Source organism: Gammaproteobacteria bacterium (ex Lamellibrachia satsuma), from assembly GCA_019623805.1.
GTDB lineage: Bacteria > Pseudomonadota > Gammaproteobacteria > Chromatiales > Chromatiaceae > QGON01.
Genome location: CP053680.1, coordinates 2,627,454 through 2,742,796, shown reverse-complemented (window position 1 = coordinate 2,742,796; position 115,343 = coordinate 2,627,454). Strand labels below are relative to the sequence as shown.

Below are 115,343 nucleotides of genomic sequence, written 5' to 3'. Positions count from 1 at the left end.
AGGCCTCGCAACTGGCCGCCGCAGTGGTTGAACAGGGGTGGGGGTTGAAGTCGATGACGCCGGAGATTCTGAGTCTGGAACAGATCTTTTTGGAGCTGACCAGCGGGGGGCCAAGCGCATGATCCTAACCCTGGCATTCATGGAGTGGCGGCGCCTGATGCGCACACCGCTGGCCTGGGCGCTGCTTGCCATCGCCCTCTTTCTGCTGAGCTGGCAGTTTCTGCAGATCCTGGAGCATTTCACCGGTCTCAAACCGGAAGGACGTACCCTCGGACTGACCCACTTTCTCTCCCTGCAGCTCTACGGTTTTGCGGCACTACTGATCCTCTTCATCACCCCGATACTTGCCATGCGGCAGTTCAGCGATACCGCTCACCAGAGTAACTTCACCCTGCTGAGCAGCGCCCCGCTCTCCCTGACGACAATCGTCTTCGGAAAATACCTGGGGCAGATACTGTTTTTGGGCATGATCCTGCTGCTGCCGCTGATACTCTCCCTCTCCCTGCAAATCGGCGTAAATCTCGATCTTGGACTGCTGACTGCCGCCACCCTGGGGCTCTTCCTGCTGACCCTCTGCTTCAGCGCCATCGGACTCTACCTCTCTTCTCTGAGCGAATCGCCGGCCATCGCTGCGGCAGGCAGTTACGGCTTGCTGTTGCTTCTTTCCATCCTGGGGCAGAACTTTGCCAGCGAAACCAGCGGCATCCTGCGCTGGTTCGGCTGGCCAGGCCATCTGCTCAACCTGCAACTTGGACTGGTGAAGAGCAGTGACATCATCTACTTCCTGCTGCTGACCTTTTTCTTCATCGCCCTGACCCTTCAACGACTGAACCATCGACGCGGTCAGTAAACAGATGAAGATACCGTCGCCTTTTCAAAACACACTTTTTTATCTGCAACTACTGGCAGTGCTGCTGCTCACCGCCTGGTTGAGCAGCCGTTTCGAGCTGCAATGGGACTGGACCCGCAACGGCAGCAATACCCTCAGCAAGACGAGCATCGAGACCCTGGCACACGCTGAGGGTCCCATCACCATCACCGTCTATGCCGCAAAACAGCCGGCCTTGCGGGAAAAGGTCGAATCGTTCATCGAACGCTACCACCGATTCAAACCCGATCTTACGCTAAAATTTATCGATCCGATCCAGCATCCCGGTGCGGCACGTCGTCAGGGCATCACCCTATCCGGCGAACTCCTGATCGATTATCGGGGCCGCCAGGAGCGCCTCCAGCAGCTAGACGAAATCACCCTGACCAACGCCATCCATCGTTTGCTGCGAACCGAGACCCACTGGCTGGTCGGCCTTGAGGGCCACGGCGAACGCAGCCTGTTGGGAGAGGCCAACCACGACCTGGGCCTTTTCGGCTCAGCTCTGCAGCAGAAAGGCATCAAAACCATCAGCCTGAACCTGGTGGACACCCCGGATATCCCGGACAACACCAGCCTGCTTGTCGTCGCATCACCTCAGAAGACCCTGCTGCAAGCCGAGCTGTCACGACTGCAGTTATACCTGGAGCAGGGCGGCAATCTCTTGCTGCTTCTCGACCCTGGACAGGATACCGTCTTGAGTCCGCTGCTCGCTTCACTGGGTTTGGAAACCCTGCCAGGCATCCTGGTGGACGCCAATGTGCGAGAACTGGGCATCGATGATCCCTCCATCGCACTGGTATCCCAATATTCGCCACATCCGGTTACCCGGGACTTCAATCTCATCACTCTCTACCCCCAGGCATTGGCGCTGCAGAGTAGCGTTTCGTCTCCCTGGCATGTCGTGCCGCTGTTACAGACGCTGCAAAACTCATGGAACGAGACTGGCGCCATACAGGGAGAGATCCAAAGAAACCCGGAGGCCGGTGAAATGCCGGGACCTCTGACGATCGGTTACGCCATGAGCCGGGAGAAGAACAGTGGTACTCAAAGAGTTATTGTGGTGGGCGACGGTGATTTCCTCTCCAACGCCTATCTGGGCAATGCCGGCAATCAGGATCTGGGGATAACATTGATCAACTGGCTGACCGCTGAAGAGAACCTGGACATACAGAGTCATCAGGCAACCGACAAAACGCTGCTGCTCTCTCCCCTCGCACAGGGCATTATCGGCCTCGGCTTTTTGATCCTGCTGCCGCTGCTGTTACTGGCAACCGGCGGGTTAATTCATTGGGGTCGAAAACGGGCCTGATGAGTCGTCGCACCTGGATCAATCTGCTGCTCTTTGCGCTGCTATGCCTGTTGGCCGCACTTAGCTGGTGGCTGCAACCCACACCCCTGCCACCCCTGACCAGTCTCGATCCCGGTAAAATCAAAATCATCAGGATCTCAGACAACAGCGGACGGGATATCCAACTGTACAAAAGCGACGACATCTGGAGGATAGACCAAATGCCTGCCGACAGTGATCGCATCAGGCAACTGCTGGAGATCAGCCGCACACCAAGTTTTGATCGTTTTCCCACCCCTGAACATCAACTGGAGGCTTTCGGTCTGCAACCATCCGCCATTCGTCTGCAACTCGATGACCTGGAACTGGCATTCGGCAACAACGACCCGATCGACAACCTGCGCTATGTGCAAATCAACAATCTGATCCATCGCATCGGCGATGGTTTCCAACACCACCTCACTGCCCCGGAAACGGCCTGGCAGAAGAAGTAGTCATGCCCGAACTGCCCGAAGTCGAAACTACCTGCCGGGGTATAGAGCCCCGCATTAAGGGCGCTGTTGTGGAACAGGTGATCATCCGCCAGGCGAAATTACGCTGGCCGATCCCCACCACCCTGCCCCACGATCTGCCGGGACAGTGCCTGCAACGGGTCAAACGGCGGGCAAAATATCTCCTACTGCAGTTCGACCAGGGCACCCTGATCCTGCATCTCGGCATGTCCGGCAGCCTGCGGGTACTAAAACGAGGGTCACCCCCGCAGACCCACGACCACTTCGAGATCACCTTCGACAATAACCGCATTCTGCGCCTGCGTGACCCCCGCCGCTTCGGCGCAGTGCTTTGGACCTCGGCCCCTGCAGCCGACCACAGCCTGCTCAGAGAATTGGGGCCTGAACCCCTCGGCCCTGACTTTGACGGGACCCATCTCCACCAGGCGGGCAGCCGGCGCAGGGTGGCGGTAAAAAATCTCATCATGAACAGTAAAGTGGTAGTCGGTGTGGGCAACATCTACGCCAGCGAATCACTGTTTCGTGCAGGCATTCACCCCGCCCGGCCCGCCAATCGCATCTCACAGCAACGTTATGGTCGTCTGGCGGCAGAGATAAGCGCCGTGCTCCGCGAGGCAATAAAAGCGGGTGGAACCACCTTAAGGGATTTCCAGCAGGAGGATGGACGGCCTGGCTATTTTGCTCAAGCGCTGCTGATCTACGGCAAGGCGGGGAAAGCCTGTCCCAATTGCGGCAAACCCATCAAAAACCGCACCATTGGACAACGATCGAGTTATTATTGCGCTCACTGTCAAAGATAGGCCACGATTTATTATCCTTGACACCAAAGCCCCCCCCTCCTAGCATGCGGGAATTTTTTGAATAACTGTAACGGAACAGATGGATCTAAAGGCCATTAGCGAGCTCATTGCCGACGATATGCAGGCCGTCAATCAGACGATCCTGAGCAATCTGAAATCGGACGTTGTGCTGATCAACCAGATAGGCGCCTATATCGTCAGCAGTGGCGGTAAACGACTGCGTCCGCAGATCGTGCTCCTGGCCGCCCAGGCCTGTGGTTACAACGGCCAGAGCCACATCGATCTGGCGGCGATCATCGAGTTCATCCACACAGCCACCCTGCTGCACGACGATGTCGTGGACGGCTCCGACCTGCGGCGCAATCAGGAGACAGCTAACGCTGTCTGGGGTAATGAAGCCAGTGTGTTGGTAGGTGACTTTCTCTATTCACGCTCATTCGAGATGATGGTATCTGTGGGACAGATGCGGGTAATGGACGTGCTCTCTCACGCCACCAACCGCATCGCTGAGGGGGAAGTGCTGCAACTGCTCAACTGCAATAACCCTGAGACCACCGAAGCCGACTACATGGAGGTCATCAAGCGCAAGACCGCTACCCTCTTCGAGGCCGGCGCCCGGCTTGGCGGCGTTATCACCGACACCTCACCAGAGCAGGAAAAGGCGATGGCGGATTACGGTCTCCACCTGGGGATTGCCTTCCAACTGGTGGATGACTCTCTCGACTACAACTCCTCCAACGAAGATATCGGCAAAAACATCGGCGATGATCTGGCCGAAGGCAAACCGACACTGCCGCTGCTGCAGGCAATGAAAGTCGGGAGCGAAACCCAGCGAAAAAAATTGCAGGAGATCATCGAAAAGGGCGGCCTCGACGAGATCGATTTCGTCATGGAGGCGATTAGAACCACCGATGCCATCGCTTACACGGAGAATATGGCACGGCAAGAGGCCCAAAAAGCGAAAGCTGCCCTGGAGGCGATTCCACCCTCACCCTACCGGGATGCACTGGCCGCACTGGCCGATTTTTCCGTGGCCCGAACCAGTTAATCTCTTTGGCATAGGCGTTGGGGACGACGTCTCACCTTAATTGACCCATCCACGTAATATTCGTCATCCCGACCGCAGGGAGGGATGACGGTTAATTGATCAACCAACAATAGATCGCCACCACTTGCCAGCCCCAATTGAATCCCCCCCGGAATTCCATTATCATTCCCGCCCTGTCGCGGCTCTGGATTCATGACCGAAACAAGTTCCCGGTGTGTAGCGCAGCTTGGTAGCGCACTTCCTTCGGGAGGAAGGGGTCGGAGGTTCAAATCCTCTCACACCGACCAAACAAGCCCTATAGTTCGCGCTAACTATAGGGCTTTTTTGTGTCAGGGCACTAAGTTACATATTTCCGGAATCAAAAGAACGTAGGGTGCGCCGTGCGCACCCTACCATAGGAAGGGACGATCAGGCCGCACCAACCACCCTGGCCTTGCCGAAGGTCAGTCCCTCATTCGAAACATCCACCTGGATGACATCCCCCGCCCCGAAACGCCCACCGAGGATCTCCTGGGCCAACGGATTCTCCAGTTGCTGCCGGATCGCCCGTTTCAGCGGACGCGCCCCATAGACCGGGTCGAAACCCGCCTCGCCCAACCGGTCGAGTGCGGCATCGGAGATCTCCAGGCCCATCTCACTATCAGCCAGGCGCTGCTGCAGATAGCCGATCTGAATCGAGGCAATCGCTCTGATCTGCGCCTTATCCAGCGGATGGAAGACTACGATCTCGTCCAGACGATTGATGAACTCCGGCCGAAAGCTCTGCCGCACCACTTCCATGATCGAGGACTTCATCTCGTCATATTGGGCTTCCGAGTTCTGTTCCTGAATCATCTCTGAACCCAGATTGGAGGTCATCACAATGACGGTGTTGCGAAAATCGACCGTGCGACCCTGGCCATCGGTCAGACGGCCATCATCCAACACCTGCAGCAATACATTGAATACGTCAGGATGGGCTTTCTCCACCTCGTCCATCAGGATCACTGAGTAGGGACGACGCCGTACCGCTTCGGTAAGATAGCCGCCCTCTTCGTAACCCACATAACCAGGGGGCGCACCAATGAGCCGCGCCACCGAGTGCTTCTCCATGAACTCCGACATGTCGATGCGGATCATCGCCTCCTCGGTATCGAAGAGAAACTCCGCCAGCGCCTTGCACAGCTCGGTCTTGCCCACACCTGTGGGACCGAGAAAAAGAAACGAACCGTTGGGCTGACTCGGGTCAGACAGGCCTGCCCTGGAGCGACGAATGGCGTCACTCACCGCACGCACGCCCTCAGCCTGACCGATGACCCGTCTGCCCAGCTCATCTTCCATACGCAGCAGTTTGTCGCGCTCGCCCTCCAGCATCTTGTAGACCGGGATGCCTGTCCATTTGGAGACCACCCCGGCAATCTCCTCTTCGGTGACCTTGTTACGCAGCAGTTTCATCTCCTGCATCTCCGCCTGGGCCGCCATATCGAGCTGTTTCTCCAGTTCGGGGATTCGCCCATACTGCACCTCGGACATGCGCGCCAGATCACCGGCCCGGCGGGCGGTTTCCAGCTCCAGGCGCGCCCGCTCCAGGGACTCCTTGATATGGGCAGTACCCTGCAAGGCCGCCTTCTCCGATTTCCAGATCTCCTCCAGATCGGAGAACTCCCGCTCCAGCCTTTCGATCTCCTCCTCCAGGTGAGCGAGGCGCTTTTTTGAGGCCTCGTCGGTCTCTTTGTTGAGCGCCTCACGTTCGATTTTAAGCTGAATGAGCCGCCGCTCCATACGATCCATCAGTTCCGGCTTGGAGTCGATCTCCATTCGGATCAGGGAGGCCGCCTCATCCACAAGGTCGATTGCCTTGTCCGGCAGCTGCCGGTCGGAGATATAACGGTGGGAGAGGGTCGCAGCAGCAACGATGGCCGGGTCGATAATATCGACTCCGTGGTGCACCTCGTAGCGTTCCTTGAGCCCACGCAGGATGGCAATAGTGTCCTCCACACTGGGCTCGTCCACCAGCACCTTCTGAAAACGACGCTCCAGGGCGGCGTCTTTCTCCACATACTGACGGTACTCATCAAGCGTGGTGGCGCCGACGCAGTGCAGCTCACCACGGGCCAGCGCGGGTTTGAGCATATTGCCTGCATCCATGGCACCTTCTGCCTTGCCGGCGCCCACCATGGTGTGCAGCTCATCGATGAAGAGGATGATCTGCCCCTCCTGTTTGGAGAGGTCATTGAGCACCGCCTTGAGACGCTCTTCAAATTCACCGCGAAACTTTGCTCCGGCGATCAGTGCACCCATATCCAGGGAGAGCAACTGTTTGCCTTTCAGCCCCTCCGGCACCTCTGCGTTGATGATGCGCTGGGCCAGACCTTCGACGATAGCGGTCTTGCCCACGCCAGGTTCACCGATCAAAACCGGGTTGTTCTTGGTGCGGCGCTGCAGCACCTGGATGGTACGGCGGATCTCATCATCCCGCCCGATCACGGGATCGAGCTTGCCCTGCTCCGCCCGCTCGGTGAGGTCGATGGTGTATTTCTGCAGGGCTTGGCGCTGATCCTCCGCATTGGGATCATCCACCTTCTGACCTCCCCGCATCTTCTCTATGGCCTGCTCCAGCCGCGCCTTGTCGGCACCCGCCTTGCGCAGCAATCCGCCGATCTCACCCTTGTCGTCAACAGCCGCGAGTACGAAAAGCTCACTGGATATGTACTGATCCTTGCGCTGCTGGGCCAGCTTGTCGGTCTGGTTGAACAGCCGCCCAAGATCGTTGGAGATATGCAGATCCCCCTCTGCCCCCTGTACGCCTGGCAGTCGTTCCAATGAGGCGCTGAGGTCCGAACGCAACTGATTGACATTAATATCAGCCTGCGTCAGCAGGTGGCGCACGGTTCCACCCTCCTGATCCAGCAGGGCACTCATCAGATGCACCGGCTCGATAAATTGATGATCACGGCCGACAGCCAGGCTCTGGGCATCTGCCAGTGCCATCTGAAACTTGCTGGTCAAACGATCCATACGCATGAGAAAAACTCCACAATAAAACCTTAATATTCCAATAGATGGGGCGAATCCCGCTAAAATTCAAGAATTCCCAGAATAAAAATAGTGTAAAGATTTTCCAACTGCTGCCGACTCAACTCTATTGAGTAGCTCAGCCCAAGCTGTTTCAGGGCAAAACCATAGTTTGCATGACCTCGGAACAGCGAATCGATGAAACTGACCTCAAAAAATCTCACTATCACCTATGTCGTTTTCTTCATGCTGTTGCTGGCGCTGCTGCTGGCAGGCATCGTTATTCAACGCATAGAGGCCAATCGCGCCCACCACATGGATCTTGCTGCCAACTCAGTAAAGATGACCGCCAACGAGATCAGCCGTATGATCGGCGAAAAACGCCGTTTGCTTCACATCTTCTCCAATTATGAGTCCGGGTTGATAAATGCGATCAACACGAACCCTGGAGATGAGGAAGCCCAGGGGAGGCTCAACCAACGCATACTCAGCTACTTCCCGGACGGTTTTGCCTTCACCCTGGCTGACAGTAACGGTTCTCCACTTTATGACGATCTCAGCGGCGCTGTCGGTGAACTGTGTCAACTGAAGATCAGTGACTTTGCCGCTGGTAAGAGCGATTTGATTAAGATTCACCCAAACCCGAATCAGTACCATTTTGATATTATGGTCACCACCGGCAGACAGGATGGCCTGGTGTTTTTTGTCAGTTTTCAGACCACGCTGCTGCAAAATCTGTTACGAATCTCTCACCGGCATCAGCACCAACTAATCCTGCTCAATACCGAAAAGCCCAACCTGATCGAGGTTACCGAAGAGGGAAACCGCTACGAATTGAAACTGGAGAATCCCATTCTCACGGAAGAGATGGCCGGGCGCATTCTGGCCCGGCAAAATGTACCCGGCACACTTTGGGAGCTGGTGGATATCGGTGCTCCGGCAACCTTCAACGGCTTTGAAAAAGAGGTCATCACCCAGGCCGGATGGGTATTCCTGGTCTTCTTCATCTCAAGCATGTTCATGGTGGGACTGATCCTGCGGGGAAAAACGCACCGCCTGCGTGCTGAACATGCCCTGTTGGCAGCCAAAGACCAGCTGGAAATAGAGGTGGCCTCACAGACCCAACAGCTGCGTGCGCGCAAGGAGCTGGCGGAAACCACTCTGGCCTCGATCAGCGAGGGCGTCATTACGACCAATGCCCAAGGCGTGGTTACCGCACTCAACCACACAGCCCAGGAATTGACCGGCTGGGGGGCTAAACATGCACTGGACTGCCTGCTTGCCGACATACTCAATCTGTCCGATGAAACCACAGGCGCGCCGGTCAACCTCCCTTTGGGCCAGTGCCTGACCACTGATGAGATAACCAAACTGGACAACCGGCCACTGATTCTCACCCAGAGTGATGGAAAAACCACACGAATCGTGCAGCTATCAGTGGCAGTAATCAATGGTGAAAGAAATAAGAACGCCGGAAATGTGCTGGTAGTCAGAGACATTACCGAGGCTCAGCACATGGCACAACGCATCTCCTGGCAGGCAACTCATGATGCGCTGACAGGCCTGATCAACCGGCTGGAGTTCGAGCGCAGGCTACAGACGGCAATGGAACTCGCCCACACCGACAATGCGGAACACGTCTTGATGTATCTGGATCTGGACCAGTTCAAGGTGGTCAACGATACCTGTGGCCATATTGCGGGTGACGAACTGCTTCGCCAACTCACGCAGATGCTGCTTGAGATCGCCCGCCGCACCGACGTCGTGGCACGTTTGGGCGGTGATGAATTCGCCATCCTGCTTGAATACTGCCCCCAACAGCAGGCCATTGTGCTGGCGGAAGAGATACGTCTTTCAGTGCGCAACTTCCGTTTCACCTGGGACAATAAGCCTTTCACCATCGGCGTCAGTATCGGAGTGGTTCCCTTCAATGCCAGATATCATGACCTGACCCAGATCCTCAGCGCCGCTGACAGCGCCTGTTACGCGGCAAAGGAGGGGGGCCGTAACCGGGTCCATGTCTACTCCGAGGAGGATGAGATAATCGAGCAACGCTATGGCGAAATGCAGTGGGTTTCCCGCATTCGGCACGCACTGGACGAGGGACGATTTCTACTCTATTGCCAGAAGATCCAACCCATCCGCTCAAACAGCAACAGCAGCTTTCACCTGGAGATCCTGCTCAGAATGGAACAGGAGGATGGGCAGATGATGCTGCCTGGTGCCTTTATTCCTGCCGCTGAACGTTACGGTTTGATGATCGATCTGGATCGGTTTGTCATTTCGGATACGCTGCAGTGGATGGAGAGCTGTCCCCCGCTGGATGACGGCTTTGTCTCCATCAACCTCTCGGCCCAGTCGATCACTGACCCCGGCTTTCTGAAAGCACTGGAATCTCAGCTTGAAAGCAGTGGCGTGGATCCCTGCCGGCTCCTTTTTGAGGTGACGGAGACGGCAACCATCTCCAACCTTTCCAGGGCGCAACAGTTCATCGAACGCATAAAATCCCTGGGTTGCCGCTTTGCCCTCGACGACTTCGGCACCGGCATGTCCTCCTTCGCCTACCTGAAACACCTTCCGGTTGACTATCTGAAGATAGATGGTGAGTTTGTACGCGACATTGCCAGCGACCCCGTTGATTTCGCCATGGTAAAAGCGATCAATGAAGTCGCCCAAATCATGGGCATGGATACCATTGCCGAATATGTCGAGGACGGTATCACCCTCGCAATGCTGAAAGAAATCGGCATCGGTTATGGTCAGGGCTACGCTATTGCCAAACCTGAGCCATTGAGCAATTTTTACTGCGCTCTATCCACCGGGAACACACACGCCCTACCCTGAAATTCGGTTGTAACAGTCGCCATCACGGCGCCAGGCTGCCACCGCAGACACCGGCGGATTCGGCGTGCTTAAAGAGCCGTTCCGCATCGATAATCTCGATGTGACTGCCGTTTACCCTGATCAGCCCCTGCTCGGTAAAATTATGCAGGATGCGGGAGAAGGTCTCGGGCTTTACCGACAGCCGCGAGGCAAGCACCCCCTTGGGGGCTCGCAGATCGATCATGTTACCGTTCTGTTTTTCCGTATCCCAATTACCCCAGAGAAACCCTGCCACCCGCCCGGTGGCGCTCTGTAAGGTCAAATCGTCGATCTCCTTGATCAGATGCTTGAGCCGCTGACTCATGCTTGCCATGAGCCGAAAACAGGTATCGGTGGACTCCCGCAGCATATCGAGGAAGGACTGGCTGTCAAATGAGCGCAGTTCAGCACCACCAATGGAAGTGGCGTTGACCGGGAAGTTCGGACTCTCCTGGAACATCAGCGCTTCGGCAAATGTATGACCTGGTGTGATGATCTCGATGACCTTCTCATTCCCGTTCATGGCCAAACGGTAGAGCTTGATCTGCCCCTGAGTCACCAGATAGAAACGATCCGCCACGTCACCCACCTGAAACAAATGCTGGCCATCCTCCAGTTCGATCACCTGACTCATCGCTTCGACCCGGGCTATCTGCCCTTCGTCGAGACGGGAGAAGATGTAACACTGCTTCAAATCAAATGACACTTTAAGAATACCCCAATAATAGGAAAACCGGCTCAACGATTATGAGCCATCACAACAGTCCAATCCAACCGGGCACGACCAACCCGCCCTCCAGGCGCTATTTTTTCAGCTGGGACAGATCCCGCACCGCACCCTGCGCCGCACTGGTGGTCAGCGCCGCATAGGCCTGTAGTGCCTGTGAGACTGGCCGTTGCCTGTTTTGCGGCTGCCAGGCCGAACTGCCCCGCTGCTCCATTTCCTGACGCCGGGCAGACAAAACTCCAACGGAAACTGCAACACTGATGCAACGATTGGGAATATCGATATCGATGGTGTCTCCCTCCTGCACCAGGCCGATATTGCCCCCTTCCGCCGCCTCAGGCGAACAGTGGCCAATAGATAACCCCGACGTGCCACCGGAGAAACGGCCGTCGGTAATCAGGGCACAGGCCTTGCCCAACCCCTTCGATTTCAGATAACTGGTGGGGTAGAGCATCTCCTGCATGCCGGGTCCCCCTTTGGGACCTTCATAACGGATGATCACCACGTCCCCCTCCAAAACCCTGTCACCCAGAATCGCCTCCACCGCGTCATCCTGGCTTTCGAAAATCCGGGCGGGACCACTGAAGGTAAGGTTCGATTCATCCACCCCGGCAGTCTTCACGATGCAACCCTGCTCCGCCAGATTGCCGAACAACACCGCCAGACCACCATCTTGGGAGTAGGCGTGTGCCAAATCCCGGATACAGCCGTTTTCACGATCGGTATCGAGACTCGGCCAGTTTACACTCTGGCTGAATGCGACCTGGGTCGGAACGCCACCGGGTCCCGCCAGATAGCGCTCCCGAACCTGTGCGTCCGAAGTCCGCTGAATGTCCCAACGATCGAGGGCGTCTGCAATGCTGCCACTGTGGACGGTGCCGCAATCCCGGTTCAGCAATCCTGCGCGATCCAACTCGCCAAGGATCCCGATAACTCCACCTGCACGATGCACATCCTCCATGTGATACTGCTGGGTGCTCGGTGCAACCTTGCACAGATTTGGCACCTTGCGTGACAGCCGGTCGATATCCTGCATGGTGAAATCGACGCCCGCCTCGTGGGCCGCCGCCAGCAGATGCAGCACGGTATTGGTGGAGCCGCCCATGGCGATATCCAGTGTCATGGCGTTCTCAAAAGCCCCATATGTGGCGACTGAGCGTGGCAGAACAGAATTCTCATCCTGCTCATAGTAGCGGCGGGAGAGATCGACAATCAGCCTTCCGGCCTCCAGAAACAATGCCTTGCGCGCCGCATGGGTGGCCACCAGGGAGCCGTTGCCCGGCAGACTCAGGCCCAGGGCCTCGGTCAGACAATTCATGGAGTTGGCGGTGAACATGCCGGAACAGGAGCCGCAGGTGGGACAGGCCGAACGTTCAATGGCCGCCACGTCGCTGTCGCTCTCATTGGGATCAGCAGCGGAGACCATGGCATCCACCAGATCCAGTTTGATCTCTCCTTTGGAGGAGAGAGTGACCTTACCAGCCTCCATCGGTCCACCGGAGACGAAAACCGTAGGTATATTGAGCCGCAGGGCAGCCATCAGCATACCGGGGGTGATCTTGTCGCAATTGGAGATGCAGACCAGCGCATCCGCGCAGTGAGCATTGACCATATACTCCACGGAATCGGCGATGATGTCCCGCGACGGCAGCGAATAGAGCATGCCGCCATGCCCCATGGCGATGCCGTCATCCACCGCGATGGTATTGAATTCCTTCGCAACACCGCCGGCCTTTTCGATCTCCCGGGCCACCAACTGCCCCATATCTTTCAGATGGACATGACCCGGCACGAACTGGGTGAAGGAGTTGGCAATGGCGATGATCGGCTTTTCGAAATCGTCGTCCTGCATCCCGGTAGCCCGCCACAGGGCACGGGCACCGGCCATGTTGCGTCCATGGGTGGTGGTATGGGAACGGTATTTCGGCATTTCACTCTCCGCAGGGTCTGCTCAAGCGCGCATTATGCCCCGATTTGCCGGGAGCAAACAATCACAACTCCGGGTCAAACGGGAGACGCAGGCAGAATTCCGCACCCTCGGTTTCACTGTTGCATACCTCGATGGTGCCACCGTGCTTCTCGACCGCCACCTTGACGAAACTCAGCCCAAGGCCAACACCGGTGCGCTGATATTCGGTTGTCTGATCACCATGCTGAAAAGGCAGAAAAATAGTTTCCAACTGACCTTCGGCAATACCCGGGCCCTGATCCCTGATACAACAGACTATCTCACTGTCGAGACAGGTCAGGTGAACGGTAATCACCGAATCTTCAGGCGAGAACTTGACCGCATTGCCCAGCAAATTCTGCACGGCACGTTCCAGTATCCCGGCATTACCGTTGAGCCAGGCCTCTTCACACTCGATCTGCTGGTCGATACGAATACCACGCGACTGCGCCTGGATAAAAATCTCATCGACAGCACTATAGACCACTGAAACGAAATCGGTATCTGCAAACGTTGTGGCATCCACCGCTTCTGCCCGGGCCAATTGCAGAAAATCATCCGCCAGCCGCAATGAACGTTGCGCCAAAGGCCGTATCTGTTTGACCAGCGACTCCGCAGTACCTTCCGTTGCCTGTCGGGACTGTGTAAGGGAGAGCACCGACGTGATGGGAGAGCGGATGTCGTGAGAGAGAAAACTCAGCATCTTGGCACGGGTCCGTTCAGTGCGCTTGAGCGCACCGATAAATGAGAGCGTCACGATCATACCGAAACTGCCGGCAAGAGACTGGTCGAGGGGTTTCATTTGAACAAACAACTCGGTATCCGGCAGACGCAGCGCCTCGAAACGGATCGGCTGTTCGTCCAGCAGCAGACGCTGCATCAGTTCACTCCAGCAGTAACCACCCTGGATGTCCAGTTGGCTCAATAGCGTTTCAGCATCCATGCCGACCAGGGAAACCGCCTCCGCCTGACCAAGATAGAAAGCGGCGCGGGGGTTGGCCATTGCCACCTGCCCCATGGCATCAACCACCAGCAGACCATCGTCCATCTGGCTGATTGCATTCTCGATGAAACTGCGCAGATTGTGCAGCCGCTCATGGGCATTGCGCACCTGCTCAATACGGCGATCGACAGACTCCAGCGTTCCTCGCGGAGGGGGTTTTTCCGGCAGAGAGAGTTTCGCCGCAAAATCCTCCAGCATCAGCAACACTCTTCCCTGTGGAAACTCATCTGCGGGCCAGCGCAGGCCCAGCATCCAGTTCGTCTCACCCCGGGAGACCCGTATCCACTGATCGGGGCCAAAACGCTGCCAAACCCCATGACTGTGCCATTGAGCCTCTCCCTGTGGGAGCGACTCTGGCGCAGGGAAAGCGCCCTCGGCAAACATCGGCGCGCCATTGGTGTCACAGACCATCCACCCGTTCAATTTGGTGATCCGTTGGAGAAACCTCAGCCCCTGACGCAGATCTTCAAGGGACTTCGCCGAAGGCATCAGCTGGGGCTCCTGCTGCAGTTTCTCCATCTCCTGATTCAGATAGCGAATGGTCTGCCCCAAACGGCGCCAACTCCATAACGGGTAGCTCAACACCAGGCCCAATAACGCCGCCGAGGGCGGAAACCAGATACGCAGAACATGCAGCACCAGCAACACCAGACCAAACAGGGAAAACAGCAGCACCAAGGTCACCAGCGGCGCCCAGTGAGGACGCACCAAACCATAGAGAAGAAATACGAACGCCACCACCACCCCTGAAATCAACAGTCTCCAGGGCATTTCGACCTGACTGAGAACCCTGTCCGTTCGCAGGGCCTCGAGGATATTGGCGTTGATCTCCACCCCGGCCATCGGCTGACCGCGACCGGAAACCGGTGTGGGCAGTGCATCTCCCAAACCGGTTGCGGTAACGCCCACCAACACGATGCGATCCTGAAACGCGGCGGGCAAAAAATCCCCTGCCAGCACCTGGCTGTATGAGTAACGGGGATAGTGTCCGGCAGGACCGGTGAAAGGAATCAATCGGTGCTGATCACGAAAGATCGGCTGCATGGCTGACTGGCGCTGCGCCTGATGCAGACCCGCCCCGTTCTTCTGCCAACGCTCGGGATCCAGCCACTGCAAAACAGAGAGCATCATATGAGGCCAGTAGGCTGCCCCCACCCCTTCATAGAGGTAGATGCTGCGGCCTATCCCGTCTGCATCCAGTTCCATATGCACATGCCCGAGGCCGGCAGCCACCGCGGACAATTCAGGCAGTGGCGAGGTCTCCACCAGTTGCCCGCCCAGTCGATACTCTTCCATGACCACGGGAAAGAAGACCCTGCCGCTGGCTGCGGTGGATTGAATCAGCAAATGGTCTCTCTCAGGGTGTTCCCTGTCACGTTCTGCAAACAGGATATCCATTGCAATAACCTTGGCACCTGCAGCGGTCAGACGATCGATTAGACGGGCATGCAGATCCCGCGGCCAGGGCCAGCGGCCAAGTGCCTCCAGGCTTCTGTCATCCACTGCGACAATCACAACATCCTCCGCCGGCGGAGTGTGCCAGAGGTTAAGTTGCAGATCGTAGATAAGTTGGTCCCAGCGCCACAGCCAATTGCTATAGACCAACAGCAGAATCAGGCCGACCAGCGCAAACAGCGACCACTCGGGAAACCTGAAAACCTGGGCAGAACGACTCATGGACGAGGTTGTGGTAAAGGCAGGTCGAGGCGATAGACTTGCGATTGCCGCACATCCTCGTCACTCTCCATCAGCGCATCCACACGGATGTAGTAGGTACCCGGCCAGGGAACCGGCAGCAACCGCTCAGTATTCGTGCCAATCCGCTCCAGCAAGCGCTGCTGCAACGCGGGATCCGTGGCGACCAGAAAACGGTAACCCCAAGCCTTGTCGACAGCGTTCCAGCGAACCCACATCCAGGGGCCATTGAATTGGGGCGCCTCGATCACCGGAACCTCCACCTTCACCGGTGGTGGGGGAGGGGAAGGAAGGAGGGGCGGTTCGTTCAGCAAAAATCGGTATTCCGCACTCAGCCCCTCCAATCCCAATTCGTCGATGCCCCGCACACGAATCCGGTAGCTGCCGGGAATTAATTCCGGCAGGATGAATTCAGGGGTAACAAGCACCTGCTCCACGATGACCCCGGCGCCCGACTCCCCTCGTAAAAGCTGCACCCGATAGGCTTCGGCACCCTCCAGCCCTGACCAGCGGAGAGGCGCTGCGGGCAGGTCCATCTCGACCCCAAGTTTACTTATATCGGGCGGGATAAGCAGGGGGCGGGGCTTTAGCGGGGGCTTCCCGGGTTCGATCATGGTGCCGAACCCTGCATCGACATCCAGGCTCTCCCCACCGCCGTCAACGGCCACCCGGCCCTTCATCACCTCATTGCGCGTCAGGCCACTCCCGGACTCGACACCGACACGGAAGCCCGTGCCCCGCACCATAGTGACCGCCGCCGGGGTGGTGATCTGAAACCGGGAACCTGTACCCTGCAAAGGCTCCACTTCACTCTCCACCCGTCCGTACTGCACCCGCACCCGGGTATCGACCATGCCCGCCTCACCAAAAGCAGAGAGTGTGTCCATGGAGACCCGGGTCTCAGGGCCAAGCATCAACCGGGAGCCATCGGCAAGCCTGAGTGCAAGGCTGCTCTGTCTACCAGTGGTAACCACATCGCCAATCTGTAGCTGGTCCACACCGGAAAGCAAAACGGGATCACTCTCCCCCGCACGAACAATGCTCACTTCACCTTCAAGAGAGAGCACCTCTGCCGGACTCGGGGTAAGCTTCAGCCACTCCAGCGGCACCTTGATTTCAGTACCCAATGGAATCTGTGTGGGATTTTCGATCTGATTGTAGTACTGCAACCTAACGGTTGAGATCTCATTTTTCAGGTATTGAGCACTGATTTTCGAGAGTGAGTCACCGCCCCTCATGCGATAAACCCAATCCTCAGCCTGAACTGAAGAGAGGACCAGGATCAATAGTGAGATCGCGGTAAGAAAACGGGTATAACGCAACATCTATCTATCTTTCATGAGGTGATAGAGCAACAGAAATTTCAACCGAATGGTGAAGGGGAGACAACATTCTTACGGATTGAACCGTATCAAACAACTCCCTGTACCTGACTGCACCAATTTCACGATTGTTTAGCAGTAATTGAAGGCCTGGGCGCTGCGGAAAAACATTGTAATAAGAGGTTTTTCTACTCCAGCTCTATTCAACACTGCCATCGGCATTACTGACCGATAGAATATGCCGAATAATTATGCAATTCAGATAGTAACGGCAGGCACCATGTCATCTTTTTGCAGCTGTTCCAGACGATACCCCTGATGATAGACTGCCTTGAGTCTCCAGCCATTTTCCGGCACCAGACCCAGTTTACGCCTCAACCTGCTCATGTGAGTATCCACGGTGCGGGTCACCAGCCCCGGGCCAAATCCCCAAACCGTCTCCAGCAGGTGGTCCCGGGAGAGCAATCGACCGACATTGGAAAAAAGAATCCAGGCCAGCTGAAACTCTTTCTCGGTCAACTCGATAGATACCTCACCGCTGACAATCATCTTGGCATCCCTGATGAGTTTGAAATTGCCAATTTCAAACTCATCATTGCGCGAGGTCGGTCCGGTTTTACGGCGTGCCAGGGCTTTCACCCTCGCCAGGGTTATTTCACGCGAGATCGGTTTTGCGAGATAGTCATCTGCTCCCCGCTCCAGTGCTTCGACAATATCCCCTTCGCTGTCCCGGTGAGTGACAAAGAGCACAGGTATGTTCCAATCCATCTCCTTGCGCACCCAGGAGAGCACCTCGATACCCGTGGCATCAGGCAGTTCCCAGTCCATGATCAACAGGTCGTAGGATTCATGCCTCAGCTCCCGGATATAGGCATTCGCATCTGCAAAAGTACGGCAGACATACCCTTCCGACTCCATCCATTCACGCAGCACAACGGATTGCACCGGGTCATCTTCAAGACAAGCAATTCGCACTACATTTCTCCTTGCTTATTATTTTGTCTGGACTCCTGTCGCAGAGCGGCGGCACCCCAACCTGGCACCGCCGCCCATCCACTTCGATCCTGAAGTGGTGTTTTATTTCACATCGATCTCGACACGCCGGTTCTGATAACGGCCGTCCTTGGTGCCGTTATCGGCCACAGGCTGAGTCTCACCCATACCTTTGGAGGTAATCTGGTCAGCTGAAACACCTTTACTCTCCAGATAGAGCTCAGCAGATCTTGCACGACGCTCCGAAAGCACTTGGTTATATTCGGCAGATCCCGTGCTATCGGTATGTCCGATGACTTCCACTGCACTACCACGTGAATGTGAAAGTATCTTTGCCGCGACTGCATCCAACGCCATCTTGGCCTTATCACTCAATTCAGCACTGTTGAGCTTGAAGTTCGCATGACCAACGAGGGTGAAATCAAGACTGCATCCCGCCGAATCAACTGCTTCACCTGCGGGGGTGTCAGGGCATCTGTCCTTATAGTCCGCTACGCCATCACCATCGGAATCCAAGGCACAACCGTTGGCATCCACGCTGGCGCCGGCCGGGGTACCCGGGCACTTGTCCATATAATCGGCAACGCCGTCACCGTCAGAGTCCAAAGCGCATCCAACCGCATCAACCTTCACACCCTTTGGCGTGCCGGGGCATTGATCCTTATCGTCCGTGACACCATCACCATCGGAGTCCTTCATCAGGGCACAGCCCTTCTCATCAACCTTGGTTCCTTTGGGGGTACCGGGACAGGCATCAAGGGGATCGACGACACCATCACCATCTGCATCGCCGTAGCAGGCGGGGTCGATAGGAAATCCTGCGTCATAATAGTTGGATTCCCAACACTCACCATAATTGGTGTGAATGACGCTCTTGCCCTGTTCGTGGATGAAGCCATCCTCAACCGCGTAGGCCGGTGTTGCCGCTACAGCGGAAAGCATGAACGGCACTGCCGCAAGGCGCATTGTGATCTTCTTTGTCGAATCCATTTTTCTCTCCAATTTTTCCTAATTCAATAAACGTCCGCTCAGGCGGCGGCGTCTGCTTTAAACAGGTGAATATCCTGTTGCGGATAGGGGATACTGATACCTTCCTTGTCAAAGGTGGTTTTGATCGTCTCCAGCAGATCCGCCCGGGTAGTCCAATAATCAGAGGACTTGACCCAGGGGCGCACTGCAAAATCGACGCTGCTGTCATTCAACGTCAGCAGCATAACCGTCGGCGCCGGATTCTCCAGCACGGTGTCGTTTGCTGCAAGTATGTCGTTGATCAGGTCACGGGCCTTTTTGATATCGTCGTCGTAACCGATACCGATCACCAGATCGATACGCCGGGTGTCTCTGGCAGAGTAATTTACAATCGTCCCGCCATAGATCTGCGCGTTGGGCATGGTGATCTCGCGGTTATCACCGGTCTTCAACATTGTATGGAAGATACGGATCTCCTCTACCACGCCCATCTCGCCACCCGCCTCGATCAGATCGCCAAGTTTGAAAGGGCGAAAAACGATGAGCATGACTCCCGCGGCAAAACTGGAGAGCGAGTCCTTGAGCGCCAGACCGACCGCCAGGCCGGCCGCACCGAGAATGGCCAACGCGGAAGTGGTATTGACCCCCAGCTGCTCAAGGGCGGCCAGGACGATAACTGCCAGCAGCGCTGCGTAGGCAATGTTGCTGAGAAAGCTGATCAGCATCTGATCAACCTTGCCCTTGACCATCACCTTCTCCAGTCCCCGCACCAACAGGCGGGCGACCCAGCGGCCGATGACGAAGACCAGCAACGCCAGGATGATCTTGGTTCCCCAGGGGATTACATAGGCGTTAAGAATTTGTTCTACGGATATTTCCATTTTTCATTTCCCGAAATTGGTCAGATAAATTATTATTTTCCCGGCTTACTTCCAGCAGCAGACAGAAATAACAGTATAGCCATCGCAGGGATTTAGAACCCTGATAATCGATAAAACCCATCTATATAGGTACTCAAGAACGCCAGCATAGGGGATTATCCTAAGCTGACAAAGTCACGACTTGTGAATAATTGTAAACTGGGGCGAAGCGAAAGTTCACAATTCGAGAGAAAAAGCGCGTATTGGATATTGGCGGTCACCTGAGAACATCCGCCTGCCAAGAGCAGCTTGGGTCGTGCAAAATCATTCAATAACGGTCACTCTATATCAGCCATCCCAGCAAACCTAACGAGGTAGACCCAATGTCCGTACTCCTTGAATTCAGCATGTTCCCCACCGACCGGGGTGAAAGCGTCAGCACAGAGGTCAGCCAGATCATCAGGATGATTCGCGAGAGCGGCATCAGCTACCGCCTGACTGCTATGGGGACCATCATTGAAACCGGCGATATTCGTGAAGCACTCGATCTTGTCGAGCAGGCCTACCGGGTACTGGAGGCGCAAGGCTGCAAACGCATCTACTCATCGCTAAAGTTTGATATCAGAATCGGCAAGGACAACCGTCTGGAGCAGAAAATACGTTCCGTGAGGGAGAAGATCGGCGAGGTCCAGCAGTAGTTCACCGCTAACCGGACATAGGATGCCGCCGCACAGCGAACCCTGTATCCTGGAGACCTTATCCCGGTTTGGGATATTCTATTCCCTATTTTTTCCAACCATGCGAAAAACACTTCGCCGCCAGCGACCTATCATGCCATCCGAACCAGCATCCGCCACACAACTTCAATCCGCAATCGATCTCTGGAGAGAGAGCTTTTCCGGTGTACTATCCACCCAATCTAAAGGTGAGCCTGGGTTTCCCTTCGGTTCGGTGGTGCCATTCTGCCTGGATAGAGAAGGCAATCCTCTTCTACTGCTCTCGCACCTGGCGGAGCATACAAAAAACCTGGACGAAGTCAGCGCCTGCTGCCTTACCGTCATGGAACAGGGGAGCGGAGATGTGCAGAAGCTCGCGCGCCTCTCCTGTTTGGCGCGCGCCGCACAGATCGAAACACCGGCACCCTCCCTGGTGGAACGTTATTTCCGCGACTTCCCCGACACACGCCCCTACTTCGAAACCCTGAATTTTCGCTTCTACCGACTACAGCCGGTACGTTTCTATTTTATCGGTGGTTTCGGCGCCGCACGCTGGTTTGACAAGAGCCGCCTGCTTTCTCATCTTCATCCGGAAACGCGACTGTAAAATAGAGGGGCGCTCGTTCCCGCACTCGAACAGATCATCAGCATCGGCTAACATAGCCCGCCCTGCAACAATCGAAGAGCCGCGCCATCATGACCTCATCTGCCATTCTCGGCCCCCTGAGCAACCTGCATGAAATGCAGGCACAACTGCTGGAGTCTCTCACTCCTGAGGAAGCGGCTCACCCGTACCATCCTGAACTCGGTTCACTCAACTGGCAATTTGGCCAAGCGGTCTACCAGGAACTCCATTGGCTGCGTCTGATCGTTGCCGGTGATGATGATCTGAGCAAGCGGGTCGCCCACCTGTTCACGCCAGGCAAGCTCAGTATCGAGGAGCAGTGCAGTCAACTACCTCCCACCGATCACCTGCTCAACTGGGCTGCTGAAATCCGCGACGACCACCTCATGCGGCTGGCAAATCCAGCCGCTCTGCCGGACCATCCGCTGCTCGTCGATGAACGGCTACAGTGGTTTTTACTGCAGGAGCAGGCCAAACACTACGAAACGATGTTGCTGCTACTGAACCAGCGCAGCCTGCAGATCGACACCAGCGGTTATCAGGTCACCCAGAGACTCAAGGCCGCCGTCCCCCACTGGGAAACCAAGGAGTTGTCCCGGGGACACTACCGCGTCGGCGCCAGAGATCTCCCAGCCGCCTACGACAACGAGCTACCGGCCCAGGCGGTGGAACTCACCAGTTTTCGGATCGCTTTGGATCCGATCTCCAATGCCGAATTCCTCGCCTTCATGGAAGCCGAAGGCTATCAAAACCCGGAACTCTGGGATGAAACAGGCCGTTACTGGCTGGAAAAACACCCCATCAACCATCCAGAATACTGGCGCCAGGACACAATGGGGAACTGGTACGTCATGGGCGTCAACGGCCCCAGCGACCTGCCACCGGATGAACCGGTATCCGGCATCAATCGTCACGAGGCTCAGGCCTACGCCAATTGGATCAGTTCTTTGGGTGGAAAATTCGAAGGGGCCGTGCTGCAACACGAATACCAGTGGGAGATTGCCGTCCGAACCGGGGTGATAAAAAACCAGGGGCGTGCCTGGGAGTGGTGCAGCAATCCCTTCCACCCCTATCCCGGCTTCCAGCCCTTCCCTGCAAGGGAGACCTCCGAAACTGATTTTGACGAGCACCATTTCACCCAGCGCGGCGGCTGCCTCCACACCCAGCGCGTGCTGCGCCGGCCAAGCCTGCGGGACCGCGCCCGGCCTGCGCAGCGCTTTCAACTGGTCGGTTTGCGACTGGTATTTCCACCACTGCACGAGTGGACCTGATGCTCTGCGCCCGGCCCGGAAAACAGGTGATCATGAACGCATTTCTCAGCTTTTGAGGAGACCATCACAACTCCGGGTGGTCTGCCTAAAGATTCCACAATAACTGCCAACAACCCGGTTAGAGGAAATATAACCAGAGTTCAGCAGATGGCAATCAACTCGATCGTGGGACCGGCACTACAGGGCATCCAGCGGGGATTCCAGGGCATGCGCCGTGTCGCCTCGGAGATCGCCAGCGTCAACCAGTCCGAAAAACAGAATCCCACCGACCTCTCCCGGGCGATGGTGGAGATGAACCAGCAGACGAATCAAGCCAAGGCCTCGGCCAAGGTACTGAAAGCCGCTGACGATTCCATCGGCACCCTGTTTGACGAGCGCGTCTGATCTGTTCAACCCAGAGAGGGCTGGAGTCAGCCAAAATTTGTCGCCAGTCAGGAGTATCTGGCCAAGCATGGGGAACCGGAAACCGCCGCTGAGCAGCGGCAGATTTTATCTTGGCCCGGCCCCATGCTATTGGTCTTCATTCTCATAATTGAACTACGATTATCGAAAATTAAGATTTGAAATGAAACTGTTGGTACTGAGTGATCTGCATATTGAATTCGAGGCGTTTGACATCGCCCTGTGTGATGTCGATGCGGTGATTCTTGCTGGTGACATTCATGTCAAGAACAAGGGGCTTTCGTGGGCACAGGAGAATATCCGGGATGTACCGGTTATCTATGTCCTCGGCAATCATGAGTATTATGGCAAGGCCTATCCCAAGCTGATTCACGATATGGAGGAAAGATCCGCCAACACAAACGTGCGCATTCTGGAAAATAGTGTTTTCACGATGAACGGTGTGAACTTTCTTGGCTGTACGCTCTGGACGGATTTTGAGCTGTTTGGTGATGCGCGCCTGAGCGGGTACGAGTGCCAGCAAATCATGACCGACTTTAAAAAGATTCGCCTCTCTCCCAAATTCTCAAAGCTGCGTTCGATTGATGTTACCTCGATTCATCGGCAATCGCTCCGCTGGCTGGATAAGGAGTTGGCGCAGAGAGCGGGGGAATTGAATATAGTCGTAACACATCATGGGCCAAGCCCTAGATCATTGCCTGGAACAGCCATGAATGATGTTTCAAATGCGGCCTATGTCTCAAACATGGAAGGCCTGATTGAGCAACGTCAACCAAGCTACTGGATTCACGGACACCTTCACAACAGCTCGGATTACTCGATAGGCAACTGCCGGATAATATGCAACCCGCGTGGTTATCCTGAAGAAAGGAATCCGGAGTTCAATAGGCAACTGAGCATCAATGTCTAGACCATGCACTATTTTAGCCTTGATGTACGCACCATGATGGTTGTAACCGCTTACGCTTGGTGTGCACGGCGCACCCTACGTTCTGTTTGATGAGAGGGACAGAAGTTCAACGGCCCACTCAATGTTGCAGATCAGAAAAAAAGCATCGACAGATCCACTGCCGTAACATCCTTGGTCAGATCACCCACGGAGATATCATCCACCCCGGTCTCGGCAATCCCCCGAACCGTCTCCAGATTGACGCCACCCGAGGCCTCCAGCCGTACTTTGCCTGAAACAAGGGTAACCGCTTCGCGCAGCCCATCCAGAGAAAAGTTATCCAGCAGCACCCGCTCAGCACCGGCTTCCAGCGCCTCGCGCAGTTCATCCAGCGACTCCACTTCAATTTCAATACCCACGCCGCCAGGGGCCAAATCCTGAGCAGCGTCTAACGCCGCAGCGATGGAACCAGCGGCGTGAATGTGATTCTCTTTGATCAGTATCGCGTCGTAGAGGCCGATGCGGTGGTTATCACAGCCACCGCAGGTTACAGCATACTTCTGTTGTAGCCGCAGACCAGGCAGGGTCTTGCGGGTATCAAGAATTCGCACGCCGGTTCCCGCCACCCGATCGGCATAGATACGCGCCCGGGTCGCTGTTCCGGAAAGGGTTTGCAGATAGTTCAGCGCGGTGCGCTCCCCACTGAGTAGGGCACGGCTGTTCCCCATCAGGGTACAGAGCTGTTGATCCAGCTCCACCCGGTCACCATCTGCAACACGCCATTCGATGACAATCTCCGGATCGAGCTGGCGGAAAACCTCATCGAACCAACCTGTTCCACAGATCACGGCGGACTGCCGGCAGACCACCTCGACGCGGCTGACAGCATCCACATTGAGCAGACCGGCGGTGAGGTCTCCTGAACCGATATCTTCGTCGAGGGCATCCCGCACCTGGCGGGTTATCAACTTCGGCGCGGGAAATATCACGTCAGTTCACAGAGAGCAGTTCCACGTCGAAGACCAGGGTGGCATTCGGCGGAATCACACCACCCGCACCGGCAGCGCCATATCCAAGCTGCGCCGGAATGGTCAGTTTGCGCTTGCCGCCCACCTTCATCCCGGCGACACCCTCATCCCAACCCCGGATGACCATCCCTCTGCCGAGAGAAAAACTGAAGGGTTCGTTACGATCCACTGAGGAATCAAATTTGCTGCCATCGGTGAGCCAGCCGGTATAGTGCACTGAGACAGTCTGGCCTGCGGCAGCCACTTCTCCGTCGCCTTCAACCAGATCGTCATACTTCAAGCCGGAATCGGTAATTTTTTCGCTCATGAATTAAATCTCTTTAGAGTGGATGTATCGGGGAAATAGCCGTGCAGTGAACGAACTTAATTGCAGCGAGGGAAAGTGTCAACGACAGGAGGGCTATCGGCTAAATCCACTTAATGCGAAAACCCGGCAATCAATCGGGGGGGTTGTTCCAGGTTTCGTCAGGCCGATCCGGCAGCCGTCCCGGTATGTTTCAGTGCATCCAACATGGCCCCGAGCGCCCGATCCATAATCGGGGCGTTCGTAACGTCCAGCACCTCGGCGCTGCCGTCACGCAGATGCATGGCAAGGCCATCCACTGTCAGTTCAAGAGCCTTGACCCCTTTACGGTTGACGAAGACAAAGACATCGGTGACATCGCTCTTCCAGGACAACTTGACCCGCTTCTTCTCTTCACCGTCAAACAGTGCGAGCCAGGCTCCAATCTCCAGCGACTCAGCCTGTTCGGTGAACTTATCGTGGATCGCCACAGCAACAGTCTCAGGTTCGAGATCATCCACCAATAGGGAAGATTGATTGATCAACTGACTGTCGGGGAAACTGATATGCAGATCCGCAACCGTATCGACTCCGGCAGAGAGTTTTTTACCCCGCAGACAGGCAATATGGCAATTCTGCAGCTCTTTAAAAAGCCGCGCCATTTTGTGCTGATCAAAAGAGATCGCGTTCAGTCTCTCCCGCAGGTTCCGCAGGAGTTCAGGAATATTACGCAGCAACTCCTGTCGCTCCGCATACTCTTTTTTCGGCGCAACACTCCAAAGCAGCTTATCGACTATCTCCAGGGACTCCTTCCACTCTTCACTCTCAGGCCCCTGCCGCAGATAGTTGAGCAGCAGTACGTCTTTCCAACCATCGCGCAATAGTGATATTACCGCATCTGGCAGCTGTTTCTGGAACTGCAGCCGTTTGTTCAATTCATCTGTAACGGCGGCCTTGGCTGCACGTAACTGCTCCTTGCCACGGGTTACCTGATTGGTGCGCTGTTCCGCCACATCCGCGCCGCGCTGCTCCCGTTCCCACCATTCATTGAACTCGTCATTCAATACCGTGAAGATAGCAGGATCGTCGTCGAAATCCGTCAATACACGCTTAACGATGCTTTCGATCATGCCAAACAGACCGCCGGACGAGCGGTCACCGTCATCATTCCAGCCAATCGCTGCCTGTGCCAGGTTGTTCAGCAGCCGTCTGGCAGGGTGCACCTTTTTGCTGAAGAAGGTCTTGTCGATGATGGCGACCTTGAGCATGGGAATCTGCAGGCGGCTCAGCAGGGCCTTCATGGCATCCGGCAAACTGTGGTCGTCCAGAATGAACTCAAAGAGCATGGAGATGACGTCGATCGTATCGTTGTCTGCCTCTCCCAGCGCCCGATGGGTTCTACCCTCTTCCAACATGCGCAGATCACTTGCCAGACGCGCACGCAGGTTGCCTTCTCCCTCGTTATTGAGGGGTACCATCACTGTATTGGATTGCTGCAGAGAAGAGAGCGCACTTAGCAGCTCGACCGTCTCCACCAGAGGCACCGAGATAGGCGCCCCGCCGGCACCTATCGGCATCCGCCCCGGTACGGCAGGCCCTCCAGCAGGAGCTACACCCCTTCGCAGGTTCAAAAGCTGCTGCAACGTCTCGAAAACCTCGGTTTGCAGATCACTCCGTTCATCCGCAACCTCGTCAACCCTTCCGTCGGCTTGTGCTTCACGACGAGCGCGGCTAACCGCCGGAGAGACCGGGTTGCGCCGTACCTGCGGAGTCAGTTTGGGTATGACACCGGCCTTGCCCAGCACCAGATTAAGCTCGTCGTAGAGCCCACCGATGTAGTGCATGACCTGTTTGTCGAACAGCTTGTAGATGACCAGCTTGACGGGCAGATCAACTTCGACACTTCGCATTGCCTCCTGGAAGGCATTGCAGATCACGCCCGGTGCAAGCGGATTGTGCTGCTCGCTCACCTCATCCGTATCACCGGTCAGCTGAATAAAACGCTGCCCCAGAGCATACAGCTCTCGAGAGTAGCGGTTCTCGCTTTTGGAGATCATGTTGGTGATGGCCAGAGAGTCTTCCAACTCATCCTCGCCCAGCAGGGACATCTCGGAGTCGCGACTCAGTTCGGCAAAGGTCCGTTGATTGACTGGAGCCTCACCCGTCTCCCAGAAACGGTCGAACTTCTGCAACACTTCCCGGCTGAACACCCGGTCGATTCGGGCCCGTTCCTTACGCAACTCACGCATCGCGTCGAAATAGGTCGTCTGCACGGAATCATTGCCGGATTTGTCGGCCAGCTCGTACATTGCGTCATCGAGCTTTTCGAACAATCCGCCCATCAATTGGGGAAGTGTTCTGACGACGTGTTTACGACAAGCGTCGACGATCTTGCGACCCTTCGCGTCAAGAGAGATCTGCCGCTTGCGCGTTGCAGAATCACCGAAAGAGATAATGTTGTCTTGCCGCTGCATTTTGATAACTGTGATAATGGCCTCAGCCGTTTGGCGAGTTATCTCAACCCGCCGATTCCATTTACTTTCAAGTCACATTGGGAGACTATGTCAACAACCTTGTTATGACTGCGAATGTCTTCACAAAACCACCTATTCCGGTCATTCTACTGAAGAAGTGTCTCCGCTCCACCATGCAAGATGCTGGGAAATTAGCACTTTATCCCATAGCATTCAATTTGGTTCAGTAATTATAGCGGCATTCCTGACGATAGCTTAACGAGCCGCGCTCATTTCATGATCAAAAATCCCGATCCGGCTGGGGAATCCGGCTTGTAGAGCGGTAATTTCTTAACAAAGCACTCTTCCTGAGGTATGGTTTGGCTAATTAATTTCTGGGTTCCCGATTTATGCGATTGATCCGGCATCTCGCCACCTCTCTGCTGGACAGTAGCCGTGACCTACTCCCCATTATCGCAGTCATTGCTTTTTTTCAGACGCTGGTACTGCAACAGCCCATCCCCAATCTGGGCAGCCTGCTCTTCGGTACTCTGCTGGTGGTTATCGGTCTGAGCATGTTCATCCACGGACTGAAAATCGGCCTGTTCCCTCTGGGAGAGGCGATGGCTTGGGATTTCGCCAAAAAAGGCAGCGTCACCTGGCTTCTGGCTTTCGCTTTTTCCCTCGGTTTCGGCACCACGATTGCCGAACCCGCTTTAATCAAGATCGCGGAGGAAGCCTCGGAAGTTGCAGCAGTTGGCGGCATGATAGCGAATAATATCGAATCCATGGAAGATTACGCCAGCGGCTTGCGGTTTACTGTGGCCTTCTCTGTCGGTCTCGCAATCGTCATCGGCGTCCTGCGTATCATCAAGGGCTGGCCGGTGCAGTACCTGATCATGGGCGGCTATCTCGGCGTGGTGATTATGACCGCCTTCGCACCCCGTGAGATCATCGGCATCGCCTATGACTCCGGAGGTGTCACCACCTCCACCATCACTGTCCCTCTGGTGACCGCGCTTGGCATTGGTCTCGCATCCAGTATCAAGGGGCGCAATCCGATGACGGACGGTTTTGGCCTGATCGCCTTTGCCTCTCTCACCCCAATGATTTTCGTGATGGGTTACGGAATACTATTGTGATAATGGTGCTGAGCAATCTGCTGGGGGTACTCGCCCAAACTGTATTGGATGTTCTGCCCATCGCCAGCATCCTGTTCGGGTTTCAGTTCCTGGTGCTGCGGCGGCCGCTGCATAATCCGCGACAGGTCATCACGGGTTTCATCTTCGTGCTGATCGGACTGGCATTTTTCCTGGAAGGCCTTGATCTGGCGCTGTTTCCCCTCGGGGAACTCATGGCCAGCCAGCTGACCGACCCCGATTTTCTCGGCATTACCGGGGAACACAATTTTGTACAATGGCACCACTATTTCTGGGTCTACCTGTTTGCCGCCGCCATCGGCTTCTCCACCACCATCGCGGAGCCCTCGCTGATCGCCGTCGCTATCAAGGCGAATCAGGTTTCTGGCGGTGCCATCAGCGAATGGGGTTTACGCATAGCCGTCGCCATCGGTGTTGCCTTCGGCATCGCCTTGGGCAGCTACCGAATCGTCAGCGGCACGCCGTTGCACTGGTATATCATCACCGGCTATCTGGTGGTCATTGCGCAGACCTTTTTCGCTCCGAAAACCATCATCGCCCTGGCCTACGACTCTGGCGGCGTCACCACTTCCACAGTCACGGTGCCGTTGGTGGCAGCCTTGGGGCTTGGACTGTCGAACAACATACCGGGGCGCAACCCGCTGCTCGACGGTTTTGGCCTGATTGCCTTTGCCAGTCTGTTCCCCATCATCGCAGTGATGGGGTATGCCCAGTTGGGCGAGTGGCGCAATAGAAATAAACGATAACTTTCAACAGAGATAGAGATCATGCGTTTTAAACTCATCATTACACTGGTGGAGGACAGCCATACAAATGTTGTACTGGACGCAGCCCGCAAAGCCGGCGCTACCGGTTCCACCGTCATCAACCAGGCCCGAGGTGAGGGTGTGGAGCAGGCGAAGACCTTCTTCGGACTAACCCTTGAGACCCAGCGCGATGTGGTGCTGCTGCTGGTGGAGGAACACCTGAGCCGCACCATTCTTGAAACCATCGCCAAGGCAGGGGATTTCGACGAACGTCCCGGCACCGGCATCGCCTTCCAGATCGACATCGAAGACGCTGTTGGGGTCAGTCATCAGATTCAGAGTTTGAGCCAAGTAGTGGAGGAAGAGTTATGACAACCCAGATCACTCGTGTAATGGACGTAATGAAGGCCAGCTTTGACCTGGTCGACGGCATGGACACCGTCGCCAAGGCTCTGGATACCATGTCCCATGTAGACACCAAGTGTCTGATTGTAAAAAAACGCAATGAAGATGACGAGTACGGCATGGTGCTGCTCTCCGACATCGCCCGCCAGGTGCTGGCGAAGGATCGGGCGCCGGAACGGGTCAATATCTACGAGATCATGACCAAACCGGTACTCACAGTCTCTCCAGACATGGATATCCGCTACTGCGCCCGCATGTTTTCCCGCTTCGACCTCTCCCGTGCACCGGTGGTATCGAACGGCAAGGTCGTCGGCATCGTCAGCCATACCGACATGGTACTCAAGGGGCTGGTCGAAGCAGAACTGGAGAAATAAACGTGTTTAGGGAGCGGCCGGACGGCTTGCTCTCCAGCGCGAAACAGCGACCCTCACCCAATCAGGACGAACGTCCCCCCGGGTGTGAGATCGACCTGCTGGTGATCCACAACATCAGCCTGCCGCCCGGCGAGTTTGGCGGCCCCTGGATCGACGACCTGTTTCTCAATCGGCTCAGGAGCGAACAGCACCCCTATTTTGCCGAGATTGCCGCACTTAGAGTCTCCAGCCATCTTCTGATCCGGCGAGATGGCGAGTCGATTCAATATGTCCCCCTGGACTGCCGCGCCTGGCACGCCGGGGAGTCCTGTTATTCTGGACGGGAAAGATGCAACGACTACTCCATCGGCATCGAACTCGAAGGCACGGATGAGCAAGCCTATTCCGGCGCTCAATATGCCACCCTGGCAGCGGTCACCCGGGAGATCATGGCCCGTTATCCAGCTATCACGCCGGATAGAATCACCGGCCATGCCGATATATCACCGGGCCGCAAGACCGACCCCGGCCCGGCATTCGACTGGGAGAGATATCGCCGTATGCTGCTTGAACGCAGACCGAATCAAGCATAGTAAATTGCCTGAACCACTGCGCTAGATCAAGCCTACGGAATTTTGTCCTAACCCATCAATCACCAAAATACCTGCACCCCACTTGCAACTTTCCCTGCCATCCCCGACACTTGCGCCATGAGTCTGATCATCATACTTATCTGCCTGATCGCAGAACGTTTTCTGTTGCACAAACAGGCCTTGCGCCAACCGGTTTGGTTCAACGACTACAGCGACTGGTACCATCGTCAGGAGTTACCTGTCTGGATGCGCAATGGCTTTGGGGGTGTCATCAGCCTGCTGCTGCCACCACTACTTGCGGTCGCTCTGCTGCAACAGCTTTTTGATGACATTCTGGCGGGTTTGCTTGGCGCACTCTTTGCCTGCGCCGTACTGCTCTACAGCCTGGGACCCAACGACCTGGACCAGCAGATCAGCCATTTCATCAAGGCCAGAGACGAAGGCGACGAGCAGCATGCCAGGGGCGTTGCACGCGACCTGCTCAACGATGAGCCGCCCCCGCATGATCCCGCCTACTCTCAGGCGGTCGCTGAGAGCATCCTCATCCAGGCCAACAACCGCATATTCGCCGTCATCTTCTGGTTTTTGGTGCTTGGCCCCATTGGTGCACTGCTCTATCGCCTCGCCTCCCGGCTCCCTCTCACCCGCACTGCCGGAGAGGATATCGACTTCCACCTCATCAGCCGACAGCTAGTGTCGATACTCGATTGGATACCCGCCCGTATCACCGCTTTCTCCTATGCTATCGCCGGCAGCTTTGAAGACGCCATGAACGGCTGGCGCAGCTACAATGAGACGCGCTTTGACGAATTTAGCGACAGCGCCAGCGGCATCCTGATCTGTACCGGCAGCGGCGCCCTGCGTCTGGCCAGTGTTTTGGACCGCAATAGAGACGATACAACACACCACCTCTATCTGGTGGAAGCCGCCATGAGCCTTGTCTGGCGATCATTGGTGGTCTGGGGTGTCATGCTGGGACTCTTCACCTTTGCCGACTGGTTATGAACGGACAGACGACCATCGACCTGCTCAGGCACGGTGAACCCATGGGTGGACGCCGCTACCGGGGGCAGATCGACGACCCACTGAGCGACAAGGGTTGGCAGGAGATGTGGCGCGCAGCCTCTGGCGAGACTCCCTGGCAGCAGATCATCAGCTCCCCACTCAGCCGCTGTCTGGCGTTTGCCGAGGCATTGAGTCAAAAACTGGAGATTCCCCTGCAACAGGACGACCGCCTGAAAGAGGTGGGATTCGGCAACTGGGAAGGAAAGAGCGGCGCTGAGCTACGGGCGTCAGACCCACAGATTCTCGCCCGTTTCTATCGGGATCCACTGGGAAACCGGCCTGCCGGGGCCGAACCGCTGGAGGCTTTCAGCCAAAGGGTTGTCGCCGCACTCGATGAAGCCATCGAAACCCATGCCGGCAAACACCTGTTGATCGTCACCCACGCCGGTGTAATTCGTGCCGCCCTGGCAAACACGATCTCTTCACCGATCGAAACCATGTACCGACTCTCCATCGCCAGCGCCTCAATATCACGCATTCAACTCGACGGCGAGCGCCCGGCGAGCGTGATGTTTCTGGGCCGGGAAACAATCTGACCCGCAACTCAACACCGCCCCAGCAGGCTGTTATCGGCACCCATTCACCTTAAAATTGCTGACAAATTGATCTATCTCATGGCTATGATTTAGTATTTAATATATCTCTTATGCTCTAGGAATAAATTTCGTTATTCGGAAATAAAAGCATATAATAAAAACTCCTCGGAGGGAGTCAGCCATGACCTGGATACTGTTAGCCATTATTTGCGGCATCATTCTATCTCTCGGCCTTGAAGAGTTATCCGAGTCGCCGGACGACACCTGAAGCCATCAGCCTCAGCTTACCAGAAAGCCAAAAGACGACCCGCTTCCACTCTGTGCTCAAAACGGCGCAGGGGATGTTTGCCCTTTTCGACACACTCTCCACTCACCACATCGAAGGCCCACTGGTGTTTTGGACAAGACAGCTTGGTACCCTCAAGCGAAAGGTGTGGAATATCGGTAACCTGGTGCGGACAGCGACTGTCATAGACCCGTATATCCGCTTCATTCCGGTAGATAAACAGGTGACGTCCCTCCACTTCCAACCAGGTCGTATCCTCCAGCTTTATCTCATCGAGACCCGCAATATCGTGCCAGTCGGCCTCGGCCAACAACGCCTCCGGACGAAAATCGGGAATATCCATCTCCAATAGAATATCGGTGGCCCAAACGATCTTAGCCAGCCCCAGCACAGGAAACGCCATCAATAGCGCATCGATCACCTCATTGGGCGTTGCGCCGTTGCGTAAGGCACGGGTCAGATATTGCCGAAAACCACCCTCTGTCTGTACCGCAACCTTGGTGATTACAGAAATGAGATCCCGGGTTTTTGTATCCAGATGATCACCTGACTTTTTCAGGAAAGTGAAATAGGCCGTCATCGCCTCGGGGCGGGCGGCCAACAGATAGTTCATTGCATTACTCATAAACTCACTACTCCAAATAATTCATTTTGCTCCGTGCTGACGCACGTATTCGAACATCACCACTGAGGCGGCCACCGCCACATTGAGGCTCTCCACCTGCCCGAATTGCGGAATCGACAGGCAACCGATATCCGGGTAGTCGGAGACCTCGAAACTGTGTCCCCACTCCTCATGTCCCAATACGAAGGCGCATTTTTCCGGCAGGGCAGTATCGACCAATGATTCCCCACAGACGGCATCCAGAGTCAAAATCCGGTATCCGCGTTCTGTCAGGTCATTGTAGGACGCTTCAAATTTCTCAAAAAAGCGGGCGGGTACTTTTTTGAACGAGCCTTTGGCGGGCGACGGATCAAAAGGACCGATATCGACCAGGTGTACCTCATGCGCACCAAAGGCCTCCGCGCTGCGAAAGATCTTCGCCACATTGAAACCCGCTTTCATGCCATCTATCACAATGATGAAATCGTGTACACCGGGTTTGGCCAACAGGTTTCGATTGCGCTGTTTCTTGTAACGGAGCAGCGCGAGATCCCGCGACTCTCTCCGTTCCCGTTTGGATTTTCTCTGGCGTAACATGATTTGGCTGAAGATTCGATGGATAGAGCACTTGATGATACTGGGAACATTCAACTGAAAACAGATAGAAATTTTGTAACAATAGAACCGCCATTCAGGAGCAAACCTATGCCCGCTTATGATTATTTCTGTTCAGCGAACAACCGCACCATCGAAGTCACCCATAAAATGAGTGAGGGTATCGCAACATGGGGAGAACTCTGCAGCAAGGCAGGCATCGAAACCGGCGACACACCAGCCAATGCAACGGTCAAAAGACTGATCACCGGCGGTGCCATCATCAGCAACAGCGGCAGTGAGCCACCCTGCAATTCCGGCGGTTGTTGCCCGGGCGGCAGCTGTGGGCTTTAAGTGCTCTGTCAATATGATAATTACGGGTTCAGCAATTAGCACCTTGGTAGAGCACTAGTGGAAACATCCCAGGTTACCCGAGTACTGGTCTGGAGCCGCTGGCTGAGACTCTCCCACTGGGCAATTACCCTTGCTGTCACGGGTCTACTTTTCAGTGGCTGGCTGAGCAGCGCCGCTCCGGCACTGGAGGCGGGTGCCCAGGATCTGCATTTTCTCTGCAGCGCCCTGCTGATCCCCGCCCTGCTGCTCAGGTTCTACCTGCTCTTCTTCGGTCGCGGCACCGATCACATCACAGACTGTGAACCCAATGCACATCGGTTGAGGCAGGCCGCAGAGGTCCTCCGCTTTTATCTCACACTGGGGCGCGCTCCGTTACCGAAGTGGTTTGCCCACAATCCACTCTGGGGTCCACTCTATCTGCTGTTGTTCATGTTCCTGACCCTCTCTGTCGCCAGCGGGCTGATGCTGCAGAAGGAGATAGTCTTCTTTGCCAACATCAGCCTTCACGATCTGCACCATATCAGCTATCTCTTCGTCGCCACCTTTGTGCCGCTGCACATACTTGCAGTCTTCAATCACGATGCGAACAGCAGCGGATCGGATATCTCCGGCATGATCAGTGGCCACCGCACCTTTCCGGTAGAGCAGCCAAATCAGACCGGTGCCGTTGACTCTCAGACGATCACGGTGGATGAGTTGCTGAAAACTCTCAACAAATAACTGAGCACTCTATCGCGGCGGGGCGCCGCTCCTACCCTCTGATTGAGGATTGAATCTAAAGCTGGCACTCGGCATTGAGGCAGAGGATAATGGGTCGTTTCAATTCTCCACTTACTGCTGTATCTATTCGTCCCGACCGGTCTTAGGGTGCACCCCAAGATGGATCACATCAACCGGTGACAAGACAGCACTCAACCGGTCCACCACCATTATGGAAATCCAGAATCCCCTGCGTAAAACCAAGATCATTGCAACCATAGGCCCTGCCTGTGACTCTCTCGAAACCCTCGAAGCAATGATGCAGGCAGGCATGAGCGTCGCCCGTCTTAATCTCTCCCACGGCAGTTACAATGAGCACAGGGAACGACTGAAACGCATCCGTCTGACCGCTGAGAAGCTGTGCATCAATGTGGCCACGATGATCGATACCCGGGGTATCGAGATCCGCACTGGCCGTATTGAAGAGGGCTGGGTCGATCTGACGGTAGGGGATCGTTTCACACTCTTCACAGATGACCGACTCGGCAACCAGGAAGGGGTTTCGATCACCTATAAAAAACTGTCCCAGGAGATCGGTGCGGGTACGCCAATCCTGCTCGACGATGGCAACATCGAACTCACTGCGGAGCAGATCGACGAAGACGAGATCCACTGCCGGGTGGTACTCGGAGGGCGACTGGGCGATACGAAGAGCGTCAATCTGCCGGAGACCGAACTCTCCCTACGCGCCGTCAGTCCCGAGAATCGGGACGACGTGATCCGGGAGATGACCTTCGCCGCCGAGAATGAGGTCGACTATATCGCCGCCTCTTTTGTACAACATGAGGAAGACGTCACCCTGCTGCGGGAGGTATTGGCAGAGCATGGCGTCAAGATCCCTATCATCGCCAAGATCGAGAATCGTGCCGGTCTCAATAATCTGGAAGGCATCGTCGCGGCCGCTGACGGCGTAATGGTGGCCCGCGGCGACTTGGGTGTGGAGCTGCCACTGGCGGACGTGCCCGGCACCCAGAAGAAGATCATCCACATGACTGTCGGCCAGGGCAAACCTGTGATCACAGCCACCGAGATGCTCGCATCGATGCAGCGCAACCCCAAACCGACCCGCGCCGAGGCCTCCGATGTCGCCAACGCCATCCTGGACGGCACCTCTGCAATCATGCTCTCCGGCGAGACCGCTGCCGGAAAATATCCGGTGCTGGCAGTGCGCACAATGGCGGAGATCGCCCTGCGCGCCGAGTCCTACCTGAAAGAGTACGGATATCTGCAGCGGGTGGCGGGCAACCGTTCAAACATCGTCACGGAGGCGGTCAGCCTTGCCTCCGCCACCATGGCGCAAGAGCTGAATGCCCGCGCCATCTTCAGCCTCACCGAAACAGGTTTCACATCGCGCATGGTCTCCCGACGCCGCCCTGACTGCCCGATTCTGGCAATCACCAGCTCCCGTATCGTTGCCCGCCGCCTCTCTCTCAATTGGGGCGTCTTCCCCATCTGTTTCGAGGGAGAAATCAACGATCAGGCAAAACTCGACTACGGTCTGGAACGCGCTCGTGAGCTGGGCTATGTGGGGGCTGGCGACCTTATCATCGCCACCGCCGGATCAGGTCAGAAGAAAGGCGGCACCGACTCAATCCGGGTTCTCACTTTGGGGTAATCTCCGTTGGAGTTGGCCCGATCAAGCGTAGCGGATCGGGCATTCCGGCAGGCCGTTCAGGGCGTCAGCTCCACCACGCCGCTGACGCTCACGCGCACTGTCTGACTACCCGCCTCGATCGCGGGCGCAGGCATGGCGTCCGCGGACATCTCCATCGCAGTCATACGCATCATCTTGGGTCTTGGGGAGTGATCCGAGGTGTTGATATTGATCTGCACCAGCCGGTAGCCTGGGCGCTCCCAGGCTTTGGCAACCATTTCGGCCCGAGCGCGGAAATCGGCCAGCGCCTGCTGAATCAGTTCATCATGAGATGACTTACGCTTCTCCGGCGATACCTGGTAGCTGATCGACTCCACCGCCAGCCGCTTCTGCAACTCTCCGATCAGGTCACTGAGTGCTGCGCTGTTCAGGCTCTCCAGCCGCAGCGACTGCTTCACTCGCCAGCCCTGAAGGACCTGTTTGCGATAGATCGGGTCAGTTCGGTAGTCCAGGGTCTGGACCTTGATATCAGCAGTCTGCTTTGCCATATCCAAGGCCCAGCCGAGGTTCTGATTCACCTCGCGCGCGAGCTTCGTGGTATTTGCCCCCTCCTTCTGGGAGTAGAGCACCGCCACCAGCGTATCATTGCCCACCTTCGTCTCTGCACTCACCGAGAGGGTGACCCGATCGTAGGTAGGGTCCTTATCCTCTGCCCAAGCCGGGGAGATCGATATCACCAGCAGAATGCCGGTTATCAATTGTTGGATGTTCAAATTCCTCATGACTTGCTCCTTGTTTTCAGCTTCTGCATTTTAACCTTTGAAAAGTTATAGTCACTCAAGTTTCAGAGTTCGTGGAGATGGTTGGCATGGGTGCAAACTGCGCACCACGATTGCCACCTAATTTTGGTGCGCATGGCGCACCCTACCGGATAAATGCCACCCTTCATTTTTCAGGATGGCTTGAACTACGAAACTTGAGATAGTCAAAACTTCACCGGTGGTGGCCGCTCTCCCAGACCGGTGGTCTCTGAAACGATATTCCGTGCTATTTCCCTACCTTCGTCAAAAGCCTGCTTCTGGGAAGTCGAGGATCCGGTTCCAGCGTCGGATTCCCCCTCCTGCTTCATGTAGAGGGTCTGCGTTGGATAGGCAAACTCCACACCCAGCCCTTGGGCCAGTCGCAAAATATCCAGCAAAAAACGGTGCCGTTCTCGCAACTCGGTACCCCAGTCCGGGGTCTCCCAGAAGACATAAACCAGTATCTCCAGGGCGCTGTCGGCATATCCATTGAAGTAGACATGATAGTAGTCCTTTCGCATATAGGGGTGTTGGCGCACCAGTTCACGCACTCCTTCGCAAAAGGATTCGATCTTCTCCGGCGGTGTTTCATAGGCCAGCCCCAGCTTGGTGGAGAGACGGCGGTAGCGTCGCTCCCCCATATTGTCCACCTTCGCGGTGATGAACAGGGAGTTGGGCACAGTAAGCACCGAGTTATAGAAGGTGCGAATGCGGGTACTGCGAAATCCGATGCGCTCGACCGCACCCTCCTTGCCGTCGACAACGATCCAGTCCCCCACCGAGAAGGTACGATCAAGCAGTATCGTGACCGATCCGAAGAGATTCTGCACCATATCCTTGGCCGCCAATGCAAAGGCCAAGCCACCAAGGCCGAGACCTGCCAACAGCCCTGAAACATTGATATTCATATTGTCAGCGATAAAGATCACGCCGATCACGGTGACGAATATCTTCAGGGTTCGTGGAATCAACGGCACCAGCGCATCATCCAGGCGGGTCTCGGTCAGCATCGCCCGCTCGGTGAGCCATCCGCCCACCAGATCCACCAGTCGATAGGCAACCCAGACACCGGAGAGGGCCGCAAGAAACTTGACCGCCACCAACAGCACCAGCATTGTCGATTCAGGCAGGCCCAGCAGTGTAATACCGACCCACCAGATCGCAGCCATCGCCAACAATCCCAGGGGCCGCAGCATATCATCGGAGATATCACGGAAAGCCAGCCGGCGGGTTCCCCTTCGCCAGCGGCTTACCAGGCGGCGCAGTAACAGGGAGATCAGCTTGTCCGCCACCACTCCAAACAGGACGATAAAAAAGATACCCAACCAGCGCCAGTTCTCCAGCAGAAAAACCGTTTTTTTCAGCAGCGCCGGCATGGCGTTTTGGATACGCAGGTGCCAGGGCAATACCGAGTCATCACCCGACAACCCCTCCACCTTGCTGCGTGCCGAGACCTCCTCCCAGATTGCCGGTAAACGGGCTATCGTCTCATTGTCAAACAGCCAACGGCCATCAGAGTAGCGCGAGATACGCAGCGCCCCTTTGGCGTAACGCTGGAAGACCCATGGCTCTCCTTCATGCCTGTCGGGTATCCGCTGCAGATCGACCAGCCGGGTACGATCCATTGTCTCCAGCAGCAGCCAGGCCAGATCCACACCGCGCTCTGTGCGCACCAAGACATTGACCGAGGTGAGATCCAACGTCTCCAGCGCATCGCTGATCCGCTCCGGCTCCCCCCGCTTGATGTCATTCATGGCGCCCAGAAAGGTCTCCATGACCGCCCGTGGTGAACGCAGGCTGTCCGGTGCAGATTCCGTGACCTCGGCGACAGGCGCTTCCAGCGCTTCGGCTAACCCCTGTAGTGGTAACAACAAACCGAGCAAGGGCAGAATGCAGAGATATCTGATCAGATAGGGACTATGTAGTTTCATGGCAGGCAAATTATGTTTCGACAATAAAGAGGCGAATGGAACCGGGTCACGCAGCAGGCGCAGACCGACTCACAGTTCCGCCGATTAACTTTGCAATCGCCCGATTATAGAGGCTTATTCGACAGACCACATAGGAACTCCTTCCAGGCTTTTGGAGAACATGCAATGCAGAAGTATTTTAGCCAGTATCTGCCAGTGGCAGCCGCATTTTTCATTACCACCTTTTCAACCCAGTCAAACGCCGCAGATCAGATCTATCAGTGCGAGCACAACGGTCTTGAGCGGCGTATCGAAATCCACTATCAACAGGAGACCGGCCTTCCACCCTGCGAAGTGCGCTATTTCAAAGAGGCTGAGCAACCCGACTCGATGCAGATACTCTGGAGTGCAGACAACGAAACCGGCTACTGCGAACAGAAGGCAGCCAAGTTCAGGCAGAAACTGGAAGGCTGGGGCTGGCAATGTGCGCCAACTCCATCCACTGATGAGATGCGGCTGCAACAATAGTCTTTTGTCTGATCAAGCGTAGCGGATCAGGCCTGCGAACCCGGCATGTTGTTGGCTTTATTTGCCGGCGGCTGTAGCAGCTATACTCTTTTAGGAAACCCTGCAATCACCATCTGATCACCCGCACTGTTGACACGCCAAGGAGGAAACATGTCACTCAAAGACCTCATTAACGACAAGCGCGTAAAACGGATTATCACCCACCCGGACAACGACGACGCCATCTGGCGCGCCGATCTGGCACGTTTTCTCTCTGGAGACGCCACTCTGACACGCAAGTCCGCTGGGGAGGCGGGCATCAAAGCTGTGCAAAGATTGTTGATTTTCCTTGGCTACTCCACATCATCCAACGGCGCCTTCGCTATTGATGGGGATTTCGGGCGCGGCACCAACCGTGCGGTAGCGCAGTTTCAGGTGGAAAACCGTCTCACCCGCACCATTCACCGCGATACCCTCTGCTATCCTTGCAAATGGAATACAGCCAGGACGCTGATCAGCGCAATCCCCGACGCCAGGTTAACATCCAGCACCCTAAAAAAAATGCTCAAAACGGCGATTGCGCGGGCCGATTCCGCACAGGTGATGACCGGTAATTTCGATGACGCCATCTTCCATCTCAATGCCCTGCATAAACGCGCATATCTCAATTGCCGCAAGATACTTGAGCGTTACGGCGAAATGGCAGCATCGGTCTCCGAGGCACTTGCAGATGAAACCGAAACATTAGTCAGACCGGAATGGATCCTCTCAATCATCCGTCAGGAGACGGCCGGCATCATCCGTCCAAGATTTGAGCAGCACTATCTGTCCCGTCTTAACCGGCAACAACCAAATACCGGACTGGAAGAGCTTCGCATGCAGTCCATGAGCATGGGATTGGGTCAGGTCATGGGCGCCAACTACAAGCGTGTGGGGGCGCAAAATGCAACCGAACTCTTTACCGCTCCAGCAATTCGCCAAGTAGAGTTCGTGGCGCGATTTCTAAGCAAAAAAGAGGATGTGGTTAGAAAGAGCAATCCGACCGGGGATGACTTCCACAGGCTGGCGCGCTACTACAATGGTCCGAAGTACGCAGCGCACCACTACCACGAATCACTTGCACGCTGGTTTCATGAGTTCAGGATGCTGATGTAAATTAAACGGGACAGGTTTCTGGAACGCCTGTGCGCTCAAAAAAAGACGGACACTATTTTAGTACCCCTCCAGAAACACTGTTTTCACCACGAAGAACACGAAGAAAATTACGATTAATCAATCTTTTACCTTCGCGCTCTTCGTGTCCTTTGTGATTAGATGTGGGTTTCCGGATGGACACGATTTAGCACAATCTATGTAGGTCTATCGGAATTGTAGGATGCTGGTAAGCTTGCCAGCATCCTACAGGTCATCTCCAGGCCCAACGCAAGAGTATTCTACAAGTGCCACCAACTCCACCCGAAGTCACAGAAAATCCGCAACCCGTGTCATTTATTGAGGCCTTGATCTATTGGCTCAAGCTGGGCTTTATCAGCTTTGGCGGTCCGGCAGGTCAAATCAGCATGATGCATCAGGAGCTGGTTGAGAAGCGCAGATGGCTTTCAGAACATCGATTTTTACATGCGCTGAATTACACCATGGTGCTGCCTGGCCCTGAGGCACAACAACTGGCAACCTATATCGGCTGGTTGATGCATGGTGTATGGGGAGGCATTGCTGCCGGTGTGTTATTTGTTCTGCCGTCTCTATTCATCCTCATTGGTCTGACATGGATCTACCTGGCTTACGGTGATGTGCCTGCAGTGGAGGGTATTTTGTATGGCATTAAACCCGCTGTAACAGCAATCGTGGTTTTTGCAGCCTACCGCATCGGTTCCAGGGCATTGAAGAACAATGTGCTGCGCGCCATGGCAATACTGGCGTTCATCGCAATTTTTGCCTTTGATGTGCCTTTCCCCTATATCGTCCTGATGGCGGGTATCATCGGTTATGTCGGTTCACATTTCGCACCGGACAAATTCAAAGCGGGCGGACATCATGGAGAATCCAGGGATTCCTACGGCCCCGCGCTTATTGATGATGACACCCCTGCTCCAAAGCATGCACGATTCAAGTGGAGCCGGTTCATCACATTCTCCCTGGTCGGGGTTTTCATTGGGGGAGCAGCAATGGCCATGCTGGTCACGACATATGGCTGGGAGGGAACACTCACGCAAATGGGCTGGTTCTTTACCAAAGCCGCACTGGTCACCTTTGGCGGTGCCTATGCAGTCTTGCCCTATGTCTATCAAGGTGGTGTCGAGCAATATGCATGGTTAAGCGGGACTCAAATGATCGACGGCCTCGCGCTGGGCGAAACCACCCCTGGCCCACTCATCATGGTTGTTGCATTTGTTGGTTTTGTCGGCGGCTGGACCAAAGAGATTTTTGGGCCTGAGATGCTTCCTTTGGCCGGTGCTGCCGGTGCAGGCATTGCCACGCTCTTCACTTTTCTACCCTCCTTTCTTTTCATCCTGCTTGGTGGGCCTGCGGTAGAGGCGACCAGAGATGACGTTAAATTCACCGCTCCCCTGACCGGCATTACCGCTGCCGTGGTGGGTGTCGTGCTCAATCTTGCTGCTTTTTTTGCCTACCATGTGCTTTGGCCTCAAGGTTTTGAGGCGACATTTGAATGGCTTTCAGCCTTGATAGGTGCAGCTGCGTTCGTGGCGCTGTTTAAGTACAAGGCGGGTATTGTTCAGGTTATTGGCGCATGCGCTGTATTGGGATTGGGTTACTCTTTGGTGCTGTAGTTAATGCCCGTCCGAATACACTATTTTTCACCACGAAGAGCACGAAGCACACTAAGAAGTATTATTGTTAAACAATCTATTACCTTAGTGCTCTTCATGTTATTTGTAGAAAGGTTCAGCCTACTTGTAATACTGCTTGAACTCAGGCGATGGCTCCCTGGGAGTGTAGATGTATAGTGCAATGCCATTGGGATCAACAATGCTGAATCCTCTGTCTCCCCAGGGATGATCTTCAAGTGGCATAACCGAGACGAGGCCAAGTCCCGATAAACGTTGATGTTCGCTATCCACATCCTCAACTTCAAGGTTATACATGAGACCCTCTCCGGTAAACAGCGGCTGCTCCGGGCTCTGCGGTTTCATGAAGCACAGTTCACCCTTTCCGATTCTGACATTGATATACCATCCCGCGTCAAAGACCACTTTTGCATTGAAGTACTGCACATAGAAATCGCGACAGGCGGTCGGATCATCTACACATATCGTGGGCGAAATCTGTTTAGCATCTGTCATGTTGTCTTTCCTGAATATTGAGTCCGGTTTATCAAAAAGCCCCCATTTTTTCGGGGATCAGCTTTGGTCCATGAAGCCTTTTCCCCAATCGTGCATGACCCACAAAACAGGCTCCAGGGTTCCTCCCAGCTCAGTAAGTGAATACTCTACTTTGGGAGGAACCTGGGGATAGACCTCCCTGTGCACGACACCATCCTTTTCGAGTTCCCGCAACTGAGAAGTCAGCATTCTCTGAGTGACCTGGGGAATCAAACGCCGCAGCTCACCAAAACGCTTGGTCCCACTTAGAAGATGGTGAATGATAATAATCTTCCATTTTCCACCAATTACGTCAATCGTCGCTTCAACCGGGCAATTGTAGCGATTCTCCAGCTGTTTCGCTTTTTCTGTCATACCTTTTCAGACCCAATAGTATACAAAACGATACTATGTATTAAAAATGTGCGTTCTTATATTATTACGACTATAGCACTACTCTCAGTACATAGAGATAACTTTCTAAAACCGCACCCAACGAATGAGTAACAAAATGAAAATACTTCATCGAAATCATCTGCCACTCGGCGGTTTTGCCGGGCTGAAAGAGTATCAGTTGGTGATTGATCCCAAGGCCTTCGGCGAACTGACAGGCAGCAAGGCTTTTTCTGGATTGGGAAATTTTGTCTATCTTGCCGATGCCCGATTCCAGCCCCACGGTGAAACCGGACTGCATCCTCATCGCGAGGTAGATGTATTGTCTTTCATGATTGAGGGAAAGATCAGTCATGAAGGATCTCTGGGACAGGGTCAATCGCTATCAGCTTTTGATGTCCAGGTTCAAAGAGCTGGAGGAGAGGGATTTACCCACAACGAGATTAATCCAGATGGGCAGCAAAACAGAATGATCCAGCTTTTTGTACTACCGGAAAAAGCTGGCGAGGCGGCAGATTACAGAGTCTCTACTACTGAAGCGGGAAACATATCACGCATTTACGGCGGATTAGGACCGAATACACATTTCACGAGCGGGACGATTGTCGAGACGGCAAGATTGAATCCTGGGCAGGATCATCAGATAAAACATAACTACATGGTCTATATTGCAACCGGAACAGGCTCTGCCAACGGGCAGCCCGTAGAAGAGGGGTGTCTGTTAAAAGGAAGTGATCTTCAGTTCATCGCAAAGGAGACCGCCTACCTGATTATTATTCGCCTGGCAGCGCCGCTTGATTAATATGTAACCGTTCAGAACTGACACCCAATACATATTTCCCAGAGAACACTGGGACACTCAACTGACCATAACCAATCTCAAGCGCTCTCCACAATAATGTCATTACTCCTCCCTGTGGATAGATTTTCACAAGAGAGCAGGCACCCCATACCGATTCGCTCTATAATCGGCTGGTCATGCCATTCATAAAATCACTCATCTTCCAGATATCAGTCTCGGTAACACTGTTTCTGGCTACAGCACTCTCCCAACCCTTCCACTTTTCCGGCCGGGAAGAGTCCATGTTTTTTCTCCCGGCCGGCGTTGGTCTTGGAATTGCATGGAGATATGGTAACAGAGCATTGATAGGCGCCTTTGTCGGCCTGTTCATCTATTACACAACACTCCACAACCTGGAACTCTGGGTTGCACTCTGGACGACGACAACCTGGATCTTTTCCGTCTATTTTGCCCTCTGGGGACTGAGGCTCTTCATCCCGGATGTCCTCATGAAGGCGCCACTCAAGTCACTGCTTACCTTCTTTGGCTTCGGTGTTGTACTGGCCCCTCTGATTCATACACTGCTGGATCTGCCGATGGTTATTCCTGCCGGACTTGTCGATCCGGATCAGGACATCAGAATTTTTCTCTTCCTCTACTGGCAGGGGGAAGCTTTTGGCGCTTTACTGCTGACCCCGGTTATTTTTCTTGCCGGCCGAAATTTCAGCATGCTCTACCATGGTGACTATGTCGTCTATCCAAAGAACGGCCGCGAAAAAATCTTTTGGCTCTCCCTTTTCAGCCTGAACATTCTTTCGACCTTTCTCTGGGGAGAGACTCATCTCTATGCCGGGATTTCTGATCAACTGTTCATCCTCTTTCCTCTACTGGCCTGGAGCGCCTATCGACTGGGTGTCACTTTCTCCAGCGTTGCGGTTTTTCTTACCTGTTTCGGTATATTCAGCTTCTATGCATTCGGCTTTGGCGGCACGCCCATACCTGTCACTGAGCAGGAGTACATCGCACTCCTGACCTTTATTATTACCATCTCTCTATTAACTTACAGTGTCGCTGTGGTCACCTTGGAGCGACGATTGGAGACTAGCCGCCTTAGATACGCCGCCACCCATGATCCGTTGAGTGGCCTGCTGAATACCAGGGCACTGAAAGATCGGTTGGAATCCCTGATGAAAGACGACGCAGGTATCAAACCCGAGTTGGGATATCTGGAGATCGACCAATATGAGGAGATGCGTCGCCACTATGGCGTCTCCGGTCGCAATATGCTGATCAAACGTTTCGGCTTACATTTGAATAAAATATTGTCACCAAGTTGTGAAATATTTCGTATAGGCGCAGGCGAATTTGCGTTTATATCAAAGGAAAAAGGCGCTCTGCCGAAAAGTGCGCATACATGGTTAAACAATCCCGAACCCTACCGGTTTGAATGGGAGAAAAAGCACTTCAGCATAATACCCAAGGCCTGCCTGTTGCCCGTCACCAGCCATTTTGACTCACCACACCATCTGCTCGAACTGGCTAGCGCCCACGTCAACAGGCTGTCAAAAGGTGAGCGTGGCCTGACCAGCATCGACCCAATGGATGACGGCGTACTCAAAGATCGTCAGATTCGGGTAAAATGGATGGGCAAAATCCAGCAGGCACTTGCCGATGATCAATTCAGGCTTCTATATCAACCCATCGTTTCTCTCAATGAAAAACAGGCTGCATTCAAAAATAACAATAGAATGCAGCACGTTGAAATACTGTTACGCCTGATAGCTGAGGATGGATCTCTGATCGAACCCGGCATCTTTATGCCATATGCCGAAACTTTCAATCTTATGCCTGATGTTGACCGTTGGGTCGTGTCCAAAGCACTGCATCTTATTGAAAATGACCCAATGCTCAGGCAGCCAGAAACAATATGCGCAATCAACCTTTCGGGACAGTCGATCAACGACATGGCTTTTCCTGAATATATCCTTGAACAGCTAAAAAACACCAATGTCGAGGCAAAGAAGATCTGCTTTGAGATCACCGAAACCGTAGCCTTGAGTGATCTCAAGCAGGCAGCCAACTTCTTCAGTCAACTCAGAGAGATGGGGTGCTCCGTCGCACTTGATGACTTCGGCACAGGCACCGCTTCATTCGAATATTTAAAGAGACTGCATGTCGACTACCTGAAGATAGACGGCTCATTTATCCGGGAAATTGAGGGCAACAAGCTGGATTACGTCATCGTTACCGCCATTCGTGACGTCGCACGTTCAACCGGCACCAAAACCATTGCCGAATATGTGGAAACGGATGGAGTGCTGGATCTGCTGATTAAACTCGGCGTCGACTATGGGCAGGGCTATATATTCGGCAAGCCTGAAGAGATCACAAAATCCGAATGAACTTCGGATAGACAGGGAGCACGGGACGCACTCTGTAGATCTCCGATGATTTATTCATATCTTAAACTGCGCGACCAATTCCTTCAGTTGCACAGAGAGATGATTCAGGCCATCACTGGCGGCGGCTACCTGCTCTGAACTCTTCAGGCTCTTCTGTGCCGTTCCGGCAATTCCTTCGGCATTGCGACTGATCTCATCAGCAACCGCACTCTGTTGATGCGTGGCGGTGGCAATCTGAGTTGCCATATCAGTGATGGTATCCACCGATTGTGTAATGGATCCGAGAGATACTCCAGCATCTTTTGCCTGCTCCACCGTCGCCTGCACACCATGCTGACTGATTTTCATCGCCTCGACAGCCTGGCTTGAGTGCTTTTGAAGATCTTCGATTGTCTCTTCAATTTCGTGAATCGAGTTTTGGGTGCGGCCCGCCAATGCGCGTACCTCATCCGCCACGACAGCAAATCCACGCCCTTGCTCTCCCGCCCTTGCTGCTTCAATGGCGGCGTTTAACGCCAACAGATTGGTCTGTTCCGCAATCCCCTGAATAACCTTCAGAATATTGCCAATGCTCTGACTGTCGACCTCCAGTTTTTTGATGACGGATGCAGCACCGTCCACTTGGCTCGCCACCCCATTGATGGTGCTCAGCGCTTGCTCAATAATCTTTATGCCTTCGTCCGAGGCTGCGTCTGCCTCACCGGCCGCCGTTGCAGTGGCTCCTGCATTTGATGCCACTTCCCGGACAGTGGCCGCCATTTCGGTAATGGCAGTCGCTATCTGCTCAATCTGACTCTGTTGCTCAAAGTTTATTGACTGGGATTCACTGGTAACCGCCTGCAACTTCTGGGACGACCCACTCATCTGGTTGGTAGCATCCGATACCTGTCTGACGCTATTCTGGAAACGGGAAAGCATGCAATTGACCGACGCTGCCATCTGACTGATCTCATCGTTGCCTGTGTCATCACAGCGCTCAACCAGACTGGCATTCTTTTCAATATCGTTGATGGTTGCGTTAAGTCTTCGAATAGGGATTGTCCCTCTGCTGGCGAAGAACCAACCGACAAGGATGGAACCAGCCAATGCAAACGCCAGAATGGCAATAGCGTAGTTAATAATATTCCGACTCAGGGCCGCAGCTGATGAAAATGCTTCATCAGTCTCTATTTCGCTGATGATTGACCAGTCGAGTCCGGCAACGTTCAATGGAGCATAGGCTGAGAGCACCGATTTTCCACTATAGCCGTCAAAGATACTTACGCCACTCTCACCCCGGCTCGAAGCCGAGGTTGCGGGGGTATCAATCTGCTGTAGCCCAACATTGGTGCCCTTGTTACTCATTGCATCGGCAATCCTCTTCGTAACTCCAACATCTTCCAACAGCGCAGGGTAACTGCCTGGAGACTCCACCATGAACCGACTGATACTGCGCGCAGTCAGATCCTGTCCGACCAGGTAGGTCTCGCCTGTTTTGCCCTGGCCGACCTCCTGCCACTTGCCGCCACTGGTCATGATGCCGTTCAGCCTGTCTACCGGCATCTGAAAGATGAGTACCCCTATGCGGTTCTCATCATCAAAAATAGGAGAAGCGATAAAGGCAGCCTGGTCACTGTAGGACGGCCCATAGGGTTTGAAATCGATGACACTGACGTTGTCAGCTTTGTCTGCCTTCATGGCTGACCTGAAAGCGTCTCCCAAACCGGAATCAGCATGGGGACCGGAGAGCAGAGAGGTTCCAAAGTCGATCTCTTTAAAGACAGAGTAGACGATGTTCCCGTTTTCCGGTTCTACCAGGAAAATATCGTAATAGCCAAATTTTTCCAGGAAGTCCCGTAGTTTTGGGTGATAAAGACTGTGGATCTGGGCGTAAAGCGTATCACCCTCAGGATCACTCCATCTCTCTTTTTCACCCAGCGGATTGGGGTTTGCCTTGAGGTACTGATACTGGATATCAATGGCTGTTTCATCCAGCCCTTTCATATACGCATCGATAGCCGGGCTTTGTCCACCATTACGATTCTGAAACTCGGTGACAAACTCGTTCTTGTAATAGCTCAATAGCTGATTTTGGTAAAAGTCGGGCTCCTGCTCAGCAAAGTCATCATGGAAATTGAGATAGGCGTCACCCAAGCCCAGCATGGCATCCACAATCATCTGATCATTGGAGAAGGTCTGGGCCTGGGCGTGAACCATTCGAAGGTAGTCTTCTATCTGCGCCTTTTTACTGTCCCGGATGGCAAGTATCTGCTGGGTTGCCTGTTCCTCAAGGGCAGCCCTGCCACTGGAAATGGCGAGCCACCCGATAAGCGTACTGGCACCCAATACCGGGATTGCAGCAAACAGTGCCGCGCCGATGATCACTTTCGTTTTGATTTTCATGGCTATCTCAAAGCAATTTTTCTCGTTCCTTGAGTTTCTAAATCATCCCACTGTCAAACAACTCTGGGCATACTTGCGCTAAACTCGGAGCTTTCTCATTTCACCCCGACAAATCGCTGTCTCACCACATCCTGTCCCTCGGGCGAAAGGGTCCATTCAATGAATTTTCTGATCTCACCCGTAGGCTCGCCGTGGGTGACCAGATTGAGTTCACGGGTAACCGGGTAGTTGGGATTATCCAATGCCGGCTTTTCACCATCGACAACGATTATGGCAATCCTTTTGACGCTCTTGAGAAAGGCCAGACTGATCTGACCAATGGCGCCCCGTTCATGAATTACCCGGGCAACTATTTTTCTGTCGGGAGAGACCACTGCCGTCCCCGAATACTCGGCGCCACCCATCACTTTTTTCTGGAATACATGACGGGTTGCGGAAGCGGGTTTGACGATATAGGGCTTGATCATCAAATCGTCCCCCCCCAACTCTTTCCAGTTCTTAATCTTCCCGCTGAACACATCCCTGAGTTGCGTTTTGGAAAGTTGGGTCACCGGGTTACGAATATTGACCACCGCAGCAATAGCGTCTTTGCCGATCATCACCGCATAAACGCCCTGATCAAGCGCACTGGGATCAACCATGCGGGCGACTCCGCCCAGTTCACAGGTATCCCAGGTGGCACACTGCTCGCCGCCCAGGCTTTCGCTGTCATCATTGACCTTGAACGAAGATCCCACGTAGACCTTGTCGGCATCGGATATGAATTTTCCGACCGTGGAGGAGCCTTCGTAGTTGATGGTACCTGCCATAACGGAAAAGGTAGCAAGCAATCCTATTAGTGCTGCAAATGCTGTATTCATCGTCTCCTTCCCGCGCAGAATAGCGCAATTTTTTCAGATATATAGGGGGTATCGACGATACTCATATTTTCTTTAGGGCTAATACATCAGGAGCACCCTACCGGATCTTTACTCCGGTAGAGTAAAGTTGCTTACCAACTCCACCAATCGCCTGGCTTGGTCATCGAGGGATTGACTGGCCGCCGAAGTCTCTTCACTCAGCGCCACGTTCTGTTGTGTGCTGTCGTCCAGCTGGATGACGGCCTGGTTTACCTGCCGAATGCCCTCCGCCTGCTCTGTACTGGCAGCGGCTATCTCTGAGACCACATCGCCGACCTTTTTCATGGCGTCAATCATCTCTCTCAGAGTCTCCCCGGATTTATTGACCAGATCAGCGCCTGTCGCCACTTTTTCTTCGCTGTCCTTAATTCTACTTTGTCAGATTCCATCACCCGGCAACCGACTGTTCCAGCGTCTGTTTTCGATATTGGGAGTCGATAGCCGCTTGTCGTTTACGATGCCGTTTCGTCATTTGCCGTAGTATTTCATCGCGTTCAATATCTCGCCGTGGCAGGAAGGCACGCAATAGCGATTCGATGTCTGAACAACTGAGTAAGGGGTGATCATCTTTTTGCACAATTCGCTCTTCGAGCATGAATAACATCGCCATCATGACCAAGGCCATATGGTGATGCCAGGATTTCCATTTACGGGCCTGATAATCAGCAAGACCTGATTCACTCTTACCATCCTGGAACGAACGCTCAACCCAGAACCGCTGCGCCTGCATCTTTGCAAGACAATGGGATGGCGTTTCTTCCGGTGCATTCGACAAGGTGTATTTAATCGTCTCCGGTGAATTGACCTCTCGTCGTACAATCAGGTGCCATTGATGTGCCTGGGCTTCTTTTCCATCCCAAAGCCAAACCCGATGATGCAGGATCTCGACGCGCAGTTTGCCCTTGCTGCTATCCCGTAATACCACTTGCTGCCACTCGCTGTCCCGTTGCTCATTGAGCCACTGGTCAACGCGCAGACGGGCTGCCTGGGCTTGCAGACGACTTCGACGACGACCGCGCGTTGTCGTGCTCTCCGGTATGAACGGCTGTGGATCTTCCAGGTAGACCTGTTGGTCTTTGTGGATGTCCACCACAAAGGTTTCACCCATCGCCTCCAAACCCCTCAGAAAAGCCGGATCCTTCCCGTATCCCCCATCTGCACCCACCCAGGCAAAACGCAGGCCAAGCGTCCTCTGATGACGCACCATCTCCAGCGCCAACTCTGACTTGCTTTGATGTTTCCGTTCAACTTCCGGGATACCCGCCTTGCGACAGCGAGCCGGGTTCGATACCCACTCTTTGGGTAGATAGAGACGTTCATCTATCAGCGTGGACAAGTGCCCTTTACCCAGTGCTGCGAATACACCAACCTGGCAGTTATCCACCTTGCCCTGGCGGCCATTCCATTGGCGTTTAACCCCCACTGAATGTTTACCCTTCTTGGCAAGGCCACTCTCATCGAGCAACAGACAGGTATCCGCGGTTCCACCCAGCCATTGATCGGCTTCCAGCGCCACTTGGTCTAACACCGCACGATGATCCCACGGGGACTCGGTGAGCATATGCTGGAGACGCTGATCATCTGCGCCTGCAACCACCTCTTCCATGCGTTCCATGTTCTTTCTCTGCGCTTGCATCAGGCCTTTGAGATAGTGTGTGACCGGTTGAAACACCGACCTCGTCTTGCTTCGAAAATGGGATTCAAAGCGGTACTGGAAACGTTGGAATCGCTCCGCTATGCGATCGATTCTACTTATGCGCGTATCAGGTAATTCAAATGACCTTGGTGCTTGTCATTTGATGCTCTTCCTTACGATGATTGCCAAGAAATTCACAGCATATATTTTATATTATTCAGTGAGTTACTTATAGATCTAATCTGACAAAGTAGAATTAATAAGCACCTTGATCTCCCCGGCGGCAGTAGCACTGCGCTGAGCCAAGTTTCTAACCTCGGTTGCCACCACGGCGAAGCCGCGCCCCCTCTCTCCCGCACGCGCCGCCTCCACCGAAGCGTTGAGTGCCAGTAGATTGGTCTGAAAGGCAATCTCATCGATAACCCCAATGATGTTGGCGATCTTACTGCTTGACTGGCTGATCTCTTCCATCGCCTGGACAGTTTGGGTCACCACCTCGCCGCCCTGTTCTCCGACACCTCTGCCCGCAATTGCCAGTTGATTGGCGACAGAGGCGTTTTCTGCATTTTGCTGCACTGTACCGGTCAACTCCTCCATGCTGGCAGCGGTCTCTTCCAGACTTGAAGCCTGTGTTTCTGCACGCCGGGACATCTCCGTACTGCCGGAGGCGATCTCAGAGGTGGATTGCGTGATGGCGTCTGCGGAGGATTGGATCTCCTGAACCATGTTTCTGAGCTTGTCCACCGTCCGGTTGGCTGCCTCAGCCAGACGTCCAAAAGCCCCCCCACTCTCTTCACTGAGTTTGCGTGTCAGATCACCATCGGAAAGAGAGCCGAGAACCCCCTCCATCTCTGAGACACTCTCAGCGACAACCTGGGTAAGCTTGTTGATACCTGTACCAAGGTTCCTCATAAATCCGTTTTTATCTTCAAGGTCAATCTGCTGCTGTAGCTCTCCCTGCACCACACCTTCCACCACATCGGCCACTTCCTCTTCAACCTGGACCTGCTCGGTGACATCACTCCACTCGGTTGCGGTACCCTGTCGCCCTCCCTCATCATCCATGACCGGGCTGGTTGTAAGGTCAAAGATACGACTGCCGATGTCGATCCGGGATCGGTCTGTAGTGGTCAACTGGTCAAGTAACTGGCGTTGCTGCTCCGGGTGTGTGTGGAAACGGTCGAGACTTGAGCCGATGATAGACTCGGCGGAAAAATCAGAGATCTCCGTCAGGATCTCCTTCTCAACGTCATGGAACAGTTTCTGAACGGCCCTGTTGGTGTAGATGATGTTGTGATCCCTGTCAGAAACCATCACGCAGCTGGAGACATTGTCCAGCGCCGTCTGGATCCGCAGGGCTTCGTCTGCCCGACTTTCGGCCTCTGTGATATCGAAACCGAGCTTGATCTGCATTGCCTTCAGACCGCGCAGCACATTGTTGATCTCATCTTCCGATGTTGGCTCAATCCTGTTGTGATATTCACCGGAACTGATATGGCGAAAGATCTTCAGCGTCTCCTGGAGTGGAATGGCCACGCTTCTGCGCAACAGGATATAGCTGATAAGGATTGTGGCAAGCACGATGAACAGCGTTGCACCCACTGCAATATATACAACCTGCAACGCTTCCTGCTCACGCAAACTCAGGCCCGCGTAAATCTGCTCGATGCCGATATCGAACAGTTGCAAAAGGCCATCTATCCCTTGTACCGAGCGGCTGGAAAAATCCTCCGGCGTGACACCGGACTCCTCTCCGGTCAACACCTTGTTCGCCATGAGTTCCTGCATTGCCGGCAAGAGTCCGGAGGATGCGTACTTGTACTCACCAAAAGGTGGCGTTGTTTTCTCTTCCAGTCCGGGGGTGTTCGCGGCCGTCTCCTCCAGCAACCTTCTGGAACGCTCATCCAGAATCGTCAAACTGTAAAAAGTATTGGTCAGCCCGGATTCACTCTCTTCATCCAATTCACCACTTGACTGCAGGGCCGTTACGATGGATTGAGATTGGCTTAGAAAATCCGCCATCTGTGGCAGCAGTTCGATGAGCAGGACACTCCAATTCTGAGTGTTCACATTTGGATCCTGCTTCAGCCCGGAATGCTTGCCCAGCAGGCGGAACATCTGCTTCAGGTCAGACTGAAGTTCAGTATGCAGGAAGACATTCTCAGCCGGGTCATGATCTCTATACCCTTCGCGAATCTCTTCCCAGTAACTTTCGAGCCCCTCCAGATTTTCCTCCAACTGGAAGCGGTTATGATGCCGCACGATAAGTTGCCGGATCTTGACGAGATCTTCAGAAATCTGATTATCCAGCGCCTCCAGGTTCTCGCCGGCCCCATCATCACCGGCCAGGAACGCGGTACTTCGGCTGCGGTGGTCCGCGATGTGCAGCAGGGTCTGCTTCAAATGGGTCAGGTGTTCCGCGCCGAACTGCTCCGTCTCTACCACTTGCAGCGCCTGCCATCTGTCCAGAATCAAAACGGAAGCAAACAGGATGACCGCAATAACGGGAATGGCCGAAACCACCATCAGCTTCTTCAAAATGCTGAAACGGCGAAACAGATTGAGCCGGTCGCGCCAGGGCGAGCGGATTACACTCCCCTCTCGGAGGCTGACCTTGCCTTCTGCCGCCAGTTTGTAGACGGTTTCCGCAGCCGAGATCTGCTCTCGGCTGGGTTTGTTGCGTACCGAAAGATAACCGGCAATCTCACCCGCTTCAAAAATGGGGGCCACGTTGGCTTCCACCCAGTAGAAATCACCGTTTTTGCAGCGGTTTTTTACAATTCCCGTCCAGGGACGCCCTGCTTTGAGAGTCTGCCACAGATCCCCGAACGCGCCGGACGGCACATCCGGATGACGAACGATGTTGTGATTTTTCCCGATCAGCTCAGCTTCAGTGAAGCCACTGATATCGATAAAGTCCTGGTTGGCAAAGGTGATGATTCCCTTCAAATCTGTCTTGGAGACGATCGTCTGACCCTCCCGCATGACCCGCTCGTTATCAGTAACTGGAAGATTGACCTTCATGAGACGCTTCTTATTAGTAAAAACCGGACAACTGAGGGGTTTAGCGTCAATGGGGGGGGAACTTGAGGCCTTCTCAATATTTGACAACGTGTTTCGCATCACCAAGTCTGCGCAACAACCAACACTGCTTTATACTCAGCCGCTATGAGTCAAAAACATTCACGCATCCTGCATGCGATTCTCCAGGGGCCTGCCGGCGGCAATATCCACTGGCGGGACATTGAATCACTGCTGCGACATCTTGGCGCCGACATCCAGGCGGGCCACGGGGCACGCATGCGGATTACCCTGAATGACGTGGAAGGCACTTTGCATCGCCCCCACCACAGCAGCACATACAGCAAGCAGGACATCCATCACCTGCGTGACTACCTTATCTCTGCCGGCGTAGATATGTCGGCTTTGAATAATGAATAATCCGGGGCAGAGGCTGGTCTGGCTGACCTCATTGTTCCTTCATCCATCCCTGGATCTGTTCTTTGAGACGATCTGATAAAACGCCTCGCCGGGTCGTTTTCCGAGGATTAAAAATCGCTGGCTGCAGCAACCTTCAAGGGATTCGGGTTCGGCTGCGCCAATGTCGAGACCTTCTGATCACCGGCATTTGAAGCCAGCTCTTTCTGCATCTCACATAGTCGGCGTCCATAGAAATATCTTCACTCTATTCGACGTTTAATTGAGCCAAAACAATTTAACCCTATGCCCTTCCCGCCTCCATAAACAGAAAAGCCACCCCGGTGGGTGGCTTTCTCTTTTTGGCGCGCCCGACAGGATTTGAACCTGTGACCCCCGCCTTCGGAGGGCGGTACTCTATCCAGCTGAGCTACGGGCGCGAAGATCGCGTATTTTACCCGCCCCCCAAGTGTGCGTCTATGCCGGTTCGCGCTTTTCTCTTCCGACCTGTATAATCCGCTGATTTACTAATACTGGGCTCGCGACAGCGGACCATGATTGAATCCTTTTGTGGAGGAAGATGCCTGTGAATAAGTTTGCCGCCCCGATGAGTATTGCGCTGGCTGGTGCCATGATCCTAGTTTCCGCAAACCAGGTAATGGCTGACGACCGTGATGATGTGCTGTCCCGGATCAAGCCGGTCGGTACAGTTGCCATTGAGGGACAGCCCGCACCGGCTGCTGCTCCAGCGGCTACACCTGCTCCCGCAGCCGCCCCGGCTCCCGCCCCAGTAGCGGCTCCTGCACCGGCTGCCGGTGGCTCTGAGGGTGCTACTCTCTATGCCGCCAAAGGCTGTGCAGGCTGCCATGGGGCAGATGGCAAAAAGACAATAATGCCGGTCTACCCCACGCTGGCCGGTCAGACTGCTGCCTACCTCGTAGCACAGATGAATGACATCAAGAGCGGCGCCCGTAACAATGGCCAGTCGGTCGTCATGAAAGGAATTATTGCGGGTGTCTCTGATGCGGAAATAGAGAGCATTGCAGATTGGCTGAGCAATCAGTAAGCCTGGGTCAGCACACAGGGGTCGGAGTCAAATTGACTCCGACCCCCTTCCAGCTCAGGTAAGCATCGACTTGAGATTGGCCAGGTGCGCGGTGCCGCGCTCCTGCTTCTCCTCTTTCGACAGCTTGCTCTTCTTTCCCTCCCATACCAGATCGCCTTCCGGCAGTTCCCGCAGGAATCGGCTGGGTTCGCAACGAATGATCTCTCCGAAGCGTTTGCGTTTCGCCGCATAGGTCATGGTCAGGCTGCGCTGCGCGCGCGTGATGCCGACGTAGGCGAGACGCCGTTCCTCTTCGATATTCTCATCCTCGATGCTGGTACGGTGGGGCAGCAATTCCTCCTCCATGCCGACCAGAAAGACGTGGGGAAACTCCAGCCCCTTGGCCGCGTGCAGGGTCATCAGGTGGACCTGCTCACCCACCTCCTCCTCATTCTGGCGCTCCAGCACATCCATCAGGGTCAGGTGGTTGACCATCTCCGCCAGGGTCTTCTCCTGCAGCTCGCCATTCTGCAGGGCATTGAGCCACTCCAACAGGTCGTTGACGTTGCCCATGCGCCTTTCACTCACCGCATCGCTGCTGCTGTTCTCCCGCACCCAATCCTCGTACTGAATTTCCAGGATCAGACTGCGAACCACTTTCACCGGATTTTCGTTTTCGGCACGACGGGCAAAGTAATCGATCATCTGCGAGAAGCGTTGCAGACGTTCCAGCGGGCGGCTAGAAAGCTGGGTCTGCAGGCCCAGTTCGTGACAAGCTGCCAACATGCCGACCTCCCGCTGCTGAGCGTAGGCACCCAGCTTTTCCAGGGTGGAGGGACCTATCTCCCGGCGCGGAGTGCTAACGATACGCAGAAAGGCGGTGTCGTCGTCCGGATTCGCCAGCAACCGCAGATAGGCCATCACATCCTTCACCTCTGTGCGAGAGAAGAAGGAGGTGCCGCCACTGAGAAAATAGGGGATGTTGTGGGTGCGCAGCGCCTTTTCGAAGACACGCGCCTGGTGGTTGCCGCGATAGAGAATTGCGTAGTCACCATGATTGCTGCGGCTGGCGAACTTGTGGTGCAGGATTTCAGATACCACCCGCTCAGCTTCATGCTCCTCACTGCGGCACTCCAATACCCGCAGAGGATCCCCCGGTCCCAGTTCACACCAGAGCCGTTTCTCGAAAACATGGGGATTGTTGGCGATCAGATGGTTCGCCGCCTTCAGGATGCGGCCGCTGGAGCGGTAGTTCTGCTCCAGTTTGGTGACCTTTAGGATCGGAAAATCCGCCTTCAACTGCGCCAGGTTCTCCGGCCGGGCACCACGCCAGGCGTAGATCGACTGATCATCATCGCCAACCACAGTGAACCTCGCCTGAACACCTACCAACTGTTTGACCAGCTCATACTGGGCCAGGTTGGTGTCCTGATACTCGTCCACCAGCAGGTAGCGGATGCGGTTCTGCCACTCGTTGAGGGCATCCGGATGATCCCGAAAAAGCTGCACCGGCAACAGGATAAGATCATCGAAATCGACCGCATTATAAGCCTTGAGATGGCGCTGATACTCGGCAAAGAGCCGCGCATTGCCGACTTCCAGGTCGTCTTCCGCCTGACTGAGCGCGGCTTCCGGGCTGATCAGATCATTCTTCCACTCCGAGATACGCCACTGGGCACTGGAGACCACCGCCTCGTCACCGCTGTTCTGGCGCTTCAGCAGATCCTTCAGCAGGGTGGCGCTGTCCTGGTCGTCGAAGATGGAGAAACCGGGTTTGTAACCGAGCCGTTTCAGCTCCCGGCGCAGGATATTCAACCCCAGTGTATGAAAAGTGGAGATATTCAGCCCGCTGCCCGCTTTGCCGCCCAGCTGCTTGCCTACGCGCTCCTTCATCTCACGCGCCGCCTTGTTGGTGAAAGTAACGGCGGTGATGCTGCGCGGATTGTAGCCGCACTGCTCAACCAGGTGTGCGATCTTGGTAGTGATCACCCGGGTCTTGCCACTGCCCGCTCCGGCGAGCACCAGCAGGGGGCCATCGACATAACGAACGGCATCTCGTTGGCCGGAATTCAGGTCAGACATCTTGTTGCCAGGAAGTTTAGGGCGCTGTTTGGGCGAGAAGAGTACGCAGAGCATTTTGCCATTGCAACCATGCAAGCATCTGTTTCGGGACCTTGATATGATGGATGCTTCCTGATAGATATCGAGCAAGTCATGAGCATCCAGACCAAAGACCGGCGCTCCAAGAGTCGGCCACTGGCGGAAAAACAGCTGACCCGTGAATCCTGGCGGGTTTTTCAGATCATGGCCGAATTCGTGGAAGGGTTCGAGCAGCTGGGACAGATCCGGCCCTCGGTAAGTTTCTTCGGCTCCGCCCGCACCCCCCGCAGCCACCCGCACTATGCCCTGGCGGAAGAGATTGCACGACGCCTCTCAGACAGCGGATTCTCGGTAGTCAGCGGCGGTGGCCCCGGCATCATGGAGGCGGCCAACAAAGGGGCTTTCGAGGGAAAATCAACCAGTATTGGCCTGAACATCCAGCTTCCGATGGAACAGGTGGGCAACCCCTATCAGGATATCTCGCTCAACTTCAAACATTTTTTCTCCAGAAAGGTGATGTTCGTAAAATATGCTTCCGCCTATGTGGTCATGCCCGGTGGCTTCGGCACCCTGGATGAAATGGCGGAGATTCTGACCCTGGTGCAGACCCGCAAGACCAGGGAGATCCCGATTATTCTGGTGGATGACAAATTCTGGCAGGGTTTGCTGGAGTGGTTCCGCGGCTCACTTTGTGAAGCCGGTACCATTTCACCCTCCGACCTCGGTCTGGTGCAGGTCTGTAACGAACCGCAAGAGGTGGTGGATGCTATCTTTACGCACTATGAGAGCCGCGGCTTCGAACCTTCAGCTGAAGAGCAGGAGATGCTGCTTGAACTCTAGGAGATGACAATGAAAAAGCTGCTGGCTCTACTCTTTGCGGGCTCGACCGTTTTTTCCATCCAATCAATGGCCGCAGAGCCCTCTGCCGTACCTGAACCGCCGGATATCCCACCGCCTGTTGTCAGTGGTGAGTCCCTGGAGCCGGATGTCACCATCATCAAGAAGGAAGAGGGCACCCTCTACGAATACCGGGTCAACGGTCTGCTCTATATGGTCAAGGTCGTGCCCCAACTAGGCCCACCTTACTATATGCTCGACCGGGACGGCGACGGCGAATTCGATTCAAGGGGCAGTGATCCCACCAACGTCTCCGTACCTCAGTGGGTGCTGTTTCGCTGGTGAGGCTTTGGCCGTACAATCCTGATTTCCGATCACTTGTCATTTCCAGCGTAGCGAGAAATCTTGCGCTTTCACTCATTGATCAATCTGTAGCCTGAGATCTCTCCCTACGGTCGAGATGACAATGAGGCAATTTTGTAACCTATGAACAAACAACTGGCGCGACTGGCTTCCGCTATCGAAAAAGTCAACGACTGGCTGGGAAGACAGGTCTCCTGGCTCAGCCTGGTGATGGTATTGGTCACTTTCGCCATTGTCGTCCTGCGCTACGCCTTCGATCTGGGTTGGATCTGGCTGCAGGAGTCGGTGACCTACATGCATGCCACCCTGTTTCTGGTGGGCGCCGCCTATACTCTGAAGCATCAGGGCCACGTACGGGTCGACATCTTTTACCGCCGCTTTTCCCCACGTACCCGCGCCTGGGTAAACTTGTTCGGCAGCCTGCTACTGCTGCTGCCGGTCTGTTTCATAATCTTCCACCTGAGCAAGAGCTATGTCGTCCAATCCTGGGAGTTGTGGGAAGGTTCCCGCGAGGCGGGTGGTCTCGATGGCGTATTCCTGCTCAAAAGCCTGATTCTGCTCATGGCCGTGACGCTCGGTTTACAGGGGTTGGCCCAGGCTATCCACTGTTATCTCGGACTGAATGGACATCGGGCGCTGAGCGGGGATCAAAGGCAATCATGAGCGTCGAATTTCTCCCTCTCCTGCTATTCCTGGCCGTCTGCCTGGTACTGCTGCTGGGCTATCCCGTGGCCTTCTCCCTGGGGGGCACTGCGCTGGCCTTTGCCTGGTTTGGCACTTTGACCGGTCACTTCGACGATGCCTTTCTGTCGGCCCTGCCCAACAGGCTCTACGGCATCATGACCAACGAAACCTTGATCGCCGTACCCTTGTTCATCTTCATGGGGGTGATGCTGGAACGATCCCGCGTGGCGGAGAACCTGCTCGACACCATGGCGTCCCTGTTCGGCCCCATACGAGGCGGACTGGGCATATCTGTCACCCTGGTGGGTATGCTGCTGGCAGCCAGCACCGGCATCGTCGGCGCCACGGTAGTAACTATGGGACTGCTCTCCCTGCCCACCATGCTGAAACGCAACTACGACCCCGGGGTCTCCACCGGCATTATCTGCGCCGCAGGCACATTGGGACAGATCATCCCCCCCTCCATCGTCCTGGTTCTGCTCGGAGATGTACTCTCTGCCGCCTATCAACAGGCACAGCTGGATATGGGCATCTTCTCACCGGACACTGTCTCTGTCGGGGATCTATTTCTCGGCGCATTGATCCCCGGTCTGATGCTCGTTGCACTCTACCTCGTCTATCTTGGAGCTGTGGCTCTATTCAGACCCCATGCGGTACCTGCAATCCCTGAGGCAGAGCGGGAGCGGGATCTGCGAACCCTCTTGATCCGAGTCCTGAAGGTGCTGGTACCGCCGCTATTGTTGATCGTTGCGGTACTGGGTTCGATTCTCGGCGGACTGGCGACTCCCACCGAGGCCGCATCTGTCGGCGCCGTGGGCGCCATGCTCCTTGCCTTCAGCCAGAAACAACTCAACCTGACCACCCTCAAGGCGGTCATGACCGGCACCACCAAGGTCACCAGCATGGTGTTCCTGATCTTCATCGGTGCCTCGCTATTTTCGCTGGTATTCCGTGGTTTCGGCGGCGATGAGGTGGTCACCGATCTGCTGACCGGGCTGCCCGGCGGCGTCTTCGGCGCAATGCTGGTGGTGATGCTGGTGATGTTTCTGCTCGGCTTCATCCTGGACTTTATCGAGATCACTTTCGTGGTGGTCCCGATCGTCGGCCCCATCCTGCTAACTATGGGTCTCGACCCGGTCTGGCTGGGGGTGATGATCGCCATCAATCTGCAGACCTCCTTTCTCACCCCGCCCTTCGGTTTCGCCCTCTTCTACCTCCGTGGCGTTGCCCCGCCGGAAATCACCACCGGGGCTATCTATCGGGGCGTCGCACCTTTCATCCTGATTCAATTGCTGATGCTGGGGCTGCTCTCTCTCTGGCCACAGATGGCGACTTGGTTGCCCGGCATCGTCTATCAATAAGGCGTCCCTTTCCTGAAACATCAGGCAAAATCTGCCTGCAACACCTGCCCGACACAGCCACAAGAGTCATCACAGTAAAGACGATGGGATACACTTAGACCACAAGGAATAGTGGCCACTGAAAAAGGACTTTCAACAAAAAAGCCCGCGGAAACGCGGGCTTTTTTGTTGCTGTTTTTTTACTTCAGATGTCTGTAAGGCGAGCTGCAACCTCTAGCCGACCTGCCTCGCATTAACTCAGCATCACTCTGCCCGCCATCGGTGAAATGGGACGCTGCAACGGTGCTGTGACGACCTTGAACAGGCGGTGTTCCGGGTTTCTAAACATCACTCCCATCCCCGTTGGATTGGAGTGTATGACTACTGCAGGGACACGCCAATTTTCACCCTCCAGCGTAAATGTCAGATCAAGTTCGGCGCCGATCCCTACGGGTGCCGTCTCAATCTCCATATGCACCCCTTCAGGTGAGATATTTCTGATCAGGGCTGGAACGCAGCCCCCTGTTTTGTATCGCAACTCAACCTGAAAAGAAGCCACATGCCTTTCAGTTCCCCTCGCTTTATTTTGCATTTTTGATATCCTTTCTGCGAAAAAACACCTGCTCGTTACAGGGTTGTCGGCATTCCAGCCGGTTTCTTTAGAAAACTTTCTATTCAGTCAGGGCTGCAAGCAACTTCTGCAAGGCCTGGCCACGATGACTGAGGCTGTTCTTCACCTCTGCCGGAAGTTCTGCTGAGGTGCAGTTGTGAGTGGGGACATAGAAGACCGGGTCATAGCCGAAGCCATTGTCGCCCTTGGCCTCAAAGAGCACCTGGCCCTCCCAGGTTCCCTGACAGATGATCGGAGTGGGATCCTCTGCATGGCGCATATAGACCAGAAGGCACTGGAAACGGGCGGTACGGGCCTCCTCCGGTACATCCTTCAGGCTCTCCAGCAGCTTCTCCAGATTTGCCTGGTCCGATGCACCCTCCCCCGCAAAACGGGCGGAGTAGATGCCTGGCGCACCCTTGAGTGCATCGACTTCGATACCCGAGTCATCAGCAATGGCTGGCAGGCCGCTCAAGCGTGATGCATGCCTGGCCTTTTTGATCGCATTTTCGACGAAGCTGAGACCGTCCTCCACCGCATCAGGGATTTCGAAGTCGCGCTGCGGCACCACCTCGATCTGCCCGGTGGCAAGCAGTTGGTTGATCTCGCGCACCTTGCCGGCATTATTACTGGCAAGAACGATTCGCTCTCCGGTGTGACGGCTGGTCATGCTCTCTTTCCTGAAATTGAGTTGTGGAGTGATACCCCGCCACGACTTACCTGTCAGCGGAGTCATCGCGGCGGGAAATTAGACCCAAGAATTTGGATATATTCTCTGGAACTGCGGAGTTTAGTCGCTCAAAGCGGCCTGCTGGATCTCGAGCAGTTGCCGGATACCCTGATCGGCAAGATCAAGCATGGCATTAAGCTCTTCGCGACTGTAGGCATCGCCTTCGGCGGTCCCCTGTACCTCGATAAAGCCGCCCTTGTCGTTCATCACCACATTCATATCGGTCTCGGCATTGGAATCCTCTGCATAGTCCAGATCCAATACCGGAGTGCCCTGGAAGACACCCACTGAGACAGAGGCAATCATATTCACCAGTGGATTTCTCTCCAGCAGATCCTGCTCACGAAGATGGGAGATAGCGTCCACCAACGCAACACAGGCTCCAGTAATGGAGGCAGTCCGAGTGCCTCCATCCGCCTGAATCACATCACAGTCGATGGCAATCATGCGCTCCCCCAGCGCCTCAAGGTCAACTGCCGCCCGCAGGGAGCGACCGATAAGCCGCTGAATCTCCAACGTGCGACCACCCTGTTTTCCCCTGGCAGCTTCACGCCCCATGCGGTCAGTGGTGGAACGAGGTAGCATGCCGTATTCAGCAGTCACCCAACCCCGGCCCTTGCCCTTCAGAAAACGCGGCACTCGCGCCTCCACCGAAGCGGTGCAGATGACCTTGGTATCGCCAAACTCCACCAGCACGGAGCCCTCCGCATGCTTTGTGTAACCACGGGTAATCTTGACAGCCCGCAGATCGGTGGGCTGACGTCCGGAAGGTCTCATTGGATGGGTTACTCCTTTGATTTCAGGTCATGATGAATATCGACAACGTCGCGCAACTCTTCGATAGCTTGTTTTATCTCATGCTCGCTACGTGGCAGACGCGCTGTGCCGGCGGCATTATCCACTAAAGTCATGCCCAAGTCAGTGGGTCGAAGATCGATAGTGTCTCGCCGCCAGCGTACAGCCACTGCAGTGACATTATCACTCTCCGGCATACCATTACTCTCTGCCAGTGATGAGAGCTGGTTGACGGCTGACTGCAATGCCTGATCAGCACGAAAAAACGCATCCACCATTGGACGCGCCGGCAATTTTCCCCAAAAACCATCTGAGCAGAGCAGCACGACATCCCCCTCCTCCAGACGATGCGGTTCCCCAAGTTCCGCCACAGGACGGTTGGAGATACCACCGAGGCACCGGGTCACGTAGTTGCGAAACCGGTGGGTTTGGACCTGCGCGGCGGAGATGATGCCCTGCTGCCGCAACTGCTCCACATAGGAGTGATCCTCGGTACGGGAGAGAATGACATTGTCGCGCATAATATAGAGCCGGCTGTCGCCAACATGGGCCCAGAAGGCCTGCCCCTCCTGGATCAAACAGAGCACTGCAGTGGTACGTGGTTCAATGTGGGGTTCCTGCTCACGACCGTAATCAAGGATGCGGCGATGCGCCATCTCCATCAATCCGCTGAGAAAAACCCGAGGACCTGAGATCGGCTTGCGGCTGGTGAGGAAAGCTCTTCGGCAGGTGTCCATAAGAATCTGCGCCGCCATTTCGCCACGCGGGTGACCGCCCATACCGTCGGCCAGAGCCACCAGCATGGCATCGGGTGCCTCCAGAATCAGGCAGCGGTCCTGATTCATCCGGCGATTCCCAAGCAGGGTGCAATGAGCGGTTTCATACTTCATGTAGAGAGACTCCCGCCTTTAATGAACGAATGTCGCGACAGATCACTACTACCAGTATCATCGCGGCTCTCTTTCAGCTTTGATTTGCTCTGCAGCGCAGTCAGCAGCTCTCCGGCATTTTGCGGCCGCTCAGTCTGGTTTACCTCCATCGCCCAATCAATCGCCTCCAGCAGGTAAGCGGGATAACGACGGCGATAGACCCGGGTTGCCGGCTTCAGCTTGTCATCTGCATGACGCTCGATGGCAGAGGGTGGCGACTTGCCGTCCAGACAGGCCCGCATGCTTGCACCGATGGCATAGACATCACTCCAGGGTCCGACATCACCTGACTGGTAATACTGTTCCACCGGGGAAAACCCGCTGGTGACCACCCGCCCACTGCGACCGCCGCCACTCTCTTCCACCTGATAGACCGCACCGAAATCGAGCAACAGCGGGTTGCCGCCTGTACGCAGATGAATATTGCTGGGTTTGATATCGAGATGCAGCAGATTACTGGAATGGATCAGATCAAGGGCATCCAGGATGGGAGGGAAAACCGTCAGCATAAAACGGGTACTGAGACCACCGCTGCGTTTTTTTATATAACTCGCAAGGTTCTTGCCACGTTCGTGATCCATCACCAGATAGCCGGTATCGTTAGCCAGGAAAAACCCCCGCACCTGCACGATGTTCGGATGCCTCAGGGAAGCAAGCACCTTGGCTTCCTGGTAGAAAAGCCGACGACTGCGGCTAAGATTATCGATCTGTTTCGGGTCGATGACCTCGACCTGAAGACCCTCCCCACGTTTGGCCAGTTTCTTTGGCAGAAACTCCTTGATGATCACCTCGTCCTGGGTATCCTCGTCTTCCGCCAGGTAAATCAGGCTGAAGCCGCCACTCGCGACCAGTTTCATGATCACGTAACAGTCGAGAACGGTGCCTGAAGGCAAACTGTCGCGGGCTTTTTCCATCAATAAATTTTATTTCGGGCGTATGCTTTCTAATTATAAGACCGGTTTCAGAAAATAGTGGCTCCAACATCCCGGCGAATCGCATTATGATACACACTTCACGAAACCCTGAGGAATCTCTGATTAATTGTCATTTCGAGCACAGCGAGAAATCTCAATCCACATAACCTATTGACAGCAATGTAGTTTGAGATCTCTCCCTATGGTCGAGATGACCGTAACCCAATTATTCAGGAGTTCCTAAAACAGATTCCTCAGGGTCAATAAAATGGCCCACCAACCTTCAGGTTAGACAGATGATCAGCAGTATGACCGCTTTTGCGCGGGAAGAGTACCGGGGAGAACTCGGTGTAATGAGTTGGGAGATCCGCTCCATCAACCACCGCTACCTTGAGGCCTTCGTAAGACTGCCAGAAGAGTTGCGTGTCCTGGAGACAAAAGTACGCGAGCGACTCAGTGCGAGGCTGGGGCGTGGCAAGCTGGACTGTTCGCTGAAATTCAAGCCGGGAAAAGATGCGGAGGCCGGGCTGACTGTCAACCGACGCATGGTTGAGCAACTGATAACCGCCGATGCAGAGGTTGCGGGTATCTTACACATGGACTCTTTCGTGAAACCCATGGACCTGCTGCGCTGGCCCGGTGTCCTTGAAGAACAGGAGCGGGACTTCACGCCGGTAACAAAACAGGCGATGGAGCTGCTGGACGTCACCCTCGAAGGTTTGTTGGAAAATCGCCAACGCGAAGGCCGACGACTCGGCGAGATCATCCGGCAGCGCCGACAGGCGATGCAGACACAGGTGGATCAGGTCCGCAAACTGATGCCGGAGGTCCTGGAAAAGGTCAAGGAGCGCATCCGCGCGCGCCTGCTGGAGGTCATGGATGAGTTGGACGAAACCCGGCTGGAGCAGGAGATGGCCCTGCTCGCCCAACGGTTGGATGTGGATGAGGAGATGGACCGCCTCGACACGCATCTTGCAGAGGTTGAACGTGTGCTATCCGCCGATGAACCCATCGGACGGCGTCTCGACTTTCTGATGCAGGAGTTGAACCGGGAGGCCAATACCCTGACCTCCAAGTCTAACGATGTAAAAATCACCCGCATTGCGGTGGAGATGAAGGTCCTCATCGAACAGATGCGGGAGCAGATCCAAAATTTGGAATGATTAGCCCGAGCCTTCGATCATTCCGGTTGTATTTCAATGTTATTACACTGACCCAAAATATTTCAGGTTATCAAAGGTTGGTTTGTTATCTCCTGTTCAATGTGACTCCTTGTTGTCAGCGGTCAGGTAGAGCCAGAGGAAACCGGATACACCGGCAATGAGCGAAGCGAACAGGATCCCTGTTTTTGCCATCAGCAGGTCCTCGGCATGGTGGGCGAATCCCAGTTCGGCGATGAAGATCGACATGGTAAAGCCGATACCGCCCATCAACGCCACGCCAACGATGTGCTTGAAGTTCAGGCCTTGTGGCAGCTCGCTTAACCCGAGTTTGACCGCCACCCAAGTAAATCCGGCAATCCCTATCAACTTGCCGAGAATCAGGCCAGCCCCGACGCCCAGCGATACCGGGTGAGTGACAATGCCGCCAAGCGACGACCAGTCGATGGGAATGCCCGCGTTGGCCAGAGCAAAGATGGGGATGACGAGATAGGCGGAAGGCAGGTGCAGTTTGTGTTCCAGAGATTGAGCAGGGGCCTGAACCAGTCGTACCCCGTCACCGAGTGCCTGTACCCGTGCGCGGAGTTCATCGTTCTTGATGATGTTCTCTTCGCGCGCGTAGGCATTCTTGATCTGGTCGACCTTGTCGTGAATCTGCGACAGGAAACGTTTCGGGTCGTACTTGGGCCGCATCGGAATAATGAAGGCCAGCATGACGCCCGCAAGTGTGGCGTGGACCCCACTCTTCAGCATGGCAATCCACAGCACCAGCCCGACCAGCATGTAAGGCATCAGGGTTCGTACACCGCCACGGTTCATCGTGATCAATAGCACGATCATGCCTGCAGCCAGGCCCAGGGCAGTAAAATTCAAAGTTTCGGTGTAGAACAGGGCGATTACCATGACAGCGCCCAGGTCATCGACGATTGCCAGGGCCACTAGGAACATCAGCAAGCTTTTGGGGGCCCGGTTGCCTAGCAGTGCCAGCGTTCCCAGGGCAAAAGCGATATCGGTCGCCATGGGTATGCCCCAGCCATCCAGTGTGTGGCCTGCGGGATTGAACGCGAGGTAGATCAGTGCCGGAGCCAGCATGCCACCGATGGCGGCGACGATCGGCAACAGTGCCTGCTTGGGATCGGCAAGCTCACCAACCAGCAACTCGCGTTTCAGTTCCAGCCCGACCACGAGAAAGAACAAGACCATCAGGCCGTCATTGATCCAGTGATGCAGTGACTTGGAAAGTTGAAAGCCCTCCAGGCCAACGGTCAGCGTGGACTGCAGAATGTGGTGGTAGCTTTCATTCCAGTGGGTGTTGGCAAGAATGATCGCCGCGATCGCACACACCATCAGCAGGATGCCGCTAGTGGTCTGGCGATGAATAAACTCTTCCAGTGGCGTCAGTACACTGTCGAAGGCCTTTTCCCAAGGGGCTGTGTGTTCATTTCCGTCTATCTTGCTCATCTGTGGTACCGGTATTGTTGTATCGGGGATGTGGTGGCGGAAGCTACCCCCGCCCAGTTATTTTGGGCCTCCGTCGCGGGAGCCAGCTCATCCGTGGGAGAATAGCTGATAATCGATACTGATTCGCTCCCCGGCAACCGGGCGGAATTTCCGGTCGGCAAAGGCGACATGCAGTGGGTGTTCCCGGTAGCTGTCGATGACCGAGGCATGGCAAAAACGCACCAGCCAGGTATAGCGGAATTGTGCATCCTCTTTGATGGCCTGGCCGGTGACCACATCGAGTACTCCGGGGATTTTGCACAGCACCTCTCTTCCTTCAGCGATCATGCCATGGGCCTGCTTCTCATCGATCCCGGCGACGTTGTAGATGATCAGATGCTCCACCGGTTCCCAGGGCACGCAGTAAGCCAGCACTTCCTCAGATCGGCCAACGCTGCCCCATAGGCGCAGGCAATGCTCCACCTCGGCGCTGATGGCATGATTGACCCCTTTTACCAAGTCGCTGTATCCCCCTTGCGGCAGGGCTCGGGCATTCTCATGTATGCAACCCGCAGCGGCATCGGCAAGCGCGGTGAAATAATTGATCTTGGCGACACCGTGCGCGATCAGGCTTTGGAACTGCTCCGGGCTCAGGCCTGTTCCGCCGTGAATCACCAGCGGCAGTTGCAGTACTTCGTTGATGCCCGCCAGGCGGGCGATGTCCAGCTTTGGCTCACCCTGCATGCGACCGTGGACCGTACCGATGGAGACGGCCAAAAAGTCCACCCCGGTCTCCTCAACGTACTGCATTGCCTCATCAACCGTGGTGTAGGCAATTTCACCGGGATGTCGTTGTGCATCCTCACCTTCGACACCCGGGACGTAGCCCAGCTCGCCCTCGACGGGAATTCCACAGTCACGCGCCATGTCCACGATGGCGCGGGTGCTGTTTATATTGTCGGAAAGTGATTGATGTGAGGTATCGACCATCACCCCGTTACAGCCTGCGTTGATTGCGCGAACGGCTGATTCCAGGCTGTCGCCATGATCGAGGTGGATGGCAACCGGCACTGTTGAGCGACGCGCAGCAGTCTCAACGGCGGGCATGATCTGGTCGAAATCAAAGTATTCGAAATGGGATTCGGCCAGGCTGAGAATTACCGGTGAATGGCAACGTTCGGCTGCCTGCATGATGCCTTCAAGAAATTCAAGGCTGATCAGGTCGAATGCCCCAATCGCATAGCCGTTGTCATAGGCATGCTGGAGCATCTCTTTCATGGCGACGAGTGGCATGGTGTGTTACCTACTGTGTTAGAGGGTGGGGTTGTGGGTGTGTTTTCCAGTTGCGTGCGCAGTCTGGCCAGCGCCTGTTGGGTTGCGGCCAGTTCTGCAAACAGTTCATCGCGTGAAACAGGTCGTCGCAGCGCTTCGAGTTCTTCCGCCTTGGACTTCTCCAGATTGTTGAGCACAACCGCGATGAACAGGTTGATGATCACGAAGGTGCCGGCAAAGATGAAACTGACAAAGTAGAGCCAGGCCCAGCTGTGCAGCTCCATCGCGGTGTACATCACGTCGGTCCAGTCTTCGAGGGTGACTACGCGGAACAGGGTTAGCGCCGCGGTTCCGAGGGTTCCCCAGTGTTGCGAGTCGTGGACATGGAACAGGTGGAAGCCGGCAATGGCGTAAACGTAAAAGATGATCGACATGAGCAGCAGAACGTGTCCCATGCCCGGGATACTGCGCATCAGGGTGGTAACGATCAGGCGCAGCTCCGGAATGGTGGAGATCAATCTCAGCACCCGCAGCAGGCGCGCAAGACGGGCGATCATGGCAAGCTCGCCGGAGGCGGGCAGCAGGGAGAGCAGGATGACGCTGAAATCAAACAGGTTCCAGCCATCGCGGAAATAGAGGCCAATGCGCGGGGCCACCGCGCCGATTTTGATTATTGCCTCGACGATGAACGCCGCGAGGATCAGCTGGTGGCCGAATTCAAACCAGTCACCATAGCTCGCCTGCAGCGAGGCACTCGTCTCCAGACCCAGGATTGCCGCATTGAGCAGGATGAGGCTGATGATCGAATGCCTGAACAGGGGGGCGTTGACCAAGATGGCCAGATATTTCTGCACTAATGGCTGTGTGCTTGGCATGGCGATTCCACACAAACCCACAGGGCCTTTCGGCCCTGTGGGTTCTCTCTGTGTTTCCTGCGTTATTCGTCACTGTTCATGAAGCCAAGCAAGTGCGACAGGCTGGTGAACAGGTTGAAGATGGAAACAAACAGAGTGACGGTAGCCATGATGTAGTTGGTTTCGCCACCGTGGATGATGTTGCTGGTCTCGTACAGGATCAGCCCTGACATGAGCAACACGAACATGGCGGAGACGGCCAGTGACAGGCCGGGCATCTCGAAGAACACGGCGCCAAGACCGGCCAGGAAAGCCACCAGGATGCCCACCATGAGGAAGCCGCCCATGAAGCTGAAGTCCTTGCGGCTGGTCAGTGCGTAGACGGAAAGGCCAAGGAAGATCATGCCGGTGGTGCCCATGGCTGTCATCACCGTCTGGCCTCCGTTGGGCAGCGCAAGGTAGGCATTCAGTATCGGACCCAGGGTGTAGCCCATAAAGCCTGTCAACGCGAAGACGAAGCCAATCCCCAGCGAACTGTTGCGGAACTTCGTTGTGGCAAACAGCAGGCCGAAATAGCCAGCGAGTGTAACCAGTAGACCCGGATGGGGCAGGTTCAGGCTCATCGATACACCGGCGGTCGATGCGCTGAACAGTAGTGTCATGGACAGCAGTGTATAAGTGTTGCGAATGACCTTGTTGGAGGACAGGGTAGAGGCCTGGGTGGCCGCCGTGGAATTCATTTGATAAGTGTTCATGCTGTGTGTCCTGTTGGGTGCGTCAGCTTGATACAGTGGCTTCGTCGGGGAGGAGGTTGAGGGCAAATGGAGCTGCTCGTTCCCTGTCGCGTTGACGTGCCAGCTTTCGTGACACTGCGCAGCTGGCGCGATCGGCCGCACGGTCGATCGCTGCATACATATCCATGTCGATGTCTTCGATGACCACGTCGGGCAGGCCTGGCAGCACGACCTGGATGCGACATTGATTGTCCACGCCGCCACGCGGCCCGTTGATGTCGGACAGGCGTACTGCAACACGCTGGATGTCAGCGTCTCGTGAACCGAACGCAAAACCCAGTCGCCGCTTGGTGTGTTCACGTAAGGCTTTGGTCAAGGAAAAACTGCGTGCCTGAAGATCAATCTGCATTCTCGCTTCTCCTATTTTCAGAAAGTGAAAAACTGGTTTTAGGTTAGGCTGCTTCTTAAATTCGTAATAGTCGAATTAAGCGCTACAATAGATCGGTAATTACGAAGTATTGGTCGGCGATGATTAATTATAAACACCTTCACTATTTTTGGATGGTTGCAAAAGAGGGCAGTATTGCCCGAGCCTGCGAGCGCCTGCATCTCACACCTCAGACCATCAGTGGACAACTCAGCCTTCTGGAAGAGAGCCTGGGCGAGCCGCTGTTCAACCGTGTGGGCCGAAGTCTGGAACTCACGGAAACCGGGCGGCAGGTTCAGGCGTATGCCAACGAAATATTTTCACTGGGCATGGAGTTGGAGGAGTTGATTCGCAACTTTCCTTCCAGCCGGCCGCTGGTGTTCAAGGTGGGCGTGGCGGACGTGGTTCCCAAATCGATTGCCTATCGCCTGCTGGCCCCGTCCCTGGAGATGTCGCAGCCGGTACGCATCATATGCCGGGAAAATACCCTGGATGCGCTGTTGGCCGACTTGGCGGTACACCGTGTCGACCTGGTGATCGCAGATGGGCCGGTGCCTGCGAGCGCCAAGGTGCGTGGTTTCAACCACCACTTGGGAGAGTGTGGCATCTCCTTTTTAGCGGTTCCGCAGCAGGCAAAAAAACTGCGCAAGGATTTTCCGCGTAGCCTGGATGGCGCACCCATGCTGTTGCCAGGTGAAATGACCGCGATCCATGGGGAGTTGCTGAAATGGTTTGAAGAGCAGCAGGTGAACCCGAGGATTGTCGGGGAGTTTGACGACAGCGCCCTGATGAAGGCCTTCGGCCAAGCCGGGGCCGGTGTCTTTATCGCACCCACGCCGATCTCGTCGGAGGTTGAAAAACAGTACGGAGTAGAGGTGATCGGTCAGACGGAACAGGTGCAAAAACAGTTCTATGCGATTTCCGTGGAACGCAAGATCTCTCACCCGGCGGTTGCCGCGATCACCGAGACGGCGCGCGAATGGTTGGTGCTGGGTGATTCAGCGGTGCAGCGATGAAAAGTCATAAAAGGAAAATGGGTGCGGGTGCTTCAGCGGTACTTAAACTCTATGCCGATATCGGGTTTGCTGGCAAAGTCGAGGAAAACCACTTTTATTCGGATCTTAAAAAAGAGACTTAAAAATAGTCAGTTAGCCACATATTCGATGAGCATATCCAGAATTTGGAATGATGAGAATTCGGATCGGACTCTTATCTCTAGGGGCGCCCAAAAATATCAGTGTGTTGATTTTGATGTGTTTCAGAAAACCCGTGGTCTGTCCCTAATGTTCACGCGTCGACGACCTGGGCACAACGCCTGAAGCGGGTGTTCGGTATCGACATCTAGGTTTGCTCGATCTGTGGCGGAGCGACCGTGTATCGAAGATCCTGATGTCATCAAGAGGATACTGACCCACCTGGAGACAAGGGCGCCGAAGCTGGCAATTCCCTTCAGCCACCCTCGCTGAGTCTGAAAAACGGCGCTGAAGGTAGGGAGATTAGTTTAAGGAACCTCTGAACAAGTCATGGACCTACATCTTGTGGCTGAAACACACGGCTTTTTCGTTGAGAATCTTCGCAATAGCCAGCTAGTACGTGCGATTCTCGCCTCAAATCCGCGCATTTCATCTCACAATCTGAACGGCCCAGACTTATTCAGAGGTTCCTTAACGGCGCGACTTCAATTTCCATGATTTATGGACGACCCTTTGCCCTTTCTTCCAGAGCCACTATCCTTGCTTCGATAGGAGGATGTGATGAAAACAATGCCATAATTCCACCTTTATCATTAATGCCAAAGGCTGCCATTTGTTCCGGTAGGGCTTCAGGTTCTACCTGCCCCAAACGTTTAAGTGCATTTATCATATTCTGATGTCCAGCCAAATCTGCGCCACCGGTATCAGCAATGAATTCACGCTTTCTGGAAAAATACATCACAATTGTTGATGCAAGAATTGATAAAACAACCTGCGCCACCATCACAGTCACAAAGTAGCCGATGCCATGCCCCTGATTGTTTTTCTAAATCACACGGTCAACAATGTGTCCAACGACCCGTGACAAAAAAACCACAAAAGTATTGACTACTCCCTGAATTAACGCCAAGGTCGCCATTGGCGACATGGCTCATTTCGTGTCCTACTACAGCTTCAACTTCCCCTTGCGACATGTTATCAAGCAAGCCTTGAGATACTGCTACCAGAGCATTGTTTTTAGATGCTCCCGTTGCAAATGCATTCATTGCAGCTGATGGAAAAATAGCCACTTCCGGCGTCTTAATACCAACGATTTTTGCCTGCTTTTCAACAGCGCTGACTAGCCATCTTTCAATATTTGACGATGGGGTGGTTATCACCACCGCTCCAGTCATACGTTTTGCCATCCATTTGGACAATAGCAATGAAATAAAAGAGCCACCAAAGCCGATCACACCAGAAAGGATTACCAATGCTTGAATATCAAGATCTGAACCATTCTCAGCCAATATGCTGTCTACGCCGAAAACTCTCAATGTAATGCTTAATACCACCATGATGGCGATATTGGTCATCAGGAATAGTAAAATTCGTTTCATGGATTTACCTGTATTACATTTAGAATATGTCCGCATGATATTACGTATCTGGCAGCACGACAAAAATATAATACTGTGAGAGTGGAAGCATGATAATTCGTATATTTGAAGTACTAATGTCGTATCTTCCGAATATTTCGTTCTGAAGGTTAATGATTCGCTTATGACTACTCTGCAATTTCTTCTTTACGGCGGTTATGTTCCAATGCTAAATTCTTGTTTTACTGTTGCGTATTTCCTGAAACTGTTCTGCGTCAAGGTGACCTTTGAAAGTGCGCTGTAACGTGCCGCTCGATCTGGCGATGGCCAATGCCATTAATGAGATTGGCCGTGTTTTGGGCAAAAAAACCATCGCTGAATATGTGGGGGAACGAGGTGATACTCGAACGTCTACGCTAGACCGGGGTGGACTATGTGCAAGGTTTCCACATTGGTAACCCTAAGGAACCCCTGATTAAGTTCCAGTTTTTCTAAAAATCCAGCTCCAAACTCGGAAAAATCGCCATGTGATCGGATAAAAGACCATTTTCGAGTGAGTCGGAGACTTTTTCGCCGCTTTAGCGCTCCGGAGACGAATCCCAGGCAAATTACCCACTACGAAACCATCAATTCTCGTCTCGCCATGTAAAGATTCCCCAGCGCAAACAGCATGTGCAGTTGTGCGGTGTTCTTAGCCAATCCGCGAAAGGGATGTTCGACGAATGCACGGATGCCAGCTTTCGCCTTTTCGACGGCTTCATTGGCTTCACCCAGCTCGCCACCTTCTTCTTTCAGTTGCTTTCACCTGTCACGCTTCATCGCAACATGCCAAGTGACTTTGCAGTCCTTCATCTCTTCACGTTTCTCAATACCAATGTAATCCACATCAGCAAACGCCATCTCTTCTTCACCATGGAGAAGATTGTGGGTCTCACTGATGTCGCTGGTGTTGGCCGCTGTTCCTGTCATGTGGTGAACCAGGCCACTGTCCATGTCGACGCCGATATGGGCTTTCATGCTGAAGTACCACTGATTGCCTTTGCACGTCTAATGCATCTCTGGATCGCGCTTCCGTTCTTTGTTCTTTGTGGAACTGGGGGCATCGATGATCGTCGCGTCGACCAGCGTTCCCTGCCGGAGCATGAGGCCTTTGTCTCGTAGGTGGGTATTGACCTCTGCAAACAGGGATGCGGTCAGATTGTGCTTTTCCAACAGATGTCGAAAGTGAAGAATGGTGCTTTCATCCGGCATATTGCCTTTGGCCAGCAATAACCGCGTAAAGTGGCGCATGGAAGTGATTTCGTAGAGTGCATCTTCGGCAGCAGCGTCACTGAAGCTATACCATTGCTGCAAGCAGTAGATGCGCAACAACGCAGAGAGTGGATACGGCCGCCTACCGTTACCCGCCTTAGGGTAATGCGGCTCGATCAGGCGTTCCAGACGCAACCAGGGAACCACCTGCTCCATCTCGCCCAGGAACTTCTCCCGGCGTGTCTGTTTCCGCTTTCCATTGTATTCGGCATCTGAAAAACTCAGCTGATCCATGCTGTTGCTCGTTTGCTGTACCGGTGCCAGTATTCTCGCATGTTAGGGAACTTGTTCAGAGTCTCCCTAAGTGTATATACGACTGAAAAACTGTCGTGAATGGTGGGCAAATCAGCAGTAATAGGCGGCAGGTCACGGTTTTCTCTCCAATCAAAAACGATATACGTGGTGCGCCCCCTATTTTATAAATTCTGTGGATTTACTATATTTTTATCAAATTGAAACGGTAAATCCAACTGACTCCCAGGGGCTGAATATTAATGTCAAAACCAGACCCAGAAAAACTGAGTTGCCTGTTCGATGAATTTGAGCGGCAGGACACGAATGATGTCGGCCTAGAGGCAGAGCTCGAACATAAAACCTATCGGTGGAGAGATGTTTATGTAGAGCGCGGTGAACTGGGTCTTCTCATGGAAAGATGGAAAAAGGTTTCCGACTTTCAGCGAGTTGAGGAGATACAGCCCCAGCTGACCATTCTCCTGGCCAATTCCGGTTTTGGCAAAACCCGGCTCGTGCACAAGTTTTATGAGGAAATAGTCAAACGGCATCAGACTGATGGCTGCCGGTATTGGCCCCCCTCATCGGCAGGAACAATGACACGCTTACGGTTAATCCGCCATTCGACCAAGTGGATTTGGAACAACGGTTGCCTTTTCTTTGGTGGGGTGTCCAGCTGCCTGATCAAACCACCGAAAAGTCGACCTGCAAGCCGGTGTTGAATGACTCGGTGCGAGTACTATCCAGCCATCTGTTTTCGATGGAAATGGCGCGTCAGAAAAGGGAAGTGCGTAACGCAATAAGCCAAGAGGTGATGAATCTGGCGTTAGTGACAATCAGTAAGCTAACCCTGATTGAAACCGCCAAAGATTATTATGAAATCGGCAAAGGCATTGCGGGGGCAATCAACAAGGCGATCGGCATCAGGAAGGAGGAGAAACTGACCCACACTGAGCGCGAACGGAAAGAGAAAAAAGAGTTTGTAGACGAAGTTGTCGAGAACCTCTCGATGCTGATGAATCCGGACAACAGTGACATAGAAAGGATACCCATGGTTCTGTTCATCGATGATGCGCAATGGATCGTCTGTAAGCAAGACCACCAATCCCGGCCCAATACAGACCTGCTTGAGTTACTGGGGAAGATCATGCGGCTTGCCAGACAGGAGCATTGGCCAATCATGATCATCCTGACCCACTGGGAAGAAGACTGGAACAGACTCAGGCTTTCAGGCGATGGTGTGCCGTATCTATTGGAGTCTGGCGATAAGGCGGAAATTATTGAACCTTACGCAAGAACCACTAACCCGAACTATCATGGTTGGGGGGAGTGGGAGCGGTCGATCATCAGGCTGGGCCAGTTTGATTTATCCGGGATACTGAAGACCGCTTTACCCGGCATCTATCGGGATGAAGAACAGCGGAGGCGCCTGATCGGAAAAGTGGTCGATGGTTTTCAGCGGGAGAAAGACGCTCTCGCGGATAATGCCCGCTATCTCGATGAGTTCCTCAAGATGCTCTATCAGCCCGCCAATCTGGAATATCTCAGGGATCGAAGTATCGATCAACCGCTGATCGACGGCTGGGAAGAGAGGATGAGCCGAAAGCTCGGTGGTTTGGAATACGCCAGGCTGGTGCAATACCGGTTTGATCAGCTCAAAGAGCCGTATCGCCAGACATTATGCCTATCCTCCTACCATGGGATAGAGTTTCCCGAGAAACTGACAGAGGTCACCTCCCGCTACCTACACGGCCCTAAGTATGGCTGTCCATGGACGGCGCTCGAGAATCCGGAGACCTTCATACAGCGCAACGTCAGGTACCCGAGCGGGGTGTCACGCTTCCCGGATTCGGTCTATAAAAGCATTGCCTACGAAGCACTGTCGCCTGAGCATAAGCAGAAACTCAAAAAGATCCTGCCCAGACTGCTGAGTCACTGGCTGTACTATGGTTCATTCGCTCAGGGACTGGAGGCACTGGATCTGAATTTAGCTGAAGAGGAGACGCTGTGTGAAATAGCACTCAAGGTATTGAATGAGTGCAGGTCAGATTCAGACAGCCTTGCCAGGGAAATCAATACAGATCTGGCTTCGGCAGTTGCGCTATCTCGTCTGGTTCGAATAAATCGCTATAAATACAATGAGCAGCAGGCTTACCAGTATGCGCTGGAATTTTATGAAAGCCTCGTGGAACCGTGGGATCCTGGCGATATCGAATTCGGAGATGCAATAGCAATATACAACAGCCTGAGTCTTCATCAGCAACATGATGCCGCAATATTCATTGCGCGGAATATAAACTCTGATTGCATTGAGCTTGACAGATTGAATGGCAATCAAGAATCGAAATCGAATCTATCCTTCTCTTATGGATTGCTTGGTGAAGTGGCCTTCGGTATGCAGCAACCCAACGAGGCAAGAGCGTGGCATGAAATGGCATTGGAGATAGACCGTTTACTGGCAGAACAATCCCCAGACCCGGATACATTGCACTCCCTCTCTATCTCCTTCGAGCGGTTTGGTGATATCGCTGCCGACATGTTGCGTCTGGATGAGGCAAAGAGATGGTATGAGGAGTCATTGGCAATACGCAGTCAGTTGGCGGAAAAGTCTTCAAGCAGGCAAGACCTTCAGGGTCTCTCTTTCGCCTATGGGAAGCTTGGAGGTTTGGCGCTTGATTTGCTGCAATTGGAAGAGGCGGACTCTTTTCATCAGAAATCGTTGGAGATACGTGAGCAGCTACTGCATCGTCAGTCAAACCCGGATACATTGAGGGATTTATCACTCTCACTCGAACGTTTGGGTGATGTTGCCGTTGCCATGAACGATTTCGAAAAAGCCCAACAGTTTTTTCATGACATGCTGGATATTAAAGAGATTCTTGTCGAGGAGGCGGTCACTCCCCAGGCTTTACGAGATCTTTCCATAGCCAATAAGAAACTTGGTAAGGTCGCCCGCAACATGCAGCAACCGGATGCGGCAAAAGCCTGGTATGAGAAAGCGCTGGAGATAGACCACTTGCTGACAGAGAAATATCCAGGTCCCAAAACGCTATTGGATCTTTCTATCACCTACTTGGATTTGGGTGATGTGGTGTTAGACAATCAGCAACCGAAAGATGCAAGTACCTGGTATGAGCAGTCGCTGGATATTATCAGTGGACTGGTGGAGAAGTCTTTGAGCCCTAAAGTGTTGTCGAACCAGGCAATCGCCTATGAGCGGTTGGGTAATGTGGCCGTCATCACACAACAACAGGAAGCGGCCAAGGCGTGGTACGAGCGGGCATTGGAGATACGCCGTCAGCAATCAGAGGACGCTGAGAATCCGCAAACCATGCGAGACTTGTCCATCATGTATGGAAAACTGGGAGACGTAACCAGGGACATGCAGCAACCGGAAGATGCGAAGGTCTGGTATGAGCAGGCATTCAAGATAACCAGCCTGCTGATGAAAAACTCTTCCAGCCCAGAAACAATACGGGATCATGCTTTTTCCTGTGGAAAGCTGGGCGATGTGGCCGCAAAACTCCAACAGCCGGAACTTGCTGTGGGATGGCACGAGCAGGCGCTGGAACTGCACCGTATAATATTCGAAGCTTCAAATAGCTTGCAGGGATTAAGAGATATATCTCTCTCGATTGAGCGATTGGGTAAGGCCGCCCTCGCCCTGGGAAATCTTGCAAAGGCCCGTGACCTGTTTATTGAAATGATGGATATGAAGGAACAGCTTGTGGAGATCGCAGAGAGTCCACTGGCTTTGCGTGACCTCTATATCTCATATTCGAAAATGGGTGATGTAGCCAGGGAAATGGAACAACCAGCCTAGTGGGCCATGCGTAAAATAATGTAACTAAAACGTTAACGGTGTAAAATATGGAATGCGTTTACCTAAGACATTTCAGATTACTGATAAAGCCGCTGGGATTTTAAAAGAGTGGTGCCGATCAACAACCCTTCCTCATGGCCAGATCATGAGAGCCAAGATTATTTTACAACTCAGTGAAGGGATGACACCGATGGAAGTTGCAACTGCCCAAAGGACATCAGCGAAGACAGTGCACCGCTGGCGAAATCGATTTGAGGCCGAAGGCGTTGATGGACTACTTGAAAGAGTCCGTTGCGGACGTCCTACGGTCATAGACAAGGCGACTGTCGACAAAGTTCTATTTCTGACCACAAAAAGAATTCCACAGGAATCTACACATTGGAGCATCGAGTTAATGTCTCGATACGCAGAAGTGACACCTTGGCAGGTTCGTCAGATCTGGAAGGCTGCAGATCTGCGTCCACACCGGCTGAAAACGTTTAAGATCAGTAATGATCCTGAGTTCGCTGATAAAGTCATTGATATTGTCGGTCTGTATATGAATCCTCCTGAGAATGCAGTTATTCTCAGCGTGGATGAGAAGACGCAGATTCAGGCATTGGATCGTACCCAACCTGGACTACCATTGAATCCGAGCCGGATCGGCAGTCGCACTCATGATTACAAAAGACACGGCACCACCAGTCTTTATGCTGCATTTAACACACTGACTGGAAAAGTGATTGGCAAAGTTTCGGATCGAACGAACAGCAAAAAATTTCTATCTTTTCTGAAACTACTTGATAGACGCACGCGTGCAGACCGAGAATTGCACATCATTATGGATAATCTGAGTGCTCACAAGACAGAGGCTGTTCGAGAATGGGTGGCCTCCCGACCGCGCATCCACCTTCATTTTACGCCAACCAGTTCATCATGGCTCAATGCCGTGGAAGGCTGGTTCTCGCAACTTGAGCGACGTGCGTTATACCGAGGGGTGTTCACCAGCGTTCCAGAACTAAAGACTGAGTTGGAGCGGTTCATCAAGGTTCATAACAGGGAGAGCGCAAAACCCTTTAAATGGACTAAACCTGCCAGCCACATTCTGGCGGCTGTTGGGCGTGCAAAGAAATCATTACAGAATTAACCGCATGTCCCACTAGGCGGGAGATTGGTATAAAAAGGCCCTGGATGTATGTATACAAGTTGGGAGCCAGTCTACCATCATCCAATCATATTATGACCTTTTCTATATTCAGCTGGTATCTGGCGATATTGCCAGTGACGTGCAGAACCAGGAAGAGGCCAGGAACTGGTATATCAAGGCGGTGCAGACAAGTGAGGAATTTATAGGGGACGCTGCAAACACATCACACCTGCAGTTGGCTGCCATTTCGTATGAGAATATTGGAGATATTTGCAGTCAAAATGATGAGCATCATGATGCCGGGAAATGGTATGGCAAGACCCTGGCCATTCACCTGCACCTGCGTGAGCGGTCGCATGACAATGTGCTCGATCTTTGCCGCTTGTATGAGAAATCAGGAACGAACGAGGTGCATCTTGGTGAAATGGAAAAGGGCTGGACTGGTATACGCAGGGATTGTCGTTGATTGAGAGCAAGGAGGGCCACGAGAGATATGAACTCGTGCGGGAAGCCCTTCAGTCTAAGGTTCTCAATCTCAGTAGTGCTGTGGAAAAATTATCCCGATCAACCTGGCTGGATCTGGCAATTGGAATATTCAGGAATGCTGCAGCAGGCGCAGGCATGGATGCTTCAAGTGAAGAACAGCAACAGCAGTTAACGAAATTACAAGCAATGTCCACGGAAGTTTATAGTAGATGGGAAACAGCGAATGATTTCCGTGATGATATGGATATGGGACTCCTGCAGCATTCCGCAGATATTTTGCGGGACATAGCAGAGGTTTTCAGTCATACAGGCACAGATCAGGATAATGATATTATCGGTCTTTATCTCATTGCCGGAGAGATAGCTAACAAACTGGAAACAGATCCCTATGCAAGCATGGACTTCGCTGAAGATGAAGAGGTCTGAAATATCTGCGTGAGTCGAGTGGCGTGCTGGACGGTCTCTGTATTCTGGGTGTCCAGGAGATAATCTGCGGTAAAACTACTGGATAAGATAAATCCATTACCAAGGTCAGCCCTTTCAATCCGCCGAAGGTGAGGAGGCGGATGCGTTGGCAGGCGTTCCCGTGGCACTATTCTCCGTGGAGGTCACCTGAGCGAAGGAAAATCCCACTCTTATTTCATTACAAAAATAGCGGTTAATCATTATACTGTCTGCCAATTTCCGCTGAATGGATAACGCATGAAAATCGACTATAACAGTCCCGTCGCTGCGACCCGCGAAATCTATTGGGTTGGTTTCTACGATGAGGCGGCCCAGTTGCACTGCAATCCCTATCTGATCATCGATGAAGAGGACATTGTCTTCATCGACCCCGGCTCCATCCCCCACTTTCCGGTGGTGATGCGCAAGGTAATGGAGCTGGTCAATCCGGAGGATATCACCTACATCATCGCCCAACATCAGGATCCGGATGTCTGCGGGAACCTGGCTGTGGTGGAAGATGTCATTAACCGTAACGATCTGAAGATCGTCGGCCATAGCAACAGCCTTCGCCTGATACGTCACCTGGGCCTGCGTTCTGAGCTCTACCCGGTGGATGAGCATGACTACGCGCTGACCCTGAAAAGCGGACGCCGACTGGAGTTTCTCTTCACCCCCTACCTCCACTCACCCGGCGCCATCGTCACCTACGACACCAAAACCCGCAGCCTTTTTACCAGCGATATCTTTGCCGCCATCTCCCAGGATTGGTCGCTGTTTGCCGAAGGTGACTTTCTTTCGCCAATGGTTCCATTCCACCAGAACTATATGCCGAGCAATCAGATTCTCAAACACTGCATGGAGAGATTTGAAAAGATGGATCTGGACCGAATCCTGCCGCAACACGGCTCCATCCTCGAAGGCCGTGACATCCAACGGGCTATCGATCATCTCAAGGCCCTTCCCTGTGGCATCGATCTGATTGATACCGGACCCGACCAATGACAGAGAACATTGTTCAGGTCGGTTCACAGCATGTCGCCGACGTCCAGGATATCAACAAAAACCTGGTGGAGAAGACCCTGCGCATGCGCTGTCTCGCCTATCTCTCCCAAGTCAAATCCCAGCTGCTGATTGAGACCATCCATGACATGAACAACAGCCGCCAGGAGCTGGCTGATCTGTCAACCGACCTGGCGGAACGCACCAAGAAGGCGGAGAAGCAGAGACAGATCATCGAACGGGAGCTGCAAAAGCTGGGAGAGCAGAACAAGGCACTCGAAGTCGACCGGGATCTGCTCGAGTTGAAGGTCGAGGAACGCACCGAGGCGTTTGAAAAACTGGCCCACTACGACTCACTGACCAGCCTGCCCAACCGTTTTCTCTTCAATGACCGATTGAAGCATGCCCTGGCCCGCGCTGACAGGGAAAGCAGTAAAGTCGGCCTGCTGCTCATCGATCTGGACCGTTTCAAGAACATCAACGACACCGCAGGCCACCCGGTTGGAGACGAACTGCTCAGGCAGGTCGGACAACGTATCCTGCTTAGTCTGCGTACTGAGGATACTCTGGCCCGTCTGGGAGGTGATGAATTTGCCGTCATCCTGGAGAGCATCGAACATAATGAATTGACCGCTCATGTTGCACATAAGATCCAGCAGAATCTTCTACCGCCTTTTGAGCTGACGCAGGACAGTATCTATCTGACCGCCAGCATCGGCATCAGCCTCTACCCTGGAGATGCCGACGACCCTGTTACCCTGCTGAAAAATGCCGACACCGCCATGTACCGGGCTAAGGCGGAAGGTAAAAACACATTCCATTTTTACACCAGGGAGCTGACTGCTTCGGCCAACTCACGCTTCTCACTGGAAAATCAACTGCGCCTGGCCCTGAAACGCGATGAATTTGAACTTTTCTATCAGCCCCAGTTTGACCTGAACAGCGGCCGGATATCAGGGGCTGAGGCGCTGATTCGCTGGAATCATTCTGAGCGCGGCCTGGTCTCTCCAGCCGATTTCATCTGGCTGGCGGAAGAGACCGGAATGATCATTCCCATCGGCGCATGGGTCATTAAATCAGCCTGCCACCAAGCCAAAAAATGGTTCGACGAAGGACGCTTGAAAGGTCGCATTTCGGTCAACCTATCCGCACTTCAGATAATGCAGGAGGAGACCTATTCGGTCGTCAGACAGGCACTGGAGGAGAGCGGACTTTCTCCCGACCGGTTGGAACTTGAGATCACGGAAAGCGCCCTGATCGGCCAGCACGAGAAGGTCAGCCTGGTCGCCGATGCCTTCAAATCATTGGGCATCTCCCTGGCTATCGATGACTTTGGTACCGGTTATTCATCCCTGGCCTACCTGAAACGCTTCCACATCGACCGCCTCAAGATCGACCGCTCCTTCGTTCGCGACATCCCTGGAGACCCCAACGACATGGCCATCATCCGCGCCATCATTGCTATGGGCCACACACTGGGACTCTCAATCGTTGCCGAAGGAGTGGAGACGGAGGCCCAGGCCAACTTTCTCACCGGCGTCGGTTGTAATGACGTTCAGGGATATTTCTACGGCAAGCCCGTCCCCTGTGACCAGTTCCAGATTTAAGCAGTCTGCGCTTTAGGCCACTGCACGGATTCAGGTTAAAGTAGGCCACTCTGCATTCAGCGCCAACCGGGTAGTCAACACCGTGAAACTCAAAATTATCGCCATCAGCCTGCTGCTGACCCTTCTGGTTGCATGCGCCACAAGCCCCACCGGCCGCAGGCAGTTCATGATCGTCTCGGAGGACCAGGCCATCGCCTCGTCTAAAACGGCCTATGTGCAGATGCTCAAACCCTACGCGGACGAGGGCAAGCTGGATAACGACCCGAAACTCAAGGCACGGGTTCATAAAATCACGGCACGCCTCATTGCCCAAGCGGTGATAATGCGCCCGGAAACAAAGGACTGGGAATGGAGCATGAAGATTCTCGACGATCCTGAAACAGTCAATGCCTGGGCGATGGCTGGGGGAAAGATGGCGCTCTATACCGGACTGGTTGAGCAGATTGAACCCTCGGATGATGAACTGGCTCAGGTGTTGGGCCACGAGATCAGCCATGCATTGGCCAAACATTCGGCGGAAAAGATGTCGGTTGCGATGGCCACCTCCCTTGGCGTACTTGCCATAGGCATCGCATCGGACAACCGGGGCGCCACCATGGCGGGTGCGGCGGTCGCGGCGAAGCTGGCCATAGATCTGCCCAACAGCCGTACCGCAGAGACCGAGGCGGATCGGATCGGCATCGAACTTGCCGCCAAGGCCGGCTACGACCCCAGGGCCGCCGCCACGCTTTGGGAGAAGATGGGCAAACTCTCGGAGAGCCGCCCGCCACAGTTTCTCAGTACTCATCCCGCTCCGGAAAACCGCAAAGAGACTCTCTCCCGACTGGCCACCGAAATGATGCCCTACTACACGGCCAAGGGAGAGCGCCCAAGTTTCGATTTCTGATAGTATCTCCGTCCACCACAGAGAAATGACACAGGAATCCAGCATGTCCACAGCCAACGGCACACTCTACATCCTCTCCGCCCCGTCCGGCGCAGGCAAAACAAGCCTGCTCAAGGCACTGCGGGACCAGGACAGTGAGTTGATGGTTTCGGTCTCTCATACCACCCGCGCCAAACGTCCCGGCGAAGAGGATGGCGTCCACTACCATTTCACCGATCACGCCAGCTTCCTGCACATGATCGAAAGCAAGGCATTTCTGGAGCACGCCGAGGTATTCGGCAACTTCTACGCCACCGCCGAGTCCGAGGTTCGTTCAAAATTGGAGACCGGACAGGAGCTGGTTTTGGAGATCGATTGGCAGGGCGCGCAACAGGTACGCAAATTCTTTCCCGAGGCCGTCTCCATCTTTATCCTGCCGCCCAGCCTGGCAGCCCTGCGGGAACGCCTCGACGGACGGGGCCAGGACGACGAATCGATCATCCAGGCCCGCATGCAGGAGGCGGTTAGTGAGATGTCTCACTATGCCGAGTTCGACTATCTGGTCATCAATGATGATTTTGAAACGGCTCTCGCTGAGCTAAAGGGCATCATCACCACCCACCGTCTCCATCTCCCTGGACAGCAGGCACGCCACGCGGAACGCATCAGGTCGCTGCTCGGGGAAGTTTAGGGACTCCCACATCCTACACAAGTTGGCCAGTTACGGAGATGGGGCTAAAATAGCGTTTTTTCCAGAAACCCAGGCCATCCATGACCGGCAAACTCTACATCAAGACCTTCGGCTGCCAGATGAACGAATACGACTCCGCCCGTATGGCGGATGGTTTACGCGAGGCGGAAGGTCTGCAGATCACCAATAAGCCGGAAGAGGCGGACGTACTGCTGCTTAATACCTGTTCGATACGGGAAAAGGCGCAGGAGAAGGTCTTCTCGCAACTTGGCCGCTGGCGCCCCTGGAAAGAGAAGAACCCGAACCTGATCATCGGTGTCGGCGGCTGCGTCGCCAGTCAGGAGGGCGAGGCGATCCGCGAGCGGGCGCCCTATGTGGATCTGATTTTCGGCCCTCAGACACTGCACCGCCTGCCACAAATGATCAGGGAGGCACGTACCGAGCACCATCCGGTGGTGGATGTCTCCTTCCCCGAAATCGAAAAGTTCGACCGTCTGCCGGAGCCACGGGCAGAGGGTCCGACCGCGTTCGTCTCCATCATGGAGGGCTGCTCGAAATACTGCACCTACTGTGTCGTCCCCTTCACCCGCGGTGAGGAGATCAGCCGTCCCTTCGACGATGTGATCGCCGAGGTGGCCGGGCTTGCCGCCCAGGGGGTGCGCGAGGTCAATCTGCTGGGACAGAACGTCAACGCCTATCTGGGCGCCATGCACGACGACGAAAACGCCGATCTGGCGCTACTGATCGAATATGTTGCGGCCATCGACGGCATCGACCGCATCCGCTTCACCACCTCCCATCCTCTTGCCTTCTCTGATCGCCTGATCGATGTCTACGGCGAGGTGCCGGAGCTGGTCAGTTTCCTGCACCTGCCGGTACAGTCCGGCTCCGACCGGGTGCTGGCGATGATGAAACGCGGCCATATGGCCGTCGAATACAAGACCAGGATTCGCCGCTTGCGGGAGGTCCGCCCCAACATCACCATCTCATCCGATTTCATCGTCGGCTTTCCCGGTGAGACAGAGGCCGACTTCGAAGAGACCCTGAAACTGATCGAGGAGATCGGCTTCGACAACTCCTACAGCTTCATCTACAGTCGCCGCCCCGGCACGCCGGCAGCGGATCTGCCCGACGATGTTCCGTTGGCGGTCAAACAGCAGCGTCTGGAACGGCTGCAGCAGTTGATCAATACCCAGGCCCAGCGCATCAGCCGCCAGATGGTGGGGACCCTGCAGCGGGTTCTGGTGGAACGCCCCTCCCGCAAAGACCCGAAGCAACTGGCCGGCCGCACCGAAAACAACCGGGTGGTTAACTTCAGCGGGCCGGCTGAACTGATTGGTGAATTCGTCGATCTGCGCATTACAGAGGCACTACCCAATTCGCTGCGTGGTGAAATCGAACAGACTCTGGCGGAACAAAGCGCAAATTTGGGATAAACTTAATTCCCGAGAAGGAAACGATTCCGGAGCAACAGATGAGCGGAGAGAACAAGGGCGGCAACACACAGATCATCGTCGCACTGATCGGCCTTGCCGGTATACTGGGAGGTGGGGTTATCGCCAACTGGGACAAGATCTTCCCGCCTGCGCAGCAATCCAAAACGGTGGTGGTAGAACCGATCAAACCGCAAGTCAGCCAACCGAAGGCTGACCCACAGCCGGTAGCGCAACCTACAAGAAAAGATCCAGTCACCTATCTTGCCAAAACGCAAAGAAAACCAACCCCGCCTCCAGTGCCTAAACTGTTTCACGGCAGCTACACAGGTATCATGACTGAAGGCTCTGAAAGCATCAGCATTCAGTTCACCCTGCAACAAACGGGCAATCGTGTGACCGGGAGTTATTCCGGTGGAGCGGAGAACGGTAAATTGCAAGGCACTGTGAACGGCAATATCCTGACCTACAGCTGGCAGGCGGGAGAATACGCCGGCAGGGGCATCACGGTAGCCGAGGATAATCGGATCGTCGGAACCTGGGGATACGGTGATGCAATCAGCGGCGCTGGTGAAACCATTGCCCAAAAAAACGTACTACGTTGAGTTCATAGTACGTAGGCCGGACCAAGCGTAGCGGATCCGGCAACAGTATCTGGCTGGCTGTGGCAATTGCAGTTAGACTATCCGCTCTTGACTAAAATCCTCTCCAACCCGGTATCTCCTTTGTCTGACCATCCCGATTCTCTCGATTTCTCCCTCGAACCTGAAGATAACGAACGGCTTGCCAATGTCTGCGGCCAGCTCGATGAACATCTGCGTCAGATCGAACGCCGCCTGGGCATAGAGATCAGCAACCGGGGTTACCATTTTCGTCTGATTGGTGAAGCAGATGCCGTGCGTGGCGGCAAGCAGGTTTTGCAGAATCTCTATGGCGTTGCGCAAGATGAGATTCTCGACCCAAAACGTGTACATCTTTTCCTGCAGGAGTCCGGCATCGACGCACAGGTTCAGACAGACAAACCGGCTGATGTACCGGAGACGGTCATCAAGACCCGGCGGGGGCTGATACGCCCCCGGGGCCCCAATCAGCAGGAGTATCTGCACAAGATCCTGACTCACGACATCAACTTCGGCGTGGGCCCTGCCGGCACCGGCAAAACCTACCTGGCGGTCGCCTGCGCAGTGGAGGCCATGGAGCGGGACCAGGTGCGGCGTATCCTCCTGGTACGTCCTGCTGTGGAGGCTGGCGAGCGGCTCGGCTTCCTGCCCGGCGATCTGGCACAGAAGATAGATCCCTATCTGCGGCCACTCTACGATGCACTCTACGAGATGCTCGGCTTCGAGAAGGTCAGCAAGCTGATTGAGCGCAACGTCATCGAAGTGGCGCCACTTGCCTATATGCGAGGGCGCACCCTCAACGACGCCTTCATTATTCTGGACGAAGCCCAGAACACCACGCCGGAACAGATGAAGATGTTTCTCACCCGTATCGGCTTCGGTTCCACTGCCGTTATCACCGGCGATGTCACCCAGATCGACCTGCCACGCGGCCAGCGCTCGGGCCTGCGTCAGGCCGTTGAGGTTCTGGACCAGGTGGACGGCATCAGCTTCACCTTTTTCAATGCCCGCGATGTGGTGCGTCATCACCTGGTACAACGGATCGTTCGCGCCTATGACGACTTTGACCAAACAGGTGAAAGCGGAAAATCCGACAGTTGACCAAGGGACTTTTTCAGACGACTCTCCCTCCTCCCATGCACTTGGAAATTGAAATCCAACACGCCACCGAGACTCTCGATCTGCCGTCGAAGGAGGCATTCATCCAATGGGCTCAGGCGGCGTTGGTAAAGAGGACGAAAGCAGCAGAGGTGGTGATTCGCCTCGTCGATGAAACAGAAAGCCAGATGCTGAACCGTGATTATCGCGGCAAGGATCGTCCCACCAATGTACTCTCCTTCCCTTTCGAAGCTCCCCCGCAAGTTCCCAGTAACCTGCTGGGGGATCTGGTGATCTGCGCACCCGTGGTGATACGGGAGGCTGAAGCGCAGAACAAATCGGCCCTGTCCCACTGGGCACACATGACGGTACACGGGATGCTGCATCTGCAGGGATTCGACCATCTTGACGAAAATGATGCTGAGGTCATGGAGACCCGGGAGCGGCAGATCCTGTGCGGTTTGGGATTCAGAGATCCCTACGAGGAATCATCTCTGTGATTCAAACCGAACCCTACCGGTCCAGACTCCTCCAGTGGATCGAAACCGGGCCGGGCGCTCTGCTGGCGCTGCTTTCGGGTGCAGTAACCACCCTTGCCTTTGCACCTTTCGATATCTGGCCTCTGGCCATTGTCGGACCGGCGGTACTTTTCCTGCTCTGGCTGAAAAACAGGCGCTGGAGCGGTTTTCAGCTTGGACTCATCTACGGCATTGGCTTGATGGGCAGCGGCGTCTCGTGGCTGCACATCAGCATCGCCCAGTTCGGCAACCTCGGCTGGTTTCCACCTCTGTTGATCACCGCCCTCTTCGTCCTGATAATGGCCCTCTACTACGGCTTGGCCGGTTGGCTCGCAAGCCGTTTCGAAAACAGCACAAGCCTGCGCCTGCTGGCGATCTATCCCGCCATCTGGGTAGCCTCAGAGTGGTTTCGGGGCTGGTTTCTCAGCGGCTTTCCCTGGTTACAGCTCGGCCACTCACAGATCGACTCACCCCTTGCAGGTTATAGTCCACTACTGGGGGCGCTGGGCAGCAGCTGGGCTGCTGCACTCTCCGCCGGTCTGCTGCTGACGCTTGTTTTATCGGCTGGAAAATACCGGGCGGCACTCGCTGCCCTGCTACTCTGGAGCGTCGGCTGGGGTCTGCAGCAAGTATCCTGGACTCAACCCTACGGCGATCCTCTGCGGGTCGCTATGATCCAGGGCAATATTCCCCAGGAGAAGAAGTGGCAACCGGATCAACTGCTGGACACCCTGCGGCTCTACGCTACCGAGACCCGCATCCATCTAGACAACGATCTCATCATCTGGCCGGAAACTGCCATACCTGCCTTCCTTTCCCAGGTAGACGAACCATTTGTCCAGCCGCTTGAGTCCGCGCTGGAGAACAACGACGCTCATCTGGTATTTGGGGTGGTTCGAATGGATGAGGCGAGACAGACCTACTTCAACACCATGGTCAGCGCCGGTGGTCTGCGCGACTACTACTACAAACATCATCTGGTTCCTTTCACCGAGTTTCTGCCCTTCAAGTCGATACTCAATCCCCTCGTAAATTTCCTCACCATTCCGATGTCGGATTTTTCTGCCGGTACCTCAGCCAAGCCTTTGATGACTATCGGCAATCATCAGGTCGGCATGTCGATCTGTTACGAGGACGCCTTCGGCAATGAGATGATCCAGGCGTTGCCGGAGGCGGCCTATTTAATCAACGCCAGCAACGATGCCTGGTTCGGAGACTCTCTGGCACCTCACCAGCATCTGCAGATTGCCCGCATGCGAGCGCTGGAGACGGGACGTTATCTACTGCGCTCGACCAACACCGGCGTGTCTGCAATCATCGATCCTCATGGCGGCCTGGTTAAGGTTTCACCTCTGCTGAAAAAAGATGTCCTGCTGGGGGAGATACAGCCCATGTCCGGCAGCACACCCTATGCCAGCCTGGGCAATCTCCCGATCCTCACACTGCTGCTGATGAGTCTGATGTTCGCCTATCCCTGCGCGCATCGAAGACCAAGGCGATCAGATAGTTAGTGTCTTTCCGTAAACAAGCGAATAATTGTAGCAACTAACGTAGGGTGCGCCATGCGCACCAGAATCACCAGCTACAGCAATCATGGTGCGCACAGCGCACCCTACATAGAGACCAGCAATAAACGCCTATTCGGACTCAACGCCCAGAGACTGCAAACGCGTCTTCTTCTGATACTGTCGGTCCTGTTCGTACTTGATCACCTCTCGAAGCTGGAACACCGCCTCTTGTTCACTGCTCCAGAAATCCTGTCCCGCATCCTGCGGCGCTTCACTGTCGGCGCACCCCTGCAGTAGCGACAGCCCCAAGACCATCCACCATGCTGGAATTTTGATTTGAGACCAACAGGACATAAACTGGCTCTTCCATCACAACATTAAGAACGCATCGATGAAACTGCTTGATGAATCCGTCACCAACCAACTGATTGAAGACGCTCGCACCTCCCCCCGGTTGCGCGCCCATCACTGTTTTCACCCGAGTTCAGACTCCAGTGTACAGCGACTCGCCATGGCGATGCAGCCCGGTACCTACTATCGCCCCCACCGGCATGCAGATCCCGCCACGTGGGAGATGCTGATGGTGCTCCAGGGTGAGTTGGCCTATCTCACCTTTGACGACAATGGCGTACTGCTCAGCCGCACAGAATTGAAGGCCGGTGGACCGGTGCATGGCGTGGAACTGCCCGAGGGAGACTGGCACGGACTGGTAGCTCTGGCGCCCGACACAGTGGTGTTTGAATTCAAGAAGGGGCCGTTCAAACCCGTTGCAGAGAAGAATTTCGCCGCCTGGGCACCCCTTGAAAACTCAGCGGGGGCGGATCCAATGGAACAGTGGTACCGCACAGCGCAGCCCGGTGATCGTGTCCCAGCTTTGTGACACGGGTTCGTAGGCCTGATCAAGCCTGGCGGATAAGGCAATCACCCGGAAGAACAAACTGTGTTTGCCGGTTCCGCCAAGCTTGAACCGGCCTGCATTTTCTCTCCTCGTAACTCCCTTTTCTACCCCTCTGCAGACTCGCTGTTGACTTTCTCACAAAAAGTATTGAGAATCTTTCTCATTATCATTACGTACCGCGGAGTTCTATTTTCCCATGAGAAAGGCATCCCTCTCCATTACTTCCCTACTGGCGGCCCTGGTTGCTGCGACCTCACTCTCCAACACGGCCTTTGCCGCCGAAGAGGTCAACCTCTACTCAGCACGCAAGGAGGCGCTGATCAAGCCACTGCTTGACCGTTTCTCCGCGCAGACCGGCATACAGGTCAACCTGGTGACAGGCAAGGCCGATGCCCTGTTGAAACGGTTGCAACTGGAGGGCAGAAACAGTCCCGCAGACCTGCTCATCACCACCGATGCAGGGCGACTCTACCGGGCTAAAAGTTCCGGCGTGACCCAGAGTGTCTCCTCCATCAAGCTCAGGGATACCATTCCCGCCGCCTATCGTGACCCGGAGGGCCACTGGTTTGGACTCTCCCTGCGGGCACGCCCCATCATCTATGTCAAAGGCAAGGTGTCGGCAGACGAACTCTCCACCTATGAGGCACTAGCCGATCCAAAATGGGCTAAAAAGATCTGTATCCGCTCCTCCGGCAATATCTACAACCAGTCGCTGGTTGCCTCCATGCTCTCCCACGATGGCAAGGATGAAACCCAGGTCTGGGCCGACAGCCTGGTGAAAAATCTCGCCCGCAAACCCAAAGGCGGAGACCGCGACCAGATCAAGGCTGCAGCGGCAGGCCAGTGTGTCATCGCTATTGCCAACACTTACTATCTGGGCAAGATGATCAAAGGGAAAGATCAGTCACAACAGGCTGCAGCGCAAAAGGTCGCCATCTTCTGGCCCAACCAGTCCGATCGTGGCGCCCACGTCAACATCAGTGGGGTCACGTTGACCCAAGCCGCGATAAACAGGGCCAACGCCATCAGGCTGATGGAGTTCCTGGTCACACCTGAGTCACAGTCATGGTACGCCGAGGCCAACCATGAGTACCCGGTTCGAGAGGGGGTCGAGTGGAGTGACCTGCTCAAACAGTGGGGCAGCTTCAAGGCGGACCGGCTGAATCTGGCCAAACTCGGTCAGAATAATGCAGCAGCAGTGAGGATCATGGATCGAGCCGGGTGGAAGTAGCGACTCTCAGAACCACAGACCGTACGGCGCTACACCGGCCCGGCTTCTGGCAGGCTGGTGTATTGCTCTCTGCCCTGGTGCTGGCGCTGCCGGTCTTCACCGTCTTCAGCTTCATCTTCGTCCCTGCAGGGGAGGTCTGGAGCCACCTTGCAGAGACGGTACTCGCAGACTATCTGAGCAATTCGGCCCTGCTGGTTTTAGGCGTCGCATTCGGAGTGCTGCTGCTTGGTATCCCAACCGCCTGGGTCATCGCAGTCTACGACTTTCCCGGCCGCCGCTTTTTTGAATGGAGCCTGTTGCTGCCTCTGGCGATACCGGCCTACATCATTGCCTACACCTACACCGGTCTACTCGATTTTGCCGGTCCGCTTCAGACCGGGCTGCGTGACAGCTTCGGACTGGAGGTGGGAGACTACTATTTTCCTGAGGTCCGCTCCTTGGGCGGGGCAGTCATCATGCTCTCCCTGGTGCTCTATCCCTACGTCTTCATGATGGCGCGCAGCAGTTTTCTGGGGCAGTCGTCATCAACCCTTGAGGCAGGCCGCTCCTTGGGGGCTGGCCCGCTGAAGGTATTTCTCTCCATCGCCCTGCCCCTGGCCCGGCCCGCCATCGTCACCGGCCTCTCCCTGGCCCTGATGGAGACCCTGGCGGACTACGGCACAGTGCAGTATTTCGGTATCAGCACCTTCACCACAGGCATCTTCCGCACCTGGTTCGGCCTCAACGACAGCGCCGCCGCTGCCCAGCTTGCCGCGCTCCTGATGAGCTTTGTATTCATCCTGATTCTGCTGGAACACTATTCACGCCGCCGCCAGCGTTTCTATCAGACCGGTGGACGCCATCGCCACCCGGTCCATCACCCGCTCAGGGGCTGGCAGCGTTACGCGGCATTCAGCATCTGCGCAGTCCCTCTGCTCTTCGGCTTCCTTATACCGGCAGGTCAACTGTTGGTATGGGCGCTCTCCATCGCGGAAGAGGCAATCAACCTGAGCTTCCTGCAGCTGGCGGGTAACAGCCTGCTGTTGGCGAGCGCCGCCGCAATCTTCACCCTGATGCTGGCGCTCTTCCTGGGATATGGCCAGCGCCTCCACCCCTCGAAACCGGTAGCCATCGCAGTACGCTTTTCCGCCATGGGATACGCCATCCCCGGCACGGTGATCGCGGTGGGAGTGATGCTGCCTTTTGCCTGGTTCGACAATACCCTGGATGAGTGGATGCGCGGCACCTTCGACCTTTCCACCGGCCTGCTGCTCAGCGGCACTGTATTCGCGCTGCTCTTCTCCTATGCGGTGCGATTTCTTGCAGTCTCCCTGCAGTCGGTGGAGTCTGGCCTGTCGAAGATCACTCCCAATATGGATGATGCCGCACGCTCATTGGGACTGGCACCGGGAAAGGTATTGCGACGCATCCATCTGCCAATGATGCGCGGCGCACTGTTGACAGCCATGCTGCTGGTCTTCGTGGACGTACTGAAAGAGCTGCCTGCAACCCTGATTCTACGCCCCTTCAATTTCAACACCCTCGCCGTCAGAGCCTATGAACTCGCCTCGGACGAACGATTGGCCGATTCGTCCATCGCCGCCCTCTCCATTGTGGTAGTGGGTATTGTGCCGGTAATCCTGCTCAGCCGCGCCATCCGAAAATCCGGAGAGCCCCATGAATAAACTGCTGGCGCTCAACGATGTGCACATCGCCTACGAAAACATCGAAGTCGTAAAAGGGGTCACCTACGACCTGCAGGCCGGGGAGATCGGCTGTCTGCTAGGTCCATCCGGTTGCGGAAAAACCACTCTGTTGCGCGCCATCGCCGGATTCGAGCCGATCCGTGCCGGCAGTATTGACCTCAAACAGTCAACTGTGAGCCGCCCCGGTAAAATCCTCGCCCCCGAACAACGCCACATCGGCATGGTGTTTCAGGACTTCGCCCTCTTCCCCCATTTGAATGTGGCGGACAACATCGGCTTCGGTATCGCCGACCGACCCGGCAAGGAGCAGCGCAATCGCATCGAGTCACTGCTGCGACTGGTGGAACTGCCGGACGCCGGTTCGCTCTTTCCCCACCAACTCTCCGGCGGGCAGCAGCAGCGCATCGCCCTCGCCCGGGCGCTGGCACCGGAGCCGTCACTGCTGCTGATGGACGAACCCTTCTCCAGCATGGATGTGGACCTGCGGGAGAACCTGGCCAGAGAGGTGCGGGAGATACTGAAGCGCGAAGGTACCACTGCCCTCCTGGTCACCCATGACCAGCATGAAGCATTCGCCATGGCGGATCGGATCGCAGTGATGCAGTCCGGCTTCATCCAACAGTGGGACACCGCCTTCAACCTCTACCATACCCCTGCAAACCGCTTCGTGGCAGGTTTTATCGGCCAGGGTGCTCTACTGCCGGTGGTGAGGGACAACCGGGGCAGACTGATCAGTGAGCTGGGGCCAATACCGGTGGTCGGCACAGGGGTATCGAAAACCGGCAACATGGAAATACTGCTGCGACCCGACGACGTGGTCCGTCAGGCTGATGGCGTGACCACCGAAGTGACCGGCAAGGCGTTCCGCGGCGCGGATATCCTCTACCGGTTGAGATTACAGAGCGGTACTGAGATCCTCTACATCACCCACGGACGGGATAACTTTCCGCTGGGGGAAAGCCTCTCCGTGGGACTGGATCTGGATCACACGGTGCTGTTTCCTGTTGCAGAGTCAATTTAGCAATCATGGTGCGCGCGGCGCACCCTGCGTTCTGGTAGGGTGTGCTGTGCGCGCCGGAATAAGCAATCATGGTGCGTGGGTTGCACCCTACTTTCGTCACATTAAAGAAGCCACACCCCATGCCAACCACCACGACCTCCGAAACTTGATTTATGAACTATACCGTCAGTGAAACATCGCTTCAGGTTCGCAAGAAAAATATCCTGCTGGGCGCCTTTTTCAGTCTGTTGCTGGTTACCGCCATCGTTACCGGGCATATGCGATATCCCGAAACCTATGATGACGTACTGTTATGGTCCGTGGCCGCCTTTGTCGTCCTCGGCAACCTCATCAACTACTACCGCTACAAGCGCTACCTTCGCCTGGTCAGGGATCACCGGATCGAGATAGATGAGGATAAGGTCTTATTCTGGACCCATGGTGAGAAATCGGTACTGGATGTGAAGGATATCATCATGCTCACCTTCTACCGCCGTAAGGGAGAGCTTCAGCATATCCAGCTGAAGCTGAAGAGTAACCGGGGCATACGACTGGAGGGCTACGGAGAGCTGGAACAATTGGGCCGGACTATCGCCGACAGGATCCCCAAAGAACAGGTGATCGGCAGAGAACCGTGAGCGTTACGCATGCGGCAGACAAGGGACAAATGGAGATCTGCTCAAACCTATCGATTATCCAACCGATTGTAATCAAACAGCCCGGACTCAACGGGTGCGGCCTTTCTATAGGCGGTATGCAGCCGGTCACTGTAGTCCCAAAACCTGTCACTGGTGCGTCTGATGCCGAACCGGTCAAGCAGGTCACTGTAGTCGACCTCGTTGCTTAACGCTTCAACCTGGTCGATGAAGAGTGGCAGTTCCTCTCGGTCTATTCTGAGAAAACTGTTGGGATAAGCACCGATGAACCCCGGCACCACCGTAAGGGTATCCTCTTCCGGCAGTCGCGCCTTCTCCTCTTTGAACATGTGGGTGATGTTGATATGAGCATTGTTGTGGATCAGGGTGAAGTAGCGGCTCTCCCCTTCATTCAACCTGATCTCCATGAAACTGACCTGGGGCAGTAGTGAGGCCGTTAGCCCGTCCAGGCCCTGCAACCGTTCCATCTGCATCGCAATGTTCAATCCATCGCGCGCCCTGTCCAACCGATAACGGGATGCGTTATTCTCACCAAGATACTCCTTCAGCATGCCGAACAGCTCGCGCTTGGGATTATCTGTCAGATAGGTGATCCCGGTATCCTGATCAAAATTGATATGGCGCTCATCGATGAACTCCTTGACCTTGTCATGAGCGCCGCGATACCAGTAGTCCCACTGCTCCCTGCGGACCTCCCTGGGTAGCAGCATGAGAAAGTTGAATTCGCCGTCCATGCGCAGAAAATCCATATAGAGCCGGGTGTTCAGCTGGTGCCCCGCATTGCCATAGACATCGAAGCCGGCCACCAGCAGATAGTGAATCCGTTCGAACAGCGCATAACCGATGGCCCATGCGGTCTTGGGGTTCTCTCCCACCAGTCCTTCTACGACCGTCGCACTGTCAAAGTGGCGAAAGACCGTCAACGCCGCATTGCTATTGCCTCTCCAGGCAAGGTCGATATTGACATCCCCTGCATCGGGAAACTGCTCACGCATGTATTCCCGCTTCTCCTGCAGATAGGCCTTGCGGGATCTGGCGTACTTCAGCCAACTGAGCAGCGGGATCGAATTACTCTCATCCTGTGCAGGAAGACGAAGATCATTGCTCTCCTTGAGCAACAGCGCATTGCCTTCGTTTTGCATCACCGGACTGTCCGGATCAATGAAAAAGACCCAGAAATGGTCGTTGATTACGTTCAGGGCCACCTGTCCGCGGCAAACCGGCCCTTTGATGAAGCCGTTGATGAAGTGGCGAGCATCATCCAGCAGAAAACGGTAGCGTGCATCCACCGGCAGTTCAGAGAATGCAATGAAGGGATTGGACGCCTCCTTCACCGCATAAGAGGGCAGCCGGGTGACGGGGTAATCCGGTTGAATAAACAGCTCACCCAGCCGCACCAGTCGGGCTGGACTCAAGGCGTAGGGCAGGTGGGTCTTTGCCAGGATGGTTGTCTTCACCCGCGCCAGGCGATAGTAGACCCGATCGACACCCGGATCGTCATAAGGCCGGCGGGTCACGATCCGTTCAATGGACTCACCCGGCGGAGTGGCTGAGCGAACCAGCTTGAAGAATACCCGCCTGTCCAGATCCTCGAAATAGAGGTTGGCGACAAAAAGATGCTCGAAAAGGTAACGGCTCATCAATTGATGTTTCAGAGAGTCGCCGTTGAGAAAGCCCTCCCATGTCGAGATTCGCTGATGAATCTGATTTGACAGTGGTCTGCGCTGGCCCGGTTCAGCCCCCTGGGCGAGCCAGTTGAGCAGTGTCCTGTACTCCTCGTCAGCCAGTCCGGGCAGACCGTATGGCATGCCCCAGAGCGGGTAGATGGCACTAAAACCGGCGAATTCGCTCTGTTTGGGACACTGCTGATCGCGATCCAGTTTCAGATCAAAACTCTCAGACAGACGTTTTTCGTCCGGCAGGGGATGCAACTGTTTGAGTGCCAACATACCGGCCATTACACTGTTTTCCAGATTGGCCCTGGCACTCTTTTCCGCCTCGTTGAGAACCGGAAAAAAACCCTTTTCACGCCACTCCGTTGTTGTCTTGGCATCCTCGAAGAGGCGTGTGAGATTGGAAGAGATCAATCGAGTACCGTCATAGACCTCCTGCTTGCTGCCGCCTCTTGCCAATCCTTCATAGGCGCTCAGTTTGAGCTGGCAAGGGGCGTCGTAACAGCCATGACAGACCACACAGCGCTGCTCCAGGATCGGTTTGACCTGCTGCCGGTAATCGACCGGGGGTTGGTTTTTCGTTGTTTCCAGCATCTCTGCGAAGAGCGGCGTGAGGTCCGGCGTTTCAATTTGCGGACGCGATACCTGCCCACACGCGGAGAGAAAGAAAAGTGCAACAATTGGATACAACCAGGGCATGACTACAACTCTCTTCCTGAGATGAACTAACTCAACGTGCCAACCAACATCACACGACTTCAGAACCTAGGAGGCTGTCGGGTTTATCAGTTTGAAGCGAAAATCACTGGGGGCGAATCAAATCAGTTTATCGAACGAGGCGAATAGTGGGCCTATTTAACGAGTTTGATAAGCTGAGTTGATCGCCATCCAGGGATTTGCAGCCAAACAGTGTTAAATCCGACAACCTCCTTGGGTGCAACCCGCGCACCATGATAGCTCAAGCCACTTCAGCAGACGAGACCACCTTCGCTCCAGTCAAATCAGCAATCTGTTTATGTACTCCCCATACTGGGGTTCATCTTGACCGGCATAGTTCAAGTTCTTGAACAGGCCGGTCAATCGGGTGAAATGGCCGCGCGCCTCATCCTTGTCGGTGAAGGCATAGGTGTTGCCGACAATCTCATAGACCTGATTAAATATCTCCGCCTGGCGCTCCAGTGTGGAATTGGAATCCACCTTGTCGAACGCATCCTGCTGCAGGAAAACCATATCGAGAAAAAGGGCCTTCTGCTGCCAGACAAAATCCTCCAGGGTAATACCCTCCTCGCCGGTCATCTGCATCATCTGGGTGACACGCTCCCCCCTTGCCAGCAGGTCGGTCATCTCCGCCACCCGGTTACTCCATCCCGAGGATACATTCAACTCATACCAGGGACGCAGCTGTTCATGGTAGCGGGACCAGGAGAGCAGGGGATCGACAGCCGGATAGAATCGTTTGTAGGCCCGTTCCGCACTCAGGCCGAGAAAACATTTGACTGTGCCCAAGGTCGACTGGGTGACCGGCTCCTCGAAGTTGCCTCCGGCCGGTGAGACGGTGCCGATCATGGTCAGACTGCCCACCGAGCCGTCGTTGGTCTGCATCATGCCGGCCCGCTCGTAGATACCCCGCACGGATGAATCGAGATAGGCGGGAAAGGCCTCCTCACCCGGGATCTCCTCCATACGGCCAGAAGTCTCGCGCATCACCTGAGCCCAGCGGGAGGTGGAGTCAGCGATCAGCAGCACATCGAATCCCATCTGCCGATAGTATTCCCCCAGGGTGATGCCGGTATAGATCGAGGCCTCCCGCGCCGCCACAGGCCACTACAATCACCACGTCCACTGCCGAAAAACGGGAAATGAGGCTCTGCAGGACCGTTTTCCCGGCACCGAACGGGCCGGGAATACAGCCGGTGCCGCCATGGGCGATGGGGAAGAAAGTGTCGATCAAGCGCTGCCCGGTGATCAAAGGCTCATCGGGAAAGAGCCGTTTGCTGCTGCCTCGCCGGGTCAGCCGCTCCGGCAGCACCCGGCGTACCGGCCACTCCTGCGCCAAAGTGACCGCTCGCTCCCGGCACTTTTGGTCCCGGATCCGCGCCACCGGAATGTCCACCGTGAAGGTCCCCTGCTGAATCCAGCTCACCGTCACCTCGTCCCGTTCACCGAACGGCACCATGATCTTGTGGGTAAAGCGTCCTTCCTGCACTGTGCCAAGGGTATCACCAGGACGCAGCACCGCGCCGGTCTCCACACAGGGCAAGAAGGACCAGTGGCTGGTCTGATCCAGGGCGGGCAGATCCACGCCGCGAGGCAGAAAGTTACCGAAATTGATGGAGAGACCTTCAAGGGGATTCTGCAGACCATCGTATACCTGCCCCAGCAGGCCCGGACCCAGAGTAACCGAAAGCATCCTGCCGGACTACTCCACGGGATCGCCAATACCAACCGCCCGGGTGCTCTCAAAGACCTGTGCCACTGCACGGCGCCCCTCGACCCGCAACACCTCTGCCTTGAGGCGCTCCTGTCTGCCTTCAGCCTGCCGGTGCGGCAGAACATAGATCACTTCATTCTTCACCAGCGGCTGGACACCGGTTTCCGGCACCTCGATGGTGATAATGTCCTCCTGGACGGCGACCACCTCGGCCAATTTGTCGGCATCGGTCATGTCTGAAGATCCCATTTTTCGACAATAACTCACGGATTGACAACGAATCGTAATCCGAGCCAGTACTATTTAAGGTACTGCCACGGGAGCGGATTTTCCAGCCACAGTATAGACGTCACAGGGTATATCCGCCCATACACGGCGGCATTTCCAATCACGGATCAAACAGCAATCTTACCCTTCCACTGAAATATTCCCAATTGACGACCCCGTTCACTATCTGACTCAATTTTGACTGCTACACTTGGTACTCAAAGGCTGTTTGCGGGAAGCAATTCAGTCGCTGAAATCAGCATAATTTCGAGGAATACCAAGGCAGCATCAATGTAACAGTGACAGGGTAATGAGCGTGAAAACCGGATTAATACATCGACTACTATGCATCCTGACCTTCCTCATGGTCACGGCAATCGCGGTGGCTGATGATTCCTCACTCAACCGGGATGGAGTGGGCGACAACGTGAGCAGTCTGCTCACTCCGGACAACGCCAATCTTCTCATGGACGACTACAGCCTTCCCCTTTCCGACTCCTATTCATTGCAGATCGACAGGACCCTGGGAAAATTTGAAGACGACAGCGTAACCGGACTTGGCGGGCACGTCTTCTGGAGCGACCCGCAACAGGGCCTGCTCGATGCCAGCGCCTCCACCCTCCAGTGGGGTACGGCTAACGTCAACCGGTTTGGACTGGATGGAAAGTGGTACAACTCCATTACCACCCTCAGCGGAGGTGTGGAGTATCAGACCGGGGACGTGGACAATCAATTCAACCTCTTTGCCGACATCGGTCTCTACCCATTCGAGATCCTCTCTATTCAGGGCGGCGCAGCGCAGATCAACGGCGAACCAATGGGACACTTGGGATTTGAAGTGCAACCCGCTGCCGACGCCATGCCGGGCCTGACTTTAATGGGATCGGCGGCGATGGGGAAAAATGACCACGAGTATATCTTTCTGGGACTACGCTACGCTTTCGGTTCGAACGGCCGTCTTATCGATCGGCATCGCAACAACCCCTCTTTGCTCTTTGGCTCCAGAAGGTTCGGCACTGACCTCTATTCGATCAAAACAGAACGCGAAAAGAGCAACGAGGCACTCTCATCAACCGAACTGGGTTTCGATGGTGCAACCCAAAGCAAGACGCCTTAATCACCCTCAATCCAACCGATCTCACGCGCTGTCGCCTTTCCCACCAGACACTGCCGCAGGCCTGAAGCCATCTCCACCACCTCTTCGGACAGCATCACCCGTCCTGCCATGATTTCACAGCGGCGTTGGGGGAAAAAAGGCTTTCTATCGGGTTCAGCGAAACCGTCAGGAAAGAGAGGCACACCACCCGGACCGTATTTGTCGGTGGCACCCACTGTGTGCAGCAACTCATGGGTTATCACGAGGTTGTTCCTCGCGTTCTGAGACTCATCAGCAAAAGCATACACAAGGCCCAGCAACCCTTTCTGCAAACCGAGTGAATGCACCAAAGGCTCTCCGCCATCCGGCTGTTGATAACGCACGAAGATCCTCACCCGCTCCCGGTTTGAAACATCATCCGGAGTATGCTTCCAGGCCCAATAGCGCATTCTCAGACTCCAGAAGACACTGCTCAACACGTTCGCACCAATTTCAGGAGGTTCGGGGGGCACGGAAGATACCAGAGGGCCAATACGAGTAAGGGTCGGTGGGTCAGCCAGCAAGTCGTACTTTTCACCTTGTCGTCCGGTGAATCTGTCGATAGGCGCAAAATCCGCATCGGTCAGTCCCTTGATATAAACGGCTGTTCCCGGATCCTCATCACCATTGATGGGAAAGACCATCACCTCCAGCGGATCGATCCAGTCTGTTGAATCCAGGCGCTGGCCGTGAGTGTAAATAGCCGCTGTGGCTAGCAGAATCAGCAGAACCAGGACACGAAAGTTCCGAAAACTGAACAACTTCATCTGCAATAGTTCCGGGTTAAATACAAAACATCAGCCCCTAATTTTTCACGATCACAACCTAACTATGCGACAGATAAGGAAATTTATTAAGGTAAACCGCTATACGATTTCCTGATTCTTCCACTTTCCTCACTTCCTTTTCCGCGTCACTATCACTACAGTCATGTTTGATTGTCCATTAGAGACAACGACTACTCAATTTCCGGTTCCTCTTCTATTCGACTCACCCTGTGATGAAAGCGGGGTTCCGGACACTATCGTTCCACCAAGATTGGAGGATGTAATGACAATAAGCACTAAACTGCTTGGAATAGCCAGCGCCGGCGTACTGCTGGCCGGGCAACTGGCGCTGGTTCCCGTAGCCTCGGCAGCAGGCCCCAGCATGGTCGAAGAGGGTAAGAAAATCGCTTTCAGCCGGAAAAAAGGCAACTGCCTGGCCTGCCATGCAATTGCAGGCGGCAAAGCCGCAGGCAATATTGCCCCACCGCTGGGCGCTATGCAGTCCCGTTTTAAAAACAAAGCAGATCTCAAGGCTCAGATTTCGGATGCCACCGTAAAAAACCCGGAATCCTCTATGCCGCCGTTCGGCCGGCACAATATCCTCTCAGGCGCAGAACTCGAAAAAGTCGTTGAGTTCGTCTGGTCCCTGTGAGCGATCCACTCTTAAGCCACCGAACCCTATTGGTTGGAGATTAATCAGATCATGAAACACTTACTGAAAAAGATTGCGATGCTGGCCGTTGCCGGCGGTATTGCAGCATCTGCACAGGCATCTCCGGAGGCTGACCTCAAAGCCTTCCAGAATTTTTACAAGAACCGCTTTGCCAGTGTAGCAACAGAAGAGTACGGCAACGGCGTCTATGCCATCGACCCTGTCGGACGTGAAAACTGGGAAGCCATTGAAGAGTTCCCACCCTACGAGCCTTTCATCGATGAAGGCCAGGCAATGTGGGAAAAGCCCTTTGCCAACGGCAAAACCTACAAGGACTGCTTTGCTGACGGACCCGCCATCGCAGGCATCTATCCCCTCTGGGACAAAAAGAACGGCATGGTCATCACCCTGCCCCTGGCCCTCAACAAATGCCGTGAGGCCAACGGGGAGAAGCCTCTGAAATATAAAAAGGGCCCCATCAACGACATCCTCTCCTACATCGCCTACGAGTCACGCGGTCAGAAGACCAACGTAATCATCCCTCAAGATGATCCTCGCGCGCTTGCGGCCTACGAAAAGGGCAAAAAGTTCTACTATACCCGCCGCGGTCAGTTGAACTTCTCCTGCGCCAACTGCCATCTGCAGAATGCCGGCATGAATATTCGTGCCGATACACTCGGCCCGGCACTCGGTCACACCACCCACTTCCCGGTCTATCGTTCCAAATGGGGCACCGTGGGCACCTTGCATCGCCGCTTTACCGGATGCAACAAACAGGTACGAGCCAAGCCTTTCAAAGCCCAGGGCGAGCAGTACCGAAACCTTGAGTATTTCCTCACCTACATGAGCAATGGCCTCGAACTGAACGGCCCGGGCGCACGGAAATAGTCAGGAAACAGAGAGATCCGGAGTACACTATGCAAAATAAAATGATTGGTTATGTAATGATCCTGGCTGTGCTGCTATTCGGCGGGTTGAGCACTGTCCAGGCGGCAGATGCGGCGAAAGCCCCCAACGCCGAAGCCGCCAAGGTCGAAAAGATGATCGCCGACGCCGACAAGGCGCGCAAGAGAGCCGCCTCTGTGGAAGGCGAATGGCGTGATATCGGCAAGATGCTGAAAAAGGCCAAGGCAGCACTGGCAAAGGGTGACTATAAAACCGCCAAAAAACTCGCGGCAAAGGCAAAGTCACAGGGCGAAATGGGATACAAACAGGCAGTCGCACAGAAAGATCTGAAGATGCCTTCGTACCTCAAATATTGATCACGACTTTCCTATCAGGAGGAAGTTAATAATGAAATATGCCAAGGCATTGATAAGACTCGCTCTGGTTGGCGGAATTGCGCTGTCTGGAGCAGCGATGGCTGACCATGGCAACAATATCACTTCGACACTGCGATCCGTTGACGTGATTCACCAGGGAAAGAGCATCACTATCGAAAGAAGCAGCGACAAAAACGCCACGGTTCCCAAGGCCTACAACAAGATCTCCCGCCACTGTCCACCTTTCTGCATCCAGCCGATGCCGCTGGGCCAGGGCATTGAAACCCTGGGTGAACTGGAGGTTCTGGGTTACCTGAAGCGGGTTGCCAACGGAGACCGTACCGTACAGGTGATCGACTCCCGCACCCCTGAATGGATGACTCACGGCACCATTCCGGGCTCAATCAATATCCCCTGGAACAAGATCAACGTCGACGTTGAAGGCACCTTCGCAATCGATGCTGAAGCAGACACCTTGCATGATATTTTGCAGGATTCATTCGGGGCAAAGCTGATCAACGGCAGCTGGGACTTCCGTAACGCCAAGACCCTGGCATTCTTCTGCAACGGGGCCTGGTGCCCGCAGTCAGCGGTCAATGTCAAGACCCTGGCCCGACTGGGATATCCAGCCTACAAGCTGAAGTGGTATCGCGGCGGCATGCAGTCCTGGGTCAGCCTGGGGCTGACCACGGTCAACCACTAAACCACCCCCCACAGCAAAAACTCCAGCGCCTTGAAGGCGCTGGAGTTTTTGCCCTTCTACCCGCAAATCTTCCATCAGAAATGGTTTGACAGTCGGTAATAATCCTTCTAATTCCAAGCGGATTAAGTTAGCATTTTCCCGTTACCCCGTTTGGAGACCGGTCGCATGACCGAGCAGGACAAAACCGCTGTCAAAAGTACGCAAGACCCCGTTACCGACGAGCAGTTGGTGCGTGCCGTCACCTCGTTCGAAGCCATCATCGTCAGCCAGATCGAGATTAAAAATATTCTCGGTGACCGGCTCAACTACAGCATCCGGACCGGGCTTATCATTCTCGGCCTCATTGCCATCTCCATTCTGATCCTGCTGCTGACACTGTCATCACAGATCACCCGTATCTCTGCGGTGGTCGGTGACATGAATCAGAACTTCACCTCCGTCTCGACCCAGATGGAAAATATCGACACTTACATCACGTCAATGGAAAAGCGGGTGAGCCTGCTTAACGGAATCAACGGCCAGACGGAGACGATGGACCGGGAGATGGGTACCATCACTGTCGATCTCCGGCGTATGCGCGGCACACTCAGCGGCATCCAACACCATGTCAATTCCGTGGACGGAAACATCGCTTATATCTCATCGGCCATCGACAAGATGAATTTCGATATTCAGCGCATGGGACATGACATGCACCGCATGGGCCAGCCAGCCCGGTCAATGAACAAGATGTTCCCTCTTCCCTAGCCCGGATTTCTCCTTATTGGAATACAAAGATGGCAGAAGATCCCAAACGATTAATGGTGGAGGTGATCGGGCGTCTCGGACGTGAGACCCAGATTCATCTCGACGAACGACACCACCATTTCCGCATCACGAACCTCTTCCTCTATGCCGTTGCCGCGTTTCTGATGATCGTGGCAATATTCAACGTCTACTACATCAGCATCCTGTGGGAGGATCTGAACGGCATCGTCAACAGCATGGACTCCATGCACACCAATTTGAAGGGCGTCAACAAAAGCATGAACTCAGTCACCGCCAAGGTTGAACTGATCGACAAGCATATGGCCAACATGGACGAAATCTATAGCCACACGGAGTCTATGGGGGAGTTGATGCCGTCAGTGCGCGAGTCCATGGGCGCCATGGCGGATGAAATGGACCTCATCGAACGGGATATGCGCCACTTAGGCGGCGGCATGGGCAACATCGAACAGCGTTTCATCCAGATCACCGATGGAGTGGGGGTCATGCGCAGCAATGTGCGTCAGATCTCCCGGCCAATGGGTATAATGAACCCGATCATGCCTTGAGACATTCGCTGATGCGAGACCAGATATCATCACACAGTCCCTTGCGGTAGACAGCTGATCTGAAAACGGCCTGCTCCCGGAGATACCTTTCCAGCAAATGGCCATTTCTTTCCGTTATACATGCAGTAACATTCGCCAGCCTGTCCGCCGCCTTCACCACGAGCGCCAGTTCATGGCTACCGCTCACGCGGCACATCTTCTGGTTGGTTTTTCGCTTCCTCTCCTCCCTGGTACGTCCCGGCTCGTCGGTGACAATCTCCACACAAGCACCAACAAAGTGGCCAAACACCTCCGCCACTTCGAAGCGGTTCACCGGTGTATCTTCAACCACGTCGTGCAGGTAGCCTATAATCTGAGCATCATTTCCATAGGACTCGACAAGCCCTGCCACCTGATCCAGGTGATAGATATAGGGTTTATCGCCATAGCGCTGCCCTCCATGCGCCTCAATGGCAAACACTCTCGCCCTATGTAGCAGCTCGTCACTCATCTTCCAAATATAGATCCAAACGAAGAAACATCACAAACAGACCCTGCATTCACGCAAACATTTGCGCATACTCTCCTACTGCAGCGTCCAATACGTTTTCAAAACGCCGCACAGCCCCTTCACCATGATAGCTGGACCAGCGATCCATGATGCCCCATTTCAGCACATAGGCCACTACCGCCTCAAAATCAAAGTAGTGGCCCTCGCCCTGTTGATCCAGGCTGCGCCACTGCTCTCCCAGCAGGAGCCGCTCCAGCCCCAGGTGGTCCTCCTCCCGTAACAGCCGGTTCGCCTCCAGCACCCAGGGGAAGGCGCGTTCCAGGCTGAAGCCGGGTTCACTCCAGTTTCTGTGGATCACACCCAGCCAACGGCCAAAACCCCAATCTGCATTCAGATCCGGTGCAGACTCTCCACGTCTGCGCCGCCGCAATGCCGCTACCAGTGTTCTGAATTCCATACGTTGACGGACCAATTGCCGCAGCCACTCGTTATTCAGTTCCGCCAGCAACCGTTTGGTCTCCACGGCAATTTCAGCATCAGACGTTTCATGGGAATGAGAGGACCACCACAGCAGCCCTTCAATAGCCTGCAATTGCGCTGCATCTTCCGGCGTCAGAAAACTCAACCGCGATTCAAGCTGGATGCGTGAGATCGGTGTCTGAGACACAGCAAAGAGCTCCCCCGCATAGGGCAGACTAGTGATCAGGGTAATGCAGGAATCTCTAGACATATTGAATTGTGCTGAATAGTCAACGGACGATGCCTTCCACCAGCGCCCGGAAACGGGGCTGCAGATGGGCCAGGAGGAGTTCTGTCACCGCCGCCTCTGTGACATCCAGTTTGATGGCATCACCTCGAATAGAGAGACGGATGCCCGGCAGATCATCATCCGACTCGTCAACCTGTTCTTTCGCCCTTCCGGCCACCTCCAGAATCAGCCGTTGCAACATCTGTTCACGACTCATCTCCCGGCCGACCGCCCGCTGCACCTCATCGGCAAAACGGGCGCTGAGAGTCGACTTCAACGACAGGATGGCATCACGTACCGCCACCGACAGCGACTCCTGCAGTGCCTTTTGGGTCTGCTCGGCCTGCTCCCGTGCTGCCTTTTTCAATGCTTCTGTCTCCAACTCGGCCTGTTCCACGATCCAGGCCGCCTGGTGTTCCGCGTCGGCGACAATCTTCTCTGCCCTCTCCTGCCCACCTTCGTCGTGCAGCCGCTCTATCAGAGCCTCAGCACCGGAAGAGACCTGTAGTGCACTATTATCTTTTGCCATTGCTATTTCACTCCCGGCAGATCTGCGCTGAGCACTAAAGCGAAAACAAAGGCAAAAACCGCATAAAACCCTCCACGATCGCCTCCAGTGACTTCGTTTTCCGCACATAGGGAGGTACCAGTGAAGAGCGGAAGGTCAGCGGCTTGCCCGTCTTGGCGCGAACCTTGGGTATCCGGACTGTTACAGGCCCCATGCCTGTCTGCAGTTCTCGCTCAGGCAGGTAGCCGTTGCGCACGACACCGGCCCTGCCATCCTCTGTGCGTCGTCCTGAGTAGTCTTCAAGCATCTCTTGCAGTTCAACCTCGACTGCCTGCTGGATCAACTGTCGTGCCCCTGCCTTGAGCATCTCTGTCAGCGGGTCAGCAATCGTATCTCGACCTGCCAGGCCAACAACGGTATTCTTCTTCATGGTGGCGTATCTCCTCAGATTGTTTGTCGTGTCGCAACTACAAATCAACCAGATACGCCGCCTTTTTTCAAATCAGTCAAACACCAGATTCAGTTATAACTCAAAATCAGTCCCATGCCGCCAAAGACCACGATATCGGCATCGGCCTGGATACCGACCCGCGACAGGAAGCGGTTGAAGGGCTCGCCGGAGACAGAGAAGATTGGAATCTTCTGGCTCTCCACCAGGGAGTTGAAGACATCGATCATCGGCACATCGGTGCGGATCATCTTCGAGGCCAGTACCCGCCGCATGGGATTGGCCGAGGGTCCACCAATCGCCACCCGCTGATCGTGAGTCAGCGAGGAACCGTCATCGATGGACTCACCGGTGCCGCGAAAGATCCGCCCGAGGATATTGCCGGAGTAGGTCGTCTCCATCGGATGACCGAGGAAGCGCACGGTGGATGCCGTTGAGACCCCTTTGGTGCCGTTAAAAAGCTGTAGACTGACCTGATCGTCCTGCATGCCGATGATCTGGGCGAGAGAGCGGTTCTCATCCCGATCCTCCACCAGCGCAAGATCCCCAAAACAGATATCCTGGCCCGATCCCATCTCCGGAACCTGTACCTTGATGATGTCACCAACGATCTCGGTAATTCGAGAGTAGTGGGCGAGGCTCAGACTCATGGCGTTCTCCATTGGCCGAACACCCTTTGTAACCGATGGGATTAGCCCAGGCAAGCCCATAGGCCTGATCACGCGTAGCGCATCAGGCAAAATGCTGAGAACAACTCATGCCGGATCCGCTGCGCTTGATCCGGCCTACATTCAAAGGGATAGGTATAGTTGTTTAGTTCTGTCTGGATTGCGTAAGAAATCGGCCGGTCGGCCAGATCTCTTTACTGAACAGCAGACGGGTCTTGAGGTTGGGGGAGCCGATAAACAGATCGTAGCCGCTCCTCTCCTCTGCCCCCCAACGACGTTTCTCCTCGTCAGCACCCATCAGAAAATCATAACCTTTGACCCCGGCATTAATACAATCTTCGATGACAAGGGCGCGCAATACCTCTCCCACCCCCGGCACAGCGTCGGGATTCAAGGCCTCCTGAAGCAGAAGATAGTGGTTGTTGTAGATAGAGCCGATCTGAATCGCCTCTATCTTCCCACCATCTGTTATCGCCGCAAGCCTAAGCAAACCTTCATCGAAAACCCGCTGCACAAACAAACGGTAGAATTCCGCTTCATAGGGTTTGCGCCCTGCACCACCCGCCAGGCTCCACCGTCGATCATGCAACTCAAACAACGCCTCCAGGAGTCCCGGCAGATCCGCTTTGTTGGTACAACGGGTGATCTCCACATTTTCTCTACAAAGAAGTGCAGACCGTTCGTCACGTAATTCCTGCAGTCTTTCGCCAAAGAAATGTGCTTCGAACTGCGCCATCGTCTCAGGCAGGTCAAAGTAGCCGAAGCGGGTGGCTCTGTAGCGATGGGGTAGGCCGCCTGTCTGACAGGCGCTACTGATATTTTCAATGTTGCCGGTCCAGCCGGTCATGTGCGGCATCCAGATGGTATCCCATCTCCCATTGGCCTCGAGCAGCGCACTGACAATCACCTGCACCGCCTCTTTTTCCACATGCCGGGACACAATCCAGTCAGGGTACTCCGCACCGGTGGCATAGTCCGCCATGATCCGAAGCGTCTTGAAGGAGACCAGATTCAGCAGACGCAACTCTGCCATATAGAAAGGGGCCAAACCCACGAGGTCACCCTTGTCGTCTCTCACCACAACGACAAAGGGCTCCACCGCCTCATGGACCGCCTCCCGCCAGGCCTGGATCCAGTCCCAGGTAAGAAAAACCGTATCCGCCCATGAGTTTTTCAGCAACGCATCCCAGCCTTCCTTGAGCTGATCAAAATCTGACCAGCGGGTAATAATTTGGGATTCCATATTGATTGAGTTTCCAGTCCGGGCTTTCGTGGTGGATGAATAATCGTTGTTATTCCACCGATTGTAATGGCCAAAAGCTACGCTGTAACGTTTTTATCGGCCACAATCCAATCTGATTTCTGATTTACACCAAATAGGGGGGGAGGGGGCGCCTGGATGGCTGTGGGTAGAGTCCTGTTGCTGAACAATCTGAAAAATCAAATCATCCCAGCAGTAGCGAGATGGTTTTGGCTGTCCACTGCTCCTGACCAAGGGCTGGTTTGCCCATGCTGTTCCACAACTCAGCCATCTGCTCCAGCGAAACAGAATTTGCCCTCAACTCAATGATTTCCCGGCGCAAAGAACCAATATAGCGATCCTTGCCCACAAGACCAATCAGCCGGTCATAGTCCATTTCAACATCGTTCTCTTCAGCGAGTCTGTCCATGACATCCTCCACCATGTGGTCCTGAATGAGCGCGATCGCCGATTCCGCCAGTGCCTCATCGGGATCGGCTTCTGCCCCAGGCATGACCATCTCAATCCCGCCGCTCCCTCTTTTTTGCCAGCTTTCCACTGCATCCTGCACATGTTCCGATGCAAGATGTGGAAAACGCTTCATCAAGCGCTCCAGATGGTCGACTGCCTCATCCGCGATCATCAAAAAACGGTGGTCCGAACTCATGCCTTCACTCTCCAATGTTATCGGCCAGGATTTCAGGGACGCAAAAAGAGTAAGTCCCTCAAACTATAGCGGTGAATCCATGATTTTCTTTAATGGTTTCCAAGAGGGACGCTGTACACGTAATTTTCACATGCACAGAGCACCGGCAGTGGCGGGCACTTAAATCAGGCCTTATACTCCAGCCTCTTTCAGATCAAGATACCGCTGACATGTACACCGTCACCAAAGAGATTCATTTCTGCTACGGGCACCGCCTGCTCAACCACAAAGGCAAGTGCCGTTATCTGCATGGCCACAACGCCACTGCGGTGATTCGTCTGGAGAGCAGCGAACTGGACGAGATGGGCATGGTCTGCGACTTCAGCGATATCGGGGGTTTCGTCAAGCAGTGGATCGACAGCGAGCTCGACCACAACATGCTGATGCACCAGGACGATCCGATTCTGCCCACGCTGCAGGCCGCAGGAGAACGGGTCTATGTGATGAAAAACAATCCCACTGCCGAAAACATCGCCCGCCTGATCTTTGATCAGGTTGCAAAGGGGGGATTTCCCGTCGTCGAAGTGGCAATCTACGAAACCGACAGCGCCCTGGCCAGCTATCGCCGCCCATCAGGTCAATAACGGGCCAAAGAAAACCCGCCGGACCATCGGCCCGGCAGGTTCCCGTTACTCCAGGCTGAATTTGATCAGAGGTCGTAACCGCGCTCTTCGTGCAGTGCGACATCCAGGCCTTGGATCTCGTCCTCTTCTGTGACCCGCAGCCCCACCAGCTTGTCCACCAGCTTGAGAATGAGATAGCTCACAACTGCGGTAAAAACAATAGTCGCCACCACACCGATAAACTGGACATAGACCTGCCCCCCCATGGTTTCAATGCCCTCAGCGAAACCATAACCGGAGAAAACCCCAAGGGATGTGGCAGAGAAGACGCCCGCAAGCAGGGTACCCATGATACCGCCGACACCATGCACCGGAAAAACATCCAGTGAATCATCAATCTTCAACACCTGTTTGAGATAGTTGGTTGCCGAGAAACAGACAGCCCCCGCCAGCAGGCCGATAATCAAGGCACCACCGGGACCGACAAAACCAGACGCCGGCGTAATGGTGCCGAGGCCGGCCACCATACCTGTAACCGCACCCAATGCACTGGGTTTGCCGAACTTGATCCACTCCCGAACCACCCAGGTTATAGCCCCCATGGCAGCGGAGATGTGAGTCACCAATATCGCCATCGCGGCACTCCCATCGGATGCAAGCGCGCTGCCGCCATTGAAGCCAAACCAGCCGACCCAGAGCATACCGGCGCCGGTAACCGTCATGGTCATATTGTGCGGCATCATCGCGGCAGAACCGAACCCCTTGCGCGGCCCCAGCACCATGGCTGCAACGAGAGCCGCCACACCTGCGGTGATATGCACCACTGTGCCACCGGCAAAATCGTAAAGCCCCATAGCGCCCAGCCAGCCACCGCCCCAGACCCAATGGGTCACGGGGATATAGACCACTATCAGCCAGAGCGTGCTGAAGATCAGCATGGCGGAAAATTTCATTCGCTCCGCGTAACCGCCAATGATCAGCGCCGGGGTGATAATGGCGAAGGTCATCTGAAACATCATGAAAAGGGATTCAGGAATGTCACCTGAGAGCGTCTCTTTGCCGACACCGGAGAGCATGACCTTACTGAAGTCCCCGATCCAGGCATTCCCCTCACCAAATGCCAGGCTGTAGCCAAAGAGGAACCAGATGATGCTGGCAACACCCGCGATGGCAAAACACTGCATCAACACAGACAACACGTTCTTGGTACGCACCAACCCACCATAGAACAGTGCCAGGCCCGGCAGGGTCATAAACAGCACCAGTGCGGTGGTAGTCATGATCCAGCCGGTATTGGCACTGTTCATGACAGCCTCTTCCGCCACGGCCATGGCCGGAATCGAGATCAGGGCCATCACCCCAAACGCCGCTCTAATTGATCTGTTTACGATTGACATTGTTTACACCTATTTCGAACAAGTTTTATTTTGAGACTTAATTTCGTTTACTGCTTTGAATTGGTGCCTACTAAAGCAATAATTGTGCCTTCACAAAAAACATAAATAATTACATGGTGTTAAGTCGGGCAGAACATCTTTTCATCTCGCCGCTTTGCACGTGCATGGTGCAAAAACGAATGACTTGCACCATATTGAGTCATGACAGCGTTCCGATGACGCAAAAAAAGCCCCGCGACTCAGATTGAGTCGCGGGGCTTTTCAATTAGGGTAGCAAGGCGCTCATTTGATGTCGCCTTTTAGGGCCTTTTCAAATATTTCATGGAAGGCCTCCTGGTACTCAGTTTGGCAGACTACTTTTTCCCCTTCATCCGTAATGACGATCTTAAAAGGAATTCCGCTTTTCATTAACGCTGCTTCCAAAATCATCTGTCTTTCTGGGGAAACCATACTTCCGCCACAGCCAGTGAAATACTCGGACTCGATTTCTTTTTTTACCGCCAATACTCGTTCAGACTCGCTTAGAGGATAAAAAACACTCAACTCATACCCTTTCCGATATGAAATACCTTTCCTATCTAGTTTGATAATAAAGCGCTCATACACTTTTTTATCGTAGTAATGTATTGATTCTTCTATCTCAGAGCATCCCAAAAAAATGCTTATGCCTAGTGGCAAGATGCCACGAAAGAATGTGTGTAGCCAATTTTTCATCAAATAATAGGGACAGACCACGGTTATTATGGATGACTGCTAAAAAAACGTGGTCTACCCCCTATTGTTTCCTTGTTACGTTTCTTCCGCATTGGTAAACCGTTTTACCGTTCTATTGCCAAACCAATTAAATAGAATTGTTCCAACTTCATCACTCATGCGATCGCCTTCGAACTGATAATACATTATCCATTTGTATGGCCTTAAGTTTGAATACCTGATTTCAAACACGGCATCATTTAAGACTGAATCTATAAATTCGGCTAACCCCTGTTTTAACTGTTGTGGCACCCACACAGTAACGTCCCAACAACCACTGTGCCAACCTTCTGCTAAAGGATAAACACCGTAATCAAAACATTCTAATGAAACTCCAAAACCATTTTCCCTCTGTTTCGGTATTACTAATATGTCTTTTTCCTCACCTTTATCCAATACTGCAGGTACAGTAATTCCTTCTGTTGCTGATAGTGCTACTTCTCTAAATATTTCACGAAATTTGTTCAACGTTTTAGGTAAGGGGCCGTAGAGTAGCGGAGGTCCCAGCGACCAACGGGAGCGAACTTTACCTGCTTGTTATGATTTACCATGTGTTCGGCTTAATATCCGTCAATCTTTCCCCACAAAATGGACAAAAAGAAATAAGTAAATCATGCGAACTGATGATATCACCCACTTTTTCTGCCATACCGTCTGATACTTCATGTTCAGATGCATACCAAGTTTGAACCAAAACCCAAGAATATTGCTCAACGTTTATTTTTGAATAAACAACCTCGGCATCTTTGTACCAGTTTTCATCACATTTATGTTGTTGTTGACCTTTACTCATATGAATTCATAACTGTAAGTTTAGGGTCAGAGTAAAAATCCTTATTCTTTCCTGGAGTTTTTACTCTGACCCTAAACGCTTAAATATCCAAGGCTGGTGTCCGCAACCTTATCTGGATCGATACCATGATAGATATTCAATAAGCAACCAATCAAAGCGTTCAGAGTTCTTCATTCTCGTTGTTTCATAAGAGGAAATTCAAAAATAGATTTTTCCTTTGTTAAGTCAGTAACCTCCCGAAGTATTTCTATAATATCTGAGTTCTCTCCTGCCCATCGGAGTGCAGTATCTCCTGCACTATTCGTAATGTTTGGGTCAGCACCTGCATCAAGAAGAAGCTTTAACGCTTCTATATGGCCATTTCGTGCAGCCATCATAAGTGCGGTATTTACTCCATTATGAGCATTGGAATTAGCTCCCCCATGGATTGCAGCAGTGATTTCTGCAAGATTTCCACCTTCTGATGCGTAAAAAAGTGTTTCATCTAAATACTCAGTAATCATTGTTTCTTTTATGTTAGGATCGATTTCAGTTGCATCTCCTTTTTTACTTTCTTTTTCCCACTTGCATTGTTCTGCAACCATATCCAAAAGCCAATACCAGCCTGAATTTTCGTTACTATTCAGCTTCAATTCTTCAGCGGTTGGTTGTAGCTTTCCGATGCATATGAACTCAGCAGGAAGTGGTTTTGTAACCCAAATTAATTCGGTTTCACCATTCCAATCCCCGAAGGTCTTGCGCAACGGCTCC

Annotated in this window: 106 protein-coding genes, 2 tRNA genes and 6 pseudogenes (2 of these 114 cut by a window edge); 62 read left to right on the top strand and 52 right to left on the bottom strand. The window is 54.4% G+C overall.

Annotation, left to right across the window (positions count from 1 at the left end):
• The 7 genes from HPY30_12030 to HPY30_12000 form a co-directional block, all read left to right on the top strand.
• Positions 1 to 122: the 3' end of an ATP-binding cassette domain-containing protein gene (locus HPY30_12030; protein QYZ66644.1), read on the top strand. 793 nt of this gene lie to the left of the window's left edge; only the last 122 of its 915 coding nucleotides appear in the window; its start codon lies off the left edge, out of view; its stop codon occupies positions 120 to 122.
• Positions 119 to 850 (top strand): ABC transporter permease, encoded by a 732-nt coding sequence (locus HPY30_12025; GenBank protein ID QYZ66643.1) that lies wholly within the window; start codon positions 119 to 121, stop codon positions 848 to 850. Before HPY30_12030 ends, HPY30_12025 begins: the two co-directional genes overlap by 4 nt.
• 4 nt (positions 851 to 854) lie before the next feature.
• Positions 855 to 2,180 (top strand): GldG family protein, encoded by a 1,326-nt coding sequence (locus HPY30_12020; protein QYZ66642.1) that lies wholly within the window; start codon positions 855 to 857, stop codon positions 2,178 to 2,180.
• Complete coding sequence (locus HPY30_12015) at positions 2,180 to 2,653, top strand: hypothetical protein (GenBank protein ID QYZ66641.1); 474 nt, start codon at positions 2,180 to 2,182, stop codon at positions 2,651 to 2,653. The genes HPY30_12020 and HPY30_12015 overlap by 1 nt, the downstream gene beginning before the upstream one ends.
• A gap of 2 nt (positions 2,654 to 2,655) precedes the next feature.
• Positions 2,656 to 3,471 (top strand): bifunctional DNA-formamidopyrimidine glycosylase/DNA-(apurinic or apyrimidinic site) lyase, encoded by an 816-nt coding sequence (gene mutM / locus HPY30_12010; GenBank protein ID QYZ66640.1) that lies wholly within the window; start codon positions 2,656 to 2,658, stop codon positions 3,469 to 3,471.
• A gap of 79 nt (positions 3,472 to 3,550) precedes the next feature.
• Positions 3,551 to 4,519, top strand: coding sequence for an octaprenyl diphosphate synthase (gene ispB, locus HPY30_12005; GenBank protein ID QYZ66639.1), 969 nt, complete (start codon positions 3,551 to 3,553; stop codon positions 4,517 to 4,519).
• 210 nt (positions 4,520 to 4,729) lie between these two features.
• A tRNA-Pro gene (locus HPY30_12000) sits at positions 4,730 to 4,806 on the top strand.
• Between the two features lie 121 nt (positions 4,807 to 4,927).
• Here HPY30_12000 and clpB read toward each other — a convergent pair.
• Positions 4,928 to 7,522, bottom strand: a complete 2,595-nt coding sequence (gene clpB, locus HPY30_11995; GenBank protein ID QYZ66638.1) for an ATP-dependent chaperone ClpB — start codon at positions 7,520 to 7,522, stop codon at positions 4,928 to 4,930.
• Between the two features lie 189 nt (positions 7,523 to 7,711).
• Here clpB and HPY30_11990 point away from each other — a divergent pair, with 189 nt between their 5' ends.
• Entirely contained in the window at positions 7,712 to 10,357 is a 2,646-nt protein-coding gene (locus HPY30_11990; GenBank protein ID QYZ66637.1) for an EAL domain-containing protein, read from the top strand.
• 22 nt (positions 10,358 to 10,379) lie between these two features.
• Here the strand turns inward: HPY30_11990 and HPY30_11985 are convergent, their stop codons facing one another.
• The 7 genes from HPY30_11985 to HPY30_11955 form a co-directional block, all read right to left on the bottom strand.
• A complete protein-coding gene (locus tag HPY30_11985; GenBank protein QYZ66636.1) occupies positions 10,380 to 11,081 on the bottom strand; it encodes a Crp/Fnr family transcriptional regulator in 702 nt (233 codons plus the stop codon).
• Positions 11,082 to 11,178: 97 nt separating this feature from the next.
• Positions 11,179 to 13,032: a dihydroxy-acid dehydratase gene (ilvD, locus tag HPY30_11980; GenBank protein QYZ66635.1), complete on the bottom strand. Its 1,854-nt coding sequence runs from the start codon at positions 13,030 to 13,032 to the stop codon at positions 11,179 to 11,181.
• A 61-nt stretch (positions 13,033 to 13,093) separates the two neighbouring features.
• Positions 13,094 to 15,730, bottom strand: coding sequence for a CHASE2 domain-containing protein (locus tag HPY30_11975; GenBank protein ID QYZ66634.1), 2,637 nt, complete (start codon positions 15,728 to 15,730; stop codon positions 13,094 to 13,096).
• Positions 15,727 to 17,073, bottom strand: coding sequence for a LysM peptidoglycan-binding domain-containing protein (locus tag HPY30_11970; GenBank protein ID QYZ66633.1), 1,347 nt, complete (start codon positions 17,071 to 17,073; stop codon positions 15,727 to 15,729). The genes HPY30_11975 and HPY30_11970 overlap by 4 nt, the downstream gene beginning before the upstream one ends.
• Positions 17,074 to 17,328: 255 nt before the next feature.
• Complete coding sequence (locus tag HPY30_11965; protein QYZ66632.1) at positions 17,329 to 18,045, bottom strand: response regulator transcription factor; 717 nt, start codon at positions 18,043 to 18,045, stop codon at positions 17,329 to 17,331.
• Positions 18,046 to 18,147: 102 nt separating this feature from the next.
• Entirely contained in the window at positions 18,148 to 19,053 is a 906-nt protein-coding gene (locus HPY30_11960; GenBank protein QYZ66631.1) for an OmpA family protein, read from the bottom strand.
• A gap of 38 nt (positions 19,054 to 19,091) precedes the next feature.
• On the bottom strand, positions 19,092 to 19,913 hold the full coding sequence (locus HPY30_11955) for a mechanosensitive ion channel (GenBank protein ID QYZ66630.1): 822 nt from the start codon (positions 19,911 to 19,913) through the stop codon (positions 19,092 to 19,094).
• Between the two features lie 362 nt (positions 19,914 to 20,275).
• Between HPY30_11955 and HPY30_11950 the strand changes: the two genes are divergently transcribed.
• The 5 genes from HPY30_11950 (at position 20,276) to HPY30_11930 (ending at position 23,816) form a co-directional block, all read left to right on the top strand.
• On the top strand, positions 20,276 to 20,590 hold the full coding sequence (locus HPY30_11950; protein ID QYZ66629.1) for an MTH1187 family thiamine-binding protein: 315 nt from the start codon (positions 20,276 to 20,278) through the stop codon (positions 20,588 to 20,590).
• Between the two features lie 133 nt (positions 20,591 to 20,723).
• The gene (locus HPY30_11945) at positions 20,724 to 21,215 is read left to right on the top strand and encodes a hypothetical protein (protein ID QYZ66628.1); all 492 of its coding nucleotides are present in this window, start codon (positions 20,724 to 20,726) and stop codon (positions 21,213 to 21,215) included.
• An 89-nt stretch (positions 21,216 to 21,304) separates the two neighbouring features.
• Positions 21,305 to 22,504: an SUMF1/EgtB/PvdO family nonheme iron enzyme gene (locus tag HPY30_11940; GenBank protein QYZ66627.1), complete on the top strand. Its 1,200-nt coding sequence runs from the start codon at positions 21,305 to 21,307 to the stop codon at positions 22,502 to 22,504.
• Between the two features lie 147 nt (positions 22,505 to 22,651).
• Positions 22,652 to 22,888 carry a hydrolase gene (locus HPY30_11935; protein ID QYZ66626.1) on the top strand — a complete coding sequence of 79 codons (237 nt, stop codon included), beginning with the start codon at positions 22,652 to 22,654 and terminating at the stop codon, positions 22,886 to 22,888.
• Positions 22,889 to 23,069: 181 nt separating this feature from the next.
• Positions 23,070 to 23,816 carry a phosphoesterase gene (locus tag HPY30_11930; GenBank protein QYZ68026.1) on the top strand — a complete coding sequence of 249 codons (747 nt, stop codon included), beginning with the start codon at positions 23,070 to 23,072 and terminating at the stop codon, positions 23,814 to 23,816.
• 131 nt (positions 23,817 to 23,947) lie between these two features.
• Here the strand turns inward: HPY30_11930 and HPY30_11925 are convergent, their stop codons facing one another.
• The 3 genes from HPY30_11925 to HPY30_11915 form a co-directional block, all read right to left on the bottom strand.
• A complete protein-coding gene (locus HPY30_11925; GenBank protein ID QYZ66625.1) occupies positions 23,948 to 24,784 on the bottom strand; it encodes a carboxylating nicotinate-nucleotide diphosphorylase in 837 nt (278 codons plus the stop codon).
• Between the two features lies 1 nt (position 24,785).
• The gene (locus HPY30_11920; GenBank protein QYZ66624.1) at positions 24,786 to 25,130 is read right to left on the bottom strand and encodes an FKBP-type peptidyl-prolyl cis-trans isomerase; all 345 of its coding nucleotides are present in this window, start codon (positions 25,128 to 25,130) and stop codon (positions 24,786 to 24,788) included.
• A 158-nt stretch (positions 25,131 to 25,288) separates the two neighbouring features.
• Positions 25,289 to 27,580 carry a DUF1631 domain-containing protein gene (locus HPY30_11915; GenBank protein ID QYZ66623.1) on the bottom strand — a complete coding sequence of 764 codons (2,292 nt, stop codon included), beginning with the start codon at positions 27,578 to 27,580 and terminating at the stop codon, positions 25,289 to 25,291.
• A 389-nt stretch (positions 27,581 to 27,969) separates the two neighbouring features.
• Between HPY30_11915 and HPY30_11910 the strand changes: the two genes are divergently transcribed.
• The 7 genes from HPY30_11910 to HPY30_11880 all read left to right on the top strand — a co-directional run bounded on the left by HPY30_11910 (position 27,970) and on the right by HPY30_11880 (position 32,417).
• Positions 27,970 to 28,701, top strand: coding sequence for a DUF1538 domain-containing protein (locus tag HPY30_11910; protein QYZ66622.1), 732 nt, complete (start codon positions 27,970 to 27,972; stop codon positions 28,699 to 28,701).
• 2 nt (positions 28,702 to 28,703) lie between these two features.
• A complete protein-coding gene (locus HPY30_11905; GenBank protein QYZ68025.1) occupies positions 28,704 to 29,465 on the top strand; it encodes a DUF1538 domain-containing protein in 762 nt (253 codons plus the stop codon).
• Between the two features lie 21 nt (positions 29,466 to 29,486).
• Positions 29,487 to 29,837, top strand: coding sequence for a P-II family nitrogen regulator (locus tag HPY30_11900; protein QYZ66621.1), 351 nt, complete (start codon positions 29,487 to 29,489; stop codon positions 29,835 to 29,837).
• Complete coding sequence (locus HPY30_11895) at positions 29,834 to 30,244, top strand: CBS domain-containing protein (GenBank protein QYZ66620.1); 411 nt, start codon at positions 29,834 to 29,836, stop codon at positions 30,242 to 30,244. Before HPY30_11900 ends, HPY30_11895 begins: the two co-directional genes overlap by 4 nt.
• Positions 30,241 to 30,816: a 1,6-anhydro-N-acetylmuramyl-L-alanine amidase AmpD gene (gene ampD, locus HPY30_11890; GenBank protein ID QYZ68024.1), complete on the top strand. Its 576-nt coding sequence runs from the start codon at positions 30,241 to 30,243 to the stop codon at positions 30,814 to 30,816. Before HPY30_11895 ends, ampD begins: the two co-directional genes overlap by 4 nt.
• A gap of 117 nt (positions 30,817 to 30,933) precedes the next feature.
• Positions 30,934 to 31,821 carry a regulatory signaling modulator protein AmpE gene (gene ampE, locus HPY30_11885; GenBank protein QYZ66619.1) on the top strand — a complete coding sequence of 296 codons (888 nt, stop codon included), beginning with the start codon at positions 30,934 to 30,936 and terminating at the stop codon, positions 31,819 to 31,821.
• Entirely contained in the window at positions 31,818 to 32,417 is a 600-nt protein-coding gene (locus HPY30_11880; protein ID QYZ66618.1) for an alpha-ribazole phosphatase family protein, read from the top strand. The genes ampE and HPY30_11880 overlap by 4 nt, the downstream gene beginning before the upstream one ends.
• Positions 32,418 to 32,701: 284 nt before the next feature.
• Here HPY30_11880 and HPY30_11875 read toward each other — a convergent pair whose 3' ends face one another.
• The gene (locus HPY30_11875; protein QYZ66617.1) at positions 32,702 to 33,328 is read right to left on the bottom strand and encodes a Rieske 2Fe-2S domain-containing protein; all 627 of its coding nucleotides are present in this window, start codon (positions 33,326 to 33,328) and stop codon (positions 32,702 to 32,704) included.
• Between the two features lie 21 nt (positions 33,329 to 33,349).
• Positions 33,350 to 33,904: a TrmH family RNA methyltransferase gene (locus HPY30_11870; GenBank protein ID QYZ66616.1), complete on the bottom strand. Its 555-nt coding sequence runs from the start codon at positions 33,902 to 33,904 to the stop codon at positions 33,350 to 33,352.
• 108 nt (positions 33,905 to 34,012) lie between these two features.
• Between HPY30_11870 and HPY30_11865 the strand changes: the two genes are divergently transcribed.
• The 3 genes from HPY30_11865 (at position 34,013) to pyk (ending at position 36,629) form a co-directional block, all read left to right on the top strand.
• The gene (locus tag HPY30_11865) at positions 34,013 to 34,255 is read left to right on the top strand and encodes a zinc ribbon domain-containing protein (GenBank protein ID QYZ66615.1); all 243 of its coding nucleotides are present in this window, start codon (positions 34,013 to 34,015) and stop codon (positions 34,253 to 34,255) included.
• A gap of 57 nt (positions 34,256 to 34,312) precedes the next feature.
• Complete coding sequence (locus tag HPY30_11860; GenBank protein QYZ66614.1) at positions 34,313 to 34,975, top strand: hypothetical protein; 663 nt, start codon at positions 34,313 to 34,315, stop codon at positions 34,973 to 34,975.
• 211 nt (positions 34,976 to 35,186) lie between these two features.
• Complete coding sequence (pyk, locus tag HPY30_11855; GenBank protein ID QYZ66613.1) at positions 35,187 to 36,629, top strand: pyruvate kinase; 1,443 nt, start codon at positions 35,187 to 35,189, stop codon at positions 36,627 to 36,629.
• A gap of 56 nt (positions 36,630 to 36,685) precedes the next feature.
• Here the strand turns inward: pyk and HPY30_11850 are convergent, their stop codons facing one another.
• Positions 36,686 to 37,390, bottom strand: coding sequence for an SIMPL domain-containing protein (locus HPY30_11850; GenBank protein ID QYZ66612.1), 705 nt, complete (start codon positions 37,388 to 37,390; stop codon positions 36,686 to 36,688).
• 203 nt (positions 37,391 to 37,593) lie between these two features.
• Positions 37,594 to 39,339, bottom strand: coding sequence for a mechanosensitive ion channel family protein (locus tag HPY30_11845; protein ID QYZ66611.1), 1,746 nt, complete (start codon positions 39,337 to 39,339; stop codon positions 37,594 to 37,596).
• Between the two features lie 165 nt (positions 39,340 to 39,504).
• Between HPY30_11845 and HPY30_11840 the strand changes: the two genes are divergently transcribed.
• The 3 genes from HPY30_11840 (at position 39,505) to chrA (ending at position 42,614) form a co-directional block, all read left to right on the top strand.
• Positions 39,505 to 39,846: a hypothetical protein gene (locus tag HPY30_11840; protein ID QYZ66610.1), complete on the top strand. Its 342-nt coding sequence runs from the start codon at positions 39,505 to 39,507 to the stop codon at positions 39,844 to 39,846.
• A 150-nt stretch (positions 39,847 to 39,996) separates the two neighbouring features.
• Positions 39,997 to 40,980: a DUF3380 domain-containing protein gene (locus HPY30_11835; protein QYZ66609.1), complete on the top strand. Its 984-nt coding sequence runs from the start codon at positions 39,997 to 39,999 to the stop codon at positions 40,978 to 40,980.
• 275 nt (positions 40,981 to 41,255) lie between these two features.
• Complete coding sequence (chrA, locus tag HPY30_11830; protein ID QYZ68023.1) at positions 41,256 to 42,614, top strand: chromate efflux transporter; 1,359 nt, start codon at positions 41,256 to 41,258, stop codon at positions 42,612 to 42,614.
• A 120-nt stretch (positions 42,615 to 42,734) separates the two neighbouring features.
• Here the strand turns inward: chrA and HPY30_11825 are convergent, their stop codons facing one another.
• Entirely contained in the window at positions 42,735 to 43,127 is a 393-nt protein-coding gene (locus HPY30_11825; GenBank protein ID QYZ66608.1) for a glyoxalase, read from the bottom strand.
• A gap of 57 nt (positions 43,128 to 43,184) precedes the next feature.
• Positions 43,185 to 43,520: a winged helix-turn-helix transcriptional regulator gene (locus HPY30_11820; GenBank protein ID QYZ66607.1), complete on the bottom strand. Its 336-nt coding sequence runs from the start codon at positions 43,518 to 43,520 to the stop codon at positions 43,185 to 43,187.
• Between the two features lie 136 nt (positions 43,521 to 43,656).
• Here HPY30_11820 and HPY30_11815 point away from each other — a divergent pair, with 136 nt between their 5' ends.
• Both HPY30_11815 and HPY30_11810 read left to right on the top strand, forming a co-directional pair.
• Positions 43,657 to 44,340 (top strand): pilus assembly protein, encoded by a 684-nt coding sequence (locus HPY30_11815; GenBank protein QYZ66606.1) that lies wholly within the window; start codon positions 43,657 to 43,659, stop codon positions 44,338 to 44,340.
• A 176-nt stretch (positions 44,341 to 44,516) separates the two neighbouring features.
• Positions 44,517 to 46,721 (top strand): EAL domain-containing protein, encoded by a 2,205-nt coding sequence (locus HPY30_11810; protein QYZ66605.1) that lies wholly within the window; start codon positions 44,517 to 44,519, stop codon positions 46,719 to 46,721.
• A 54-nt stretch (positions 46,722 to 46,775) separates the two neighbouring features.
• Here the strand turns inward: HPY30_11810 and HPY30_11805 are convergent, their stop codons facing one another.
• From HPY30_11805 to HPY30_11785, 5 genes are all read right to left on the bottom strand, one after another.
• Positions 46,776 to 49,103, bottom strand: a complete 2,328-nt coding sequence (locus tag HPY30_11805) for a methyl-accepting chemotaxis protein (protein ID QYZ66604.1) — start codon at positions 49,101 to 49,103, stop codon at positions 46,776 to 46,778.
• Between the two features lie 95 nt (positions 49,104 to 49,198).
• Complete coding sequence (locus HPY30_11800; GenBank protein ID QYZ66603.1) at positions 49,199 to 49,963, bottom strand: hypothetical protein; 765 nt, start codon at positions 49,961 to 49,963, stop codon at positions 49,199 to 49,201.
• 108 nt (positions 49,964 to 50,071) lie between these two features.
• Positions 50,072 to 50,350 (bottom strand): hypothetical protein, encoded by a 279-nt coding sequence (locus tag HPY30_11795; protein QYZ66602.1) that lies wholly within the window; start codon positions 50,348 to 50,350, stop codon positions 50,072 to 50,074.
• Between the two features lie 40 nt (positions 50,351 to 50,390).
• Positions 50,391 to 51,638, bottom strand: a complete 1,248-nt coding sequence (locus HPY30_11790; protein ID QYZ66601.1) for an IS701 family transposase — start codon at positions 51,636 to 51,638, stop codon at positions 50,391 to 50,393.
• A gap of 237 nt (positions 51,639 to 51,875) precedes the next feature.
• Positions 51,876 to 54,662, bottom strand: a complete 2,787-nt coding sequence (locus HPY30_11785; GenBank protein ID QYZ66600.1) for a PAS domain-containing protein — start codon at positions 54,660 to 54,662, stop codon at positions 51,876 to 51,878.
• Between the two features lie 144 nt (positions 54,663 to 54,806).
• On the opposite strand from HPY30_11785, the gene HPY30_11780 reads away from it, so the two are divergent.
• On the top strand, positions 54,807 to 55,079 hold the full coding sequence (locus HPY30_11780; protein ID QYZ66599.1) for a type II toxin-antitoxin system HicA family toxin: 273 nt from the start codon (positions 54,807 to 54,809) through the stop codon (positions 55,077 to 55,079).
• A 339-nt stretch (positions 55,080 to 55,418) separates the two neighbouring features.
• On the opposite strand, the gene HPY30_11775 is transcribed toward HPY30_11780, so the two are convergent.
• Positions 55,419 to 55,495: transfer RNA gene (locus HPY30_11775), tRNA-Arg, on the bottom strand.
• Between the two features lie 218 nt (positions 55,496 to 55,713).
• Between HPY30_11775 and HPY30_11770 the strand changes: the two genes are divergently transcribed.
• Positions 55,714 to 56,121, top strand: coding sequence for a c-type cytochrome (locus tag HPY30_11770; protein QYZ68022.1), 408 nt, complete (start codon positions 55,714 to 55,716; stop codon positions 56,119 to 56,121).
• A gap of 54 nt (positions 56,122 to 56,175) precedes the next feature.
• On the opposite strand, the gene rep is transcribed toward HPY30_11770, so the two are convergent.
• Positions 56,176 to 58,182, bottom strand: coding sequence for a DNA helicase Rep (rep, locus tag HPY30_11765; GenBank protein QYZ66598.1), 2,007 nt, complete (start codon positions 58,180 to 58,182; stop codon positions 56,176 to 56,178).
• Positions 58,183 to 58,314: 132 nt separating this feature from the next.
• Here rep and HPY30_11760 point away from each other — a divergent pair, with 132 nt between their 5' ends.
• From HPY30_11760 to HPY30_11745, 4 genes are all read left to right on the top strand, one after another.
• Positions 58,315 to 59,040 (top strand): TIGR00730 family Rossman fold protein, encoded by a 726-nt coding sequence (locus HPY30_11760; protein ID QYZ66597.1) that lies wholly within the window; start codon positions 58,315 to 58,317, stop codon positions 59,038 to 59,040.
• Between the two features lie 9 nt (positions 59,041 to 59,049).
• Positions 59,050 to 59,382, top strand: coding sequence for a DUF2782 domain-containing protein (locus HPY30_11755; GenBank protein ID QYZ66596.1), 333 nt, complete (start codon positions 59,050 to 59,052; stop codon positions 59,380 to 59,382).
• A 141-nt stretch (positions 59,383 to 59,523) separates the two neighbouring features.
• Positions 59,524 to 60,063, top strand: coding sequence for a TRAP transporter small permease subunit (locus HPY30_11750; protein ID QYZ66595.1), 540 nt, complete (start codon positions 59,524 to 59,526; stop codon positions 60,061 to 60,063).
• A complete protein-coding gene (locus HPY30_11745; GenBank protein QYZ66594.1) occupies positions 60,060 to 61,445 on the top strand; it encodes a TRAP transporter large permease subunit in 1,386 nt (461 codons plus the stop codon). Before HPY30_11750 ends, HPY30_11745 begins: the two co-directional genes overlap by 4 nt.
• 232 nt (positions 61,446 to 61,677) lie before the next feature.
• On the opposite strand, the gene HPY30_11740 is transcribed toward HPY30_11745, so the two are convergent.
• The 5 genes from HPY30_11740 to HPY30_11720 form a co-directional block, all read right to left on the bottom strand.
• Positions 61,678 to 62,016: a PilZ domain-containing protein gene (locus tag HPY30_11740; GenBank protein QYZ66593.1), complete on the bottom strand. Its 339-nt coding sequence runs from the start codon at positions 62,014 to 62,016 to the stop codon at positions 61,678 to 61,680.
• A gap of 79 nt (positions 62,017 to 62,095) precedes the next feature.
• Positions 62,096 to 62,704, bottom strand: coding sequence for an XTP/dITP diphosphatase (locus HPY30_11735; GenBank protein QYZ66592.1), 609 nt, complete (start codon positions 62,702 to 62,704; stop codon positions 62,096 to 62,098).
• A 120-nt stretch (positions 62,705 to 62,824) separates the two neighbouring features.
• Positions 62,825 to 63,541 carry a ribonuclease PH gene (gene rph, locus HPY30_11730; GenBank protein QYZ66591.1) on the bottom strand — a complete coding sequence of 239 codons (717 nt, stop codon included), beginning with the start codon at positions 63,539 to 63,541 and terminating at the stop codon, positions 62,825 to 62,827.
• A gap of 8 nt (positions 63,542 to 63,549) precedes the next feature.
• Positions 63,550 to 64,449, bottom strand: a complete 900-nt coding sequence (locus HPY30_11725; GenBank protein ID QYZ66590.1) for a serine/threonine-protein phosphatase — start codon at positions 64,447 to 64,449, stop codon at positions 63,550 to 63,552.
• Positions 64,446 to 65,402: a serine/threonine protein kinase gene (locus HPY30_11720; GenBank protein ID QYZ66589.1), complete on the bottom strand. Its 957-nt coding sequence runs from the start codon at positions 65,400 to 65,402 to the stop codon at positions 64,446 to 64,448. Before HPY30_11720 ends, HPY30_11725 begins: the two co-directional genes overlap by 4 nt.
• A 296-nt stretch (positions 65,403 to 65,698) precedes the next feature.
• Here HPY30_11720 and HPY30_11715 point away from each other — a divergent pair, with 296 nt between their 5' ends.
• Positions 65,699 to 66,565 carry a YicC family protein gene (locus HPY30_11715; GenBank protein QYZ66588.1) on the top strand — a complete coding sequence of 289 codons (867 nt, stop codon included), beginning with the start codon at positions 65,699 to 65,701 and terminating at the stop codon, positions 66,563 to 66,565.
• Positions 66,566 to 66,661: 96 nt separating this feature from the next.
• On the opposite strand, the gene nhaA is transcribed toward HPY30_11715, so the two are convergent.
• The 5 genes from nhaA to HPY30_11690 all read right to left on the bottom strand — a co-directional run bounded on the left by nhaA (position 66,662) and on the right by HPY30_11690 (position 71,271).
• The gene (gene nhaA / locus HPY30_11710; GenBank protein ID QYZ66587.1) at positions 66,662 to 68,023 is read right to left on the bottom strand and encodes a Na+/H+ antiporter NhaA; all 1,362 of its coding nucleotides are present in this window, start codon (positions 68,021 to 68,023) and stop codon (positions 66,662 to 66,664) included.
• 87 nt (positions 68,024 to 68,110) lie between these two features.
• Positions 68,111 to 69,295: a ketose-bisphosphate aldolase gene (locus tag HPY30_11705; GenBank protein ID QYZ66586.1), complete on the bottom strand. Its 1,185-nt coding sequence runs from the start codon at positions 69,293 to 69,295 to the stop codon at positions 68,111 to 68,113.
• Positions 69,277 to 70,149 carry an ion transporter gene (locus HPY30_11700; GenBank protein QYZ66585.1) on the bottom strand — a complete coding sequence of 291 codons (873 nt, stop codon included), beginning with the start codon at positions 70,147 to 70,149 and terminating at the stop codon, positions 69,277 to 69,279. The genes HPY30_11705 and HPY30_11700 overlap by 19 nt, the downstream gene beginning before the upstream one ends.
• Before the next feature lie 62 nt (positions 70,150 to 70,211).
• Positions 70,212 to 70,868 (bottom strand): Bax inhibitor-1/YccA family protein, encoded by a 657-nt coding sequence (locus HPY30_11695; GenBank protein ID QYZ68021.1) that lies wholly within the window; start codon positions 70,866 to 70,868, stop codon positions 70,212 to 70,214.
• Between the two features lie 37 nt (positions 70,869 to 70,905).
• Positions 70,906 to 71,271 carry an HPF/RaiA family ribosome-associated protein gene (locus HPY30_11690; protein QYZ66584.1) on the bottom strand — a complete coding sequence of 122 codons (366 nt, stop codon included), beginning with the start codon at positions 71,269 to 71,271 and terminating at the stop codon, positions 70,906 to 70,908.
• Between the two features lie 119 nt (positions 71,272 to 71,390).
• On the opposite strand from HPY30_11690, the gene nhaR reads away from it, so the two are divergent.
• Positions 71,391 to 72,305 (top strand): transcriptional activator NhaR, encoded by a 915-nt coding sequence (nhaR, locus tag HPY30_11685; GenBank protein QYZ66583.1) that lies wholly within the window; start codon positions 71,391 to 71,393, stop codon positions 72,303 to 72,305.
• Between the two features lie 676 nt (positions 72,306 to 72,981).
• Here nhaR and htpX read toward each other — a convergent pair.
• Together htpX and HPY30_11675 are read right to left on the bottom strand one after the other, a co-directional pair.
• Positions 72,982 to 73,861, bottom strand: a pseudogene (gene htpX, locus HPY30_11680) (protease HtpX).
• A 594-nt stretch (positions 73,862 to 74,455) separates the two neighbouring features.
• Positions 74,456 to 75,385, bottom strand: a pseudogene (locus HPY30_11675) (IS5 family transposase).
• A gap of 568 nt (positions 75,386 to 75,953) precedes the next feature.
• Between HPY30_11675 and HPY30_11670 the strand changes: the two are divergent.
• The 13 genes from HPY30_11670 (at position 75,954) to lnt (ending at position 90,606) form a co-directional block, all read left to right on the top strand.
• Entirely contained in the window at positions 75,954 to 79,205 is a 3,252-nt protein-coding gene (locus HPY30_11670; protein ID QYZ66582.1) for a tetratricopeptide repeat protein, read from the top strand.
• Positions 79,206 to 79,257: 52 nt separating this feature from the next.
• Complete coding sequence (locus HPY30_11665) at positions 79,258 to 80,331, top strand: IS630 family transposase (protein QYZ66581.1); 1,074 nt, start codon at positions 79,258 to 79,260, stop codon at positions 80,329 to 80,331.
• A 139-nt stretch (positions 80,332 to 80,470) separates the two neighbouring features.
• Positions 80,471 to 80,797 (top strand): hypothetical protein, encoded by a 327-nt coding sequence (locus tag HPY30_11660; GenBank protein QYZ66580.1) that lies wholly within the window; start codon positions 80,471 to 80,473, stop codon positions 80,795 to 80,797.
• Entirely contained in the window at positions 80,794 to 81,243 is a 450-nt protein-coding gene (locus HPY30_11655) for a hypothetical protein (protein ID QYZ66579.1), read from the top strand. Before HPY30_11660 ends, HPY30_11655 begins: the two co-directional genes overlap by 4 nt.
• Positions 81,244 to 81,519: 276 nt before the next feature.
• Entirely contained in the window at positions 81,520 to 82,266 is a 747-nt protein-coding gene (locus HPY30_11650; GenBank protein QYZ66578.1) for an MBL fold metallo-hydrolase, read from the top strand.
• Complete coding sequence (locus HPY30_11645; GenBank protein ID QYZ66577.1) at positions 82,263 to 83,870, top strand: EAL domain-containing protein; 1,608 nt, start codon at positions 82,263 to 82,265, stop codon at positions 83,868 to 83,870. Before HPY30_11650 ends, HPY30_11645 begins: the two co-directional genes overlap by 4 nt.
• A gap of 166 nt (positions 83,871 to 84,036) precedes the next feature.
• Positions 84,037 to 84,756: a M48 family metallopeptidase gene (locus tag HPY30_11640; GenBank protein ID QYZ68020.1), complete on the top strand. Its 720-nt coding sequence runs from the start codon at positions 84,037 to 84,039 to the stop codon at positions 84,754 to 84,756.
• A 43-nt stretch (positions 84,757 to 84,799) separates the two neighbouring features.
• Entirely contained in the window at positions 84,800 to 85,426 is a 627-nt protein-coding gene (gene gmk, locus HPY30_11635; protein QYZ66576.1) for a guanylate kinase, read from the top strand.
• An 80-nt stretch (positions 85,427 to 85,506) separates the two neighbouring features.
• Entirely contained in the window at positions 85,507 to 86,862 is a 1,356-nt protein-coding gene (gene miaB, locus HPY30_11630; protein QYZ66575.1) for a tRNA (N6-isopentenyl adenosine(37)-C2)-methylthiotransferase MiaB, read from the top strand.
• A 38-nt stretch (positions 86,863 to 86,900) separates the two neighbouring features.
• Entirely contained in the window at positions 86,901 to 87,464 is a 564-nt protein-coding gene (locus HPY30_11625; GenBank protein QYZ66574.1) for a hypothetical protein, read from the top strand.
• Positions 87,465 to 87,584: 120 nt separating this feature from the next.
• Positions 87,585 to 88,580 carry a PhoH family protein gene (locus HPY30_11620; GenBank protein ID QYZ66573.1) on the top strand — a complete coding sequence of 332 codons (996 nt, stop codon included), beginning with the start codon at positions 87,585 to 87,587 and terminating at the stop codon, positions 88,578 to 88,580.
• Between the two features lie 35 nt (positions 88,581 to 88,615).
• On the top strand, positions 88,616 to 89,077 hold the full coding sequence (ybeY, locus tag HPY30_11615; GenBank protein ID QYZ68019.1) for an rRNA maturation RNase YbeY: 462 nt from the start codon (positions 88,616 to 88,618) through the stop codon (positions 89,075 to 89,077).
• A 38-nt stretch (positions 89,078 to 89,115) separates the two neighbouring features.
• Positions 89,116 to 90,606, top strand: coding sequence for an apolipoprotein N-acyltransferase (gene lnt / locus HPY30_11610; GenBank protein ID QYZ68018.1), 1,491 nt, complete (start codon positions 89,116 to 89,118; stop codon positions 90,604 to 90,606).
• A 126-nt stretch (positions 90,607 to 90,732) separates the two neighbouring features.
• On the opposite strand, the gene HPY30_11605 is transcribed toward lnt, so the two are convergent.
• On the bottom strand, positions 90,733 to 90,918 hold the full coding sequence (locus tag HPY30_11605; protein ID QYZ66572.1) for a hypothetical protein: 186 nt from the start codon (positions 90,916 to 90,918) through the stop codon (positions 90,733 to 90,735).
• A 76-nt stretch (positions 90,919 to 90,994) separates the two neighbouring features.
• Here HPY30_11605 and HPY30_11600 point away from each other — a divergent pair, with 76 nt between their 5' ends.
• The 5 genes from HPY30_11600 (at position 90,995) to HPY30_11580 (ending at position 96,055) form a co-directional block, all read left to right on the top strand.
• Positions 90,995 to 91,483: a WbuC family cupin fold metalloprotein gene (locus HPY30_11600; protein QYZ66571.1), complete on the top strand. Its 489-nt coding sequence runs from the start codon at positions 90,995 to 90,997 to the stop codon at positions 91,481 to 91,483.
• A 214-nt stretch (positions 91,484 to 91,697) separates the two neighbouring features.
• Positions 91,698 to 92,732, top strand: a complete 1,035-nt coding sequence (locus HPY30_11595; protein QYZ66570.1) for a Fe(3+) ABC transporter substrate-binding protein — start codon at positions 91,698 to 91,700, stop codon at positions 92,730 to 92,732.
• Complete coding sequence (locus tag HPY30_11590; GenBank protein ID QYZ66569.1) at positions 92,723 to 94,396, top strand: iron ABC transporter permease; 1,674 nt, start codon at positions 92,723 to 92,725, stop codon at positions 94,394 to 94,396. Before HPY30_11595 ends, HPY30_11590 begins: the two co-directional genes overlap by 10 nt.
• Positions 94,389 to 95,438, top strand: a complete 1,050-nt coding sequence (locus tag HPY30_11585) for an ABC transporter ATP-binding protein (protein ID QYZ66568.1) — start codon at positions 94,389 to 94,391, stop codon at positions 95,436 to 95,438. The genes HPY30_11590 and HPY30_11585 overlap by 8 nt, the downstream gene beginning before the upstream one ends.
• Positions 95,439 to 95,590: 152 nt before the next feature.
• A complete protein-coding gene (locus HPY30_11580; protein ID QYZ66567.1) occupies positions 95,591 to 96,055 on the top strand; it encodes a hypothetical protein in 465 nt (154 codons plus the stop codon).
• A gap of 47 nt (positions 96,056 to 96,102) precedes the next feature.
• Here HPY30_11580 and HPY30_11575 read toward each other — a convergent pair whose 3' ends face one another.
• Both HPY30_11575 and HPY30_11570 read right to left on the bottom strand, forming a co-directional pair.
• On the bottom strand, positions 96,103 to 98,445 hold the full coding sequence (locus tag HPY30_11575; GenBank protein QYZ66566.1) for a fatty acid cis/trans isomerase: 2,343 nt from the start codon (positions 98,443 to 98,445) through the stop codon (positions 96,103 to 96,105).
• A gap of 297 nt (positions 98,446 to 98,742) precedes the next feature.
• Positions 98,743 to 100,411: pseudogene (locus HPY30_11570) on the bottom strand (V-type ATP synthase subunit A).
• 343 nt (positions 100,412 to 100,754) lie between these two features.
• On the opposite strand from HPY30_11570, the gene HPY30_11565 reads away from it, so the two are divergent.
• A complete protein-coding gene (locus HPY30_11565) occupies positions 100,755 to 101,561 on the top strand; it encodes a hypothetical protein (GenBank protein ID QYZ66565.1) in 807 nt (268 codons plus the stop codon).
• Here the strand turns inward: HPY30_11565 and HPY30_11560 are convergent.
• Positions 101,558 to 102,346 carry a hypothetical protein gene (locus HPY30_11560; GenBank protein QYZ66564.1) on the bottom strand — a complete coding sequence of 263 codons (789 nt, stop codon included), beginning with the start codon at positions 102,344 to 102,346 and terminating at the stop codon, positions 101,558 to 101,560. The genes HPY30_11565 and HPY30_11560 overlap by 4 nt on opposite strands.
• A gap of 283 nt (positions 102,347 to 102,629) precedes the next feature.
• Here HPY30_11560 and soxX point away from each other — a divergent pair, with 283 nt between their 5' ends.
• The 6 genes and pseudogenes from soxX to HPY30_11530 all read left to right on the top strand — a co-directional run bounded on the left by soxX (position 102,630) and on the right by HPY30_11530 (position 106,279).
• The gene (gene soxX, locus HPY30_11555; protein QYZ66563.1) at positions 102,630 to 102,998 is read left to right on the top strand and encodes a sulfur oxidation c-type cytochrome SoxX; all 369 of its coding nucleotides are present in this window, start codon (positions 102,630 to 102,632) and stop codon (positions 102,996 to 102,998) included.
• Positions 102,999 to 103,049: 51 nt separating this feature from the next.
• Complete coding sequence (soxA, locus tag HPY30_11550) at positions 103,050 to 103,886, top strand: sulfur oxidation c-type cytochrome SoxA (GenBank protein QYZ66562.1); 837 nt, start codon at positions 103,050 to 103,052, stop codon at positions 103,884 to 103,886.
• A gap of 134 nt (positions 103,887 to 104,020) precedes the next feature.
• Positions 104,021 to 104,260 (top strand): annotated as a pseudogene (locus tag HPY30_11545) (SoxXA-binding protein).
• A gap of 31 nt (positions 104,261 to 104,291) precedes the next feature.
• Positions 104,292 to 104,963: a rhodanese-like domain-containing protein gene (locus HPY30_11540; GenBank protein ID QYZ66561.1), complete on the top strand. Its 672-nt coding sequence runs from the start codon at positions 104,292 to 104,294 to the stop codon at positions 104,961 to 104,963.
• Positions 104,964 to 105,128: 165 nt separating this feature from the next.
• Positions 105,129 to 105,710, top strand: a complete 582-nt coding sequence (locus HPY30_11535) for a translation initiation factor 2 (protein QYZ66560.1) — start codon at positions 105,129 to 105,131, stop codon at positions 105,708 to 105,710.
• A gap of 29 nt (positions 105,711 to 105,739) precedes the next feature.
• Positions 105,740 to 106,279, top strand: a complete 540-nt coding sequence (locus tag HPY30_11530) for a translation initiation factor 2 (protein ID QYZ66559.1) — start codon at positions 105,740 to 105,742, stop codon at positions 106,277 to 106,279.
• Here the strand turns inward: HPY30_11530 and HPY30_11525 are convergent.
• The 7 genes and pseudogenes from HPY30_11525 to HPY30_11495 all read right to left on the bottom strand — a co-directional run bounded on the left by HPY30_11525 (position 106,269) and on the right by HPY30_11495 (position 111,048).
• Positions 106,269 to 106,769 (bottom strand): bifunctional (p)ppGpp synthetase/guanosine-3',5'-bis(diphosphate) 3'-pyrophosphohydrolase, encoded by a 501-nt coding sequence (locus tag HPY30_11525; GenBank protein ID QYZ66558.1) that lies wholly within the window; start codon positions 106,767 to 106,769, stop codon positions 106,269 to 106,271. The two genes, HPY30_11530 and HPY30_11525, sit on opposite strands and share 11 nt — an antisense overlap.
• Before the next feature lie 49 nt (positions 106,770 to 106,818).
• Positions 106,819 to 107,499, bottom strand: a complete 681-nt coding sequence (locus HPY30_11520) for a DUF2764 family protein (protein QYZ66557.1) — start codon at positions 107,497 to 107,499, stop codon at positions 106,819 to 106,821.
• 19 nt (positions 107,500 to 107,518) lie between these two features.
• Positions 107,519 to 108,046, bottom strand: coding sequence for a hypothetical protein (locus HPY30_11515; protein ID QYZ66556.1), 528 nt, complete (start codon positions 108,044 to 108,046; stop codon positions 107,519 to 107,521).
• A 79-nt stretch (positions 108,047 to 108,125) separates the two neighbouring features.
• Positions 108,126 to 108,455 (bottom strand): annotated as a pseudogene (locus tag HPY30_11510) (IS256 family transposase).
• 104 nt (positions 108,456 to 108,559) lie between these two features.
• A pseudogene (locus HPY30_11505) lies at positions 108,560 to 109,123 on the bottom strand (V-type ATP synthase subunit B).
• A 163-nt stretch (positions 109,124 to 109,286) separates the two neighbouring features.
• Complete coding sequence (locus HPY30_11500) at positions 109,287 to 110,384, bottom strand: GNAT family N-acetyltransferase (GenBank protein ID QYZ66555.1); 1,098 nt, start codon at positions 110,382 to 110,384, stop codon at positions 109,287 to 109,289.
• A gap of 202 nt (positions 110,385 to 110,586) precedes the next feature.
• Positions 110,587 to 111,048, bottom strand: a complete 462-nt coding sequence (locus HPY30_11495) for a hypothetical protein (protein QYZ66554.1) — start codon at positions 111,046 to 111,048, stop codon at positions 110,587 to 110,589.
• A 209-nt stretch (positions 111,049 to 111,257) separates the two neighbouring features.
• Here HPY30_11495 and HPY30_11490 point away from each other — a divergent pair, with 209 nt between their 5' ends.
• Complete coding sequence (locus HPY30_11490) at positions 111,258 to 111,671, top strand: 6-carboxytetrahydropterin synthase (protein ID QYZ66553.1); 414 nt, start codon at positions 111,258 to 111,260, stop codon at positions 111,669 to 111,671.
• Positions 111,672 to 111,736: 65 nt separating this feature from the next.
• Here HPY30_11490 and HPY30_11485 read toward each other — a convergent pair whose 3' ends face one another.
• The 5 genes from HPY30_11485 to HPY30_11465 all read right to left on the bottom strand — a co-directional run.
• Positions 111,737 to 113,047, bottom strand: coding sequence for an ammonium transporter (locus tag HPY30_11485; protein ID QYZ66552.1), 1,311 nt, complete (start codon positions 113,045 to 113,047; stop codon positions 111,737 to 111,739).
• Positions 113,048 to 113,329: 282 nt separating this feature from the next.
• Complete coding sequence (locus tag HPY30_11480) at positions 113,330 to 113,761, bottom strand: hypothetical protein (GenBank protein ID QYZ66551.1); 432 nt, start codon at positions 113,759 to 113,761, stop codon at positions 113,330 to 113,332.
• A 75-nt stretch (positions 113,762 to 113,836) separates the two neighbouring features.
• Positions 113,837 to 114,268, bottom strand: coding sequence for a hypothetical protein (locus HPY30_11475; GenBank protein QYZ66550.1), 432 nt, complete (start codon positions 114,266 to 114,268; stop codon positions 113,837 to 113,839).
• Positions 114,269 to 114,344: 76 nt separating this feature from the next.
• Positions 114,345 to 114,593 carry a hypothetical protein gene (locus tag HPY30_11470; GenBank protein ID QYZ66549.1) on the bottom strand — a complete coding sequence of 83 codons (249 nt, stop codon included), beginning with the start codon at positions 114,591 to 114,593 and terminating at the stop codon, positions 114,345 to 114,347.
• 170 nt (positions 114,594 to 114,763) lie between these two features.
• Positions 114,764 to 115,343, bottom strand: partial view of an ankyrin repeat domain-containing protein gene (locus HPY30_11465; GenBank protein QYZ66548.1) — the 3' end only. Its footprint extends 854 nt past the window's final position; only the last 580 of its 1,434 coding nucleotides appear in the window; the start codon falls outside the window, past its right edge; it ends in the stop codon at positions 114,764 to 114,766.

What these genes read in the sequence shown, in the direction of transcription:
- HPY30_12025 (QYZ66643.1), top strand. Translation starts at nt 119, where the DNA reads ATGATCCTAACCCTGGCATTCATGGAGTGGCGGCGCCTGATGCGCACA.
- HPY30_12020 (QYZ66642.1), top strand. Translation starts at nt 855, where the DNA reads ATGAAGATACCGTCGCCTTTTCAAAACACACTTTTTTATCTGCAACTA.
- HPY30_12015 (QYZ66641.1), top strand. Translation starts at nt 2,180, where the DNA reads ATGAGTCGTCGCACCTGGATCAATCTGCTGCTCTTTGCGCTGCTATGC.
- mutM (QYZ66640.1), top strand. Translation starts at nt 2,656, where the DNA reads ATGCCCGAACTGCCCGAAGTCGAAACTACCTGCCGGGGTATAGAGCCC.
- ispB (QYZ66639.1), top strand. Translation starts at nt 3,551, where the DNA reads ATGGATCTAAAGGCCATTAGCGAGCTCATTGCCGACGATATGCAGGCC.
- clpB (QYZ66638.1), bottom strand. Translation starts at nt 7,522, where the DNA reads ATGCGTATGGATCGTTTGACCAGCAAGTTTCAGATGGCACTGGCAGAT.
- HPY30_11990 (QYZ66637.1), top strand. Translation starts at nt 7,712, where the DNA reads ATGAAACTGACCTCAAAAAATCTCACTATCACCTATGTCGTTTTCTTC.
- ilvD (QYZ66635.1), bottom strand. Translation starts at nt 13,032, where the DNA reads ATGCCGAAATACCGTTCCCATACCACCACCCATGGACGCAACATGGCC.
- HPY30_11975 (QYZ66634.1), bottom strand. Translation starts at nt 15,730, where the DNA reads ATGAGTCGTTCTGCCCAGGTTTTCAGGTTTCCCGAGTGGTCGCTGTTT.
- HPY30_11970 (QYZ66633.1), bottom strand. Translation starts at nt 17,073, where the DNA reads ATGTTGCGTTATACCCGTTTTCTTACCGCGATCTCACTATTGATCCTG.
- HPY30_11960 (QYZ66631.1), bottom strand. Translation starts at nt 19,053, where the DNA reads ATGGATTCGACAAAGAAGATCACAATGCGCCTTGCGGCAGTGCCGTTC.
- HPY30_11955 (QYZ66630.1), bottom strand. Translation starts at nt 19,913, where the DNA reads ATGGAAATATCCGTAGAACAAATTCTTAACGCCTATGTAATCCCCTGG.
- HPY30_11950 (QYZ66629.1), top strand. Translation starts at nt 20,276, where the DNA reads ATGTCCGTACTCCTTGAATTCAGCATGTTCCCCACCGACCGGGGTGAA.
- HPY30_11945 (QYZ66628.1), top strand. Translation starts at nt 20,724, where the DNA reads ATGCCATCCGAACCAGCATCCGCCACACAACTTCAATCCGCAATCGAT.
- HPY30_11940 (QYZ66627.1), top strand. Translation starts at nt 21,305, where the DNA reads ATGACCTCATCTGCCATTCTCGGCCCCCTGAGCAACCTGCATGAAATG.
- HPY30_11935 (QYZ66626.1), top strand. Translation starts at nt 22,652, where the DNA reads ATGGCAATCAACTCGATCGTGGGACCGGCACTACAGGGCATCCAGCGG.
- HPY30_11930 (QYZ68026.1), top strand. Translation starts at nt 23,070, where the DNA reads ATGAAACTGTTGGTACTGAGTGATCTGCATATTGAATTCGAGGCGTTT.
- HPY30_11920 (QYZ66624.1), bottom strand. Translation starts at nt 25,130, where the DNA reads ATGAGCGAAAAAATTACCGATTCCGGCTTGAAGTATGACGATCTGGTT.
- HPY30_11915 (QYZ66623.1), bottom strand. Translation starts at nt 27,580, where the DNA reads ATGCAGCGGCAAGACAACATTATCTCTTTCGGTGATTCTGCAACGCGC.
- HPY30_11910 (QYZ66622.1), top strand. Translation starts at nt 27,970, where the DNA reads ATGCGATTGATCCGGCATCTCGCCACCTCTCTGCTGGACAGTAGCCGT.
- HPY30_11905 (QYZ68025.1), top strand. Translation starts at nt 28,704, where the DNA reads ATGGTGCTGAGCAATCTGCTGGGGGTACTCGCCCAAACTGTATTGGAT.
- HPY30_11900 (QYZ66621.1), top strand. Translation starts at nt 29,487, where the DNA reads ATGCGTTTTAAACTCATCATTACACTGGTGGAGGACAGCCATACAAAT.
- HPY30_11895 (QYZ66620.1), top strand. Translation starts at nt 29,834, where the DNA reads ATGACAACCCAGATCACTCGTGTAATGGACGTAATGAAGGCCAGCTTT.
- ampE (QYZ66619.1), top strand. Translation starts at nt 30,934, where the DNA reads ATGAGTCTGATCATCATACTTATCTGCCTGATCGCAGAACGTTTTCTG.
- HPY30_11880 (QYZ66618.1), top strand. Translation starts at nt 31,818, where the DNA reads ATGAACGGACAGACGACCATCGACCTGCTCAGGCACGGTGAACCCATG.
- HPY30_11875 (QYZ66617.1), bottom strand. Translation starts at nt 33,328, where the DNA reads ATGAGTAATGCAATGAACTATCTGTTGGCCGCCCGCCCCGAGGCGATG.
- HPY30_11870 (QYZ66616.1), bottom strand. Translation starts at nt 33,904, where the DNA reads ATGTTACGCCAGAGAAAATCCAAACGGGAACGGAGAGAGTCGCGGGAT.
- HPY30_11865 (QYZ66615.1), top strand. Translation starts at nt 34,013, where the DNA reads ATGCCCGCTTATGATTATTTCTGTTCAGCGAACAACCGCACCATCGAA.
- pyk (QYZ66613.1), top strand. Translation starts at nt 35,187, where the DNA reads ATGGAAATCCAGAATCCCCTGCGTAAAACCAAGATCATTGCAACCATA.
- HPY30_11850 (QYZ66612.1), bottom strand. Translation starts at nt 37,390, where the DNA reads ATGAGGAATTTGAACATCCAACAATTGATAACCGGCATTCTGCTGGTG.
- HPY30_11845 (QYZ66611.1), bottom strand. Translation starts at nt 39,339, where the DNA reads ATGAAACTACATAGTCCCTATCTGATCAGATATCTCTGCATTCTGCCC.
- HPY30_11840 (QYZ66610.1), top strand. Translation starts at nt 39,505, where the DNA reads ATGCAGAAGTATTTTAGCCAGTATCTGCCAGTGGCAGCCGCATTTTTC.
- HPY30_11835 (QYZ66609.1), top strand. Translation starts at nt 39,997, where the DNA reads ATGTCACTCAAAGACCTCATTAACGACAAGCGCGTAAAACGGATTATC.
- HPY30_11825 (QYZ66608.1), bottom strand. Translation starts at nt 43,127, where the DNA reads ATGACAGATGCTAAACAGATTTCGCCCACGATATGTGTAGATGATCCG.
- HPY30_11820 (QYZ66607.1), bottom strand. Translation starts at nt 43,520, where the DNA reads ATGACAGAAAAAGCGAAACAGCTGGAGAATCGCTACAATTGCCCGGTT.
- HPY30_11815 (QYZ66606.1), top strand. Translation starts at nt 43,657, where the DNA reads ATGAAAATACTTCATCGAAATCATCTGCCACTCGGCGGTTTTGCCGGG.
- HPY30_11810 (QYZ66605.1), top strand. Translation starts at nt 44,517, where the DNA reads ATGCCATTCATAAAATCACTCATCTTCCAGATATCAGTCTCGGTAACA.
- HPY30_11805 (QYZ66604.1), bottom strand. Translation starts at nt 49,103, where the DNA reads ATGAAAATCAAAACGAAAGTGATCATCGGCGCGGCACTGTTTGCTGCA.
- HPY30_11800 (QYZ66603.1), bottom strand. Translation starts at nt 49,963, where the DNA reads ATGAATACAGCATTTGCAGCACTAATAGGATTGCTTGCTACCTTTTCC.
- HPY30_11790 (QYZ66601.1), bottom strand. Translation starts at nt 51,638, where the DNA reads ATGCAAGCGCAGAGAAAGAACATGGAACGCATGGAAGAGGTGGTTGCA.
- HPY30_11785 (QYZ66600.1), bottom strand. Translation starts at nt 54,662, where the DNA reads ATGAAGGTCAATCTTCCAGTTACTGATAACGAGCGGGTCATGCGGGAG.
- HPY30_11780 (QYZ66599.1), top strand. Translation starts at nt 54,807, where the DNA reads ATGAGTCAAAAACATTCACGCATCCTGCATGCGATTCTCCAGGGGCCT.
- HPY30_11770 (QYZ68022.1), top strand. Translation starts at nt 55,714, where the DNA reads ATGGCTGACGACCGTGATGATGTGCTGTCCCGGATCAAGCCGGTCGGT.
- rep (QYZ66598.1), bottom strand. Translation starts at nt 58,182, where the DNA reads ATGTCTGACCTGAATTCCGGCCAACGAGATGCCGTTCGTTATGTCGAT.
- HPY30_11760 (QYZ66597.1), top strand. Translation starts at nt 58,315, where the DNA reads ATGAGCATCCAGACCAAAGACCGGCGCTCCAAGAGTCGGCCACTGGCG.
- HPY30_11755 (QYZ66596.1), top strand. Translation starts at nt 59,050, where the DNA reads ATGAAAAAGCTGCTGGCTCTACTCTTTGCGGGCTCGACCGTTTTTTCC.
- HPY30_11750 (QYZ66595.1), top strand. Translation starts at nt 59,524, where the DNA reads ATGAACAAACAACTGGCGCGACTGGCTTCCGCTATCGAAAAAGTCAAC.
- HPY30_11745 (QYZ66594.1), top strand. Translation starts at nt 60,060, where the DNA reads ATGAGCGTCGAATTTCTCCCTCTCCTGCTATTCCTGGCCGTCTGCCTG.
- HPY30_11740 (QYZ66593.1), bottom strand. Translation starts at nt 62,016, where the DNA reads ATGCAAAATAAAGCGAGGGGAACTGAAAGGCATGTGGCTTCTTTTCAG.
- HPY30_11735 (QYZ66592.1), bottom strand. Translation starts at nt 62,704, where the DNA reads ATGACCAGCCGTCACACCGGAGAGCGAATCGTTCTTGCCAGTAATAAT.
- rph (QYZ66591.1), bottom strand. Translation starts at nt 63,541, where the DNA reads ATGAGACCTTCCGGACGTCAGCCCACCGATCTGCGGGCTGTCAAGATT.
- HPY30_11725 (QYZ66590.1), bottom strand. Translation starts at nt 64,449, where the DNA reads ATGAAGTATGAAACCGCTCATTGCACCCTGCTTGGGAATCGCCGGATG.
- HPY30_11720 (QYZ66589.1), bottom strand. Translation starts at nt 65,402, where the DNA reads ATGGAAAAAGCCCGCGACAGTTTGCCTTCAGGCACCGTTCTCGACTGT.
- HPY30_11715 (QYZ66588.1), top strand. Translation starts at nt 65,699, where the DNA reads ATGATCAGCAGTATGACCGCTTTTGCGCGGGAAGAGTACCGGGGAGAA.
- nhaA (QYZ66587.1), bottom strand. Translation starts at nt 68,023, where the DNA reads ATGAGCAAGATAGACGGAAATGAACACACAGCCCCTTGGGAAAAGGCC.
- HPY30_11705 (QYZ66586.1), bottom strand. Translation starts at nt 69,295, where the DNA reads ATGCCACTCGTCGCCATGAAAGAGATGCTCCAGCATGCCTATGACAAC.
- HPY30_11700 (QYZ66585.1), bottom strand. Translation starts at nt 70,149, where the DNA reads ATGCCAAGCACACAGCCATTAGTGCAGAAATATCTGGCCATCTTGGTC.
- HPY30_11695 (QYZ68021.1), bottom strand. Translation starts at nt 70,868, where the DNA reads ATGAATTCCACGGCGGCCACCCAGGCCTCTACCCTGTCCTCCAACAAG.
- HPY30_11690 (QYZ66584.1), bottom strand. Translation starts at nt 71,271, where the DNA reads ATGCAGATTGATCTTCAGGCACGCAGTTTTTCCTTGACCAAAGCCTTA.
- nhaR (QYZ66583.1), top strand. Translation starts at nt 71,391, where the DNA reads ATGATTAATTATAAACACCTTCACTATTTTTGGATGGTTGCAAAAGAG.
- HPY30_11665 (QYZ66581.1), top strand. Translation starts at nt 79,258, where the DNA reads ATGCGTTTACCTAAGACATTTCAGATTACTGATAAAGCCGCTGGGATT.
- HPY30_11650 (QYZ66578.1), top strand. Translation starts at nt 81,520, where the DNA reads ATGAAAATCGACTATAACAGTCCCGTCGCTGCGACCCGCGAAATCTAT.
- HPY30_11645 (QYZ66577.1), top strand. Translation starts at nt 82,263, where the DNA reads ATGACAGAGAACATTGTTCAGGTCGGTTCACAGCATGTCGCCGACGTC.
- HPY30_11640 (QYZ68020.1), top strand. Translation starts at nt 84,037, where the DNA reads ATGATCGTCTCGGAGGACCAGGCCATCGCCTCGTCTAAAACGGCCTAT.
- gmk (QYZ66576.1), top strand. Translation starts at nt 84,800, where the DNA reads ATGTCCACAGCCAACGGCACACTCTACATCCTCTCCGCCCCGTCCGGC.
- miaB (QYZ66575.1), top strand. Translation starts at nt 85,507, where the DNA reads ATGACCGGCAAACTCTACATCAAGACCTTCGGCTGCCAGATGAACGAA.
- HPY30_11625 (QYZ66574.1), top strand. Translation starts at nt 86,901, where the DNA reads ATGAGCGGAGAGAACAAGGGCGGCAACACACAGATCATCGTCGCACTG.
- ybeY (QYZ68019.1), top strand. Translation starts at nt 88,616, where the DNA reads ATGCACTTGGAAATTGAAATCCAACACGCCACCGAGACTCTCGATCTG.
- HPY30_11605 (QYZ66572.1), bottom strand. Translation starts at nt 90,918, where the DNA reads ATGGTCTTGGGGCTGTCGCTACTGCAGGGGTGCGCCGACAGTGAAGCG.
- HPY30_11600 (QYZ66571.1), top strand. Translation starts at nt 90,995, where the DNA reads ATGAAACTGCTTGATGAATCCGTCACCAACCAACTGATTGAAGACGCT.
- HPY30_11595 (QYZ66570.1), top strand. Translation starts at nt 91,698, where the DNA reads ATGAGAAAGGCATCCCTCTCCATTACTTCCCTACTGGCGGCCCTGGTT.
- HPY30_11585 (QYZ66568.1), top strand. Translation starts at nt 94,389, where the DNA reads ATGAATAAACTGCTGGCGCTCAACGATGTGCACATCGCCTACGAAAAC.
- HPY30_11580 (QYZ66567.1), top strand. Translation starts at nt 95,591, where the DNA reads ATGAACTATACCGTCAGTGAAACATCGCTTCAGGTTCGCAAGAAAAAT.
- HPY30_11575 (QYZ66566.1), bottom strand. Translation starts at nt 98,445, where the DNA reads ATGCCCTGGTTGTATCCAATTGTTGCACTTTTCTTTCTCTCCGCGTGT.
- HPY30_11565 (QYZ66565.1), top strand. Translation starts at nt 100,755, where the DNA reads ATGAGCGTGAAAACCGGATTAATACATCGACTACTATGCATCCTGACC.
- HPY30_11560 (QYZ66564.1), bottom strand. Translation starts at nt 102,346, where the DNA reads ATGAAGTTGTTCAGTTTTCGGAACTTTCGTGTCCTGGTTCTGCTGATT.
- soxX (QYZ66563.1), top strand. Translation starts at nt 102,630, where the DNA reads ATGACAATAAGCACTAAACTGCTTGGAATAGCCAGCGCCGGCGTACTG.
- soxA (QYZ66562.1), top strand. Translation starts at nt 103,050, where the DNA reads ATGAAACACTTACTGAAAAAGATTGCGATGCTGGCCGTTGCCGGCGGT.
- HPY30_11540 (QYZ66561.1), top strand. Translation starts at nt 104,292, where the DNA reads ATGAAATATGCCAAGGCATTGATAAGACTCGCTCTGGTTGGCGGAATT.
- HPY30_11535 (QYZ66560.1), top strand. Translation starts at nt 105,129, where the DNA reads ATGACCGAGCAGGACAAAACCGCTGTCAAAAGTACGCAAGACCCCGTT.
- HPY30_11530 (QYZ66559.1), top strand. Translation starts at nt 105,740, where the DNA reads ATGGCAGAAGATCCCAAACGATTAATGGTGGAGGTGATCGGGCGTCTC.
- HPY30_11525 (QYZ66558.1), bottom strand. Translation starts at nt 106,769, where the DNA reads ATGAGTGACGAGCTGCTACATAGGGCGAGAGTGTTTGCCATTGAGGCG.
- HPY30_11520 (QYZ66557.1), bottom strand. Translation starts at nt 107,499, where the DNA reads ATGTCTAGAGATTCCTGCATTACCCTGATCACTAGTCTGCCCTATGCG.
- HPY30_11515 (QYZ66556.1), bottom strand. Translation starts at nt 108,046, where the DNA reads ATGGCAAAAGATAATAGTGCACTACAGGTCTCTTCCGGTGCTGAGGCT.
- HPY30_11500 (QYZ66555.1), bottom strand. Translation starts at nt 110,384, where the DNA reads ATGGAATCCCAAATTATTACCCGCTGGTCAGATTTTGATCAGCTCAAG.
- HPY30_11495 (QYZ66554.1), bottom strand. Translation starts at nt 111,048, where the DNA reads ATGAGTTCGGACCACCGTTTTTTGATGATCGCGGATGAGGCAGTCGAC.
- HPY30_11490 (QYZ66553.1), top strand. Translation starts at nt 111,258, where the DNA reads ATGTACACCGTCACCAAAGAGATTCATTTCTGCTACGGGCACCGCCTG.
- HPY30_11485 (QYZ66552.1), bottom strand. Translation starts at nt 113,047, where the DNA reads ATGTCAATCGTAAACAGATCAATTAGAGCGGCGTTTGGGGTGATGGCC.
- HPY30_11480 (QYZ66551.1), bottom strand. Translation starts at nt 113,761, where the DNA reads ATGAAAAATTGGCTACACACATTCTTTCGTGGCATCTTGCCACTAGGC.
- HPY30_11470 (QYZ66549.1), bottom strand. Translation starts at nt 114,593, where the DNA reads ATGAGTAAAGGTCAACAACAACATAAATGTGATGAAAACTGGTACAAA.